This window comes from Bacillus hominis, assembly GCF_030348325.1.
GTDB classification, from domain to species: Bacteria; Bacillota; Bacilli; order Bacillales; family Bacillaceae_G; genus Bacillus_A; species Bacillus_A hominis.
In genome coordinates, this window is sequence record NZ_JAUCFS010000005.1 from 4,972,540 (window position 1) to 5,057,239 (window position 84,700).

The 84,700-nt window shown below is 34.8% G+C and carries 73 protein-coding genes, 4 tRNA genes and 2 pseudogenes (1 of these 79 cut by a window edge); 18 read left to right on the forward strand and 61 right to left on the reverse strand.

Annotation, left to right across the window (positions count from 1 at the left end; translation table 11 throughout):
• From QUF93_RS28410 to QUF93_RS28445, 8 genes are all read right to left on the reverse strand, one after another.
• Positions 1-769: the 5' portion of a diguanylate cyclase gene (locus QUF93_RS28410; protein ID WP_289360907.1), read on the reverse strand. 287 nt of this gene lie to the left of the window's left edge; only the first 769 of its 1,056 coding nucleotides appear in the window; it begins with the start codon at positions 767-769; its stop codon lies off the left edge, out of view.
• Between the two features lie 147 nt (positions 770-916).
• Complete coding sequence (locus tag QUF93_RS28415; protein WP_002113158.1) at positions 917-1,120, reverse strand: YbdD/YjiX family protein; 204 nt, start codon at positions 1,118-1,120, stop codon at positions 917-919.
• The gene (gene cstA / locus QUF93_RS28420; RefSeq protein ID WP_289360908.1) at positions 1,113-3,188 is read right to left on the reverse strand and encodes a carbon starvation protein CstA; all 2,076 of its coding nucleotides are present in this window, start codon (positions 3,186-3,188) and stop codon (positions 1,113-1,115) included. The genes QUF93_RS28415 and cstA overlap by 8 nt, the downstream gene beginning before the upstream one ends.
• 122 nt (positions 3,189-3,310) lie before the next feature.
• Entirely contained in the window at positions 3,311-4,027 is a 717-nt protein-coding gene (locus tag QUF93_RS28425; RefSeq protein WP_289360909.1) for a LytR/AlgR family response regulator transcription factor, read from the reverse strand.
• Between the two features lie 141 nt (positions 4,028-4,168).
• Entirely contained in the window at positions 4,169-5,368 is a 1,200-nt protein-coding gene (locus QUF93_RS28430; protein WP_289360910.1) for a niacin permease NiaP, read from the reverse strand.
• Between the two features lie 309 nt (positions 5,369-5,677).
• Positions 5,678-6,418, reverse strand: a complete 741-nt coding sequence (locus QUF93_RS28435; protein WP_289360911.1) for a WecB/TagA/CpsF family glycosyltransferase — start codon at positions 6,416-6,418, stop codon at positions 5,678-5,680.
• Between the two features lie 21 nt (positions 6,419-6,439).
• Positions 6,440-7,549, reverse strand: a complete 1,110-nt coding sequence (locus QUF93_RS28440; protein ID WP_289360912.1) for a glycosyltransferase family 4 protein — start codon at positions 7,547-7,549, stop codon at positions 6,440-6,442.
• A 95-nt stretch (positions 7,550-7,644) separates the two neighbouring features.
• Positions 7,645-9,096 carry an O-antigen ligase family protein gene (locus QUF93_RS28445; RefSeq protein WP_289360914.1) on the reverse strand — a complete coding sequence of 484 codons (1,452 nt, stop codon included), beginning with the start codon at positions 9,094-9,096 and terminating at the stop codon, positions 7,645-7,647.
• Positions 9,097-9,591: 495 nt separating this feature from the next.
• Here QUF93_RS28445 and QUF93_RS28450 point away from each other — a divergent pair, with 495 nt between their 5' ends.
• From QUF93_RS28450 to QUF93_RS29105, 3 genes and pseudogenes are all read left to right on the forward strand, one after another.
• Complete coding sequence (locus QUF93_RS28450) at positions 9,592-10,224, forward strand: trimeric intracellular cation channel family protein (RefSeq protein ID WP_000924380.1); 633 nt, start codon at positions 9,592-9,594, stop codon at positions 10,222-10,224.
• A 241-nt stretch (positions 10,225-10,465) separates the two neighbouring features.
• A pseudogene (locus tag QUF93_RS29100) lies at positions 10,466-10,846 on the forward strand (protoglobin family protein); the annotation flags it as partial.
• Positions 10,841-11,647, forward strand: coding sequence for a methyl-accepting chemotaxis protein (locus QUF93_RS29105; RefSeq protein WP_434476100.1), 807 nt, complete (start codon positions 10,841-10,843; stop codon positions 11,645-11,647). The pseudogene QUF93_RS29100 and the gene QUF93_RS29105, both read left to right, overlap by 6 nt.
• 91 nt (positions 11,648-11,738) lie before the next feature.
• On the opposite strand, the gene QUF93_RS28460 is transcribed toward QUF93_RS29105, so the two are convergent.
• On the reverse strand, positions 11,739-13,052 hold the full coding sequence (locus tag QUF93_RS28460; RefSeq protein WP_289360916.1) for an ArnT family glycosyltransferase: 1,314 nt from the start codon (positions 13,050-13,052) through the stop codon (positions 11,739-11,741).
• Positions 13,053-13,418: 366 nt separating this feature from the next.
• Between QUF93_RS28460 and QUF93_RS28465 the strand changes: the two genes are divergently transcribed.
• From QUF93_RS28465 to QUF93_RS28485, 5 genes are all read left to right on the forward strand, one after another.
• Complete coding sequence (locus tag QUF93_RS28465) at positions 13,419-13,931, forward strand: acyl-CoA thioesterase (RefSeq protein WP_002123645.1); 513 nt, start codon at positions 13,419-13,421, stop codon at positions 13,929-13,931.
• A 206-nt stretch (positions 13,932-14,137) separates the two neighbouring features.
• On the forward strand, positions 14,138-15,118 hold the full coding sequence (locus tag QUF93_RS28470) for a glycosyltransferase family 2 protein (RefSeq protein ID WP_289360917.1): 981 nt from the start codon (positions 14,138-14,140) through the stop codon (positions 15,116-15,118).
• 93 nt (positions 15,119-15,211) lie between these two features.
• Positions 15,212-16,627, forward strand: a complete 1,416-nt coding sequence (locus QUF93_RS28475) for an oligosaccharide flippase family protein (protein ID WP_212934657.1) — start codon at positions 15,212-15,214, stop codon at positions 16,625-16,627.
• Positions 16,628-16,973: 346 nt separating this feature from the next.
• Positions 16,974-19,649 (forward strand): YfhO family protein, encoded by a 2,676-nt coding sequence (locus QUF93_RS28480; protein WP_289360918.1) that lies wholly within the window; start codon positions 16,974-16,976, stop codon positions 19,647-19,649.
• Between the two features lie 87 nt (positions 19,650-19,736).
• Positions 19,737-20,675 (forward strand): glycosyltransferase family 2 protein, encoded by a 939-nt coding sequence (locus tag QUF93_RS28485; RefSeq protein ID WP_289360919.1) that lies wholly within the window; start codon positions 19,737-19,739, stop codon positions 20,673-20,675.
• 75 nt (positions 20,676-20,750) lie between these two features.
• Here the strand turns inward: QUF93_RS28485 and QUF93_RS28490 are convergent, their stop codons facing one another.
• Positions 20,751-21,689 (reverse strand): SDR family NAD(P)-dependent oxidoreductase, encoded by a 939-nt coding sequence (locus QUF93_RS28490; RefSeq protein ID WP_289360920.1) that lies wholly within the window; start codon positions 21,687-21,689, stop codon positions 20,751-20,753.
• 58 nt (positions 21,690-21,747) lie between these two features.
• On the reverse strand, positions 21,748-22,320 hold the full coding sequence (locus tag QUF93_RS28495; protein ID WP_289360921.1) for a TetR/AcrR family transcriptional regulator: 573 nt from the start codon (positions 22,318-22,320) through the stop codon (positions 21,748-21,750).
• Positions 22,321-22,432: 112 nt separating this feature from the next.
• On the opposite strand from QUF93_RS28495, the gene QUF93_RS28500 reads away from it, so the two are divergent.
• The 3 genes from QUF93_RS28500 to QUF93_RS28510 all read left to right on the forward strand — a co-directional run bounded on the left by QUF93_RS28500 (position 22,433) and on the right by QUF93_RS28510 (position 26,882).
• Positions 22,433-24,043, forward strand: a complete 1,611-nt coding sequence (locus tag QUF93_RS28500) for an ABC-F family ATP-binding cassette domain-containing protein (RefSeq protein WP_289360922.1) — start codon at positions 22,433-22,435, stop codon at positions 24,041-24,043.
• A gap of 214 nt (positions 24,044-24,257) precedes the next feature.
• Positions 24,258-25,652, forward strand: a complete 1,395-nt coding sequence (locus tag QUF93_RS28505) for an MBOAT family O-acyltransferase (protein ID WP_289360923.1) — start codon at positions 24,258-24,260, stop codon at positions 25,650-25,652.
• A 12-nt stretch (positions 25,653-25,664) separates the two neighbouring features.
• Positions 25,665-26,882, forward strand: a complete 1,218-nt coding sequence (locus QUF93_RS28510) for an alginate O-acetyltransferase AlgX-related protein (RefSeq protein ID WP_289360924.1) — start codon at positions 25,665-25,667, stop codon at positions 26,880-26,882.
• 52 nt (positions 26,883-26,934) lie between these two features.
• On the opposite strand, the gene QUF93_RS28515 is transcribed toward QUF93_RS28510, so the two are convergent.
• On the reverse strand, positions 26,935-27,804 hold the full coding sequence (locus QUF93_RS28515; RefSeq protein ID WP_289360925.1) for a TetR/AcrR family transcriptional regulator: 870 nt from the start codon (positions 27,802-27,804) through the stop codon (positions 26,935-26,937).
• A 458-nt stretch (positions 27,805-28,262) separates the two neighbouring features.
• Here QUF93_RS28515 and QUF93_RS28520 point away from each other — a divergent pair, with 458 nt between their 5' ends.
• Positions 28,263-31,379 (forward strand): efflux RND transporter permease subunit, encoded by a 3,117-nt coding sequence (locus tag QUF93_RS28520; protein WP_289360926.1) that lies wholly within the window; start codon positions 28,263-28,265, stop codon positions 31,377-31,379.
• 25 nt (positions 31,380-31,404) lie between these two features.
• Here the strand turns inward: QUF93_RS28520 and msrB are convergent, their stop codons facing one another.
• The 7 genes and pseudogenes from msrB to lytS form a co-directional block, all read right to left on the reverse strand.
• Positions 31,405-31,857: a peptide-methionine (R)-S-oxide reductase MsrB gene (gene msrB / locus QUF93_RS28525; protein WP_289361027.1), complete on the reverse strand. Its 453-nt coding sequence runs from the start codon at positions 31,855-31,857 to the stop codon at positions 31,405-31,407.
• Positions 31,846-32,370, reverse strand: a pseudogene (gene msrA / locus QUF93_RS28530) (peptide-methionine (S)-S-oxide reductase MsrA); the annotation flags it as partial. The pseudogene msrA and the gene msrB, both read right to left, overlap by 12 nt.
• Positions 32,371-32,465: 95 nt before the next feature.
• Positions 32,466-33,500, reverse strand: a complete 1,035-nt coding sequence (locus QUF93_RS28535) for an AI-2E family transporter (RefSeq protein ID WP_289360927.1) — start codon at positions 33,498-33,500, stop codon at positions 32,466-32,468.
• A gap of 340 nt (positions 33,501-33,840) precedes the next feature.
• The gene (gene lrgB / locus QUF93_RS28540; RefSeq protein WP_097902491.1) at positions 33,841-34,533 is read right to left on the reverse strand and encodes an antiholin-like protein LrgB; all 693 of its coding nucleotides are present in this window, start codon (positions 34,531-34,533) and stop codon (positions 33,841-33,843) included.
• Between the two features lie 36 nt (positions 34,534-34,569).
• A complete protein-coding gene (lrgA, locus tag QUF93_RS28545; RefSeq protein ID WP_128283057.1) occupies positions 34,570-35,001 on the reverse strand; it encodes an antiholin-like murein hydrolase modulator LrgA in 432 nt (143 codons plus the stop codon).
• 132 nt (positions 35,002-35,133) lie between these two features.
• Positions 35,134-35,874 (reverse strand): LytR/AlgR family response regulator transcription factor, encoded by a 741-nt coding sequence (locus QUF93_RS28550; RefSeq protein WP_289360928.1) that lies wholly within the window; start codon positions 35,872-35,874, stop codon positions 35,134-35,136.
• Positions 35,852-37,621: a two-component system sensor histidine kinase LytS gene (lytS, locus tag QUF93_RS28555; protein WP_002123618.1), complete on the reverse strand. Its 1,770-nt coding sequence runs from the start codon at positions 37,619-37,621 to the stop codon at positions 35,852-35,854. Before lytS ends, QUF93_RS28550 begins: the two co-directional genes overlap by 23 nt.
• Positions 37,622-37,950: 329 nt before the next feature.
• Here lytS and QUF93_RS28560 point away from each other — a divergent pair, with 329 nt between their 5' ends.
• Complete coding sequence (locus tag QUF93_RS28560) at positions 37,951-39,249, forward strand: MFS transporter (protein ID WP_289375958.1); 1,299 nt, start codon at positions 37,951-37,953, stop codon at positions 39,247-39,249.
• A gap of 59 nt (positions 39,250-39,308) precedes the next feature.
• Here QUF93_RS28560 and QUF93_RS28565 read toward each other — a convergent pair whose 3' ends face one another.
• The 4 genes from QUF93_RS28565 to QUF93_RS28580 form a co-directional block, all read right to left on the reverse strand.
• A complete protein-coding gene (locus QUF93_RS28565; RefSeq protein ID WP_289360930.1) occupies positions 39,309-40,877 on the reverse strand; it encodes a BCCT family transporter in 1,569 nt (522 codons plus the stop codon).
• Between the two features lie 363 nt (positions 40,878-41,240).
• Complete coding sequence (locus QUF93_RS28570; RefSeq protein WP_088060706.1) at positions 41,241-42,311, reverse strand: nitric oxide synthase oxygenase; 1,071 nt, start codon at positions 42,309-42,311, stop codon at positions 41,241-41,243.
• Positions 42,312-42,691: 380 nt separating this feature from the next.
• The gene (locus tag QUF93_RS28575; protein WP_289360931.1) at positions 42,692-43,570 is read right to left on the reverse strand and encodes an NAD-dependent epimerase/dehydratase family protein; all 879 of its coding nucleotides are present in this window, start codon (positions 43,568-43,570) and stop codon (positions 42,692-42,694) included.
• 101 nt (positions 43,571-43,671) lie between these two features.
• Complete coding sequence (locus tag QUF93_RS28580; RefSeq protein ID WP_289360932.1) at positions 43,672-44,262, reverse strand: AmiS/UreI family transporter; 591 nt, start codon at positions 44,260-44,262, stop codon at positions 43,672-43,674.
• Between the two features lie 549 nt (positions 44,263-44,811).
• Between QUF93_RS28580 and pelG the strand changes: the two genes are divergently transcribed.
• Positions 44,812-46,269, forward strand: coding sequence for an exopolysaccharide Pel transporter PelG (gene pelG, locus QUF93_RS28585; protein WP_289360933.1), 1,458 nt, complete (start codon positions 44,812-44,814; stop codon positions 46,267-46,269).
• 50 nt (positions 46,270-46,319) lie between these two features.
• Here pelG and galE read toward each other — a convergent pair whose 3' ends face one another.
• Both galE and trhA read right to left on the reverse strand, forming a co-directional pair.
• Positions 46,320-47,336, reverse strand: coding sequence for a UDP-glucose 4-epimerase GalE (gene galE, locus QUF93_RS28590; protein WP_128283071.1), 1,017 nt, complete (start codon positions 47,334-47,336; stop codon positions 46,320-46,322).
• Positions 47,337-47,520: 184 nt separating this feature from the next.
• Entirely contained in the window at positions 47,521-48,168 is a 648-nt protein-coding gene (gene trhA, locus QUF93_RS28595) for a PAQR family membrane homeostasis protein TrhA (RefSeq protein WP_289360934.1), read from the reverse strand.
• A 164-nt stretch (positions 48,169-48,332) separates the two neighbouring features.
• Between trhA and QUF93_RS28600 the strand changes: the two genes are divergently transcribed.
• On the forward strand, positions 48,333-48,893 hold the full coding sequence (locus QUF93_RS28600) for a DUF1836 domain-containing protein (RefSeq protein ID WP_219921038.1): 561 nt from the start codon (positions 48,333-48,335) through the stop codon (positions 48,891-48,893).
• 42 nt (positions 48,894-48,935) lie between these two features.
• Here QUF93_RS28600 and QUF93_RS28605 read toward each other — a convergent pair whose 3' ends face one another.
• A complete protein-coding gene (locus tag QUF93_RS28605) occupies positions 48,936-50,381 on the reverse strand; it encodes a DEAD/DEAH box helicase (RefSeq protein WP_289360935.1) in 1,446 nt (481 codons plus the stop codon).
• A gap of 192 nt (positions 50,382-50,573) precedes the next feature.
• The gene (locus tag QUF93_RS28610) at positions 50,574-51,569 is read right to left on the reverse strand and encodes a lysozyme inhibitor LprI family protein (RefSeq protein WP_289360936.1); all 996 of its coding nucleotides are present in this window, start codon (positions 51,567-51,569) and stop codon (positions 50,574-50,576) included.
• A gap of 271 nt (positions 51,570-51,840) precedes the next feature.
• Here QUF93_RS28610 and guaC point away from each other — a divergent pair, with 271 nt between their 5' ends.
• On the forward strand, positions 51,841-52,824 hold the full coding sequence (gene guaC, locus QUF93_RS28615; protein ID WP_033712398.1) for a GMP reductase: 984 nt from the start codon (positions 51,841-51,843) through the stop codon (positions 52,822-52,824).
• Between the two features lie 139 nt (positions 52,825-52,963).
• A complete protein-coding gene (gene pepF / locus QUF93_RS28620) occupies positions 52,964-54,781 on the forward strand; it encodes an oligoendopeptidase F (protein ID WP_289360937.1) in 1,818 nt (605 codons plus the stop codon).
• 37 nt (positions 54,782-54,818) lie between these two features.
• On the opposite strand, the gene QUF93_RS28625 is transcribed toward pepF, so the two are convergent.
• The 24 genes from QUF93_RS28625 to QUF93_RS28740 all read right to left on the reverse strand — a co-directional run bounded on the left by QUF93_RS28625 (position 54,819) and on the right by QUF93_RS28740 (position 74,203).
• Positions 54,819-55,697 (reverse strand): radical SAM/SPASM domain-containing protein, encoded by an 879-nt coding sequence (locus QUF93_RS28625; protein WP_000713629.1) that lies wholly within the window; start codon positions 55,695-55,697, stop codon positions 54,819-54,821.
• 179 nt (positions 55,698-55,876) lie between these two features.
• On the reverse strand, positions 55,877-56,356 hold the full coding sequence (gene rlmH, locus QUF93_RS28630; RefSeq protein ID WP_002123590.1) for a 23S rRNA (pseudouridine(1915)-N(3))-methyltransferase RlmH: 480 nt from the start codon (positions 56,354-56,356) through the stop codon (positions 55,877-55,879).
• A 59-nt stretch (positions 56,357-56,415) separates the two neighbouring features.
• Positions 56,416-56,601 carry a CxxH/CxxC protein gene (locus QUF93_RS28635; protein ID WP_289360938.1) on the reverse strand — a complete coding sequence of 62 codons (186 nt, stop codon included), beginning with the start codon at positions 56,599-56,601 and terminating at the stop codon, positions 56,416-56,418.
• A gap of 53 nt (positions 56,602-56,654) precedes the next feature.
• Positions 56,655-57,842 (reverse strand): S1C family serine protease, encoded by a 1,188-nt coding sequence (locus QUF93_RS28640; RefSeq protein WP_289360939.1) that lies wholly within the window; start codon positions 57,840-57,842, stop codon positions 56,655-56,657.
• A 63-nt stretch (positions 57,843-57,905) separates the two neighbouring features.
• Entirely contained in the window at positions 57,906-58,700 is a 795-nt protein-coding gene (locus QUF93_RS28645; RefSeq protein ID WP_002123585.1) for an exodeoxyribonuclease YycJ, read from the reverse strand.
• Complete coding sequence (locus QUF93_RS28650) at positions 58,684-59,520, reverse strand: two-component system regulatory protein YycI (RefSeq protein ID WP_002123584.1); 837 nt, start codon at positions 59,518-59,520, stop codon at positions 58,684-58,686. The genes QUF93_RS28645 and QUF93_RS28650 overlap by 17 nt, the downstream gene beginning before the upstream one ends.
• The gene (locus tag QUF93_RS28655) at positions 59,501-60,838 is read right to left on the reverse strand and encodes a YycH family regulatory protein (protein ID WP_289360940.1); all 1,338 of its coding nucleotides are present in this window, start codon (positions 60,836-60,838) and stop codon (positions 59,501-59,503) included. Before QUF93_RS28655 ends, QUF93_RS28650 begins: the two co-directional genes overlap by 20 nt.
• Positions 60,835-62,673, reverse strand: coding sequence for a cell wall metabolism sensor histidine kinase WalK (gene walK / locus QUF93_RS28660; protein ID WP_289360941.1), 1,839 nt, complete (start codon positions 62,671-62,673; stop codon positions 60,835-60,837). Before walK ends, QUF93_RS28655 begins: the two co-directional genes overlap by 4 nt.
• A 3-nt stretch (positions 62,674-62,676) precedes the next feature.
• Positions 62,677-63,384 carry a cell wall metabolism DNA-binding response regulator WalR gene (gene walR, locus QUF93_RS28665; RefSeq protein ID WP_000971867.1) on the reverse strand — a complete coding sequence of 236 codons (708 nt, stop codon included), beginning with the start codon at positions 63,382-63,384 and terminating at the stop codon, positions 62,677-62,679.
• A 283-nt stretch (positions 63,385-63,667) separates the two neighbouring features.
• Positions 63,668-63,740, reverse strand: a tRNA-Phe gene (locus QUF93_RS28670).
• A 41-nt stretch (positions 63,741-63,781) separates the two neighbouring features.
• A tRNA-Asp gene (locus tag QUF93_RS28675) sits at positions 63,782-63,857 on the reverse strand.
• A gap of 21 nt (positions 63,858-63,878) precedes the next feature.
• Positions 63,879-63,950 (reverse strand) — tRNA-Glu (locus QUF93_RS28680).
• A 13-nt stretch (positions 63,951-63,963) separates the two neighbouring features.
• Positions 63,964-64,039, reverse strand: a tRNA-Lys gene (locus QUF93_RS28685).
• A gap of 155 nt (positions 64,040-64,194) precedes the next feature.
• On the reverse strand, positions 64,195-65,484 hold the full coding sequence (locus tag QUF93_RS28690) for an adenylosuccinate synthase (protein WP_289360942.1): 1,290 nt from the start codon (positions 65,482-65,484) through the stop codon (positions 64,195-64,197).
• Between the two features lie 216 nt (positions 65,485-65,700).
• Positions 65,701-67,062: a replicative DNA helicase gene (gene dnaB / locus QUF93_RS28695; RefSeq protein ID WP_002123579.1), complete on the reverse strand. Its 1,362-nt coding sequence runs from the start codon at positions 67,060-67,062 to the stop codon at positions 65,701-65,703.
• A gap of 27 nt (positions 67,063-67,089) precedes the next feature.
• Complete coding sequence (gene rplI / locus QUF93_RS28700; RefSeq protein ID WP_289375960.1) at positions 67,090-67,536, reverse strand: 50S ribosomal protein L9; 447 nt, start codon at positions 67,534-67,536, stop codon at positions 67,090-67,092.
• Positions 67,533-69,506: a DHH family phosphoesterase gene (locus QUF93_RS28705; protein WP_002123576.1), complete on the reverse strand. Its 1,974-nt coding sequence runs from the start codon at positions 69,504-69,506 to the stop codon at positions 67,533-67,535. The genes rplI and QUF93_RS28705 overlap by 4 nt, the downstream gene beginning before the upstream one ends.
• 78 nt (positions 69,507-69,584) lie before the next feature.
• Positions 69,585-70,520 carry a YybS family protein gene (locus QUF93_RS28710; RefSeq protein WP_289360944.1) on the reverse strand — a complete coding sequence of 312 codons (936 nt, stop codon included), beginning with the start codon at positions 70,518-70,520 and terminating at the stop codon, positions 69,585-69,587.
• Between the two features lie 80 nt (positions 70,521-70,600).
• On the reverse strand, positions 70,601-70,834 hold the full coding sequence (gene rpsR, locus QUF93_RS28715) for a 30S ribosomal protein S18 (RefSeq protein WP_000918874.1): 234 nt from the start codon (positions 70,832-70,834) through the stop codon (positions 70,601-70,603).
• Positions 70,835-70,878: 44 nt separating this feature from the next.
• Positions 70,879-71,403 (reverse strand): single-stranded DNA-binding protein, encoded by a 525-nt coding sequence (gene ssb, locus QUF93_RS28720; RefSeq protein WP_002095075.1) that lies wholly within the window; start codon positions 71,401-71,403, stop codon positions 70,879-70,881.
• Between the two features lie 26 nt (positions 71,404-71,429).
• A complete protein-coding gene (rpsF, locus tag QUF93_RS28725; RefSeq protein WP_001233781.1) occupies positions 71,430-71,720 on the reverse strand; it encodes a 30S ribosomal protein S6 in 291 nt (96 codons plus the stop codon).
• Positions 71,721-71,911: 191 nt separating this feature from the next.
• Entirely contained in the window at positions 71,912-73,012 is a 1,101-nt protein-coding gene (gene ychF, locus QUF93_RS28730; protein WP_000524664.1) for a redox-regulated ATPase YchF, read from the reverse strand.
• 115 nt (positions 73,013-73,127) lie between these two features.
• On the reverse strand, positions 73,128-73,325 hold the full coding sequence (locus QUF93_RS28735) for a DUF951 domain-containing protein (RefSeq protein WP_000436054.1): 198 nt from the start codon (positions 73,323-73,325) through the stop codon (positions 73,128-73,130).
• Positions 73,326-73,345: 20 nt separating this feature from the next.
• Positions 73,346-74,203 (reverse strand): mechanosensitive ion channel family protein, encoded by an 858-nt coding sequence (locus tag QUF93_RS28740; protein ID WP_002123574.1) that lies wholly within the window; start codon positions 74,201-74,203, stop codon positions 73,346-73,348.
• 260 nt (positions 74,204-74,463) lie between these two features.
• On the opposite strand from QUF93_RS28740, the gene yyaC reads away from it, so the two are divergent.
• A complete protein-coding gene (yyaC, locus tag QUF93_RS28745) occupies positions 74,464-75,060 on the forward strand; it encodes a spore protease YyaC (protein WP_002089953.1) in 597 nt (198 codons plus the stop codon).
• A gap of 20 nt (positions 75,061-75,080) precedes the next feature.
• Here the strand turns inward: yyaC and spo0J are convergent, their stop codons facing one another.
• The 10 genes from spo0J to rpmH all read right to left on the reverse strand — a co-directional run bounded on the left by spo0J (position 75,081) and on the right by rpmH (position 84,136).
• A complete protein-coding gene (gene spo0J, locus QUF93_RS28750) occupies positions 75,081-75,932 on the reverse strand; it encodes a stage 0 sporulation protein Spo0J (RefSeq protein WP_289360945.1) in 852 nt (283 codons plus the stop codon).
• Positions 75,925-76,686, reverse strand: a complete 762-nt coding sequence (gene soj, locus QUF93_RS28755; protein WP_002123569.1) for a sporulation initiation inhibitor protein Soj — start codon at positions 76,684-76,686, stop codon at positions 75,925-75,927. The genes spo0J and soj overlap by 8 nt, the downstream gene beginning before the upstream one ends.
• 186 nt (positions 76,687-76,872) lie before the next feature.
• On the reverse strand, positions 76,873-77,745 hold the full coding sequence (noc, locus tag QUF93_RS28760) for a nucleoid occlusion protein (protein WP_289360946.1): 873 nt from the start codon (positions 77,743-77,745) through the stop codon (positions 76,873-76,875).
• Positions 77,746-77,850: 105 nt separating this feature from the next.
• On the reverse strand, positions 77,851-78,570 hold the full coding sequence (gene rsmG / locus QUF93_RS28765) for a 16S rRNA (guanine(527)-N(7))-methyltransferase RsmG (protein WP_002089956.1): 720 nt from the start codon (positions 78,568-78,570) through the stop codon (positions 77,851-77,853).
• Positions 78,571-78,591: 21 nt separating this feature from the next.
• On the reverse strand, positions 78,592-80,481 hold the full coding sequence (gene mnmG / locus QUF93_RS28770; RefSeq protein WP_289360947.1) for a tRNA uridine-5-carboxymethylaminomethyl(34) synthesis enzyme MnmG: 1,890 nt from the start codon (positions 80,479-80,481) through the stop codon (positions 78,592-78,594).
• 58 nt (positions 80,482-80,539) lie between these two features.
• On the reverse strand, positions 80,540-81,916 hold the full coding sequence (gene mnmE / locus QUF93_RS28775; RefSeq protein ID WP_289375961.1) for a tRNA uridine-5-carboxymethylaminomethyl(34) synthesis GTPase MnmE: 1,377 nt from the start codon (positions 81,914-81,916) through the stop codon (positions 80,540-80,542).
• 227 nt (positions 81,917-82,143) lie between these two features.
• Positions 82,144-82,761: an RNA-binding cell elongation regulator Jag/EloR gene (gene jag, locus QUF93_RS28780; protein ID WP_289360949.1), complete on the reverse strand. Its 618-nt coding sequence runs from the start codon at positions 82,759-82,761 to the stop codon at positions 82,144-82,146.
• The gene (gene spoIIIJ / locus QUF93_RS28785; protein WP_289360950.1) at positions 82,758-83,525 is read right to left on the reverse strand and encodes a YidC family membrane integrase SpoIIIJ; all 768 of its coding nucleotides are present in this window, start codon (positions 83,523-83,525) and stop codon (positions 82,758-82,760) included. The genes jag and spoIIIJ overlap by 4 nt, the downstream gene beginning before the upstream one ends.
• Positions 83,526-83,577: 52 nt before the next feature.
• Positions 83,578-83,925, reverse strand: coding sequence for a ribonuclease P protein component (rnpA, locus tag QUF93_RS28790; protein WP_002123559.1), 348 nt, complete (start codon positions 83,923-83,925; stop codon positions 83,578-83,580).
• A 76-nt stretch (positions 83,926-84,001) separates the two neighbouring features.
• A complete protein-coding gene (gene rpmH / locus QUF93_RS28795; RefSeq protein WP_000831901.1) occupies positions 84,002-84,136 on the reverse strand; it encodes a 50S ribosomal protein L34 in 135 nt (44 codons plus the stop codon).
• Positions 84,137-84,700 lie beyond the last annotated feature (564 nt).

Genomic DNA, 84,700 nt, shown 5'->3' on the forward strand with positions numbered 1-84,700 from the left:
GCAAAATACGCCCTACTTGTTTTAGTACTTCATCTCCAGCAGGATGGCCGTATGTATCATTTACATACTTAAAGTGATCAATATCGATAAGTAATAAACAAAGTGAATCACCTTTCATATACTTGTTACCAATATGGCGATTCATCTCTAAATCAAACTGCCTTACATTCCCTAGATTCGTTAATGCATCTATCGTTGCATAATGCTTCATCGTTTGAAATAATTCATTCGATTGCAATACGTAACTTGCACTTACAAATGTGATGTATGCCGCTACAATACAACAAACTAAATATAATGCCACTACAGATAGATCCTTAAATAAAATATAAAGTGGTAGTATTAAAATAGACAAACTGTACACATTAAACCATATCCATTTTGTAAATATAGAAATCTTCATCCGCCAAATGAGGGTAATGCCAATCCCCATTGCCACGATAGTATAGCAAGCCAATTCAGAGGCTAAAGAATACTCAGTAGAAAATACCCGCGTTATTAAAATGATTATAACTGTTATACTACTAGCTATTGGGCCACCAATTATAATCGCCAAAACAACAGCTAAATAACGTAAATCCAACATAATATCTTCAATATGTACACCAAAATGCATCAATAATATACTCAATATTCCAGTTAAAATACCGACCAAACATTTCTGCCAAAAAGAGAATCCTTCTTTTAATGGCTTATCTCTTAAAAGCTGAGCACCCACAAAGATAAAGGAAAGAATGATTGTCATATTTACAAATAAATCCCTGAACATAAAATACTCTCCCTACTTTTTCTTTTCCATCTATCCCTTTCTATATGCTATTGTATTACGGAATCCCTATAATTCCCAAACTTTTTTATTTTACTGTTCCACGTGGAACAGTAAAATAAAAAAGGAGACGAAATTTCGTCTCCTCCATTAACAACATCGTGATATCTTTCCACCTTTTGCATTAAATCTAGCTTCTTGTGCCTCAGCAAAAAATTGCTTTTGACATAGAATTTTCTCTTCTGGATGATGTACTTTCATGTGATTTACATACGTTTCATAACTTGGAACTCCGACAAGTAAACTAATAAATTGCTTTCTCTTTCCCCATACGTTCCGTAAACTTTTAAGCATAGTTCCTCGACTCACTTTCATCTCTTGGAATATATGGTGCCTCTTTTAACGGCATTGGCTTATTTCTTAATACCTGAATCCAAATTCGAAGTGCAGAAATTAATACAGCGATTACAACTATCATAAAAATTCCACAAAGTGCCGCATCAATATAGTCATTAAAAATAATTTGTTTCATTTGCGCAACGTTTTTAGCTGGAGCTAATACCTTCCCGTCATCTAATGCTCCCTGGAATACTTTCGCATGTGATAGAAATCCTATTTTAGGATTTTCATGAAATAACTTTTGATAACCAGCTGTCATTGTTACAATAAGCAATCCGACAGTTGGAATAAGTGTCACCCAAACATACGCCTTTTTCCCCATTTTGAACAAAATTGTCGTTCCAAGTAATAATGCAATACCTGCTAACATTTGGTTTGCAATACCGAAAAGTGGCCATAATGTATTAATTCCACCAAGTGGATCTACCACTCCTTGGTATAAGAAATATCCCCATCCTAATACACATAACGTTGTAGCTATTACATTCGCTAATGTAGAATCTGTTTTCGCAAACGGCTTATATACATGCCCTAAAATATCTTGAATCATAAAGCGACCTACACGCGTTCCTGCATCAATCGTTGTTAAAATAAATAATGCTTCAAAGAGAATGGCAAAATGATACCAAAATGCCATCATTGCCGTTCCACCTATTACTTGTGAAAAAATATATGCCATACCTATCGCTAACGTTGGTGCACCACCTGTACGTGATAAAATCGTTTGCTCCCCAACATTTACAGCAAGATCTTTTAATTCATTTGGTGTAATAGCAAATCCCCATGAAGAAATAACTTGAGCCGCCTGCGATACATCCGTACCGATAAGTGCTGCCGGACTATTAATTGCAAAATAAGTTCCTGGTGTTAATACACAAGCCGCAATCATAGCCATCGCTGCTACAAACGACTCCATCAACATTGCCCCATAACCGATTGGCTGTGCATGTCCCTCTTGCTCAATCATTTTTGGCGTCGTACCAGATGAAACAAGAGCATGGAATCCAGACACCGCACCACAGGCAATTGTAATAAATAAGAACGGGAATAAGTTTCCGGAGAAAACAGGACCTGTTCCATCAATAAACTTAGATACTGCCGGCATCTGCAAATCTGGAGCTACAATTAAAATACCAATTGCTAACCCAAGTATCGTCCCTATTTTTAAAAATGTACTTAAATAATCACGTGGCGCAAGAAGCATCCAAACTGGTAATGCTGATGCAATAAATCCGTATACGATAAGCATAATAGCAATTGTCTCACCACTAAAAGTAAACATACTTGCAAGTGTCGGATTTTCCGCCACATATTGTCCTCCAATAAGAGATAAGATTAGTAGAACAATACCGATTACTGATCCTTCTCCTACTCGCCCTGGCCTAATGTAACGCATGTAAACTCCCATTAAAATAGCAATTGGAATCGTTGCTGCGATTGTAAACATTCCCCATGGGCTTCCAACAAGCGCCTTCACAACTACTAAAGCTAATACCGCTAATAAAATGATCATAATACCTAAAATACCAATCATTGCAATTAATCCTGTAACAGGACCAATCTCATCTTTAATCATTTCACCTAATGATTTACCATTACGTCTCATCGAAGCAAATAAAATTACAAAATCTTGTACAGCTCCAGCGACAACTACCCCAACAATAATCCAAATTGTCCCTGGTAAATATCCCATTTGTGCCGCTAAAATAGGTCCTACTAAAGGCCCTGCCCCAGCAATTGCTGCAAAATGATGCCCGAATAATACCCACTTATTTGTCGGAACATAATCTTTTCCATCATTTAATGTATGGGCTGGCGTTTGCCGATTATTATCTAAATCAAAAACCTTTCTCGCTATAAATCTACTATAAAATCGATAAGCAACGGCATACACACATACTGCAGCTACTAAGAGCCACACAGCATTAATAGTTTCACCTTGTGATAAAGCTATTACACCAAAAGCACCTGCTCCTATTGCCGTAATAACTCCCCAAAGTAAAATCGACTTCAATGTTTTCACATACAATCCCCCCATTACTACTTCTTAGTGGAGATTGTACTAAATTTTCTGAATATTTTACTTGAATCCTCCTTATCATGAAGGATTTCTAGATTATCATGTTAAAATTCTCTCATTACTTGTCACAGTTCAATTTTATTTCGAAGTCGTTTTACATAATTGCGGCTTACTGGAATCGGTTGCTCATCGTATCTGTCTAAATACAAATTATACGTGCCATTATAATAAGGTTTAAGTTCTTGTACATATGACATATTAATTAAATAGCTTTTATGTACACGTAAAAAATCATATACATTTAGTTTATTTTCTAATTCCTGGAGTGTGTATGTTGAAATATACTGATTATTCATTGTATAAATTGAAACGGTTTTATTTTCCTTATTTTTACTTACATATACAATATCTTCTGGGAAAATATATCTAATCCCCTCATGGCCTTCTATCGGTAGTTTACGCAAATGACTCTTTGCTTTCTCACCTTGTTCTTTTCCTATTTTATATAAAATGAATTGTAAATCTTCTTCACGAAATGGTCGTAATAAATAATAAAACGCTTGGAAACGAAAAGCTGTAATTGCCTCTTCTATATCCTCACCAATAAAAATAAATTTCGTATAACAATTCACTTCTCGTAACAAACTCGAATATTCAAAACCAGTACCATCTATTAATCGCGAATTTAAAAAAACAAAATCAGGTGTATGTTTTTTCATTATTAGCAAAGATTCTGTTCCAGTTTCCGCTTCAAAACATTCTACATTTCGAATGTTTTCAGTAAAGTTCTCAACTAATTTTCTTCGCTCTTCTGTTTCTTCCATGATAAGTAAGATTTTCATTTATCCAGCCACCTAATTCCTTTGTCCATATGTCTTGTTGTATACATTCGCTTTAGTAAGAAACAATCCCTTTTTCTTACTATACCATTATTTATCTAAAAAAACAGAAAAAAGGAAACCACCTCGGTTCCCCTTCTCCTTTTACACTAATTCTCGTTGCTTCGTTTCTTGCCCAAGTATAACTACAGCAAGTGCCCCAATTAAAATTGATCCACAGAAAATCGTAAAGATTAGCGATAGTGAAGCTTGTGAAGCAACTAAGTACCCTACTAATAATGGTCCAAGAATACCACCAATACGTCCAAATGCCGCTGCCATTCCTGCACCTGTACCGCGAATAGTTGTTGGATACTGTTCCGGTGTATAAGCGTATAATGCACCCCAAGCACCTAAATTAAAGAAGGATAGTAACATACCCGCCACTATTAATGCTGTTAATGAGTCCGCAACTCCAAACACATAAGCACTACATGCTGTACCAATTAAATACGTAACCAATACAAATTTACGACCAAGACGTTCAATAAACCATGCAGCTGTGAAATATCCTGGAAGTTGAGCTAAAGTCATAATGAGTACGTACTGAAAACTTTTTATTAAACTAAAGCCTTTCAGTACCATTACACTAGGTAACCAAAGGAACATTCCATAATAGGAGAAGACAACACAAAACCATAGAATCCATAACATAATTGTTGCTTTACGATATTCTCCAGACCAAACCGATTTTATATTTTCAATAACAGATGGTCTTTTTTCAACCTTTTCAAATCGCGGAGAATCGGGCAAATTCCATCTTAAATATAAAGCATATAACGCTGGAACTGCACTTAATACCATAGCAACTTCCCAACCGTATTTAGGAATAACAAAATATGAGATAAGAGCTGCGATTAACCAACCACCAGCCCAAAAGCTTTCTAATAGTACAACTATTTTCCCACGTTCGTGCGCTTCAACACTCTCCGATACAAGGGTAGATGCAACTGGAAGTTCCCCGCCAAGTCCCATACCAATTAAAAAGCGTAAAACGAGGAACATCGCGAGTGTCGTCGTTAAAGCCGTTAAGCCACTACCAATAGAAAATAGTAATAATGTAATAATAAAGACCGATTTTCGTCCTATTTTATCTGATAGTATCCCAAAAATGAGCGCCCCTACAGCCATACCAATTGAGTTAATACTACCTATCCAACCCATCTCTTGAGTACTTAATCCCCACTCTTTTTGCAACGCCACTATTACAAATGAAAGCATTCCAACATCCATTGCGTCAAATAGCCAGCCAAGCCCTGCTATACCAAGTAGCTTTCGCTTCGAAATTTCTTTTACCTTACCCACAAGAAGTCCTCCTCACACAGGTGTCTTTACACATCATTTTACATGTGTGAATTGCATAAGTAAAATACTTTCGTGTAAAAAATTCTCCTTCATCATTCCCATAAAGTAAAATGTTTATCCCGCTATTTGAGGGCAGTAAGGCTCCCACCTCAAAATCCAGCTGGAGCAAAGAAATTAGTTGGGAGCCATGATGCCCGTAAACGCCCGATTGGTGAAGGCTAATAATCAGTGGGGGATGAACACCCCCCCCCCGCTGATTAAAGTTTCCTTTATCAAAAATGAACAAATAAAAAAAGTAGCGATGTTCCGCTACTTTTTTGAACGCATTACTTCTTTTAAAAATTCAGCTAATACTAACTGACGACGCCAACGTGTTGGATTACTACATAATCTATAAAACCACTCTAAATGAATAGCTTGAATCCATTTTGGCGCACGCTTTACCTCTCCAGCCCACACATCTAAACTACCGCCTACTCCAACAGCCATTTTCGTTTCTAAACGATGCTTATTGTTTTGGATAAAGTTTTCTTGCCTTGGGAAGCCAAGTGCAACAAGTAATAGGTCTGGTTTTGCCTCTTGAATACGTGAAACAATATTCTCTTCTTCTTCTTGTTTAAAATATCCATCTTGTATACCCACGATAGATGCAGCCGAATATGTCTTCGTTAAATGATCAGCCGCGGCTTGTACAACATGTGGTTTTGCACCTAATAAGAAAACAGATACTGACTTTTTCTCTTCTGATAACTTTGCAAATAAATTGCTCATTAAATCAAATCCTGCTACACGCTCTTTTAAAGGTGTACCAAGCATACCACTTGCTTTTACAACCCCAATACCATCAGGTGTAATTAAATCTGTATTTAATAATGTTTTATGGAATTTTTCATCCTTTTTTGCACACATAACAATTTCAGGATTTGCTGTCACAACCTGAAAAGTATGAGCTTGCTCTAATTCTAGTTGCTTCTTTAAATGTTGGATCGTTTCATCCATTGTCATTGTAGAGAAAGGAACACCTAGAATATCAACCGTTTGTACTGACATATTTAACTATCCTCTCTATCATTAAAGGTTTTTGGCTATTAATTGCTTATATGTTTCTTTCGTATCTTCATATAATTTTTGAAGTGAGAAGTTCATAGTAGCATGCTCATAAATATGCTTACCCATTACTGCTAACTCTCCAGTTTTCCACTTATCATACGCCTCTTCTAATGCCGATGCCAATGCTTTGCCATCACCGGTTGGCACAATCCACCCATAAGTTTCATCTGCAATTAACGGTTCGATTTCTCCTGCTCTAGTCACAATTGATGGTACACGTTGATTTGCCGCTTCTAATAAAACTAATGGAAATCCTTCGCTATGGGAAGTTAACAAATTGACATGTGATGAAGCAAATAATTGTTTCACATCTTGACGGTGCCCTAAAAATTCAACTTTATCATTAATCCCTTTTTCAGTAGCTAATGCCTTTAGTTCTCCTTCTAACGGCCCGTCACCAACTAATAACACTTTAATTTTCTCCAATTTTGTTTGTTGTAACGCATCGAATAAAACTTCATGTCCTTTAACAGGATGCAGACGTGCTACTTGGATTGCCGTAAACACATCTTCATCAATATTAAACATTTCCTTTTTATTATAGCCATCTGCTTTTTCCTGATCATATTCAATCCCGTTATAAATAACATGCATCTTTTCATTTGAAATACCTAATGCTGCTAAGCTTTTTTTCAACCTATTCGTTACAACAAAAAATAAATCTATATTTTTTAAAGCTTTCAAATTTAACTTAGTGAAAATCCAGCCTTTTAAGCCTTGTTTAGTAAAGTCTTGAAATGGATCACTATGAATTGTCGTTACCCATTTTGCCGCGAATTTCTTCTTCATTAGAGAAACAAAGAAATTCGCCCTAGGACCGTGTGTATGAACTACATCAAATTCTTCTTTATTAATGAATTCACTTATGTTCTTTAAAATGGATAAATCATAGCGAGATTTTTGTGAAAACACATGAACTTTTATCCCTAGCTCTCTTGCTTCTTTCGCAACAATTCCATCTTCAAATACTGCTAATTCTACTTCACCAGTTGGGAACTGATCGAGAAGTGAAATAATATGTGTTTTTCCTCCCCCATCTTCTGCTCCTGCATTCATATGCAATATCCTCATATTTTTTCCTCCTTTAAATCCTCGCTACATTTCCATCTATCTTTATTTTACTGTACTAAAAAATAAAAGCTAACAAAAGTTAGCTTTTATTTTTATCATTCAATTTCTAAGTCTACAATTAGATACGCTAACAACACTACAAAGTAAATCCCAACTCCTGGTGCCGTCAAAATATGTCCTGCAATATATGCAATACCTAGTGCTAATACTAAGCTTGCTGTAATCATTCCATATTTTATATTAAATATCTCTTTAAATCTTGTAATAAATGCTAGCAGAATTCTTAAGCCGTAATAAATAAATGGAATCATTAGTAATGCAAAGCCAATAATTCCGAAATCATAAAACCAATCATGGAAGTCCATTTCAATTAACTTCGGATCTGGCTCTTTTTGTTCATTATACTTAAAGTTACCTGCATAACCCATTCCTAATAATTTTTGTGACGTTGGCGCTTCTTTAAAGAATTGCTTATGTCTCTCTTCATATACTTGACGTCCGCTGAAAATAAGATTTTCTTGATTTTCTTTCTTTTGCTCTTTCTCAATTTCTTTCTTAACTTCCGCTTCTACCTTCGCCTTTTCTTCTGGCTTTTCAACTTTATGTTGTTTTTCTTCTTTTTGAATTTTCTCTTTAATTTCTTTTTCTTTTTGACCTTGCTGTGCTACGTTTTGTTCTGATAAATAGTTGTTATGAATACCCATATTTTGTGCTAATGGCGTCATTTTAAACGTTCCGACAACACCAGCTAACAAGATGACAGCAATTAACCCATTAAGTACAAGAGACTTTTTGTTTGGATTTTTTCTATCAAATAGTAATTGTAGTACGATGACCCCTATTGCTGCAGCTAACGTAGCACCAATTGAGCCCATCCCTACTTTCGTACCAACTTGAATTAAAGAGTAAATCATTAACAGCGATGGAATCCAATATAAAACGTGTTTCACGCTCTTTGTTTTTTGAATAGAATATAGTACCACAATAGGGAAAATAATAGCTAAGATTGACCCTAGTTCATTACCTGCATAGAACCATCCTCGGGAACCAACCTTCATCCATTGATAACTACCAAAGTCTGTAGATGTCGAAATAGAAATAACCATAATAGCGTTAATGATTAATGTTGAATACACAATACTATTTCTGACTTTGTCACTAATATTCACTGTCTTTTTCAATGATTTTAAAGCTAAAATGTATGATCCTAGCATGATATATATATATAATGCCTTCGCAACAAACTTAACTTCTTCACCAAGTACAATAGGATTCTTAACTAGTGCATTATTAATAAACCCTATCCCTAAAACTACTGCTAATAATATTAAGTAAATTAAAAACTTCCTATTTTCCTTCTCTTTTGCCTGAATTAAAATGTAAATACCACCAACAGCCATAATAAGAAATCTTACCAAAATTCCAACAGTGGCATTTGACTTTAATAAAACGATGCTAAGAGACGTTAATAAATCTAAAACAGGCTGTAAAATAATAAAAAAGAGCAAAAAATGCTCAAATCTAACCCTAGCTTGATTTGCTAACATTCCAAGACCTCCATACAAAATCTTTACATTATCTTTTAATCATAGTTTTCTACTGTTTAAACACACCTAGCAATTATAACATAACTCATATTTAAATTGAGAACTATTTTTCATGCCGAAACTAGTCAAATCCAGCATTATTAGTAACCGAAAATACTGTCCTTTAGCTATCCTTCCCTATCCCTATAAAAACTATCTAACACATATGCACGTATTTTCGAACGTACAAAAATATTTTTTTATCATTTTATACAAATGTATAAAGCGGACTTCTCTTATTGTACCATCCCTCCAACTAAGCTACATCAAAAAACTATACAATTAATCTTTCCACACTTTTTCGCTCTACTTTATTGCTAATTATCAAGCATTTTCAAACGCTTTCTTTAGCTATTTCATCCATTTTTCTACATGTAGCGAAAAGTAATTGTTATTTCCAAAACTTTAGTGTATATTTTTTCTCTGGAACATCTTTAGGAGGAAGGAATTAAAGCCATGTTATTAATCGATATATTTACGTTTCTTGGCATTATCGCCGCTGCCATTTCTGGTACATTAGTTGGTTTGAAAAAAGATTTAGATTTATTTGGTGTCCTTTGTTTAGCTGTAGCTACTGCGCTCGGCGGCGGTATTATTCGTGATATTATGATTGGTAACCTGCCTCCTGTCGCATTTGTAAAACCCATTTACTTTTTCGTAAGTGTACTATCAGCATTATTCACATGTATGTTTTTTGAGCGCATTAATAAACTTCAAGTTGTTATTATGCTTTCTGATGCTGTTGGTTTAGGTGTATTTACAGCTATTGGTGCAAATGCGGCAATGTCACATCACGTTGACGCCTCGTTTTTAGTCGTTTCAATGGGAGTTATTACAGGTATTGGGGGCGGTATTTTACGCGACATTTGCGCTCAAGATATCCCTTATGTATTCCGAAAAGAAATATATGCAATTGCTTCTATTTTAGGAGCAGTTAGTTTCCTAATTACACATGCAATGGGGGCACACGTATTAGCTTTCTATGTTTGTTTATTAATAACATTCGTTATTCGTGTAGTCACCGTAATATATAATGTACATTTCCCCGTTTTCTTTAAAACACATGCAAAAATTAATAAAGGCCATTAAGAGAATTCTACATAGAATTCTCTTAATTTATATACAATTCCACATACTATAGAGTAATTGCATATAAAAATATATAATTACATTAGAATAAAAAAATGAAAACGTTTTATAAACAGGGGGAAGAATGATGCTTGGGGTTTTAAAAAAAAATAAAACAAACACCAGTATAATCGAATTAAGCAAAGGCCAACAAATAATATTTAACGTGCCTGCTAATTCTGAACTAAAAACTCAAATGGATATGCTACATATTTCAAAGGAAGATTTACAAATTGTAAAAGTGTTACAGCCATTTATTTATGAGGAAATAGATTGGATAACAGAAAAATTCTACACCAACATCACAAAACAACCTAATTTAATTACTGTTATTGAACGCTACAGCTCTATTCCAAAATTAAAACAAACTTTAAAGACACATATTAAAGAATTGTTCAGCGGGAATATGAATGAAGATTTTATTGAACAACGTGTTAGAATTGCAAAAAGGCACGTACAAATTGGTTTACATAGAAAATGGTATACTGCTGCTTATCAAGAATTATTCCGCTCTGTCATGAAGATTTTGCAAACGAAAATTTCAACGATAGACGATTTTTCTTATTCTATAAACGTAATAAATAAATTATTCGCATTAGAGCAAGAACTTGTTATTGCAGCTTATGAATCCGAATATGAAAGAATCCAAAAAGAACATGAAAAAGAAAAAGAACTGACAGCTATGACGATTACACATATTGCAACAGAACTAGCGGCAGTATCTGAAAAAACAAGCTCTTCTATTCAACAGTTAACATCTAAATCCGAAAGTATCGTAGGAATTGCAAAAACAGGTACATCATTAGCTACGACATCAGAAGAAAAGGCCAACAAAGGAAAAGAACAATTAAATTTGCAAAACAAACGAATGGAAAGCATCCAAACGAATATGGAAACTATTATTACTGATACTCGTGAACTTCTTGATATTTCTAACAAAATTAACGAAATCATCGATATTGTAAAATCAATCGCCGAGCAAACAAATTTACTAGCATTAAATGCTGCTATTGAGTCTGCACGTGCTGGCGAATTTGGTAAAGGTTTTTCAGTCGTAGCGGGAGAAATTCGAAAGTTATCGGAGCAAACGAAAGAATCAATTTTCAACGTTACAAAACTCGTTGAAAAAACTAATGAACAAATTATCCACGTCTCTTCTTCCGTGGAACAAATTAGCTCTCTCGTATCTGAAGGGACAGATAGTATGCATGCGACAGACCAATATTTCCAAGAAATCGTAAAAGATATGTCTAACTCTAAAGAACAAAATAAAAAAATTGAAAATGAATTAGAAACTATCTCACAAGTAATGAAGAGTATTCAAGACGATTCCTCGAAAATGGCCTTAACAGCGGATAATTTACAACTAGAACTAAACCGATAAGGCAAATCGATACAAAGTGGAGATTCTTCCTCTCCACTTTGTATTCATCCTTATCATCCATCTACAAAAAAAGAATCCGAAATGGATTCTTTTATTTTCTGAAAAATATTTTTTGGCAATAAAAATAACTTATATAAACACCAAAGCTTTGTAAAATAAACAAAGCTGGCATAACAATATTATAATATGCTATATCTACTTGAAAGAGCCTTAACGATACATACCCGGTAATTAATAATACAAACAACATATATCCTTCACTTTGCTGTTTCTTAATTAGAAAATGTAATAAAGCTATGGCCATAAATAATGTCACCACTATATATATAAGCTTTTCACATTTAAAAATAATAGAATTTATTCCCTCATCTGAAAGTTGGTTAATAACTGGTTTTAACAGTTTAAATCTTTCTACTTCCATTTCTTTTAACTCTTGATCAATGTGCTCTTTTACACTTTGATTTTTGGGTGGTTTTTCTTCATTTTGACTTTTTCCAATTAAAACAGATTGAACATAAGTCTGATTAGAAATCGTATACTGTGACATTCCCATCATCTTGATACCATAGCTCACACTAAAATGAGTACTATAAAACAGAATAAGTATTCCTATCATTTTTAATAGTAATTTTTGTTTCGTTGCTGATCGAAATAATTCAATTGACAACACATATACAGCTATAAAAATAGGTAAAAATAACCCCATTGGGAAAATCATATTGCTAAACGCAAATAAAATGGCTGAAATTACCCACATATAAGGATGATCTAATCCCTTATATAAAAATATGTAACAAGCACAATAAAATAAAAATATTGCGAGTGATTCCGCCGTTAATACAGAACTCATAAATATATTTGGAATATATAAAGCGTAAAACATTGATGCAATACGACCACACTCTTCCCCAAAGACCGTTGACGCGATGCGATAAATGAAAAATGCAGTTCCTGTACAAAATAAAATATTAAATAGTTGTAAAGCGAATACCGTATCACCAAATATACGAATGATGATTGATTCATAAATAATAAAAGGTAACTGTGCTACATTCTCTATATTATTGCCAATTGCAATCTGCTTTGCAGAATCATACATAGCTTTCATATCACCTATCATTGGACTATCTACAAATAGAACTGTGATAAGTCTTACAACTATAGATATGCTTATTAGAAAAACAAGAAATTGTTTATCTGTAAAACGATATTGCAAAATTGATGCTACTAACAAAATAAGAATAACAAAAATCACCAATACGATTGTTATACTTGTTGTACTTCCCTCAAAAAATTGCTTACTTGTTTCAAAAGCCGACCAACAACTATAGACAAAAAATGCGAACATCGCACCTATCGTTATTTTACTGAAGAAAGACGAAAAATTTGTTTGTATATGATTCATATGTCCATTGCACCTCTATTTCCATTCATAACAAAACGATTCTATCATGAATAGGCACAAGGTTAATAGGGAATTTCTATGACAAATACATAGTCATTACTTTTTCACTTGCAATGTAAGCGAATCCTCTTTTACACTACATTTTATATACGATAAATTTTCTTTCAGTTACATGAATACAAATACAGAAATTTCAATAAAGTGAAACTTTAATCCGCGGGGGTTTTGTTCATCCTCCACTGACTATTAGCCCGCAAATAGCGGGATAATCCTCTTTTGGAACACTTTACTTCATTAAATATCTAATATGAGTACTCCACTTACACATGTCACTCTGATTGAAAACAGAAAATAGGGGATGAATATATGGAAAAGAAATTCATGCGAGAATCAAAAGCAATTAAAACAACACGTGTTTTTCCTAACGATTTAAATAATCACCAAACACTTTTCGGTGGGAAATTATTAGCAGAAATTGATAGTATCGCTTCAATTGCAGCTGCAAGACATAGCCGCAAACATTGCGTAACAGCATCTATCGATTCCGTTGATTTTTTAACTCCAATTCACCAGGCAGATTCTGTTTGTTATGAAGCATTCGTATGTTATACAGGAAAGTCTTCAATGGAAGTTTTCGTAAAAGTAATTGCAGAGGATCTACTAGCAGGCGAGCGTAGAATGGCCGCAACTTGTTTCATTACATTTGTCGCATTAAAAGACGGAAAACCTTCATCTGTACCACAAGTAATTCCTGAAACAGAGGAAGAACATTGGCTACATACAACTGGTTCAGATCGTGCAGAAAATAGAAAAAAAGGACGTTTGAAGAGTAAAGAAATGGCTGAAGTGTTAACTTTGAATAAACCTTGGAGTATTTAATAAATGATTTACCTTCCTTTTTTCTAATCAAAAAGGAAGGTTTTTTATATGAAGCATTTGTTTACACGCTTTTCATATAAAATACATAGAGTTGATTTACAAAGTTTATATGCGGTAAACTTATACAGATGTTCTTGTAATCTTCTTCCTTTGACAAGGCCTATATATAGTGTGCAACATAAAAAATTTGAGGAGATAAAAATTATATGATGGAACAAAAACAAATCGTTTCAGTTGTTATCCCGCTGTATAATGCGGAAAAATATATTGAAGAAACGATGGAATCGATACTAAATCAAACATATAAACATATTGAAATTGTAATTGTAGATGATGGGAGTAAAGATCAATCATCTTCTATCGTAAAAAATCTTGAGCAAAAATATCCAGGACAAATAAAATACGTCCCTCAAGAAAATCAAGGCGTTTCTGTTGCTCGTAATACAGGAATTGAAAATGCTAGCGGAGAATATATTGCTTTTCTTGATAGTGATGATTTATGGCATCCAACAAAAATAGAAAAACAAGTTGAAAGCATGCATAAAAACAATATGAATGCTTGTTATTGTGGCTATATGAACTTTTACGAAGAGACTGGAGAAAAAGTTGAGCACACGACAAACTTTATTAAAGGTGATATGACAAAACCTTTCTTAACGCATCAAGTTGTTGCTCAAACAAGTACTTGGATTTTCAAAAGATCTATCGTGATGGAGCATAATATTCGTTTCACACCAGGATGTAGCTGGGGAGAAGATTTAGAATTTCTATTTAAATTAATGAGTGTAACAAACGTATGCTATGTAGATGAATATTTGACATATTACCGAATCTTATCAGAAGGAAATCTTTCTTCAAAGTATAAAGATTATGAATTAAAAACAGCAAAAGAATTAGAAGTATTTAATCGAATGAAGGATTGGGTTCATAATAAATCAAAAGACTTAATCGTGAATGATTCTACAGAACTTCTTGAAATCCTTGAAACTTACCTATTCCCATATACAGTCATTAATAACGCTTGTATATACATTAAGGGCAACTCTAAATTAGATAAATCACAAGTTCAATTAATCAAAAGCGATATAAAGAAATATTGTCGCAAAATTTATTCGAAAAATGGAAAACGAAGCAAGAAGTTATACGCGATGCTTTGGTTTGTGCGAATCAAGTTTATGTTTTCTTAAATAAAAAATAAGCTTCTAAACATTCTTTCCGTAAACAAATCAAATTTACAAATAGGACGAAGCGCGTCCTAAAGAATAGAAAGGTCTTTTTCCATGAAAACAAATAAAATCCTTAAAAACGCTTCCTACCTATTTGTAGGAAATATTACTGTTCGATTTGTACTTGCTATTGCGACCATTTTCTTTGCACGATATGTTTCACCAGGTGAGTATGGTATGTTTACAACTGCGTTAGCAGTTTCCGCTGTTATTTGTTACTTTACAGATGCAGGTTTGACACATACATTTATGCGTGAAGGAACAAGAAGTGATGCTAACATTAGTGTACTAATCAGTAGCTATTTACGCATTCGTTTAGTATTAGCCATCGTAATCTCTGTGCTCTTCGCTATTTTCGCTCAGTTCTTCTATGCTGATGCTTACTTACGTGCCATGGTATATTGGGTTGTACTGCCGACCATGTTTGGAGCAACTTTACAAGGTGTTGGTATGGCTTACTTCCAAGTAACAGAACGTATGCAATTTACAGCGATTATTTCTGTAATACAAGGTGTAACAGCCGCAGCTGCGCTTCTACTAGGAATGTCATTTAAATGGTCACTTATGATGGTCGCTGCCATGTACGGGATTTCTAGTCTTGTAACAGGAGTCATCGCCTTCATAATGGTACTCCGCCATACAACGGTTCATAAAGGCTGGGACAAAGGTATTTTAGATCAACTGCTTATTTTCACAATCAATGGCATTATCATTATGCTCTTACCACAGTTAGGGCCTATTATATTAGAAAAAGTTTCAACGTACGAGCAAGTTGGATTCTTTGGAGCTGCATCGAAAATACCCGCTGTACTTTATCAAATACCCGGTGTAATTGCAGCAGCCTTTTATCCAAAGTTATTTGCTTTTGGAAATGAAAAGAATATTGATGAACATAGAAAACTATCTCTGTTCGAATTAAAGCTTATGTCTTTCTTAGGAATGGGGATTTCTATCCCATTTATCGCCGATCCAAGCTTTTGGATTGTTACTTTATTAGGTGAAGAGTATGCCCCAGCTGGTGACGCTCTTGCAATTTTAGCCTTTATGGTCATTTTACAATCTATCAACTATCCACTTGCTGATAATTTAACGACAATTGGTCAACAGTGGAAGCGTGCTACAACGATGGGGATTGGGTTAGCTGTCGCTATCATAAGTTACATCGCATTAGGTAGCCAATTTGGAATGATGGGAGCTGCGGCAGCTGCTATCATTACCGAGATTACATTATTAATCGGATTTACTTTATTCGTTCGTAAAGGCTTTTCATTACTATTCAAAGGAATAATATTTAATAGCCTAGCATTTATAATCAGTTACGCAATATACCGCACAACATTAATTAACTTACCGCCACTAATAGCTTTAACATTTACTGGTATATTGTACGGCATTATCGGTCTTGCCATCGATCCTCAAATACGCGGATTGATTTTAGGATTTATAAATAAAAAGCTAGTTAGAAAATAAATAAAAATAAAAACTTCAAATTAAATTTGAAGTTTTTATTTTTATCTTCTTACTTAGAATTAACCCTATTTTCAATCTTTATCTTAAATTGACTTGCCTTTCTGGAATGATTATACTTGGAAACGAACAACCCTAGATGTACAACACCTAGTATTAAAGCAATTCGCAGTTAATCTTCTATACAAATATTAACTTGCCACACCATGAATTGTACAACTGAAAACTTTATTACTATCATTAAAAATCGCCGATTCATCCATAGTTTTTTTTCATTATAAAACAATATCTAAATATGGAGAATGTGGTTTAAATCTGAATAACTGTATTGAGGAGGCTTATTCATTTAATGACTTCAGAAGTAAATAAAAGAACCTTTTTTACTAAAAGCACACTTATTATCATTCCATTATTAATAATATGTGCATTTGCTTTTCATTACTTTTTCCTAAAATCAGACAGTGTATTTTCTAGTACGGGAGATGCATTATCACAATTCAGCTTTTTTACATTCCTTTTACAACATGCATTTAAGGATGGGAATTTGTTTTGGTCTTGGGATTATGGCTTAGGTGGAGATTTATTCGGAGAATTTAGTTATTACTATAGTACAGCCCCATTTTTCTGGCTTACGCTCCTTCTTCCTAAACTAAATTTTGACCAAATCTTTGAGATGAAGCTATATATGAGTATTTTAAAAAGTACATTAGCGATGTTATTCATGTATGGCTCTTTACGTTATCATAATAAAACTATTTTTTCTTCTTTCATTTCTGCCATTATATATGGGGGATGTGTGACTTTTATTCGCCATTCTTTATTATGGGACTTCATGGCAGATGCTATAGTGTTTCTACCTTTAGTAATATGGGGACTGGATAAATATATTTTAGAGCGAAAAAAGGGATTATTCCTGTTTGCAACAGCGCTTATGCTTGCATCAAATTTCTATTTCGCTTTCATTACTAGCATTTTCATCTATATTTATGCCTTTTTCCAATATTTCGCTACACAGCAAAACAAAACGATAAAAACATTTCTAACTTATTATATTAGAATTGCTTTCCTATATTCCTTATCACTAGGTTTAGCTGCTGTTTGCTTTATACCATCTGTAAATGGCGTATTTAGTTCAGATCGACTAGCTACAAAATTTACTGTTCCGTTATTTTTTGAAGATACGTTTTATAAAAACTTAATGGAAAGTATCTTTTTCATTAATAATACAGAGGATTATCAGCTCGCATTCCCAGTTTTCATCCTCTTCCTTATTACTAGCGCGCTTCTAATACGCAATAAACTTGTCACAAATAAGTTACTCTTTACAGGGTTTATGTTAGTTCTGTATATGATTCCATATACGTATTCCGTATTTAATGGTTTTTCTGCTATGCAATACAGATGGTTTTACCTATTTGCATTTGTGGTTGCCCAAACTTCAGCTTACATTTTAGATTGGATGCTACTTCACAAAAAGAAGGTCAACTATTTAATAGGTCCTTTGCTAGCGACAGCACTATTTATTTACGCATTCTATAGAAAAGTAAACATAAACGAACAACCATTAGAAACGATTGATAACATTTTAATTGGTACTACTGCTTTATCTATTATTACAATATTACTATGGCGCTATTTATCAAAAGTAGTCTTACAATCTTTCATTATATTAAATGTACTGGTCAATGTAATATGTATTAATTACGTCTATTCAGATACAGCTCTTAGTAAACACTTTAATCAAGCAGGCGCAACAAAAGAATCATTACATGGGCCAGGTCTCGATAATAAGGATGAAATTGACGCAATTCGTTATATTCAAAATCAAGATAAAGATTTTTATCGAATTATCAATCCAAACAATAATTATAAGAATACACCGATGCTGCAAGGTTATCATGGTACAAGTACTTATCAAAGCTTAGTCAATCATGATGTTCATGACTTTATGAAAAATAAGTACAATGTTTTTCAAGGATATGATAGTCCATCTATGTTCTTCCAGTTAGATAAACGACTATTCCTTGAGAACATGCTAGGGGTAAAATATTATGTATTAAGTGAAGGTGCTACTAAAACTGATATTCCGTATGGTTATACGTATTTACAACAAGTAGGTCCTTACAACATTTATAAAAACGAATTTGCACTACCATTAGGCTATGTATACGAAGCTGGTATAAGTGATGAAGAATTTTCAAAACTTAATTTCGCCGAGAGAGATCAACTTTTATTAGATGCTGTAGTTGTAGATAACGTTGGAAGTCTTCCTTTAAAACAATTTAATACAAAACAGCTAGATTCAAAACAAATTAAGATTAATCCAAATAAAATTAAGTTGGAAAATATAGAGAAAGAGAAAGACATACTTACTGTTCATGAAAATGGGCGTATAATAGTACCTGTTGATAATACCGATATGTTAGGTGATCTCCTTGTTGAAATTAAAATTAGAAATGTAAATAAGGAATCATTTGGAGTTAATGTGAATGACAAATCTATGATAAAAGGTAATGAAGATGGAGCTTACGCTTACCCGTTAGAAAGATTTGTTTACAATTTAGGAAAAGATGCGAAGCCAACTGAGCTAATCATTTCTATCACTACTCCTGGTCAATATGAGTTTAAAGACTTACAAATCAACAGTACCAACTATAAAACTGTCCCGAAAAAAGTGAATACTTTAAAAGAAAATAGCCTACAAAATATTTACTATAAAGGTAACTACTTAAAAGGTAATATTAATTCTACTAAAGATGGATTACTATATTTATCTGTACCATATAGTAAAGGATGGTCAATACAGGTTGACGGTAAAGAAACTGAGTTTACGAAGGCTAATTCTTCCTTTATTGGTGTTCCTATTTCAAAAGGGCAGCATGTAGTTGAAATGAAATACGTCACACCTTATTTCAAAATGGGTCTCGTTATTTCTATCATTTCATTTATCATTTGTATCTCGCTTCTAGTTCTTGGAGATAAGGATCGATATACAAGATTTAAAAGTCGTTTTAAAAAAAGTTAGTAAAATAAATTGAAGTAAAAGTTGAAGATAATTGCTTCAACTTTTACTTCATGCTCAGTTTAAAATTACACCTAAGGAGGTCCTAACATGACCCTTTCAATAGTAGTACCTTGTTACAATGAGGAGAAGGTACTCAGAGCTTTCTATTCAGAGACTTCTCTTGAAATTCATAAGCTAACTACTGATTATGAATTTGTTTTCGTCAATGATGGAAGTAAAGATAATACATTAGAGATTCTACGTGAGCTAGCCGATTCAGACTCAAATGTGCATTATATATCATTTAGTAGGAATTTTGGAAAAGAAGCTGCTATGCTTGCCGGTCTAAAGTACGCTACAGGCGACGCTGTGGTTATTATGGATGCTGATTTACAACATCCACCTGAACTAATAAAAGATATGTTAGACGGCTATAATAACGGCTATGATCAAGTAATTGCAAAGCGAACTAGAACAGGTGATTCACCAGTACGCTCTTTCGTTTCTCGCTTATATTATAAAGTCATGAATAAATTCGTTGATATTGAGCTAGTAGATGGCATCGGTGATTTTAGACTTTTAAGTAGAAGTGCAGTCGATTCATTACTATCTCTAACTGAATACAATCGTTTTTCAAAAGGTTTATTTTCTTGGATTGGTTTCAAAGAACAAATTATTGAATACGAAAATGTATTACGTTCTGACGGAGAAAGTAAATGGACTTTCTCTAAGTTATTAAATTACGGGATAGATGGTGTAATTTCGTTTAACAATAAACCATTGCGATTATCTATATACCTTGGATTATTAACAACGCTTTTAGCTGTTTTATATGTAATCACTACATTTATTCAAATTACCGTTAGCGGCGTCGATGTACCAGGATACTTTACATTAATTTCTGCCATATTATTTATCGGTGGTATTCAACTCATTTTCCTAGGAGTTATCGGTGAATACATCGGTCGTATTTATTACGAAACAAAGCGTAGACCACATTTCATTGTAGCAGAGAAAAAAGTTAGTAAAGTAAAACAAAAAGCTTAGTAAAAAAGTTACTTCTGTAAATAGAAGTAACTTTTTTTAGTATTATTCTCCACTATTTGCAGGCATTCCAATTAGTTAATGTTTCATTTTACCCATATACTCAATAGTTTCTCTTATCCCCTCGTAATAAGGTGTTTTAGGAATTTCTCCTATATACTCTTCATATTTTTCACCACTTAATATAACTGGTTTTTCTACTAAATATAACATCTCCACAAATTCCTTCATTTGTTTATCAAATAATCCTAGTAGCTTAACGACCCACTTATTTACCGTTATTATTGATTTTTTATATCCTGCTAATTCTCTCATATGTTGAATCATTTCTTCTCCTGTAATTACGCCACATCCTGGTATATTCCAATTTTGGCCATATGCTTTATCGTGTAATGCCAATTCAACCATCGCTTTTGCACCATCTGGTGTAAAAATGTATTCACGCGCAATCCTTTTATCTCCTACAAAGCTAGACGTTTTATTTTCAAGTACCCCCTTTAATGTATGATGGACAAGTGTACTTTCTGCTTTGGGACCGTAAAAGTCCGGGAAATGAGCAATAAACATTTGTACATTGGATTCTTTTGCCACCTCTTCAAGCTGCAAACGAATTTTCCCCTTTTTTGTATGTGGTCTCTTTTCAGCATCTTCTTTTACGAGCTCTCGACCCTGCTTTCCATACGCATAAATATTATCAACTATCCCTAACTTGATACCATAATATTTCGTTACCTCTAATATATTTGTTAATAACTTTGCTTGCTGCTTCTCCCACTCCGAATATGGAATATTTACAGCGTGAAATACAACATCAACATCTTTAGCAGCACTCATCATATCCTCTTGTATAAATACATCTCCCGCTACGACTTCCACATTTTCCTCATCAGAAAATAATAAATCTAACTTCTCTTTATTCCTTGCAAAAGCGACTACGTGAATTCCTCGGTTACATAACTCTTTTACGATGGCATATCCCATTGAACCAGATGCCCCTAGTACTAAAGCTTTTTTCATTACAATTCCCCCTTAAATTAATTAACCACTGTTCAATTAATAGTAAAAAGAAAATCACTTACATAAGAAGCGATTTTGAAATAAACTCTACATGCACCTTAGCTAAACCTTGTAGTTCTTCAAACGTTTGACCACTCCTGCAATAATGTGCTACAAACCCATGTAATGATAAAAAGACAGACCATATTAACATCGCATTTATTTTTGCATCGCATAAAGAAGAGATGACGCTCGCAAATTTTTCATAACTAACATTCGGACTATCCGCCAAACACTCTTTTAACTCATCATCTTTAATTAAAAACATGATTTCGTAATGACTCTGATTTCGTAGGCCGAATTCAATAAAGCCGAATAAAACTGCTCTTAATTGTTCTTCTCTCGGTAATTTTTGATTACATATTTCATCTAATTTTTTATTTAACAACTGAAAATCTTGTTCTGCCATTGCGTAAAATAGCTCTGCTTTATTTTTAAAATGATAATAGATCGAACCATGACTATATCCAAGTTCCGTTGCAATTTTGCGCATTGAAGTATGTTGATATCCTTGTGCTATGAATAAATCCCTTGCTACATTCATAATCATTTCTCTTGTTAGTTCTTGCTTAACTGCTTTCCTTGGTGACATATTCCATACCTCACACCTTTAATTAACCACTGTTCAATTATATTATATATTTTCAAAAAATTAATGCAACATAATTCTTGAAAAAATATACATTTTGAAATGATAGCATTATATGAAAGAATTTAGTATCATGATTCAAGGTACTATTTCAAGTTGGACGGAGGATACTATGAGCTTATTAACAGTCGAAAAATTAGGACATACATTTGGTGATCGTACATTATTTAAAGATGTATCTATGCGATTACTAGCAGGTGAGCACGTTGGATTAGTCGGTGCAAATGGTGTTGGTAAATCAACATTTATGAATGTTATTACTGGTCAACTTATTCACGACCAAGGTCGTGTAGAGTGGACACCAGGTACACATTACGGTTACTTAGACCAGCATACAATTTTAACACCTGGTCGTACAATCCGTGATGTATTAGCAGACGCATTTTTACCTTTATTTGAAAAAGAAAACGCGTTAAATGAAGTTACAGAAAAAATGGGAACAGCTACACCAGAAGAATTAGAGGACCTTCTTGAGCAGATGGCCGAAATACAAGATGCTCTGGAAGCAGGCGGTTTCTATTTACTAGATATGAAAATAGAAGAAGCAGCACGTGGTCTTGGAATTGATGCAATCGGTTTAGATCGTGATGTTTCAGCACTAAGTGGTGGACAACGTACAAAAGTATTACTTGCTAAACTATTACTTGAACAACCAGAAGTGTTATTACTCGATGAGCCTACCAACTATCTAGACGTTGAACACATTAATTGGTTATCGAATTATTTAAAAGAATACCCGCATGCATTCTTATTAATTTCCCATGATACGGAATTTATGAATAAATGTGTTGATGTTATTTTCCATCTAGAATTCACGAAGATGACGCGCTATACAGCGACATACGAAAAATTCCTAGAACTAGCAGAAATCAATAAAAATCAACATATAAACGCTTATGAAAAGCAGCGCGAGTTTATTAAAAAGCAAGAGGACTTCATTGCGAAGAACAAAGCTCGTTATTCAACTACAGGTCGTGCAAAGAGTCGTCAAAAACAGCTTGATCGCATGGAGCTTATTGATCGTCCTGAAACGGCAATTAAGCCAGAATTCTCATTTAAAGAATGTCGTGCGAGTAGCCGTTTCGTCTTTGAAGGTGAAGATGTAGAAATCGGATATACACACGCATTACTACCAAAACTAACAATGACAATTGAACGCGGTGAAAAAATTGCCATCGTTGGATGTAATGGTGTTGGTAAATCAACATTACTAAAAACGATTTTAGGAAAAAATAAACCTTTAAGCGGTAAAACGAGCCTTGGTGACTTCTTAGAGCCTGCATACTTCGAGCAAGAAGTTAAAGCTGATAATATAACACCAATTGATGACGTCTGGAACACATTCCCTAGCATGGACCAACATCAAATTCGTGCAATGTTAGCGAAATGTGGATTGAAAAATGAACATATTTCTCGCCCATTAAATCAATTAAGTGGTGGGGAACAAGCAAAAGTTCGCTTATGTAAACTAATGGGTGAAGAAAGTAACTGGCTACTATTCGATGAGCCAACGAACCACCTTGATGTTACAGCAAAAGAAGAACTTAAAAAAGCTATGAAAGCATATAAGGGGACAATTCTTCTTGTATGTCACGAACCCGACTTCTATGAAGACTGGATAACAAAAGTTTGGAATGTTGAAGAGTGGGCAGAAAAAAACAACTAAATTATTTCATGTCAGTAAAAAAGGACCGTTCCTAAAAGATATTTAGGGACGGCCTTTTTTTATAAACAATGATTTTTTTCTCTCTCACCACTTACGAGAACCTCTCACAATATAAAGAAATTAAAAATGTAAATAATATCCTAAACTTTCTAATCTTACATTACAAAGAGAATTTTGGTATCATTTAAGTAAAATAGGAAAGGAATTAATTGAAATGGTATTTAGTAACCTTGTCTTTTTATGTTTATTTTTACCCGCTGTACTCTTAATTTATTATGCTGTACGCAAAGAACTACAAAATATAGTTTTATTATTTTTTAGTTTAGTATTTTATGCTTGGGGCGAACCCATTTATGTTTTCCTAATGCTGTTCTCTATCTTTGTTAACTATTGGTTTGGTATCTTGTTAGGGAATAGTCGCTTCACAAATGGGCAAAGAAAACTATTATTAACGTTTGCAATTGTAATGAACACAGCTATTTTAGGATATTTTAAATACGCAAACTTTTTAGTGGATAATATTAATTCTATCTTCCATACCAATATTATTCTTGAAAAAATACCTTTACCAATTGGTATTTCATTTTTCACGTTCCATGCGATGAGTTATATTATCGACATTTATAAGAAAAAAGTCGATGCTCAACGAAATATCTTTGATTTGGCTTTATACTTTACTGTATTTCCACAATTAGTAGCAGGACCAATTGTTCGTTATAATACAATTTCTCACCAATTACACCAGCGAACTGTTGATGCCGAAAAATTCTCTGAAGGAGTTCGCCGTTTTATTATTGGTTTAGGGAAAAAAGTTTTAATTGCTAACCAATTGGGTGCTATAGCTGATGAGATTTTCGCAATGAATCCTTCTGATATGAGTGTATCATTAGCTTGGATGGGAGCCATTGCCTATACACTACAAATTTACTTTGATTTTTCTGGATATAGTGACATGGCAATTGGATTAGGAAAGATGTTTGGATTTGATTTTCTAGAAAACTTTAATTATCCATATATCTCAAAATCCATTTCTGAATTTTGGCGTCGTTGGCATATTTCGCTCGGTTCTTGGTTCCGCGATTATGTCTATATTCCTCTTGGAGGAAATCGCGTTACAACTTGGAAAGTTTATCGTAACCTCTTCATCGTATGGGGATTAACTGGTTTTTGGCATGGTGCCAGTTGGACCTTTATGGTTTGGGGTATTTATTATGGAATGCTAATTGCATTTGAAAAAGCAGGACTTGAAAACCTACTTCAAAAATTATGGAGTCCTCTCCAACATATTTACGTTATGTTTTTAGTTATTATTGGATGGGTATTTTTCCGCGCAGATAATTTCAGTTATTGCCTTGAATTTTTAAAATCCATGTTCGGATTTAACGGTCCGTTAACAGATATTAATAGTTATTTCTATGTAATGAATTATTGGGGCATTTTCCTATTAGCTATTATTACTGCAGCGCCCGTATTTCCATGGTTACAAAAAGTGTTATCAACAAAAAGATTTGCTGTTTTATCGCCAATATATTATTTAAGTATTTTAGTCATTGTTTTAGTATTCCTAACAAATGCAACTTATAATCCATTTATTTATTTCCGTTTTTAAAGGAGGTTCACTATGAAAAAATTTCAAAACCTCACTTTAATAATGGGGTTTCTTACAGTTATTTTTGGAGTGGGTATTTGGACAGCAAAAGTTATTCTTATAGATAAAAAGACATTTTCTGAATTTGAGAACAGAAACTTAGCAATTAGACCTGCTGTAAATGCTTCCACTATAAAAACTGGAGAATTATTTAAAGGTACCGAAACACATTTTACAGATCATATTGGACCTAGAGATTTCTTTCTTGAAAGTTATATAAAGTTCCAACTGTCTATGAATCGAACATTCGTAAACAACATTCATGTTACAAACGATCAATTTATTTTTAATAGACCTAATATGGAAAATCATTTAAACGATGTTGATGCTGGGGTTCATGAATTAAACACTTTGAAAAAAGATTTTCCACAAACAGAGTTTTATTTTTCTTTAGTTCCTAGTAAGCAAACAGCGTTACAATATAAGCTTCCTTCTTACCTAAATCTTGGGTACGAACAAATACTTAGAGATCACCTTGCTGAGAAATTGGCAGAAACGCAATTCCCTATTATTGATGTATTACCCATGTTTAAAGAAAGATTTACTAACAAAGAACTAGAACGAATGTATTTAACTACAGACCATCATTGGAATATGGAAGGTGCCTTTTATGCGTATGAGGATACGATGAATTTTATTAATTCTCATTCAAACAAATATAAAGGACAACCAATAAAGAAAGACGACTACACCATTAACTGGGAAAAACCGAAAGGAAAGTTTGTTGGTAGCTGGAATAATCAATTGTACCGCTTAATTGATACTTCATCTGTACAAATTCCATATGTCCACTACAATTCCGGTGAATCTTGGGACGACTACACGGTTTACTATGGTGCTATTAAAGATGATACTGCTAAGGAATCTATGGCTCAGTTTTACGGAAAAGAAAAAAATATTCCTGCCCCTGGATATGCTAGTGTTTATCAGACTGATTTCCCTGAAATAAACATCATTAATGAAAAGGCAGACAACGATTTACACATCGTTATCTTAAAAGATTCGTATGCTGATGCTACATATCCTTTATTTGCACGTAATTTTGCTAAAACAACTTTTATTGATCCTCGTTACACTCAAGGAAAAAGTGTGAAGCAGCAAATAGAAGAACAAAATGCAGATATTGTATTGTTTATATACAATGACACCAACGTTTATGGTGACATGTATAAATTTCAAAATGTAAAATAAAAACTTATTTTACACTGTAAACAGTGGGATTAGAATCCTACTGTTTACAGTCTCAATTTATATAGTAATATCGGGCTAACCCCAATCTAAAATCATTCAAATCATTATACGCTTCCAAATTCGCTAACATCCCTCGAATAACTGGGATCCTCGGATTTTGAACTCTCATTTCAGATTCTAAAACATCTAAAGTGACTAAAACCTCATCATTTTCCAGTTGGTCTGCTAATGTTCGTTTTAGTATAATAATTTCATTTAAAAAATGCTCTTTCACCTGTTCTTTAATAAGCTCTGAGCTACAAAAAAACTCCCCAATCTTTTCTTCATTTAAAACAGGCTCCTCCGAAGATTCTAGAAGCCCTTCTACTAAATCGTCTACTCTTTTTAAAATAAATGAAGCAACATGAGAGAAATTAATTTCCGGTTCATTTAAAATAATTAATTGTAAATAACCGTGGCATATCCCTTCCACCATAATTACCAAATCTAATAAATATGGACTGACCTTTTCACCATAAATAGACAGTAGGCTATTCCGATAAAATGCATGAGATTCTAACTTCATCCGCACCATAAACTCTTCTACTTCTTTATTAAATGGAATGGCATTTTCTCTTGCATGCATAATAATAAATTCTTTATGCTTTTGCACATCAGTAAACTGGAAATATAATTGTTTTTCAAATTTTTCACGTGGTAATAACGACTCTTTTTCAATATCCAACATTTTCTTTTGGATTTTGTCATAATAATATCGAAGTGTCGCTAATAAAAGCTCATCTTTCGATTTAAAATACAAATAAAAAGCCCCTTTTGATATACCACAAGCTGTGACGATTTCTTGTACTGACGTTGCATTCACACCCTTAGTCGCAAATAACTTCATAGCCATCTCTATAATTAAGCGCTCTTTTTCTTTCATATCTTCTCTCCTAAACTTAATTTCGCATCTTATGTAAATTAAAATTCAATTTAATCTTATATTAGCAAGTAGCAAAACCCCTACCCAAAAATTTAGCGGGACAAAATAGGTATTTGTGGGCCTACTATCTATATAGAATCTCGATTAATAAAAGATAATGCTTCAGTAAGGAATAGTAACAAATCTCGTTCCTCACAGTTTAACTTTATCCCGCATTAACGGTCAGTAAAACTCCCACCTCAAAATTCAGCTCGGGCAAAGAAGTTAAGTGGGAGCCCTGCTGCCCGTAAACGCCCGATTGGTGAAGGCTAATAATCAGCGAGGGATAAACAAAACCCCCACTGATTAAAGTTTCACTTTATTATACCATCTCTTTTCATTGACGATTGACCAATCAGTCAGTTATATTATGTATTAGACTGACCAGTTGGTCAATACAATAAAAAGGGAGCGCAAACATGAACAAACTCATTAATTTCTCGTTAAAAAATAAGTTCGCGGTTTGGCTACTAACCATTATTGTTACCATTGCAGGCATTTATTCTGGGATGAACATGAAGTTAGAAACAATTCCTGATATTACAACGCCTATTGTAACAGTAACTACGGTTTATCCTGGTGCTACACCAGAAGAAGTAGCTGATAAAATTTCAAAGCCAATGGAAGAGCAGCTGCAAAATTTAAGCGGTGTAAACGTTGTTAGTTCTTCATCTTTTCAAAACGCATCTTCTATTCAGGTAGAATATGATTTTGATAAAAATATGGAAAAAGCCGAAACGGAAATTAAAGAAGCGCTCGCAAACGTGAAACTGCCAGAAGGTGTGAAAGACCCGAAAGTCTCACGAGTAAACTTTAATGCCTTTCCTGTTATTTCATTAAGCGTAGCGAGTAAAAATGAATCTTTAGCTGCCTTAACAGAAAATGTAGAAAAAAACGTTGTTCCTGGATTAAAAGGACTTGATGGTGTCGCATCTGTTCAAATCGCAGGTCAACAAGTAGACGAAGTACAGCTTGTCTTCAAAAAAGATAAGATGAAAGAATTAGGTTTAAGTGAAGATACCGTAAAAAATATTATTAAAGGTTCGGACGTATCGTTACCACTTGGCTTATATACATTTAAAGATACAGAAAAATCAGTGGTTGTAGATGGTAACATTACAACAATTAAAGCATTAAAAGAATTAAAAATTCCAGCTATCCCTTCATCACCGAATGGTCAAGGTAATCAAAACGCTGGTGCTGGAACACAAACACCACAGATGAATCCAGCCGCTATGAACGGCATACCAACGGTTACATTAGAAGAAATTGCTGATATTAAAGAAGTCGGAAAAGCAGAGTCTATTTCTCGAACAAATGGAAAAGAAGCAATCGGAATTCAAATTGTGAAGGCTGCTGATGCGAATACAGTTGATGTTGTAAATGCAGTTAAAGATAAAGTAAAAGACCTTGAGAAAAAATATAAAGACTTAGAGATTATTTCAACATTTGATCAAGGTGCACCTATTGAAAAATCAGTCGAAACAATGCTTAGCAAAGCTATTTTCGGTGCTATCTTTGCGATTGTTATTATTATGTTGTTCCTGCGAAACATTCGAACAACTCTAATCTCTGTCGTTTCTATACCACTTTCTTTATTAATCGCAGTTTTAGTAATAAAACAAATGGATATTACGCTTAACATTATGACACTTGGAGCAATGACAGTCGCTATCGGACGTGTCGTCGATGACTCCATTGTTGTTATTGAAAATATTTATCGACGTATGTCGTTATCAGAAGAAAAACTACGCGGGAAAGATTTAATTCGTGAAGCTACGAAAGAAATGTTTATCCCAATTATGTCTTCTACAATTGTAACAATCGCTGTATTTTTACCGCTTGGACTTGTAAAAGGTATGATTGGTGAAATGTTCTTACCATTCGCTTTAACTATTGTCTTTGCTTTATTAGCATCATTACTAGTAGCAATTACAATCGTACCTATGCTAGCTCACTCCTTATTCAAGAAAGAGAGCATGCGAGAAAAAGAGGTACATCATGAAGAAAAACCAAGTAAATTAGCAAACGGTTATAAACGTATACTTGAATGGGCTTTAAATCACAAAATTATTACATCAAGTATCGCTATTCTTCTTTTAGTGGGTAGCCTTGCACTTGTACCAATTATCGGTGTAAGCTTCTTACCATCTGAAGAAGAAAAAATGATTATTACAACGTACAATCCAGAGCCAGGTCAAACGTTAGAAGACGTTGAAAAAATTGCAACGAAGGCTGAGAAGCACTTCCAGGATAAAAAAGATGTAAAAACAATTCAGTTCTCATTAGGCGGAGAAAATCCAATGAGCCCTGGTCAATCAAATCAAGCTATGTTCTTCGTTCAATATGATAACGATACGAAAAACTTTGAAAAAGAGAAAGAACAAGTCGTTAAAGATTTACAAAAGATGTCTGGAAAAGGCGAATGGAAAAACCAAGATTTCGGAGCAAGTGGCGGTAGTAACGAAATTAAGCTATACGTTTATGGAGATAGCTCTGAAGAAATCAAACCTGTCGTTAAAGACATTCAAAATATCATGAAGAAAAATAAAGACTTAAAAGACGTAGACTCTAGTATTGCGAAAACATATGCAGAATACACTTTAGTCGCAGATCAAGAAAAGTTAAGTAAAATGGGGCTAACTGCCGCTCAAATTGGAATGGGACTTTCGAGTCAACATGACCGCCCTGTTCTAACAACAATTAAAAAAGACAGTAAAGATATAAATGTATATGTAGAAACTGAAAAACAAAACTATGAAACGATCGATGACTTAACAAATCGTAAAATTACAACACCACTTGGTAATGAAGTTGCTGTTAAAGATGTTATGACTGTAAAAGAAGGTGAAACTTCTAACACAGTAACACATCGAGATGGCAGAGTTTATGCAGAAGTGAGTGCGAAATTAACATCTGATGACGTTTCAAAAGCATCTTCTGCAGTCCAAAAAGAAGTGGATAAAATGGATCTTCCTTCTGGTGTAGATGTTTCTATGGGCGGTGTTACACAAGATATTCAAGAATCATTTAAGCAACTTGGATTAGCGATGTTAGCTGCGATTGCCATTGTATACTTCGTTCTTGTTGTTACATTTGGCGGTGCCCTTGCACCATTCGCAATTTTATTCTCGCTACCATTCACAATCATTGGTGCACTCGTTGCCTTATTAATCTCTGGCGAAACGTTAAGTGTATCTGCGATGATTGGGGCTCTTATGCTAATTGGTATCGTTGTAACGAACGCAATCGTGCTTATTGACCGTGTTATTCATAAAGAAAATGACGGCCTATCAACACGTGAAGCATTATTAGAAGCTGGTACAACACGCTTGCGTCCTATTTTAATGACTGCTATTGCAACAATCGGGGCTCTTATCCCGCTTGCATTAGGATTTGAAGGTAGCGGCTTAATTTCTAAAGGACTTGGCGTAACCGTAATTGGTGGATTAACAAGTTCAACGTTATTAACACTTCTTATTGTTCCAATCGTTTATGAAGCACTAAGCAAATTTAAAAAAAAAAAAGTAAAATAAAAAAATAACCTCGCGAATTGCGAGGTTATTTTTTATTTCCGAACAGTATTAGAAAATCACCATATCCTTCTTTTTCTAGATCTTCTTTTTGAATAAAGCGTAGCGCTGCTGAATTAATACAATAACGAAGGCCGTTTGGTCCTGGTCCGTCTGGAAATACATGCCCTAGATGTGAATCTCCTTCCTTACTTCTCACTTCCGTACGCGTCATATTATGGCTAACATCCATTTTTTCTTTCACACTAGCTGACATAACTGGTTTCGTAAAACTTGGCCATCCACAGCCGCTATCGAACTTATCGAAAGAAGTAAATAATGGTTCACCCGAAACAATATCTACATAAAGTCCTTCTTCTTTATGATTCCAATATTCATTTTGAAAAGGCGGTTCAGTTCCATTTTCCTGTGTTACATAAAACTGCATCTCGTTTAATCTTTCTTTTAAATGAGCATTATTCTTTGGCCAATGCTGTTTAATAAAAGCATCTCGCCCTGATCCTTTACGGTATAACTCATAGCGGAATGTGTTTTTCTTATGATAGCCTTGATGATATTCTTCAGCCAGATAAAACGTAGTAGCTGGTAATATTTTTGTAGCAATCGGCTTCGAAAAATGCCCACTCTTCTCAAGCTCTTCTTTTGAAACCTCTGCCCTTTTATGTTGTTCTTCATTATGATAAAAAATCACCGTTTCATAAGACTGTCCACGGTCGTGGAATTGCCCCCCCATATCAGTCGGGTCAATTTGTCTCCAATATATATTTAACAACTCTTCATACGGCATTTTATTTGCATCAAATGTAATTTGTACTGCTTCATAATGCCCAGTTGTTTCCGAGCACACTTCTTTATACGTTGGATTCTCTTTATGGCCACCTGTATAGCCTGAAACAACCTGTATAATCCCTTCCATCTCTTCAAACGGCGAAACCATGCACCAGAAACACCCACCAGCAAATGTAGCTAATTCCTTCTTTTCATTTATAGCCATTATTTCACCCCAATTGTATATTCTTCTTACAGTATGGCATAGAATAGCATACTTTATAAAAGAAAAAGCATCGAATATCGATGCTTTTTCTTACTTTATTTTTTAGAGAAATCCTTCTCATTTTCATCACTTGTCACGTCTAAAACATCTAATAAGAATATGAAGATCGGAATACCGATAATTAGTCCCCATACACCTAAAAAGTGTTCCGAGAAAATTAGTACCATAAACGTGTAGAAAATCGGTAAATTTGTTTTTTGTGACATAAATTTTGGGTTTAACACGTAGCTCTCGAGTGCGTGAATTACTGTTACGATAACTAAAATATAAACGACATACATAATACCGCCGATATTGTAAGCAATCATACAAAGTGGGAATAACGAAATGATAACACCTGCGACTGGAATTAAACCAAGCAAGAAAATCATTAACGCTAAACCTAGTAATTGCGGGAATCCTAATATCCATAATGCAATAACAGATAAAACACAGTTAACAATTGCAATTAAAAATTGTGCTTCGATTACTTTTCCGAATGAACGTGCAAATTTCTTTCCGAAATACTCTATTTCGTTATAGAAAATTGCAAGTCGACTTTCTTTAAATTTCGAAGTAAAAGCAACGATACGTGCTTTTTCAAGTAAGAAAAATAAGCTTAAAATTACAGAAAGTAAAACTTGAAGGCCAAATTTCCCAACATTCGTAATGGATTTATACAAAATGTCTACGCCCTGCCCTACATATTTAGAAAGTTCCATATGATTAACAGCATTAACTGCATACTTAACTAATTCACTATCAGGTGGATTTCTTAAAAATACATTGAATTGATAAATCAATTGTGAAATTTGTATTGTTAATACCGGTAAATATTTAAATAGCGTAATGGCAATTCCCGCCACTAACATTACATATAAAAGCGCTATAATAATTTTCCGATTAATTGGCATAAAATGATCTAATTTACGAGAAATAAACTTTTGGAATCGATCCATTAAATACGTCAACATAAACGTAATTAAAATTAAATTTAGCATACTTTGCATCCCATACAATATGAGAGCAAGTAATACTAATACGATTAACCTCTGAAATCCTTTGCTTTGAAACAGGTTTTTTATTTGCATAATCGACGAGTACTCTCTCCTGTCCTATAAAGTAAAACTTTAACAAGTAGCTCTCTCTCTATTCTCTACTTATAATTATCCTTTAATATTAAAGCCCTTGCGAGCAATTTATCTTCAACCCTAACCGCCCGTTAATTGTGCTAATATATTATGTTACTTCTTATTTTACAATACAATGACCTATTTCAAAACGCATTATGCACAGTATTAATGAAGATTTAAGGAAACTTTTATTCCCATAAGAATAGGTCTTACCATTACTGTAACATAAAAAGCAAGCTATCAGTAGAAATCCGTCCTACAAATAGCTTGCTTTTATATTTTTTTTAAGTAAGTTTTATCATCCAATAAACGGCATGAACATGGGAATAACCACCACTGTTACGACACCCACTACTGTCACAGCGATACTTGCCATAGCTGCTTCTACTTCACCCATTTCGATACCTACTGCAACCCCTAACGCATGTCCTGCTGTTCCAAGAGCTAAACCTTTAGCAATCGGATGTTTAACTCTAAATGTTTTTAAGAATAAAGCTCCTAATGCGTATACGATAACTGCATTAAAGATAACTGCAAATGATGTAATTGCTGGAATACCACCGATACTTTCAGATATTGGTAATGCAATTGCTGTTGTTGCTGCCTGCGGTAACATTGAGTTCATTACTGCTGTATCTAAACCAATCGCTTTTGCGACAATGAACACAACAATCACTGAACAGATAGATCCAATCACGATAGCTGATAAAATTTGCCACCAATATTTTTTTAACTTATCAACTTGTTTATATAATGGAATTGCAAAGGCAATTGTTGCTGGCTCTAAGAAGAAACTAATCATCTTCCCACCAGTATTATATTCTTCAAAAGTAAAGTTACCTACCTTTAAAAATACGATCCCTAATACCATTGCTACGAATAGTGGTGTAAATAAGAAGAATCCTTTTGAATGTTTGAATAAAAACGTTCCGATTCCGTATGCAATTAATGAAACGACGATTCCGAAATATGGAGTCATTGTGCTTGTCATGTTCATTACCTCCTAACCATGTATGGTCTAAAATAGTTACGCGACTTTTCCGTGTTTTCTTCCTTTGTTTACAACTTTCAATTCTTTTGTATCTTTTGTTTCTTTTCCATCTTTACCTAACATTAATTGTGCAGATAAACCTGTTACAGCAAGTAGAATAATTGTTGCGACAACGATTACAGTTAGGATTTGTACAAAATTTTGGCTCATTACACCAAGAGAATTAATAACAGAAATACCTGATGGGACGAAAAGAAATCCGATAATACCTGTTAAAGCAGTTCCAAATGATTCAACTTGCTCCAATTTAATAACCTTTAAACATAATAGACTAAATAAAACGACTAACCCAATTACTGATGAAGGCATCGGAATGGGTAAATGGGTTGAGATAATATTAGAAACTAACATAATAGCTGAAAAAACGAATATTTGTGATAGAAAACCATATACTTTTTTTGTGCTCATTTTGGCCACCTCTTTTGATTTGGTACCTTTATTTTATAGGATATAAACGCAAAAGAAAGCGTTTACATATCGGAATGTCAAATATAAACAGCCAATTACAAAAATTATACAGTGAAATACAAAAGCTGCTTCTTAAATACGAAGCAGCTTTTTGAGCTCTTTTGCATATGTACGACTAACAGGTACTTTTGAGCCTTCTTTCATGATTAAATTATAGGTAGAATTGAACCATGGCTGTATTTCTGTAATATGATTAATATTCGCAATAAAACTACGGTGAACACGTATAAAACTTGTTTGCGGTAATTTCTTTTCCAAAATCACAAGTGTATCATGTGTTACATACGTTTCTTTCATTGTTTTTACAGCTACTTTTCCATCTACAAGCCCTACATAAATAATATCTTCAATATTAACAAGTACAATTGATTCCTCAATTGGCAATGCTAATTTATGCATCTCTGCCGTTACATCGCCCACCTTTACTTCTTGCTTCGTTTCTATTTTCGCTTGTTTTTGTTTTTTATATTTCTTCAATGTCTGTTCAATGCGTTCTTCATCAAATGGCTTTAAAATGTAATCTAACGCATCTACCTCAAATGCTTGCAGCGCATATTGATCATATGCAGTAGCAAACACAATTGAAGGTGGATTTTTCATTTTCTTTAATATATTTGCGATTTCAAATCCGTTATCATCAGATAACTGAATATCTAGAAAAACAATATCTGGTTTGTTTTTCATTAATTCTTCTAATGCATCCTCTACACAATCCGCCTCACCAATTATCTCTACTTCTTTTGTTTGCTCTAATAAATATTTCAATTCATCCCGTGCCAACATTTCATCATCAACTACTAATACTTTTAACACTCCGTTTTTCCTCCTCTACTTTTTTCGGAATTACAAAGAGGATCTTTGTCCCTTGCTCTAATTCACTTTCAATTTGAAGCATTGTCTCTTTCCCAAATAACCCAATAAGTCGTTCATTAATATTATATAAAGCTGTTCCAGTCCCTTTCTTTGATGGAACTACCATTTTTCCTAATTGCTCTAGACGTTCACTCTCAATCCCTTGTCCATTATCCTTCACTTCAAAGTGAACCATTCCCTCTTTTTCAAACACATGTACCTCGACTTGGCACACTGGCTGCTTTTTCGGAAAAGCATGGCGCAATGCATTTTCAACTAATAGCTGAAGCACAAATGGTGGAACTAAAGTCACCTTTAGTGCTTCTTCAATGTACATCTTCACTTCATACTTATTCGGAAATCTCGCTTGCTCTAACGATAAATATGCATGTACATGATTCAACTCTTGTTCTAATGGAATAAGTAATTGTCGTGCCCCTTGCAAATTACAACGAAAATACACGCTAAGCTGCAATAATAATTTTCTCGCTTTCTCTACATCTGTTCGGCATAAAGCTGATACTGTATTAATTGCATTAAATAAAAAATGCGGATTGATTTGTGCTTGCAGCGCTTTTATTTCGGCATCTTGCAATAACTTACTTTGTAACTCGGCTTCACCTAACTCAAGCTGTGTGGAGAATATTTTCGCCAGCCCTTCCGCTAACTCTTCTTCAACACGACTTAATTGATTAGAGTTTTTGAAATAAAGTTTTAATGTTCCTATCGTATTTCCATGTGAAGTTAATGGAATAACAACTGCTGCTTGTAATGGACACCCTTCATGTTGACAATTAATAATCTCACGTGATTTCGCCTTCATTATTTTCCCTGTTTTTAATACAGATTTTGATAAACCTGTTATTAAACTGTGTGAAGGAATATGATGATCTGATGCCAATCCAACGTGAGCTAAAATTTTCTCTGTATCTGTTAAGGATACCGCATCTGTTCCCGTAAAGCGGTGGATAATTTGTGCCACATGTTTACAAGATTCTTCTGTTAACCCTTTGCGAAAATATGGTAATGTCTTATCAGCAATGCGCAATACCTTATGAGTCTGCAATGCTTTCGCATTCTCTTCCTGACGCAAAATAGCTTGTATCATAGAAAGTAAAATAAAGCTCCCGAAACTATTCACAAGGATCATCGGTATCGCAATTGTTTTCACAATACTCATTCCATCCTCTACAATTAATAGAATCATAATCATTTCTAAAGAAACGATAAACACACTTAAAATCGCTGAAAATTTAGGCGTAATTGTACGATTATATTTTTTAAAAATGTATCCAATATACCCCGCTATCACTCCTGCTAAAATTGACGAGATTGCACAGCTTGCCGCTGTCGTCCCGCCAAGCATATAACGGTGAATACCCGCAATCGATCCTACTCCAATTCCAACGATAGGACCGCCAAGCAATCCACTAATTCCAACACCCATAATACGTGTATTTGCAATTGTACTCGATGAAGAAACACCTTGTAGCCAATTTTCATTCATAATCGTATTCCCTGCAATTTCAATTCCTGTGTAATTACTTACAATTGTAAACACTGAAAAAATACAAATAAGCTTAAACTTATCTATATATCCGTCCTGCCTATGAAGTAGGCGCCTGAATGTCTTAATATGAGAGAGTAAAAAACCTAAAATAACAATAAGTCCGACACGTTCAATCATCATAAGTACTAAATTTAACATCTGTGATTCATTCCTTTTTATATTAGTTAGTTTTATTATGGGAAAATAATGAAGTAGCCGTCAAGAAGAATGAAATACTTTTTGAAATATTTTACACATAACAATTTCCTCTTTATTTGACAATCTAATAGAAGAGTGCTAAAAATAAAGTAATATAATACAGTCCTTTAACCCAACCCCGTGAGGTTGAGAAGGAAGTCGGAATATAATATACGTATGTTCTTTTTTAAAGGACACGTATGATTTTTTGGCCTTCTCATCATATCAGGTGAGAAGGCCTTTTGTTATTCTTCCATAGCGACTGTAGAAGAAAATAAGGAGGAGTAATAATGAGCATTACTACTGATGTACAAACAACAACAGAGGAGACGAAAGAGAAAAGATATAAAACATTATTTGGTTCTGCGCTAGGATATGCAGCAGAAGGATTAGATATGCTTCTCTTATCTTTCGTACTTGTCTACATTCTAAAAGAATTTCATCTTAGCCCTGTTGAGGGAGGGAACTTAACATTAGCCACAACAATTGGGATGTTAATTGGTTCCTATTTATTTGGATTTATTGCTGATTTATTCGGTCGTATCCGTACAATGTCCTTTACAATCTTACTATTTTCACTAGCAACTGCACTTATTTATTTCGCAACAGATTATTGGCAATTATTAATTCTTCGCTTTTTAGTTGGAATGGGTGTTGGTGGTGAATTCGGGATTGGAATGGCCATCGTAACAGAAACATGGTCTAAAGAAATGCGCGCTAAAGCGACATCAGTTGTTGCACTTGGCTGGCAGTTTGGCGTCCTGATTGCTTCACTCCTTCCAGCATTTATTGTTCCGCATTTTGGCTGGAGAGCAGTTTTCTTATTTGGACTAATTCCCGCTTTATTAGCTGTTTATGTCCGCAAAAGTTTAAGTGAACCGAAAATATGGGAACAAAAACAACGCTACAAAAAGGAATTGTTACAAAAGGAAGCTAAAGGTAATTTGACAACTACTGAAGCAGAACAACTAAAACAAATGAAAAAGTTCCCACTGCGAAAGTTATTTGCAAATAAAAAAGTAACAATCACAACAATTGGTCTTATTATTATGTCATTTATCCAGAACTTCGGATATTATGGGATTTTCACATGGATGCCAACTATTTTAGCGAATAAATATAACTATACATTAGCAAAAGCAAGTGGCTGGATGTTCATTTCTACTATCGGTATGCTAATCGGAATTGCAACATTTGGTATTCTAGCTGATAAAATTGGCCGCCGCAAAACTTTTACAATCTATTATGTCGGTGGTACTATATACTGCCTCATTTACTTCTTCCTATTCACAGATGCGACATCATTGTTATGGGGAAGCGCCCTACTTGGATTCTTTGCAAATGGAATGATGGGAGGATTCGGAGCAATTTTAGCTGAAAACTATCCTGCCGAAGCTCGCTCCACAGCGGAAAACTTTATTTTCGGCACAGGGCGTGGATTAGCTGGATTTGGACCGGTTATTATTGGATTACTCGCTACGGGTGGCAATCTACTTGGAGCATTGTCCCTAATTTTTATCATCTATCCAATCGGATTGATTACGATGCTATTATGTGTACCAGAAACAAAGGGAAAAGTGTTAGATTAAACATAAAAGAGGAAGCATCTCATTTAAGATGCTTCCTCTTTTCAATGTTTGTTTATCATTTATTTTGATTTACTAGCCCTCTGGAATAAGAAAGCCGTTTTATCTTTTTCTTCTGCAATTCCTTGCTTTAATGCTAATTCCCCTGCAACTTTAGGTGCTAGCCATAGCATCGGGAATAACAGAATTGATACTGGAACAGCTGTCACTACAATGAAAGATTGTAAGGCATTAATGCTTCCCTCTCCCATATATAAAAGGATCGCTGCAACTGTACCCATAATAAGCGACCAAAAAACTCGCAAACTAATTCTAGGATCTCCATCTCCAGTCACTGCCATTGAAATCGAATAGGCCATTGAATCTCCTGTTGTCACTACAAATAAAATTGTTAATAAAAGAAACGCCGGTCCAATAATATTAGAGAGCGGCAGTTGCTCTGTAATTGCAATCATAGCTGCTGGCATACCAGATTCACTTAATGCGTTCGAGATAGAACCAGGATTCATTAACTCATAAAACACACCTGATCCCCCTAGTATAGTAAACCAAAACGTTGTAATAATGGGTGCAATAATTCCAATTGCAACGATGATTTCTCGGATTGTTCTTCCTCTTGAAATTCGGCTCACTAAAATTGCCATCATCGGTCCATATCCAATAAACCAGCCCCAGAAGAAGATTGTCCAAGATCCTAACCAACCTGCATCGCCGCGATATGTGCTCATTGGAATAAATTCATGTATATAAAATCCAAACGAAGAAACAAATGAATCAATAATAAATCCACCTGGTCCAAATAATAATACGAATGCCATTAACAAAATTGCTAATCTAACATTTAAGTTACTTATAATTTGAATCCCTTTATCAATTCCCGTTACCGCAGATATAGTAGAAACGGCTACTACACAAATAATAATTGCTAATTGAGTAGTAAACACATCAGGAATGTCAAACAATGCTTGTAAGCCATAACTTGCTTGTAATCCTAAAAATCCGATTGGACCAATTGTTCCTGCAGCTACCGCAATAATTGCAAATACATCAATCATCGTTCCAAGAAAACTCTTTCGCAATTTTTCCCCAAAAATAGGATATAAAAGCGTTCGAGGTTTTAACGGCATACCTTTATGATAATGCCCATACATCATAACTACTGCACTAATTGTCCCTAAGATCGTCCAGGCTAAGAAACCCCAGTGCATATAACTTTGTGCTAAAGCAGGCATGACTGCTTCTTGCGTTCCAGCAGATACACCTTCATGTATTGGTGGCACCGTCATCAAATGGTACATTGGCTCTGCTGCTGCCCAAAAAACGCCACCTCCGGCAAGTAATGTAGACATAATAATAGCAAGCCATTTTGCCGTACTAATCTCAGGTTTTTCTAAGTTACCTAGTTTGACCCTCCCATATTTCGAGAATGCCATACACATCGCAACAATAAATGTACCTAACAATAAAACTTGCCAAAAGGCACCGAAATATTTAATTGAAAAGGAGAAACTGTTATTAATTACTCTCTCTACATAATCCTTGTTCAAAAAAACTGCAATTACAAATAATAAAAGCGAACCACCACTAATAAGAAATACAGGCCAATCCGTTTTTCGACTCTTCATCCTCATTTACACTTCCTCCTTCCTCAGCAATCTAAAAAAACAACTTTATTATGTTTTATCGTTTAAACCCAAAACACAATGATTATATAAGCATAATAATTAATCGATTTTCTACACACTTATGTTGTCCCTAAAAATATGCTAAATCCCGTATTTAAAAGAAAATTTCTATTCCTATTACATAAAAAAGCAAAACAAAAGACCTTATATTTCTATAAGGTCTTCGAAACAGAAATTTGATTATAACATAAGGAACTCCTTGGTTCAAAAATCCCCTTCCAAAAATAACCGAGAGTAAAGGCTTCCATTTGCTACGTAACAGTAATTAAAAAAAATTATATTTTGCAGAAAAAACCCCTATACTAAATATTATTTATGAAAGAAATTCGGCTTCAAAATTTCATTCGGATACGGTTTATGATAAATATGAGTTGTAGCAGGTGATAACGGAGGAATTAACCACACCCAGTTGCCAGTTACAACCCGTCCACAAGCAACTTCCTGCTTCTCAAACTGCTGAAATTGCTGGGCTGCTGTATGGTGATCTACAATGCTAACCCCTTGTTTTTTGAAAGAATGTAAAACAGCTATATTTAACTCAATTAGCGCTTTGTCTTTCCATAACGTACTATTTCGAGAAGTATCTAAATTCATCATCTCTGCAACTGCTGGAAGCAAATTATAACGGTCGTGATCCGCTAAATTACGAGCACCAATTTCAGTCCCCATATACCATCCATTAAACGGGGCTGCTGTATAAGAAATACCGCCAATCTCTAAACGCATATCTGAAATCATTGGTACCCCATACCATTTTACTTCTAGTGATGAAATTGGGTATTCTGGATGTTCAATTGGTACCTCTTTCACTTCTTTTTTAGGAATTTCTTTATATACAGGCTCTTTTCCATCAACAGAAAATACAAGCGGTAATACGTCAAAGTTTGTGCCTTCTCCTTGCCACCCAAGACCTTGGCATAAATCAGTAAATGCGACAGAGTGAGAATCACCGATTACTCCCATTTCCGTTTTGTATCCTGCATATCGAATTAATTGATGATTATAAAGTCGTATATTGTTCTCTTCACCTTGATATTGCTTAAAAATCGTAATTGTCGGTTTAACTTTCCCATCATTCGTCGCGTATTTAATATGATGAATTAATGCATTATATACACCTTCTTCATCATTTACTTCACGCGCATCTAATATGTGCATCTTACTCCAAAACAATCTCCCAATGCATCTATTACTATTACGCCATGCCATCCGTGATCCATGAACAAGCTCTTCAAATGTATGCTCATACGTGCCCGTCTTTTCTATCTCTATTAAAATTTCTTTCATACGCTCTTTTATTAACTGCTCTTTATTAAGTTCCTTATAGCAAACGGTAATAAAATTACTTGCTTCCTCTATTAATTGTTTCGTTTTACTCATAAAAAATCTCCTTTTATCTCAACAAGACACTACTACTTTACAGTATAAGCAAAAAGGATAAGAGTCACAAACGAAAGTCGAAGTGTTACTTTTATCGTAATATTTGTCAGAAGATTTCTAGAATTATTGTTGACTTCCGAAAAAAACAAGTGTATTTTTTACTTAAGGAAATTATTTTTACCTTAACCAACTTTTTGAGTAGAAAGTAGGTAATTGCATATCTTTTCAATTACCCAATCTTTCATAAGGCTATGGTGAACTAGATCCATATATTGATGATGCCTGCCATTCATCATGCGTGTAAGGTAAATTTGGTAATGTAAAACTAGTATTGTTGAAATCCTCCTAAATCCCCCGGATTGCCACCGGGGGATTTATAATTACTTCAATCTATTTATGTAATGCTGTAAAACATTTTTTATTTCTGCATTTAATTCTCGGAATGAAAATCCTAATTCACGAGCCTTTCCATTATGTAACGTACAATTAGTCACTTCATTATAAGGTGCTATATTATCTCCTACTTCTTGAATAAGTGCTTTTATTCCCGTTTTTTCTTCTATGAAATGAATAATTTCTCCAGTAGAAACTACCCCGCTGCTACAAGCATTAATTGGTCCTTCTATGTTTCCCATTCCGCACCATGCTAAAAACTCTCCTGCTTCTTTTTCATGTATGAACGACAACTTTCCATCTATATGATCCACAACAATAGACTCTTGTTTCACAACATTTTCAACGTAAAATTGTAATCTCTTCGTATAATCATTTTCTCCAATAACGACGGGAAATCTTACCGCAAAGACTGGGAATGTTGCCTGTTGGAACAACACTGCTTCCGCTAATCTCTTTCCCTCACTATAAGTGAAATTCCCTCTATCTCCATACGTAATCGAATATTCATACGGGTTGAAGTCTTCTTCTTGCAAGTTTAATGCAGGCTCATATACCGCCATTGAGGATGTCATAACATATTTTTTCACTCTATCACGTAATACGTTACATATAATTTTCGCGGCGTTTGGGCTATAGCATAAGTTATCGTATACAATATCATAACTTTTACCTTCTAAACGCTCTTCCAGTAACTCTTCGTCTTCTCTATCTACTACAATTCTTTTTACCGTATCCCCAAAAGAATCCTCCGTAAATCCTCGTGTTGCAATTGTTATATCGTGTCCTTCTTGTAAAAGCGCTTCTACTAATTGCTTACCAAAAAATCTTGTTCCCCCTAGAACCAACACTTTTTTCACTTTCATCATCCCCTATTTTGTAAAATACTACCTTAATTATAAACATGAATATAATTAAAAAGCATGGAATCATTATCAAGATTCCATGCTTTCTTACATACGATACTTTAACGTACTCGATATTTAAAAATACAATAGCAGCAATATAAAATAGAAATTACTGATACATAAACCCATAGTTCATATACGAAGCCCTCTCCCCATACTCCCATAAAATAAAAGAGTGAAGGCAACGTCAATGTTACCCATGATTGTACAAATGCAATTCTGCCAAGATATTGATTGATATTCTTTTTTTGTGTATTTAATACAAAGAATAAATACCAAAGTAATGCCCACATAAACCATGTTAACGCATTAACAACATCGTGGAATTGAACAAATGAAACGACCATATAGAATAGGGCAATGATTGCTACCCAAATACAGAACCAGCCTAGTCCACTACTATCCATTCCTTTAATAAAAGTAACACCTACATATAAATAAGTTAAACCAAATAAAAAGGTAGCTGCATACGAATATACCGTCCAATTACTTTGATCAGAAATCATAATTAAATAAAACGGTATAATAATTTGTAATGCCCCTACAAATAAATTAAAGACACCTGCGCTTTTCATCTCTACTTTGCCTAATATAACAAGACTATTTAAAAATAAAGCTGCACCTGAAAGTAATAATCCTACGTAACCCATATATATTCGTGTGAAAATCTTTCCCTTTCACACTTTTAACCTCCCCACAATATAAAGTGATCCTTTATTATTTTTCTTCCTATTTAAAACTACATACATAATTTTTAATCTGAATAAGTCAGACTTCCTACCTTAAAAAAGAATAAATTTAAAACGCTTTCAATAATAAATAATCCTATCAGAACATTAAATAGGATTCCTTGATTATAAACGTACTCTAACCATGATACAAGTGTTGGAATTCTTTTCAATATTACGTTTTTCATTTCTATAAAAAATTATTAGGATGCTGCATTTTCCCTATCTCACTCTACTAATTTCTAACATAGAATATTATAAAGTGAAACTTTAATCAGCCCTCACCAATCGGGCGTTTACGGGCAGCAGGGCTTCCACCTAACTTCTTTGCTCTACCTGAATTTTGAGATGGGAGTTTTACTGCCCACAAATAGCGGGATAGAATGGGCGCAATCGTATTGAAGCACACTATCAATTATCAGGTGTCGTTGATAGTTATCGTAAGCTTTACTTAGAAAGAGGTGAAAAAACATGGCAGGAATAGGATTTCGTTTACAAAAATTATTCCAAGAAGACTACTATTCTTCAAGAATAAAAGCGTACGGATTTTCATTATTTGTTACAGCTGGTCCTTGGTTAGTCGTTATTTTAGCAGTAACAGCTATTCGATACATTTTAAGTTTGTTCCATTCTATTTCAATTGAGGAACAGCGCCTTTTCACAATTTCAATTTCATATTGCTTTATTTTTTCTCAAATCATATATGGTGCCTTGCAGCTCATCGTAACTAGATATGTGGCTGACCTTTTATACGAGCAAAAAGGTGATAAAGTATTTTCTTCCTTTTTAGGAATGACGAAAATCACACTTTTTTTAGCTATTATCTTATGGCTTTTGTTTACAATTTTCACACCATTAGCCTTGTATTATAAAATCGTGATGCTATTTTTATTTTTATCTTTAAACATCATTTGGATTCAATCCATTTATTTAACAGCAGCTAAAGATTATCAGTCCATCGCTCTTGCATTTTTAATTGGTTCAATTTTCTCCTTATCTGGAATTGCGCTTATAGCTTACTGGCATCCAACACTTGGACTAGAACATGGATTTGCCCTATTACTTTTAATTGCTTTTACAATCGGGACCTTCATTACATTAGTCTGGTTAAGTATAGTTATTGTGCGAATGTTTCCAAATAGTGATGCTACTGAACAATTTACCTTTCTTTCTTATTTAGATAAATATCCAGAACTATTTTGGTCAAGCTTACTTTACAATATTGGCATTTGGGTATGTAACTTTGTTATTTGGTTCGGGGAAGGACGAGGAAATATTGAAAACACATTTATTTATCATCAAATGTATGATACCTCTGTTTTCTGGGCTTATTTAAGCATTATCCCAACCTATATTTTCTTCGTAGTATCCATTGAAACAAGGTTTTATGAAAGGTATAAGAAGTTCTTCGGTTCAGTTAACAATGGGGCGACATTAAATACAATTTTACAATTAAAAGATTCGATGAACTTTGTCCTCAAACAAGAAATGGAACGAATACTTCGTAATCAAGGTATTTTTTCTTTACTTATTATTTTTATAATATTTATGTTTAGTTCACAATCTGGGAAAATGACACTTGAATACTCTATTTTGCAGCTGACTATAATTGGTGCTTATGCAAACGGGATGGTCCTCGTTATCACTTTACTACTCTTATATTTTGAAGATCGTAAAGGTGCCTTTCGAACATCAGCCCTGTTCTTTTTTGCAAACCTGTTATTAAGTCTTCTTCTACTTCCATTTGGATTCAATGGTTACGGTATTAGTTTTGCACTCGGATCATCCATTACATTCTTATATGCTATTTCTAGACTCTTTACTTACATTAAAGATATTGATTACTACACGTTTTGCCAGTCAAACGTTCCTATAAAACAGCGAACTTTCTTTACTAAATGTGCTAATAAACTTAATGGAAATAAATAAATAAAAATGACCTTTTGCTCCTGCAAAAAGGTCATTTTTTTATCTGTATATTAAACTTCTAGATAGCCATTTTTGTTATTTGATTGCCATCTCCAAGAGTCTGCACACATCTCTTCTAATCCGCGTATTGCTTCCCATCCTAATTCGCGCTTTGCTTTCGATGCATCTGCAAAACATACTGCAACATCACCAGGACGACGTTCCGTAATTTTATAAGGAACTTCCTTGCCTGAAACTTTTTCAAATGCTTCAACCATTTCTAATACACTATAACCAGTACCTGTACCGAGATTGTATGCATCTATCCCAGTAGTGCCAAGTACCTTTTCAAGTGCCTTTACATGTCCATTTGCTAAGTCTACAACATGAATATAATCACGGACACCCGTGCCATCTTTTGTTGGATAGTCATTTCCAAATACACTTAATTCTTTTAACTTACCTACCGCTACTTGTGTTACATATGGCATTAAGTTATTTGGAATTCCGTTTGGATCTTCTCCAATACGCCCACTTTCATGCGCACCAAATGGGTTGAAATAACGAAGTAATGCGATACTCCATTCTGCATCCGCAAATGCTACATCACGCATAATCTGTTCAATCATTAATTTTGTTTGACCATATGGATTTGTTGCACTTAATGGAAACTCCTCCGTAATTGGTGATGTTTCTGGGATACCATACACTGTTGCAGATGAACTGAAGATCATCTTCTTCACATTATGCTTCTGCATCACTTCACATAGCACTAATGTGCTTGTAATGTTGTTATGATAATACGTTAACGGAATTGCTACTGATTCCCCTACAGCCTTAAAGCCTGCAAAGTGAATAACAGCTTCAATTGTATTTTCTTCAAAAATCGTATCAAGTGCTTCGCGATTTAAAATATCTTCTTTATAAAACTTAAACTGTTTTCCTGTTATATCTTTCACTCGATTTATAGACTCTACTGAGCTATTCGAAAGATTATCTACTACTATAATTTCGTAACCGTTTTTTAGTAATTCTACGCATGTATGACTACCAATATATCCTGCTCCACCTGTTACAAGTATTGCCATAATTATAGTCCTCCATATTCCATTCATTATAAACTTCTCAAAGTATATCACATATTTCTTATCATATGTTTATTATGCGAACACAGAAACTTATATTTTACACCATAATTATTTTGTACAATACACGATTCCAATCAAGTAATAAAAAAACGCCACATAACAGACATCGCGTGGCGTTTTTTGATCAAATTACGTAACAATATACACTTAGAAAATGCGCAAGACTACCTAACAATACAAAAACATGAAAAATTTCATGGTGTCCCATATATTTAAACTCCAACCATTTTGGCTTCGCACCGTAAATAAACCCACCAATTGTATAAAAAATGCCTCCAAGTACTAAGAAAATAATACCTCCTGTACTTAAATTCTCAGCTAACGGTGCAAAGAATAGAACAATTAACCAACCCATCAGAAGATAAATTGCTGTCGATAACCATCTTGGACAATTAAACCAAAACATTTTAAAAACAATACCACAAATCGCAGTTGCATAAACTAAACAAAATAGTAGTAAACCATTTGCCGAATTTAATGTAATTAAGCAAAAGGGTGCATATGTACCTGCAATTAATATAAAAATCATAGAATGATCTAGTTTCCTAAAGAAATAAATAACACGTTCACTGGCTATAACACTATGATACACAGCTGACGCCATATAAAGGACCATCATCCCGATACCAAATAAAATAACAGCTGTAATTGCAGCAACAGATGGCATCTTAACAGAAACTTTCACAAGCATAGCTAATAATGCAATAAATGATAATACAGCTCCTCCTAAGTGAGTAAATGCATTAACCGGTTCTCTTACATAAGCATTCATATAAACACCCCTCATATAATTACATGTAGTTTTAATAACTACATGTAATTATATACACATTATCTATACGGGTCAACATTTACATTTCATTTGTTTCGTAATACCATATTTAAAGATATACTAAACATTAAGTTCCACTAAGTTATAAAAGTGAGGGGTTCTACGTGGAAAATATAAATAAATTACTTGAATCATTACATTTAGAAAAAAATATTAAACTTGAGGATATCCCAAATGTCGACTTATATGTAGACCAAGTTGTCCAATTATTTGAGAATACTTATGCGGATACAACGAGAACTGATGATGAAAAAGTATTAACAAAAACAATGATTAACAATTACGCAAAAGGGAAACTATTCATCCCTATCAAAAATAAAAAGTATTCAAAAGAACATATGATTTTAATCAGCTTAATTTATCAATTAAAAGGAGCACTTTCCATTAATGATATAAAAAGCTCCTTAGAAAATATAAATGCACCGTTAATAAACGATGATACATTCGAATTAAATACTCTATATAAAGATTATCTTTCTCTTACTGAAACCAACGTTGAAAGCTTTAAGCAAGACGTAAATAACCGTGTTACGGAAGTAAACGAGGTTTCTTCCTTAGAAGATCCAACACTAGAAAAGTTTTTATTACTAACATCCTTCGTGACTATGAGTAATATGTATAGACGTTTAGCAGAGAAACTAGTCGATGATCTCAAAGAATCTTAAACAAAAAACTATCCACCTGTTTGAAGTGGATAGTTTTTTTGTTTACTTAATTGCTTCATGAACCTTTAATTGTTTCCCTTTAATCGTTGTGTTTTTCATGATTTTTAAAACAAGTGGCCCTTTTCCATTTAATATTTCAACGTAAGAAACATTGTCTTGTATTGTAATAATGCCTATATCTTCTGCAGTAACACCTTTAATTTTAGCAATTGTACCGACGAAATCTACCGCCCTAATTTTCTTTTTCTTCCCGCCATTAAAGTACAATTTCATAATTCCTTTGTTTAGGTCCGCATTTTTATCTTTCTTTATAATTGGTTTAGCATGTATCTTTTCCTCAAATACTGCTTTCCCTTTCATAACTTCTTCTTTTGAAGGTGCAAGTGCCTTTGGAATTTCAAATCCGATGTATTCTTCAATCTCTTCTAAAAATCTATTTTCATACGGCGTTACAAATGTAATAGCTTTTCCTTTATTACCAGCTCGTCCCGTTCTTCCCGTACGATGTACATAACTTTCTTTTTCTAATGGAATATCATAGTTAATAACATGTGTAATATTATCAATATCAATTCCTCTAGCTGCTACGTCTGTCGCTACTAAATAACGGAACTTTCCTTTTCTAAAATCGTCCATAACTTCAAAACGATCTTCTTGTACCATACCACCATGTATTTTGTCACAAGGATAGTTAACGCGATTTAACTGTTTAAATACGTGATCTACATTTTCTTGTGTACGGCAAAAAATAATACAACTATCTGGATTCTCAATCGTTGTTACATCTTTAAGAAGTGAAAGCTTCTCCTCTTCTCTCGTCTCAAAAAGTGTATGTTCAATTTTATCTGTTGTAATCCCAGCAGCCTTAATTTCAATATGCGTTGGCGAATCCATATACTTACGAGATAACTTTTCAACATCTTCTGGAAGTGTTGCTGAAAATAACATTGTCATTCGTTTTGTAGGTAACTCGTCAATAATTGCCTCTACTTGATCGATAAAGCCCATATTCAGCATTTCGTCTGCTTCATCAATAACTAAATACTTCAAACACTCTAAAGAAAGAGTACCTTTTTCAATATGATCTAACACACGGCCAGGAGTTCCAACTACAATATGTGTCTTTTGCTTTAACTCTAACTTTTGACGTGCAAATGGAGATTTACCATAAACTGCAGCGGCCTTAATTCTTTTGAAGCGGCCTATATTCGTAATATCCTCTTTTACTTGCACCGCAAGCTCTCTCGTTGGTGTTAAAACTAAAGCTTGTGGCTTATTCTCTTCCCACTCCACCATTTCACAAAGTGGTATGCCAAATGAAGCGGTTTTTCCACTTCCAGTCTGCGATTTCACGACAAGGTCTTTCTTTTGTAAGGCAACTGGAATAACCTCTCCTTGCACTTCCGTTGGATGTTCATATCCTAAACCAGTAAGTGCTCTTACAATTTCTTTACTTAATGCATAATCAGAAAAACTTTTTTTACTCATATATTAACCTCTTTTTATTCTATATTATTTTCTTTTTTCGCTTTTCCTATCAATGAATCATCATATACGTTATTATCACCTTATTCATTATACTTGAAAGCTCACATAAAAAGGCGAATCATTCGTGATCCACCTTTTTATATAGAAATTTTCTATTTCAAAAAATTATTCCATTATAAAAATAAACCTCTATCACTTCATATACTGTTCAACTAACTGATAGCACCTTTCCTTCGTACTATTTACATTCGATGAAATACTTGCTAAACCTGACAATGTCCCCTGCCCGGATTCATTCCAAGCTTCCTCCGCCTTTTGATCTCGATACGTAATCCATTCACGCTGTTTCTCTCTCAAAGTGTTCATTTCATTTGTAGGAAGTTGCATTTTCAAAACACCATAAATCTCATTTAATGCTTTATCCCATGCCTCGTATCTTTTGCTCTCACCCTCTTTCATTTCAGTTGTAATTCCGTTCTCATATAAGTAATCGAGTTTCTTCAAACTCTCCTCAATACTATTTAATTTAGTAATATACTCTACCTTCTGACCGGTAATAGCACTTTCTTTCTTAGGCTCTTCTACTTTCGGCTTCTCTTCATTTTTATTTTCCTCTTTTACTTTTTCTTCCTTAAGATTCTCCTCTTTTCTTTTATCTACATCTATTGCCCCGGGCACAATCTGTGTAATTTGTTCATTTGCATTTTGATAATATACTTTAAACTGTTCTTTTCCTTTCGTTTCCCTAATAATTACGTTCAGTTGCTCTTTTACATCCACAAACTTCTGTTGGTTTTTCAACTCCTCTACTTTAGCAAGCATTTGCTTATATTTTTCTTCCTCATCTTTTTGATTAGCTAAAACTTCTCGTTTTTCTTTTGCTTGTTTGGCTAATATAACTGAACTAGCAGAATCATTTTCAATTTCTCTCAATAACGAAATTGCCCGGTCTATATTACTTTCCTGCAATACTTCAATCATTTTATTCGTTTGATTCATCTTCAGCCTTACTTCTCGGTCATCCTTATTTTCTTTTAATGCTAATTCAAAAGATGCGACTGCTCTATCGTATTCTTTATTTTCCAGTGCTAAATCTCCTTGCTTCTTCGCCTTATCAAATGCATCATTATTGCTGCATCCAGCAACAACCAACAAAGTTATTCCTATTGTTAGTATTAACTTTTTCATAGTATTTCCCCAGCCCCCTCATCCAAAATAAAAAGCACACATACAATTTTATGCAATTATCACAACTTTCCTTACTTTTTTATAAACGAACGTTATGCATATAAAAACTATTTAAATTCGTTTTTAACGTTATTTTTAAAAGATATTAGCTTATTTCAAAAAAAATGTTAAGAAAATCTTTGACTTCTTCATAAAAATGATGTAAATTATCCTATGGACGAACATTTTTAATCAATAAAAATAAAATATTCGTATTTTAGGGGTGTAAATGATGGAAAACGTATTTGACTATGAAGACATTCAATTAATTCCTGCAAAATGCATTGTAAACAGCCGATCTGAATGTGATACAACTGTCACTTTAGGAAAACATAAATTTAAATTACCTGTCGTACCTGCAAATATGCAAACGATTATAGATGAAAGAATCGCAACTTATTTAGCTGAAAATAATTACTTCTATATCATGCATCGTTTCCAACCAGAGAAACGAATCTCATTCATTAGAGATATGCAATCACGTGGATTAATTGCTTCAATCAGCGTTGGTGTTAAAGAAGACGAATACGAATTCGTACAACAATTAGCTGCTGAGCAACTTTCACCTGAATACATTACAATCGATATCGCACATGGTCACTCTAATGCTGTGATCAACATGATTCAACATATTAAAAAACATTTACCAGAAAGCTTCGTTATCGCTGGAAACGTTGGAACTCCAGAAGCGGTAAGAGAATTAGAAAACGCTGGTGCTGATGCAACAAAAGTTGGTATTGGACCTGGTAAAGTTTGTATTACTAAAATTAAAACAGGCTTTGGAACTGGTGGTTGGCAGTTAGCTGCACTTCGCTGGTGTGCAAAAGCTGCAAGTAAGCCAATTATCGCTGACGGTGGTATTCGTACACATGGTGACGTAGCTAAATCAATTCGATTTGGGGCGACTATGGTTATGGTCGGTTCTCTATTCGCTGGTCATGAAGAGTCTCCAGGGGAAACAATCGAAAAAGATGGCAAACTTTATAAAGAGTACTTCGGCTCAGCTTCTGAATTCCAAAAAGGTGAGAAGAAAAACGTTGAAGGTAAGAAAATGTTCGTTGAGCATAAAGGTTCTTTAGAAGACACTTTAGTCGAAATGGAACAAGATCTTCAATCTTCTATCTCTTACGCTGGCGGAACAAAATTAGACGCTATTCGTACTGTAGATTATGTTGTCGTGAAAAACTCTATTTTCAACGGTGACAAAGTATATTAATTTTCAAATTCAACTCGAAGGACAAGTATTTTATATGCTTGTCCTTCTTTTTTTATGTATAAAAACGTTAAACATTTTCATTTAACTGAATTTTCTAGTATCATATTTTTAGATAGTTAAAATAAGGGGGCTATAATAAATGAAACATGTAATCGAAAAACGCCTTATTCGTGCAGAAATTCCTACCGAACTAACATGGGATCTTTCCGATTTGTACAAGTCCGATGATGAGTGGCATACTGCATTAAGCGTATTAGAAAATAATATACAAAAACTCGATTCATTTAAAGGACACTTACATACTAATTCCACTACTTTATTAAATTGCCTGCTTTTAGAGGAAGAGCTTTTAATGAAGTTAACAAAACTGATCTCATATGCAAATTTAAAAGAATCTGCTGATCGGACAAACCCAACTATTCAAGCAAACTCTTCCAAAATTTCTGCGCTAGGAACGAAAGTACATACAGCACTAGCCTTTATTCATAATGAAATTCTCTCATTTGAAGAGGGATTGATTGAAAAATATTTAAATGAGGAAGTAAAACTCGAGCCTTTCCGTAAATCGTTACTAGAAGTGCTGAGCAAAAGGCAACACACACTTTCACCTGAAACAGAAGAAGCACTTGCTGCACTAGGTGAAGTTCATAGTTCCCCCTACAAAATTTATGGCATGACTAAATTAGCCGATATGGATTTTCCTTCTATACAAGATGAACAAGGAAATGATTTGCCTGTATCGTTTGCATTATTTGAAAGTAAATATGAATTTTCTCCAAGCGCATATATACGTAGAAAAGCCTATTCATCATTTATTTCCACATTGAAACGATATAAAAATACAGTTGCAACAACGTATGCTACTGAAGTAAAAAAACAAGTGACACTTTCTCGTTTACGTAAGTACGAATCTGTTATCCATATGCTTTTAGAGCCTCAAAAAGTTCCACTTGAAATGTATAACAACCAACTAGATATTATTTATAACGAATTAGCGCCTCATATGCGCCGTTTTGCAGATTTAAAAAAGAAAGTATTAGGTCTCGATCAAATGCTCTTCTGCGATTTACACGCACCGTTAGATCCTGAATTTAATCCAACCATCACATACGATGAAGCTGGTAAATTAATTCAAGAATCTTTAAAAGTATTAGGACCTGAATATAATACGATTATTGAAACAGGCTTTAAGGAAAGATGGGTAGACCTTGCAGATAATATCGGAAAATCAACAGGTGCTTTCTGCTCTAGCCCATATGGTTCCCATCCTTACATTTTAATTACATGGCAAAATACGATGCGTGGATGTTTCACATTAGCTCACGAATTTGGGCATGCTGGTCATTTTTATTTAGCCAATAAAAATCAGCGCATTATGAATGTACGTCCATCTATGTACTTTGTTGAAGCACCATCAACGATGAATGAATTACTATTAGCCCAACATTTACTAGCGACTACTAATGATAAGAGAATGCGCAGATGGGTTATTCTGCAACTACTCGGCACATATTACCACAACTTCGTTACCCATCTACTTGAGGGAGAATATCAAAGAAGAGTATATACCCTAGCAGAAGAAGGGCAAGCACTCACAGCTACAACTTTAACTGAAATAAAAACGAAGGTCCTTTCGACATTCTGGGGAGATTCTGTAGAAATTGATGAAGGCGCCGGTTTAACATGGATGCGTCAACCTCACTATTATATGGGCTTATATTCTTACACATATTCTGCGGGCTTAACTGCATCTACTACTGTAGCTCAAATGATTAAAGAAGAGGGACAACCTGCTGTTGATCGCTGGCTTGATGTACTCCGTGCAGGCGGTACAATGAAACCACTTGAATTAATGAAACACGCTGGAGTAGACATGTCAAAACCAGATGCAATCCGTAAAGCTGTTTCTTACGTCGGTTCCTTGATTGATGAATTAGAACGCTCTTATCAAGAATAAAAAATAAGCCCTCGCTTTATGAGGGCTTGTTTCATATTTATTTTCCAAATCTTTTACGGTATCCACATTTCCTGCATAGCTCTTCTACTGCAACTCTTTTCGAAAATCCATCGACAATGTTTGTTGCTCTTTCACCTTCTATAATGTTAGAAAATGAGTCATTATTAATATTCCCAAGGTTAATAATCCCTTCACCATCTAAACAACAAGGAATAACCGTTCCGTTCGCTAAAATACCTGCTTGATTTCGAAGACCATGACAGAATCCTTTTCCATCATCCTCTTCTTCATGTAATGCCGGCCACTGGAATTCATAGTCTTGATTAATAAAGACACGTTCCGCAATTTTTATACCTTTTCCTGGTGTAAGCTTCTCTTCGATTTGATAAGATAGACCAAACTCATTTTCAATGATGGATAATAAATCTCTATTTTTCTGGATTTCAGCATTTGTTTTATTATCCTGAGTTAAATTCCATAACCGTAGTGAAACAATTAAATCCGATTGACTTGTCGCCTCTCTAATGAAGGAAAGTATACTCCTTACATAACCTTCTTTATCTTGCGAACCTGGATGCCCATCAAAACTGTGCAGTGAAAAATTCATTTGTCTTAAAGCAGGCTTATTTAACAATCTATGCCTTCTCTTATTAATTAACGTTCCGTTCGTTGTAATATTAACTTTAAACCCTTTTTCATGACTTAAATCTAACAGTTGATCTATTTTCGGATGGAGCAACGGCTCACCCTTCACGTGCAAATAAATGTAGTCTGTGTGAGGTTTAATTTGGTCTAATCTTTTAGCAAAATCCTCCACAGAAATGAATTGCTTCTGCCTTTCCGTCGGCGGACAAAAGCTGCACGCAAGATTACATACACTCGTAATCTCCAAGTAAAACTTCTTAAACTTCTTCACCTTTAATTCCTCACTTCTCTGACTACTTATACTTTTTCCTCTTCATATTACAGCATATTTTTTTAGAAATAGAAACATACTTATTTTAGGAAATCTACATACCATCTATTAATGTTTAAAAGACCATCGGTAATTTTTGTCCAATGGTCTTTTTTACTCTTTATATACAAATGAAAAATTTATTTATGATACGGTTCACCACGATTAATACGAAAAGCCCTATACACTTGCTCAAGCAATACTAATCGCATTAATTGATGTGGTAATGTCATCTTTGAGAAAGAAAGAGATTCGTTTGAGCGCTTCATTACTTCAGAACTAAGCCCCAGTGATCCGCCAATTACAAATGTGATTTTGCTCTTTCCATATGTAGCAAGGCGATCTATACTTGCTGCAAATTCTTCTGATGATTTTTGTTTTCCTTCTATTGCTAGCGCAATGACGTGTGTATCATCAGAAATTTTATCCAGTATACGTATGCCTTCTTTTTCTTTTACAATTAACATTTCTGCTGCACTTAAATTTTCTGGTGCCTTTTCATCTGGCAATTCAATTACTTCTACTTTTGCGTAAGAAGATAATCGTTTTAAGTATTCTGCTATACCTTGTTTTAAGTATTTTTCTTTTAATTTTCCGATTGAAATAATCGAGATATTCACATCTATTCCCCACCTTACAAACACGTTATCCACAGGACTTATCCACATATCCACAAATGTTACCCACATATTGTGTGAGAATCTGTGTTCGATACAACATATGTCGCCTCATTTTGACAAAATTCACATGTTTTTTTCTCTTCTTTAGAGTTATCCACACTGTTAATAACCGGTGCAACTTCACATTCATCCACAATGATATCTAATGCTAATTCAACATGTTCTAAACAACAAGGTAAATTCATATTCTTCACCTCACTTTTCTACAATAGAAAACAGGAGGTAGGCCCTCCTGTTTTTAATACTTTTGAATGCCTAATTTCACCGTTGTTGTCGCTCGTTTTGTACCACGATAAAACGTAAGGGTCATTTTATCATTAATTTTTTTATTATATAAGGCCGTGCGGAACCCAATAATATCGTGCACCGCTTTTCCATCTACCGCCACAATAACATCATGTTCTCTAAGACCCGCATCCGTACCTGGCGAAGGACTTTTCACATCTAAAATGCAGACTCCTTCTGTTACGTTACCTGGTAATTGTAACGTTTTTGACCAATAGTAACTCGGAATCTCATTTAATGATCTTAGTTCAATCCCAACATAAGGTCTTCTTACTTTACCGTACTTTTCTAACTCATTCATAATAGGAACAGCTCTCGTAACTGGAATAGCTAGTCCAATTCCTTCTACTTCTTTTGCTGCAATTTTCATTGAGTTAATACCTATTAATTGTCCCGCTACATTTACAAGCGCTCCACCACTATTACCTGGATTAATTGCCGCATCTGTTTGCAATACTTCTACTTGCCAATCGTAATGTCCATCTTGATCTAAATCTACAGGAACAATACGCTCATTGGCCGAAATAATACCTTGTGTGACAGTTCCGGAAAATTGTAGCCCAAGTGGATTTCCAATCGCAATAACTGGTTCTCCTCTACGAACAGTATTAGAGTCGCCAATTTCAATCACTTTCTTCACATGCTTCGCATCTATTTCTAGTACCGCTAAATCAGTGACTACATCGGTCCCTAATACTTTACCTGGAATTTTCTTACCGTCACTTAAGCTTACTTCAATACGATTCGCCCCGGCAACAACGTGGTTATTCGTTACAATATACGCATGTCCATCTGTTTTCTTATAAATCACACCAGAGCCTGTACCGGCTTCCGAATCAGCCTCTGAAAAATCATCTCGTTGAATGTTAATAACACCAACAACAGCCTCTGAAGCACGATCAACAGCGTCTACAAAGCTAATCTGTTTAACAGGAACACTTCCACTTTGAGCTTCAGCCATATTTTTTTCACTTGCTTCAGCTTGCGGAAGCTTACCTGCATCATTTGAAAACAAAGGAGCTCCAAATGCAAATAATGAAGCCCCTACAATTGTCCCCGCTATGCTAGAAATGACAATACCTTTATGTTTCTTTTTCCCTGCACGTTTAATACGATATTTTTCTTCATCAATAAAGGACATATTCGTTCACCTATCTTCCTGAAAACAACTATATTCACCTTTATTGTTTACTAAAATAAAGAATTATACGTATTGAATTTTCGTAGGCATTTTTGGATCTGTATCATGTATTTCAAAGGATTCTCCAACCCCAAAACCTTTTTCTTCTAATACTTGTGATACAGACATACGCGCTAATTCTTTCATGTTATTATCTAAGCTTAAATGCGCTAAATAAATGTGTTTTGTCTCGTCTGTAATAACATCCGCCATCGCTAATGCAGCATCCTCATTACAAACGTGGCCAACGTCGCTTAAAATACGTCGCTTAATGCTCCATGGATAGCGTCCCATACGAAGCATTTCCACATCATGATTACTTTCAAATACGAAAGCATTCGCTCCCTTAATAACACCTTTCATACGGTCACTTACGTATCCTGTATCTGTAATAAGAGCTAACTTTCTATTATTGTTATGAAAAGCATAAAACATCGGTTCTGCCGCATCATGAGAAACACCAAATGATTCAACTTCAATATCCCCAAATGTTTTCACGTCTCCTATTGAGAAAATGAATTTTTGATCAGTTGGGATATTACCTATTAAATGTTCCATTGCATTCCATGTTTTCTCGTTCGCATAAACAGGTAAATCATATTTACGCGCCAATACACCTAATCCTTTAATGTGGTCACTATGCTCATGTGTTACAAGAATACCTGATATGTCATTTATATTCAGTTCAGCTTGTTTAAATAAAGCCTCTGTCGCTTTACCACTTAAACCTGCATCGACAAGCAGTTTTTTTTCATCTGTTCCTACATATAGCATGTTCCCTGTACTTCCACTTGCAAGTACACTAAAGTGCATACTCATTCTTTCTCACTCCATTATGTTCTTCCGGCACTTGAGTTTCCCCTAATTCCATAACTTGTCCTTCAATTGCATTCACAAAAAAATCCTTTTTCTGTTCTGTCTTTAAGTTCCATGTTGGAGCAAGCACTTGTATATTAGAAGAAGACTCCGCAAGAGTCGCATATCCAATCTGCGCCTCTTTCACGTGCGTATTTTCTGCAATTTTATTTTTCAAATATATATTTTCTAAAGCTGTTTGAGCAGTAATAATTTCTTGTTCTTTCGTCTTTTCGCTTTCGCCCATTTCCTTCAAATCCGTTAACATTGTTTGTGTATACGAAATAAGCTCGTTTTTTTCATTTAAATCTACAACAATCATCGCACGATTATTGTAGAAGATTGGTTTATCTTTATACTTTTGAAAGAAGTAAATTTTTGAATCCTTTATTGCTCCAAACTCATATTTTTGTCCATCCAGCACATAATTTTTCAAAAACTCATTATACTTATCTTTTGACGATGATTTTGTATTTAAAAAAGGCTCTTTTAATTTACTCTCTATTTGATATTCGTCTTGCACATGCGCCGTCTGATTTTTTAAAGATTGCACATCTTCTTCTTTGAAAACCTTATTTTTCGCCATTATAAATGACTCTTTTTTCGGTTCTTTAGGAAAATTTCCCATAGTAATTTTTTCAGCTTTTAATTGTTGATCGATTTTTGTTTCCGTCACAAGTTCTAATTGATTACTATCTTGCTTTTGAATGAACTGGAAGATAAGAAAGAGGTCTAAAACAAAAAAGGTCACAATAAATATTGTTTTAATTCGATCCCAATCCATTTAGTCCCCCCTCACTCCACTCATATATTTGTTGCTTACCATCTTCTTCACATTTTACATACCATATCGGCTGTAAGACAGCGATTCTCCCATCATTGATGGAAGGTTCCAATGACATTTTATAACCAATACCAACATCCTGAATTGATTTTTTATCAATTTCTGGATTATTCTCTAGTGATGTCATCACTGTATGACCTGACGCAAGAGAAGTTGTTTGTTGTTTACTAGGCAAAGTAATACTGAACCCAAAAAAGGGTCTTTCATACTGCATAATTTCACCTGAACCCCATACTTGTTTTAATTCCGCTATTCCATTTGCATTAAATACAGGCAAACCATCCTCATATAAACGGAATGAAGTTTTCCTCCCATTAATATAATCAAAACGATAGGAATTCAAGGATCCACTATGTCCACTTACAAAGTCAAAACTTTTTTGTAAAATTACCGCATTATCCGTGGTTTTATCACCATGTACAGCGGAATTTTTATATTTTAACATTGCATCCGACTTATCGATTTCCATAGAACGGATGCCATCCGTAAATGTTTCCTTTGTTTTCTCAGAAATAGGACTTAAATAACGTGGATCACTAAATAAAGCATTTTTAAATGGATCCACTTCTAGTTTAGCAGTAATATACTCTACCTTACTTAATTCCGTAATCCCCTCTGGTAAAAAAAGTTTTTTTGTATCATTTATTTGATATTCAAAATATGGTCTTGCTACTGTTATAAGTTGATTTTGAGCATTTATAATATCCTTTATATAAGCACCGCTCAATGTTGCTTGATATATTTTATGAGGAGTATCATAGGAAACAAAGCTAACTTTAATTTCTTGGTCCTTACTTCGAGAAGGATCCATTATAATACGATTAAAACTTCTGTCAATTTCTATGTTTTTATCTTTAATATTAAACATATCTTTAATCGTATCTAATGGGATATTGGTAGGAAAAACAAATTCAATTTTTTCTTCTCCGTGTACATAAGACAGAAAATCACCTTTAGGAACTGTCGCCGTTATTTCCCTAAAATTATGTAATTCTCCGTTTTCAAGAATTTTATAGATTGAATCCACATTTGCCTTCTTTTCGCTCACATAATGTTTTTTCTCTTGATGAATAATAACAGATGATGGGCGAACAACCTCCGAAATCTTTATCGGATTTATATCTTCGTTACCTTGAACGAACTTTGTATTTTGCATAGAAGTAGAATCAGGAACATATGTCCATAAGTTAAAAGTAAGAAATAGACTAATGACAACCAAATTAATTAGAACTATCGTTTTAAAGTTTTCCATACTCATTCCCAATCGTCCTCTTCATCTGTCGCCATTGGCAGTGTGAAATAAATAGTTGTCCCTTTTCCTTCCTCACTTTTCGCCCAAATCGAGCCGCCATGTGCCTCAATCATTTCTTTTGCAATAGCTAATCCGAGACCTGTACCACCCATTTGTCTCGAACGCGCTTTATCTACACGATAAAAACGTTCAAATATTTTATCTACATTTTCTTTCGGAATTCCCATTCCTTGATCACTCACACTAATCTCTAATAACTCCCCGCGGTCACGCAGGCGATATGTTACTGTACCACCTTCCGGCGAGTATTTTAGTGCATTGGAAATAATGTTATATAAAACTTGTGTAATTTTGTCTGTATCCATATCAATAAATCGAGATTTTTTAGAGAAAGATCGTTTGAAGCTTACATTTTGCTCTTTAGACATTTCAAAGCGATCGATAACGTTATTAAAGAAGTCAGTAAAGTCGACCCATTCCTTCATTAAGCGATGTTCTGTACTATCTAGTTTAGATAGTTGTAACAATGCATTTACAAGCCTGATCATTCTTTCCGTTTCCTCTTGTGTAACCGTTAAAAATTGCGGTGCAATATTCGGATCTTGCCATGCCCCATCAGTAAGCGCTTCTAAGTAACTGCGCATCGTTGTTAACGGCGTTCTTAACTCATGAGATACATTCGCAACAAACTCACGGCGCTCTCGTTCTATGCGCTCCTGCTCTGTTACATCATATAATACAGCAATTAAACCATTTGCCTTCCCTGTTTCTTTTTGAATAACAGAGAAACTAGCACGTAAAATATATGGTTCATTTCTCGTACTAAAATCTAATAAAACTGAATCAGGTTCTTCATATAAATGATCCAGTGTAAATTCTTCTTGTATTCCTAACACTTCTAGCACTGATTGATCTAGCGCCGTTTCACGCGAAACATTTAACATCTTTTCCGCAGGATCATTTAATAAAATGATATCCCCTTTTCGATCAGTAGCAATTACTCCATCTGTCATATGTGATAAAACGGATGATAATTTTCGTCTTTCACTTTCTGTGGAGGAACGAGCTTGTTGTAATTTTTTAGATAAATTATTAAAAGATAATGCTAATTGTCCAATCTCATCATGGCTATGCACCTTTACTTTTCGCGAATAATTTCCTTTCGCCATTTCAATTGCTTGTCTTCGCATATCTGAAATTGGTCTCGTAATTGTTTGAGCCAATAAAATTCCAAGTACAGCTGTTACTAATAAAGCAATTACTGTCCCCGTTGCGAAAATTTGGTTGATGTCCTTCATTTGTTTATACACATCTTCCATAGATGCAACAATATGAATGACGCCAAGTACCTCTCCGCCCGGCTCTTTTAGGATAGGGGTAATCATAACTTGAACTCGATGACCTGTATGTCCATCTTTCTCAATCTTTGACTCTGGTTTTTTTTGTACCATTACCCGCTGTACAGCTCTATCTGCTGACGTTCTTCCTATCTTATTTTGCTTAGACGCGTCTGAAATTGCTATTAATTTTTTAGTGGTGGCGTCAATTACACTTACCTCTTGAATATCTTTCTTACGATCTGATGCAAATTTTTGAATTGAATCATTAATAGCCTTATTTACTGATTCTCCTTTAGGACGATCTTTTACAAACTCTTGCTTCAGGTTATAAGAAAGTAAGTTTGTTTGCTGCGTTAAGGAATCTTGAAAGCCTTTTACAAGGCTTTTTTCTAATTCCCTGACGAAATATACACCAATTACTTGCATTGCTATTAATATTAACAGCATATATATGAGCACAAATTTCAAATGAATAGATTGAAAAAAACCAACTTTCTTCATATACTATTCCTGTTCTGGGTCACGCAAGTAATACCCTACCCCACGTCTAGTTACAATTAAAGTAGGATGACTTGGATTATCTTCAATTTTTTCGCGTAAACGACGTACTGTTACGTCTACTGTACGTACATCTCCAAAATAATCATAACCCCAAACTGTTTGTAATAAATGTTCACGAGTCATAACTTGACCTAAATGCTTCGCTAAATAATGTAGTAATTCAAATTCACGATGTGTAAGCTCAATGCTTTCTTCACGCTTCGTTACACTATAAGCATTCGAATTGATAACGATTGGTCCAATAACCATTTCAGTATTTTCTTCTTTCTCTGCAGCACCACCCTGCTGATGGCGACGTAAATTCGCTTTCACACGAGCAAGTAATTCCCTCGTACTAAATGGCTTCGTTACATAATCATCCGCCCCAAGCTCAAGCCCTAATACTTTATCGATTTCAGAGTCTTTTGCTGTAAGCATAATAATTGGCATTTCTGAGCTTTTACGTATTTCACGACATACCTCTAAACCGTCTTTTCCCGGTAACATAATATCTAATAAAACCATATCTGGCTGTTCTTCATTAGCTTTCTCAATTGCTTCATCACCATCATGCGCCATTACAATTTCAAAACCCTCTTTTTCTAGGTTGAACTTCAAAATGTCCGCAATCGGCTTTTCATCATCAACTACTAAAATTTTCTTTCCCATCATCGTCTATTTCCTCCTCATAAAAATATGGTCAATGATTCTTAAATATATTGATGTTTCTATAGTATATCCCTATATGACAGCAACCTTTATTTAAGTGTTCTCTCCTCTATTCTCATAGACTCATGTATGATCCACCTTTACACGGAATCCTATACGATCTACAGAAAAACCTCTAGCTTCAACTGCTAGAGGCTCCTCATCCTATTGTAAAATAACTACCCACATTTGTAAAACTGCACAAAATAAAAAGGATATTAAGTGGGCCCACTTAATATCCTGAGAGTGGCTCGGGACGGAATCGAACCGCCGACACGAGGATTTTCAGTCCTCTGCTCTACCGACTGAGCTACCGAGCCAAAACTATATATAAAACCACTAATGGTGGTATAAACAAAAGTGGCGGTCCCGACCGGGGTCGAACCGGCGATCTCCTGCGTGACAGGCAGGCATGTTAACCACTACACCACGGGACCAAAAATGAACATAAAAAAACATGACCCGTACGGGATTCGAACCCGTGTTACCGCCGTGAAAGGGCGGTGTCTTAACCACTTGACCAACGGGCCACGAAAAATAAAATGGTGAGCCATGAAGGATTCGAACCTTCGACCCTCTGATTAAAAGTCAGATGCTCTACCAACTGAGCTAATGGCTCATACTCACCAACGTCATATTTTCGTGACGACAAGATGTATCATAACATGTTCTCTTTATTTTTTGCAATACCTTTTTTAATTTTTTTTATAAAAGATAAGAAAAAACTCATGAGAACATGAGTTTTTTCTTAAAAAAATCAATTTCTTATATCAATTAAGCTTCGTATACATTACGAACGATATTTGTTTGATTACGATCTGGTCCAACTGAGAACATAGATAATTGGATTCCTGTTAATTCAGAAACACGCTCTACGTATTTTCTTGCATTTTCAGGAAGTTCATCTAATGATTTCACACCAGTAATATCTTCTGTCCAACCTGGAAGCTCTTCGTATACAGGCTCACATTTCGCTAAAATATTTAAGTTTGCTGGAACTTCATCGATAACTTCACCATTGTATTTGTAAGCAACACAAATTTTAAGAGTTGAAATACCTGTTAGAACGTCGATAGAGTTTAATGATAAATCTGTTAAACCACTAACGCGACGTGCATGTCTTACAACAACGCTATCGAACCAACCTACACGGCGTGGACGACCAGTTGTTGTTCCATATTCACGACCAACTTCACGAATTTGATGACCAATTTCATCATTAAGTTCAGTAGGGAATGGACCATCACCAACACGGCTTGTATATGCTTTACATACACCTACAACGCGAGTAACTTTCGCAGGACCAACTCCAGTTCCAACTGTTACACCACCAGCAATCGGGTTAGAAGATGTAACGAATGGGTACGTACCGTGGTCAATATCAAGCATAACACCTTGTGCACCTTCAAATAATACACGGTGATTGTTATCTAGTGCATCATTTAATACAACAGATGTGTCGCATACATATTGTGCGATTTGTTGTCCATATTCGAAGTACTCTTCAAAGATTTCTTCTACGCTGAAACCTTCTGTATCGTACATTTTTTCAAACAAACGATTTTTCTCTACTAAATTGCGCTCAAGCTTCTCTTTAAATGCTTCACGGTCTAAAAGATCAGCCATACGGATACCAATACGAGCAGCTTTATCCATATATGCAGGACCGATACCTTTTTTCGTTGTACCGATTTTGTTATCACCTTTACTAGCTTCTTCTAACTCATCTTGTTTTAAGTGATAAGGTAAAATAACGTGTGCACGGTTACTTACACGTAAATTATCAGTACTTACACCACGGTCGTGTAAGTATTTTAACTCTTCAAGTAATGCTTTCGGATCTACTACTAAGCCATTTCCGATTACACAAATTTTCTCTTTATAGAAAATACCAGATGGAATTAAGTGTAATTTATATTTAACTCCGCCGAAAACAATTGTATGTCCCGCGTTATTTCCACCTTGATATCTTGCAACTACTTCCGCATGCTCAGAAAGAAAATCAGTGATTTTACCTTTTCCTTCGTCGCCCCATTGTGTTCCTACAACTACTACTGAAGACATTATTAAAGCACCTCCGCAATTTTCAAACGATCTATTCAAACAATATAATTGTACCAAAACCGAAAAAGAAGTCAACCAAAAAAGCGAACATTTTTTTATTAAAAATCATTTTCGTTCGTAAGAATTATATTTTCACCTTATGAAAGCCTTATCTTTACTCTATAAAAAAAGAAACACATCTTATTATAAGAAATGTGTTTCTTTTTTATACTGCCTTTATGCGGGCGGTGCATGTCCATCCTCAAAGCGGCGTTCTAAGTTGACGAATTTATTAAATTCCTTAACAAACGCAAGCTCTACTGAACCTACCGGACCATTACGTTGTTTTGCAATGATAATTTCAATCGTATTTTTATTTTCTGTTTCACGATCATAGTAATCTTCACGATATAAGAAGGCTACAATGTCAGCATCCTGCTCGATACTTCCTGATTCACGAATATCAGACATCATCGGACGTTTATCTTGACGAGATTCTACACCACGAGATAACTGCGACAAGGCGATAACAGGTACTTGCAATTCACGTGCAATCCCTTTTAATGTACGAGAAATCTCAGATACTTCCTGCTGACGGTTTTCTCCTGATTTCCCACTTCCTTGAATAAGCTGTAAATAGTCAATCAAAACCATCCCAAGACCTTGTTCTTGCTTTAATCTACGACATTTTGCTCGAATCTCGTTTACTTTAATCCCTGGTGTATCATCAATATATATACCGGCATTAGAAAGGCTACCCATCGCCATTGTTAATTTCGCCCAATCATCAGAAGTTAATGAACCGGTACGAAGTCTTTGCGCATCAATATTTCCTTCTGCACAAAGCATACGCATAACAAGCTGATCAGAGCCCATCTCCAGACTAAAGATTGCTACATTTTCATCCGTTTTCGTCGCTACGTTTTGTGCGATATTTAATGAAAATGCAGTTTTCCCCACCGACGGACGCGCTGCTACGATGATTAAATCATTTCGCTGAAAACCAGCGGTCATCTTATCTAATTCAGTAAATCCAGTTGGTATCCCGGTAACTTCACCTTTTTGATTATGCAAAAGTTCAATTTTATCATAAGCATCTACAAGAACATCTTTAATGTTCTGGAATGCTTTTGCATTTGTTTGGTGAGATACTTCTAATATTTTTTTCTCAGCCTCATTTAAAAGGCCATCCACATCATCTTCTCGCTCGTATCCATCCGATACAATATGAGTCGCCGTTCGAATTAAACGACGTAAAAGCGCCTTTTCAGCGATGATGCGTGCATAATATTCTACGTTTGCAGCTGTTGGAACAACTTCTGCTAATTCTGCTAGATAAGAAACCCCACCAACTTCTTCTAGTAATCCTTGATCAGCCATCGCTGATGTCATTATTACTAAGTCGATTGGTTCTCCCTTATCAGACAACCCAAGCATGACTTCAAAAATCTTTTGATGTTTCGTTCGATAGAACGAGTCAGGTAGCAACAGCTCTGATGCTGACGTTAATGCATCTTGATCAATCAATATAGCCCCTAAAACCGCCTGCTCTGCTTCTATATTATGCGGAGGGGTACGATCAGCCAGTACATCACTCATGCGCAATCCTCCTTGCTTAATTTATTTTTATTGTTCACTAACATGGACTTTTACTGCCGCCGTTACTTGCGGATGCAATTTTACAGTGACGTTTGTATAACCTAATGCACGGATTGCATCGTCCATTTCAAATTTACGTTTATCAAGTTTAATCTTGTGTGATTTTTGCATTGCATCTACAATTTGTTTGCTCGTAATAGAACCAAATAAACGGCCACCTTCTCCAGATTTCGCCTTTAATTCTACAGTTAACTTCTCTAATGTTTCTTTTAATTGTTTTGCATTTTCAAGCTCTGCTGCTGCATCTTTTTCCTCTTTGCGCTTTTGAGCTTCTAAAGTTTTCATACTACTGTTTGTCGCTTCAGCAGCTAACCCCTGTTTTAGTAAGAAATTATTTGCATAACCGTCTGGTACGTTTTTTATTTCTCCTTTTTTACCTTTACCTTTTACGTCTTTTAGAAAAATTACTTTCATGATTGTGTGCCTCCCTGTAAATAGTCATCAATAACAAATCGAAGCTTCTCCTCTGCTTCATCTACTGTAACATTTTTCATTTGTGTGGCTGCATTTGTTAAGTGCCCGCCACCTCCTAAATTCTCCATAATTAGCTGTACATTCAATTCACCTAAAGATCTACCACTAATTCCAATGAAATTTTCTCCACGTTTTGCAATAACAAACGATGCAATGATACCTGTCATTGTCAATAATGTGTCTGCTGATTGCGCAATAAGTACTTGGTGGTAATATTCATCACCATCAACTTTAGCAATCGCAATTCCATTTTTATAAATGTACGCATTTTTAATGGCTTTTGCAACTCGTAAATACTGATCCATATCTTCTTTTAAAAGTTCTTGTACAAGTACAGTGTCTGCACCATGCGAGCGTAAATAAGAAGCTGCATCAAATGTTCGAGCGCCTGTACGGAATGTAAAACTTTTCGTATCAACAATAATACCAGCTAACAATGCCGTCGCTTCTAACATTGTCATCTTTAAATTTTTCGGTTGATACTCAAGTAATTCTGTAACAAGCTCTGCCGTTGAAGAAGCGTACGGTTCCATATAAACAAGCAATGGATCTTCAATGAAGTCTTCCCCGCGGCGATGATGGTCAATAACCACTACATTTTCAATCTTATGTAACAGTTTTTCCTCCATCACCATTGAAGGTTTATGCGTATCAACAACAACAAGTAATGAGTCATCATTTGCAAATTCCATCGCTTGCCCTGGTGTAATAAAGTGTGACCATAACTCTTCATTTTGTTTCACTTTATCCATCAAACGTTTGATTCCTTTATCAGAATCATTTTCATCTAATACAATATATCCTTTGCGCTCATTTAATTGAGCTACCTTTAAAATACCAATCGCTGCACCAATCGCATCCATATCAGGAGCTCTATGCCCCATTATAATGACATTACTGCTTTCTAATACTAAATCCTTTAATGCATGCGAAATAACTCTAGCACGTACACGAGTACGCTTTTCGACCGGATTCGTCTTACCGCCGTAAAACTTAACTTTACCTGTTGCTTGTTTAATAGCTACTTGGTCTCCTCCTCGTCCTAACGCAAGGTCTAAACCAGACTGAGCCATCGCTCCAAGCTCCGATAAAGGTAAATCACCTGAGCCAACACCAACACTTAATGTAAGTGGTATATTCCTTTTTGATGTTTCTTCGCGCACTTGATCCAAAATACTAAATTTCCCTTTCTCCATTTGCGCTAAAATACTTTCATTTAGTACAACGAAGAATCTTTCTGAAGATGCACGTTTCAAATATGCACCATACTTAACGGCCCATTCATTTAGACGTGACGTCACAAGACTTGTTATATTCGTACGTAATTGATCATCTAACCCTTGTGTAACTTCATCATAATTATCTAAATAAATAACAGCCAAAACAGTGCGCTGATCCTCATACATTTTTTCAATCTCTGTTTGCTCAGTTACATCAAAAAAATAAATTAGTTTTTCTTCTTTCCTTACAAACACACGGAACTTTCGACTATTTAAAGATACTATATCATCAGAAGTCTCTCCTTTAATAAAAAGAAGTAATGTTTCTGATACATCGTACAGATGCCACCCAGCTAATGCGTGCTGCCCCAAACATGAAGACAAGTAAGGATTCGCCCAATCAATCCCATAATCCTTATTGTATAACAATATACCGATTGGCATCTGGTTGAATGCTTCGTTACTCACTTTTTTTACCCTAGTAATCATATCTGTCGTATACTTTTCAAAATTCCTTTGAAAGGTAAGTTCAAATCGTATAACTAAAAAGAAAACGATGCTAAAAATAAAAAAGGCAGCTATCCCCATAATTAAGTGAAAATAACAGAGAATCGAGATTAGCACCAACACAAAAAATGCCAATACGTAAACAGGATATAAAAACCACTGTTTCTTATAAAATTCAGGCATGTATACAACTCCTATAAAGTAAAACTAACTCACCTTCCAGTTAGTTAAACAAATTAAAATAGTGTAAGGAATATTATTTTATTCCCCTATTTTAGAACGCAATGAAATCCCTAAATCAATTATACCTAAGATTGTCACAAGAGGAAACAGCATTGGAATAAACATACATACAATAAAACTAATAATAGGAATGCCTCTCTTAAAACCTTTTCTGTGTGCTAAAAAGGTGATAAACGTTAATCCTTGCAATACGAGCAGCAAAGCAAAGATTACATATAGGTTAGAAAATACCATATGTAAATATGATGTTGGTTCTACTTTTATAAAAGTTGCTAACAAAATAAATATGACGTAATACCAGACAATACTCTTTGGCAATTGTATATCTTTAAATTTAGGCCAAGGTATAACGTCGTGCTTTAACTTTCTCAAAACACTACCTGATATTAGCACTGTGATCCAAGAAAAACATGCAGAAACTAGCACAAGTATACTTGGAAATAACGTTTGTAATATATCATTCATTTGTGCAAACAACTCTTTTTGTTCCTTACTAACTGGCATACCAGCAGCATTTGCTATCTTTTCACTTTGCGCCATACTTTCACTAAACATATTTTGCATTTGCTTCATTAAATCTATGTTGAAAAATTTTATACTTCCAACATAAATGAGCATTATACCAATTAAATATCCCAGTGTTCCAGCTATCAATATTTCCACTGGTTTTTTCTCTTTTTTATACATATATCCCAATACAACACCTATTAATCCAAACATCACTGTCTTTATGAGACTAATTGGCTGACTCACAATAACTGTAATAAAAAGTGCCGCTACAAAAATCACGAGTATATTAGATAGTTTATGCCTTACTGTTAATAATATAAATGGTAACGGCAACGCAAATATTGCAACTGTACCTAAAATCGGAACATACATAGATATAAGCAATAAAATTGCATATATCGCTAATAACGCTGCACCCTCAGTAATAAATCTCGTATTTTTCATCATCCAACCTCTCTCTCAAAAAAGAAAAGCATAGCAAAATGCACAGTAGAGTCCGACTCTACTGTGCATTTCATACGCTATTATTCACCAACATATGGTAAAAGTGCCATTTGACGAGCACGTTTAATTGCAACTGTAAGTTTGCGTTGGTATTTTGCGCTTGTTCCTGTTACACGACGAGGTAAAATTTTACCACGCTCAGAAACGAAACGTTTTAATAAATCAACATCTTTATAGTCAATGCGAGTGATGCCGTTAGATGTGAAGAAACACACCTTACGACGTTTCGCACGTCCACCTTTGCGTCCTGCCATGTCTATTCCCTCCATTCTTTGTTAAAAATAACCGATTCCCACCATTAAAATGGTAAATCGTCGTCCGAAATGTCAATCGGTTGACCAACATTCGAAAATGGATCGTCATTCTTTGTAAATCCAGAGTTACCAGTGTTACCTGAGTTACCACCCGGATTACCAGATTGACCAAATGGGTTAGAGCTTTGGTTACCGAAACCAGCTCCTGATGGTTGCTGATTGAATGAACCACGTTGCTCCCCACCGCCATTACGCGGCTCTAAAAATTGTACGCTCTCCGCAAGAACTTCTGTTACATATACACGTTTACCGTCTTGTCCATCGTAATTACGAGTTTGAAGACGTCCGTCTACGCCTGCTAAGCTACCTTTTTTCAAATAATTTGCCACGTTTTCTGCTTGTTTACGCCATATTACACAATTAATAAAGTCAGCTTCACGCTCACCTTGTTGATTCGCAAATGCGCGATTCACAGCTAACGTAAAAGTAGCTACTGCAACACCATTGGGCGTGTAACGTAAGTCAGGGTCCTTAGTTAAACGACCAACGAGGATAACACGATTCATCAATCGAACCACTCTCCCTTATATATCAATTATTTTTCTTCTTCTTTAACAACGATATGACGAAGGATATCTTCGTTGATCTTAGCTAAACGGTCGAATTCGTTAATCGCTTCTGCGTTAGAGTTCACGTTTAAGATCATGTAGAAACCTTCACGTAAGTCGTTGATTTCGTAAGCTAAACGACGCTTACCCCACTCTTTCGTGTTAATGATTTCTGCACCATTGTTTGTTAAAACACCTGCAAAACGTTCAACTAAAGCCTTTTGAGCTTCTTCTTCAACGCCAGGACGAATGATGTACATAATTTCGTACTTTCTCATTACACTTTCACCTCCTTTTGGTCTAAACGGCCCATAATGGGCAAGGAGCAATTAATTTATAGTAATTACTCACGAGTTTAGATTATATCATAGTAAGTTATATGAATCAACTCACCAATACATAAAAAACTTGGCAAACACACAATGTATTTGCCAAGTTCATATCTTTATTTTTCCTAGGAAATATTAAATTAAACGTTAAAGCGGAAGTGCATAACATCTCCGTCTTTTACGATATACTCTTTTCCTTCTAAACGTACTTTTCCAGCTTCTTTTGCAGCTGTCATAGAACCGTTTGTCATTAAATCATCATAAGAAACTGTTTCTGCGCGAATAAATCCACGCTCAAAGTCTGTATGAATTACGCCAGCACATTGTGGTGCTTTCATACCTTGTTTAAACGTCCATGCACGCACTTCTTGCACACCAGCTGTGAAGTAAGTAGCAAGTCCTAATAAGTCATATGCAGCACGAATTAATTGATCTAAACCAGATTCTTCAATACCTAGTTCTTCAAGGAATACTTTTTTCTCTTCTTCGTCTAACTCAGCGATTTCTGATTCGATTTTTGCACATACAACGATAACTTGAGAATTTTCATTTGCAGCAAATTCTTTTACCATTTGTACATATTTATTCTCAGAAGGATCCATAATATCATCTTCGCTTACGTTTGCTACGTATAACATTTCTTTCGTTGTAAGTAAATGAAGGCCTTTAACAATTTTCATTTGCTCTTCTGTAAATTCAACAGTACGAGCTGGTTTTCCCTCTTCAAAAGCTTCTTTTAAACGAACTAAAATTTCATGCTCATATACAGCTTCTTTATCTTTTTGTCTTGCTAATTTTGCAACTCGTTCGATACGTTTATCAACAGATTCTAAATCCGCTAAGATTAGCTCTAAGTTGATTGTTTCAATATCATCAATTGGATCTACTTTTCCTGAAACGTGCGTAATATTTTCATCTTCAAAACAACGAACAACTTGGCAAATTGCATCTACTTGACGAATGTGAGATAAGAATTTATTTCCTAAACCTTCACCTTTACTAGCACCCTTTACGATACCTGCAATATCAGTAAACTCGAATACAGTCGGAACAGTTTTTTTCGGTTCTACTAATTCCGTTAATTTATTTAAACGCTCATCTGGTACTTCTACAATCCCTACGTTCGGATCGATTGTACAGAATGGATAGTTTGCAGATTCTGCTCCTGCTTGTGTAATTGCATTAAATAAAGTGGACTTCCCTACATTAGGTAATCCAACAATCCCAGCCGTTAATCCCATATTTTTCACTCCTATGTCTCAATCTTTCATCATTATAGATAGTAACGAAAAAAATGACAAGTTTCCACCAAATGAAAAAAAGCAACGGCTGTCTACTGCAGCTGTTGCTTTTTCACTATTCTTCATGCTTCACAAGTATTTTTTTTACCTTACGATCAAACTCTCTTCGAGGAATCATTACCGAATGGTCACATCCCTCGCACTTAACGCGGATATCCATTCCCATACGAATAATCTTCCAGCGATTTTCACCACATGGATGGGCTTTCTTCATTTCCACAACATCGTACAAGTTATATTGCTTTTGCTCCATTCTCCAAGTCCCCCCTACTATTAAATCGCTTTTTCACTAACTAATTCTTCACGACTATATAAAACCATACGTGGGTATGGAATTTCAATCCCATGTAAATCAAGACGATTTTTAATCTCTTTGCGAAGAGCCCTCGCAATAACTGCATGCTGCATCGGCTCAACTTCAGCAATAACACGTAATACAACTTCAGACGCTGCCAATGTTTGAACACCTAGTAATTGAGGTGTTGTTACCATCTTCTCATATTTTTCTGGTAATTCCACTAATAAATCTTCAATAACTTGCTCCGCTCGTACTATATCGCTTTCATAAGAAATAGATACATCAACAAATGCTACACTATTACTAACGGAAAAGTTCGTTACTTGGATAATACTCCCATTTGGTAGTATATGAATTTCACCCGTCCAACTTTTCATCTTCGTTGTACGTAGTCCTATTTCCAAAACGGTTCCTTCAAATTGACCTATTCTTACATAATCACCTACTGAAAATTGATCCTCTAACAAAATAAATAATCCTGTAATAACGTCTTTAACTAAACTTTGTGCACCAAAACCGACTGCTAAACCAATTACCCCAGCACCGGCTAATAGACCTGACGCATTAATATCAAACACACCTAAAATCGCAATTAACATAATGAACATAACAACGTATGCCACAATATTTTCAAGCAACTTCGCTACCGTAACTGTACGACGTTCTGAAATTTGAATCGGTGAACGACTTCCCATACGAAACGCATTTCGTACAATTGCCCTTGCAACTCGCACAACGATCGCACCAAGTATTAAAATAACGACTATTTTTAGTGATTTTACACCTATATTCGTCCAATCAATGGACTCAAACCATTTCAACGCTAAATCCATGTTCCTCTACCTCTCCAGCTAAAATTTCTTTTTAGTTATCCTTCTTATTGTATCAGAACTCTCTCTGATTTCTGAAAAAAATTTATGACTTTAATTCCATTTGTTAACTTCTATTCAGGTATAAAATGAGACGAATATATATATACTAGTACTATTATTTCCGTTTTCATTCACAGCTTGCAAAAAGTATGCACTTATAATTTTCCATTTCACACACCATATAACATATTGTGAAAATTTATTAAAAGGATGGGTGCTTCATGAATATTAGAAGTTTTCGCTTACCTTTTTTTGAAAAAGAAACTCAAAATGTTATGCATCATGACTTAGAAGCCTCTGAGACAATCAGTAATTTCTTACTTTCTCATATTCCCATTAAGACTAATATGCCACTCATTCTCGTTTGTATCGGAACAGACCGTTCCACCGGTGATGCACTTGGTCCATTAGTTGGTACTAAACTAGAACAAATTGAAATCAAAAACCTTCAAGTATTCGGCACACTAGACGAACCAATACATGCACTAAATTTAGAAGAGAAAATTCAGAATATACAAAAAGAAAATCCTACTTCATTTATTATTGCTGTTGATGCATGTTTAGGAAAATCTCAAAGTATCGGTTCTATAACTACCGGAAAGGGCCCCAGTAAACCTGGAGCCGCGATGAATAAGAAATTACCTGAAATTGGTGATTTGCATATTCATGGCATTGTAAATTTAAATGGTTTCATGGAGTTTTTCGTACTTCAAAATACAAGACTAAGTTTAGTCATGAAGATGGCTGATGTAATTGCACAAAGTATAAAAGAAACTGACCAAAAATTATCTGCATTAAAAAAAGCAAACCATCTATAAATAATAAGATGGTTTGCTTTTTAATTGCCCTTTGATAATAATTCTAAAATTCGATTTAAATCTTCTTTATTAAAAAATTCGATTTCGATTTTCCCTTTTTCTTTTTTCGTTTCTTTGATCTTTACATCTGTACCAAACTTTTCTCTTAAAAACGTTTCGCGCTCTACAAAAAATATATTTCTTTCTTTTTTCACTTGTTGTGTTTCACGTGAAACACGTTGATTAATCTCCTGGACAATTTGTTCCAATTGACGAACATTCAGCCCTTCTTTTTCAATTCGCTTCAATAAAGATTTCAACTGTTCTTCATCTTTTATTGTAAGTAAAGTTCTTCCATGAGCCATTGAAAGCTGCCCGTTTGCAATCATATCTTGAACGAATGAAGGGAGGCTTAACAAACGAGTATAATTTGCAATATAAGGTCTGCTTTTACCAAGACGTTTTGCTAATTGTTCTTGTGTTACATTTAGCTCGTTCATTAACATTTGATATGCCATTGCCTCTTCCATAGGATTTAAATCTTCTCGTTGTAAGTTTTCAAGCAAAGCAAATTCCATCATTTGCTGCTCATTTAATTGCCTTACGACAGCAGGCACTCTCTCAAGTCCGGCCTCTTTAGCAGCACGATATCTTCTTTCACCTGCAACAATTTCATATCCTTTAATACTTTTTCGAGCAATTAACGGTTGCAATATACCGTGCTCTTTAATAGAAGCCGCTAATTCCTGGATTGCTTCTTTATTGAAATGTTTACGTGGTTGATATGGATTCGGCCTTAATTCAGTTACTATAATCTCCTGAATCGTTTCTTCTTCTTTCACATCTAAATCTGGAAAAAACACATTGATTCCTCTTCCTAATCCCTTAGCCACCTGCAATCACTTCCTCTGCTAAATCTATATATACTTCTGCTCCTCTTGATTTAGCGTCATACTGCATAATTGGTTTTCCATGACTTGGTGCCTCACTTAAGCGAACATTACGAGGAATAATCGAACGATATACTTTATCCCTAAAGTATTTTTTCACTTCATCTATAACTTGAATTCCTAAATTTGTACGAGCATCCAACATCGTTAACAATACACCTTGAATTGCTAAATTTTTATTTAAATGCTTTTGCACAAGTCGAACTGTATTTAATAGCTGACTTAACCCTTCCAGCGCGTAATATTCACACTGTACAGGAATAATAACAGAATCTGCTGCTGTTAATGCATTAATCGTTAATAATCCCAAGGATGGGGGACAGTCAATAATAATATACTCATATTCATCACGAATTGGTTGTAATGCTCTTTGCAAGCGTACTTCCCGGGAAATGGTTGGTACCAATTCAATTTCAGCACCAGCCAATTGAATTGTAGCGGGTAGAACATCTAAGTTTTCAGTTGCGGTTTTCCGTATAACACCTTGAACATCTGCATCTTCTACGAGAACATTATAAATACATTGATCTAATTCAGACTTTTCAATCCCTACACCAGTCGTCGCATTTCCTTGAGCATCAATATCTACGAGAAGGACTTTTTTTCCTACTTGTGCCAATCCAGCCCCTAAATTAACGGATGTTGTTGTTTTTCCAACACCGCCTTTTTGATTAGCAATAGCAATGATTTTTCCCATGATGTCACCTACTTTCAACCTTTCTTTCTTATTCTAGAAACAATTACGTTTATTGTAACATGAAATAAAAGTTTTTCTTTTACGTCCTTATTAAACTTCAAAATTTATTTCTAAACTCCTTCTTGCTTTAACAAGAAAATATAGTAAAAGAGACCTCTCCAATAGGATAAGGTCTCTAGCACGTAATTATTTTTTCTTCGGAATTTTAATCGTAATTTGATAGTATTCATCAAACTCTTCTTCCGCAGAATTAACATTCAAACCACTGTTAGCAACCATTTGTAATGATTGTCTAATTGTGTTCATAGCAATTCTCGCATCTCGACTTACTGCTTTTTGCTTCGCTTTGCGCTTTGGTTTTACTTCTTCTAGTAACTTTGCAATTCGCTCTTCTGTTTGCTTTACATTCAATTGCTTCTCCACAATCTCTTGTAAAACCTTCAGTTGTAATTCCTCATTTTTCAAAGGAATAAGGGCGCGAGCATGCCGTTCTGTAATACTTTTTTCTAATAATGCACTTTTGATTTCTTCAGGCAACTTTAATAATCGCAATTTATTTGCGACTGTCGATTGTCCTTTTCCAAGTCGTTGTGCCAATGCTTCTTGTGTTAAATTATGTAACTCAATCAGCTTTTGATATGCCACAGCTTCCTCAATTGCTGTTAATTCCTCACGCTGCAAATTTTCAATTAACGCTACAGAAGCTGTCTCAGTATCATTTAAATTCTTTATTATTGCAGGAACTTTTTCCCACCCTAATTTTGTTGCTGCGCGGAAACGCCTTTCCCCGGCAATAATCTCGTACTTATCATCCTCATATTGCCTCACAACAATCGGCTGGATAAGCCCGTGAGTACGAATCGTTAACGCTAGCTCCTCAATACGTGCATCATCAAAAACTGTTCGTGGTTGATAACGGTTAGGGGTAATGTTTACTATCGGAATTTCCTGTATTTCCTCATATACCTTTTTATCTACTTCTTCATGGCTTTCGTCTTGTAATTCGAATTCGCTCTCTTTATCTCCAAAGCCAAATAAACGAGAAAACGTATTTTTCATACATATTCCACCACCTTTTAGGCCTATTGACTGTTCTACATAAAATGTTTCCTATGAAACATTTACGTTTTCATTTATATAATTTAATCTTACGTCTAATAAGATTTATTTTTCAATAGGTAATTTATTGGGCGTTCCCGGTTTGCGTGGATATTTCTTTGGTGTCTTGCGCTTTTTCTCGATTAATAAAATATTACGCTCACTTTCTTCAAACGGTAATTGGAACGTAGACATTTCTTTTAATTCTCCGCCAAGTACCTCTAAAGCATATTTGCCATTCTCGATTTCTTCGTTCGCCGCTGCACCTTTCATTGCAATGAATGTTCCCCCTACTTTTACAAGTGGTAAACATAGCTCACTTAATACAGAAAGACGTGCAACTGCACGTGCCATTACAATATCGTATGCTTCACGTACACCTTCTTTTTTTCCAAATGTTTCAGCACGATCATGACAAAATGCAACATCACTTAATTCTAACTTTTGCGCTAAGTGATTTAAGAAATTAATACGTTTTTGTAATGAATCCACAATCGTTACTTTTAAGTGCGGGAAACAGATTTTTAAAGGGATACTTGGGAATCCGGCCCCTGCTCCAACATCACAAATAGAAAATGGTTTCGAAAAATCATAATAAAAAGCCGCTGTAACAGAATCAAAAAAGTGTTTTAAGTATACTTCTTCTTTCTCCGTAATAGCCGTTAAGTTCATTTTTTCATTCCACTCTACTAACGTTTCAAAGTAGATTTCGAACTGCTCTAACTGTCTAGAAGAGAGGGAAATACCCTTCTCTTCTAGCATAGATTGAAATTGTTCTATGTTCATCTAGCGATAGCTCCTTACTATTTATTGGTTCGATACTCGTGCAATTTTTCCTTGTTCAATGTAAATAAGTAAAATGGAAACATCAGCTGGATTTACGCCAGAAATACGTGAAGCTTGCCCCATCGAAAGTGGCCGAACATCTTTCAATTTCTGTCTCGCTTCTGAGGCAAGGCTAGAAATCGCATCATAATCAATATCCACAGGGATTTTTTTGTTTTCCATTTTCTTCATACGCTCTACTTGCTGTAAAGACTTTTCAATATATCCTTCGTACTTAATCTGAATTTCAACTTGTTCTGTAATTTCATCATTTAATTCTAATTCACTTGGTACTAAAAGATGAATATGCTCATATGTCATCTCTGGACGACGTAATAAGTCACTTGCACGTATTCCGTCTTTCAATTCACTTCCACCAATGCTACGAATTAATTCTTGAACTTCAGGACGTGGTTTAATAATAATGCTACCTAAACGTTCCTTTTCCTGTTCAATTTGTAATTTTTTATTTGTAAATCGCTCATAGCGCTCTTCTTTAATTAATCCGATTTCACGACCAACTTCAGTTAAACGAAGATCCGCATTATCGTGGCGTAATAATAGACGGTACTCTGCACGAGACGTTAATAAACGGTATGGTTCATTTGTGCCTTTTGTTACAAGATCATCAATTAAGACACCAATATATGCATCAGCGCGACCTAAAATAACTTCTTTTTTACCTAAAGAACGACACGCTGCATTAATTCCAGCCATAAGCCCTTGTCCTGCCGCTTCTTCGTAACCAGAAGTTCCATTAATTTGTCCTGCTGTATATAAATTTTTAATTTTTTTCGTTTCAAGTGTTGGCCATAGTTGCGTTGGTACAATTGCATCATATTCAATTGCATAACCCGTACGCATCATTTCAACATTTTCCAGGCCAGGAATTGTTCTAAGCATTGCACGCTGTACATCTTCTGGTAAGCTCGTCGATAAGCCTTGTACATATACTTCTTGCGTATTACGTCCTTCTGGCTCTAAGAAAATTTGATGACGTGGTTTATCATTAAATCTTACTACCTTGTCTTCAATTGAAGGGCAATATCTAGGTCCCGTTCCTTTAATCATACCAGAATACATAGCTGAACGATGTAAGTTTTCATCTATTAAACGATGTGTTTCTGTACTTGTATATGTTAACCAACATGGAATTTGATCCATAATAAATTTTGTCGTTTCAAAAGAGAAAGCACGTGGCTTATCATCACCTGGTTGAATTTCTGTTTTACTATAATCAATTGTATTGCTGTTTACACGCGGAGGTGTACCTGTTTTAAATCTAACAAGATCAAAACCAAGTTCCTCTAAGTGTTCAGATAACGTAATAGATGGTTGCTGATTATTTGGACCACTTGAATATTTTAAATCACCCATAATAATCTCACCACGTAAAAATGTTCCCGTTGTAATTACAACTGTTTTCGCTGTGTATTCAGCACCAGCTTGTGTAATTACCCCTTTACATACACCATCTTCAACAATTAAACGCTCTACCAGACCTTGAAACAACGTTAAGTTTGGTGTCTCTTCAATTGTTTTCTTTAACTCATGCTGGTAAGAGAATTTATCAGCTTGTGCACGAAGCGCGCGTACAGCTGGTCCTTTACCCGTATTTAACATACGCATTTGAATATGTGTTTTATCAATATTGCGTCCCATTTCTCCGCCTAATGCATCAATTTCACGAACAACAATCCCTTTTGCTGGTCCACCAACAGAAGGGTTACATGGCATGAACGCTACCATATCTAAGTTAATTGTTAACATTAATGTGTTTGAGCCCATTCGTGCTGCAGCAAGACCAGCTTCACATCCTGCATGACCTGCACCGATTACTATGACATCGTATGAACCGGCATTGTATCCCATTGTTTATTCCTCCTAATAACCTCTATCTTACTAAAGCATCTCTGATTAAGGTTTCACTTTATTTTCCTAAACAAAATTGAGAGAACAATTGGTCAATTAAGCTTTCATGGACAGTATCACCAGTAATTTCACCAAGTATTTCCCACGTTCTTGTTAAATCAATTTGAACCATATCAATCGGAACACCATTTTCTATCGCTTCAATTGCATCACTAATTGTTTTTCCTGCTTGTGTTAATAATCCGATATGTCTCGTATTAGACACGTATGTCATATCCGCAGAATCAATTGTTCCTTCAAAGAATAAATCAGCTATTGCCTTTTCAAGCTCATCTATTCCTTTCTCCTCAATTAGAGATGTTGTAATAACACGATTGCCTACCGCTAAATCTGTAACACGTTCCATATCAATTTCTTGCGGTAAATCTGTCTTATTTACAATGACAATGAAATCTTTTCCTTGTACAGTGCGGAATAGATCCTCATCTTCATTTGTTAAAGCCTCACTATAATTAACTACAACTAACACTAAGTCTGCTTGGCTCATCATTTCTTTTGAACGCTCTACACCAATTCGTTCAACAACATCTTCCGTTTCACGAATTCCGGCTGTATCTATAAGTTTAAGTGGTACACCACGCACATTAACGTACTCTTCAATAACATCACGAGTTGTTCCTGCAATATCAGTTACAATTGCCTTTTTCTCCTGAACAAGACTATTTAATAGCGATGATTTCCCAACGTTAGGTCTACCGATAATCGCGGTAGAAATACCTTCACGTAAAATCTTTCCTTGCTTCGATGTTTCTAATATCTTTTTAATTTCAGCACGGACATGTGTAGCTTTCTCAATTAAAATATTATGCGTCATCTCTTCTACATCATCATATTCTGGGTAATCTATATTCACCTCAATATGAGCTAATGTTTCTAATATTTCTTGACGCAAATAGCCGATTAATTTAGATAATCGTCCTTCCATTTGGTTAATCGCTACATTCATAGCACGATCCGTTTTCGCACGGATTAAGTCCATAACAGCTTCTGCTTGTGACAAATCAATACGTCCATTTAAAAAAGCACGTTTTGTAAATTCACCAGGATCTGCCAGTCGTACTCCTTGTGCTAAAATAAGCTGTAATACTTTATTTACCGAAACAAGTCCACCATGACAGTTAATTTCTACTATATTTTCACGCGTAAAAGTCCTTGGTGCACGCATAATAGACACCATAACTTCTTCAATAACTTGATTTGTATCTAAATCGACAATATGACCATAATGAATTGTATGAGAAGAAACCTGTGTTAAATCCTTCCCTTTAAAAATACGATCGACTTTCTCAATCGCATCATCCCCACTTACTCGAACAATGGCAATTGCACCTTCCCCAAGTGCTGTGGAAATTGCGGCAATTGTATCAAATTCCATGTCCTTTCACCTCACTTGCTTATTTATCTCTATTTCAACATGATTTTTTTCCGTCACTAAATTATTAGAATACCATAACGAACCTATCTACAAAAGAATAATAACTCATTTTATTATGTCCTTATGTAAAAAACACTAAACTTATTCACAGTGGATAAGTTTAGTGTTTTTTAGTTATCCACATTTATTTTTGCCTCAAAAAAACCGGCACTCAATTGAGTAACCGGTCACTTGGAAGATATTACAACATACCGATGTGGTTCTTTCCCTTCAGACGTTGTAATGATATTTTGATGATTAGATAATGCTTGGTGAATAATTTTTCGTTCGAAAGAAGGCATTGGTTCTAGAACAACTCTTTTTTTCGTACTCACTACTTGTTTTGCTAATCGATAAGAAAGAGATTCTAACGTATTTTTTCTTTTACTACGATAGTTTTCAGCATCCAGTGTAATACCAATATATTGCTTTGTATTACGATTCGCAACAAGTTTTGTTAAATACTGTAAAGAATTCAACGTATTACCTCTTTTACCAATTAAAGCACCAACATTTTCACCAGAAATTGTAAATTCAACTTCGCGTCCTTTTACAATTTTTCTAATCTCAACTTCCACACCCATATTTTGAATAACATTTTTTAAATATTCTTCACATTCTTGGATTGGATCTTTTTTCAATACAACTTCTACTACAGCGGGGCGTTTCCCAAATAAACCTAGGAATCCCCTCTTACCCTCATCGATAATATTTATATCTACTCGATCTTTCGAAGCATTTAATTGTCTTAAAGCATCTTGTACTGCCAGCTCGACTGTTTGTCCTTTAGCAGTAATTATACTCACTTGCTTGATCCTCCTGCTTTACTAGCCTTAATATCAGGCCCTTTGATCAGATACATTTGAGCGATACCAAAGATATTACCAACTACCCAGTACAATGATAGTGCTGCTGGGAAGTTAATTGCAAAGACTAAAATCATAATTGGCATAAGCCAAATCATCATTGCCATTTGCGGATTTTGTCCAGCCGTTCCCGCCATTGCAAGCTTTTGCTGAATAAACGTCGTAATAGCCGCAACAATTGGAAGGATATAGTAAGGATCTGCCTGTCCTAAATCAAACCATAAAAATGTATGTTTACTAATTTCTGATGTTCTCATAATCGCATGATAAAAAGCGAATAAGATAGGCATCTGAACAAATATTGGTAAACATCCTGCTAATGGATTTACACCATTTTTTTGATACAACTGCATCATTTCTTGTTGTAATTTTTGCTGTGTTGCTTGATCTTTTGAGCTATACTTCTCTTTTAATTTCACCATTTCTGGTTGTAACGCCTGCATTGCTTTCGTACTCTTCGTTTGTTTAATCATTAATGGTAATAATGCAAAACGAATGATAAGAGTTGTAACAACGATTGCTAAACCGTAATTACTACCAAATAAGTTTGCAAAATATGTGATTAATTGAGAAAGCGGGTATACGAAATATTCATTCCAAATCCCAGTGCTTTTCGGTGTAATCGGCTGATTCGTTTCACTACAGCCGGTAGCAATTGCCATTAACATAATAACCATGGCTAGTAAACCTATTTTCTTTTTCAAAGCCTGCTCCTCCTTGTTTCGGTATGTATATAGTGTAATTCATTTCCTTACGCTACTTTTTTATTCTTTTCATACCAGAGCGTTTAAAGACATGAATTAAGCTTTTCTTTAACTCTTCATATGTCATCTCTGCACAAGGCTTCCTTGCTATTATAACAAAATCTTTTCCAGAATCTATCTCATCTTTTAATTCTATAATCGATTGGCGAATCATACGCTTAATTCGATTACGAACCACTGCATTTCCTATTTTCTTACTAACAGAAAGACCAATACGAAAATGCGACTGTTTTTCTTTATCTAATTTGTATACAACAAACTGGCGATTGGCATTCGATTGTCCTTTTTGGAAAACCGCCTGGAATTCATCATTCTTTTTTATACGATTTTTTTTCTTCATATCAATTGACACTCCTGTATTTCATCAGCGGAAACTCATTATTATTAGAAAAAAAGACCACTGAACGATCAGTGGTCTACGCAGATAATACTTTTCTTCCTTTACGACGACGAGCTGCTAGCACTTTACGTCCGTTCGCTGTGCTCATACGGCTGCGGAAACCATGTACTTTGCTGCGCTTACGTTTATTTGGTTGGTAAGTTCTTTTCATTATATGACACCTCCCTGAGGAATATCTGTTAAAGACAGTCTAATAAATTATAGTAAATGAACTAGGAAAATGTCAATGGTTCTCGAAATTTTCATCAAATATTCATTTTGAACCTATTCACACACTTTTTCACAGTCCCTATATTTCCTTGTGGATAAATATATTTTCTCTTTTTTTATATCCACAAACCCTTTTTTTACTTTTACACAGTATATCGTGTTGTGGACAAGTTTATTCCACAAGGTATTGATTTTGTGGATAACTTTCTTAAATTCATTGCTATAGCTACTTTTTTTTGATATTATAGTTGTGTTTTCACTTTGAATAAGTTTTCCACATCTTTATTTTATCCACAATTTGTGTATAACATGTGGACAGTTTAAATCACATGTGGGTAAATAGTTGTCCACATTTGTTTTTTTGTCGAAAACTCTATCTTGGATACCAACAACGTTTTTATATTTTAAAATACGTTTCGTATAAATATGCATTAAAGATATTTACAGGTTGTACAATTGTTGCACAACCTTATTCTTTTACCATCTTTGTAAAGGAGGGACACCT

What these genes read in the sequence shown, in the direction of transcription:
- dnaB (WP_002123579.1), bottom strand. Translation starts at nt 67,062, where the DNA reads ATGAGTGATGTACTGGCTGATCGTACCCCTCCGCATAATATAGAAGCA.
- QUF93_RS28650 (WP_002123584.1), bottom strand. Translation starts at nt 59,520, where the DNA reads ATGGATTGGGATCGAATTAAAACAATATTTATTGTGACCTTTTTTGTT.
- yyaC (WP_002089953.1), top strand. Translation starts at nt 74,464, where the DNA reads ATGAATATTAGAAGTTTTCGCTTACCTTTTTTTGAAAAAGAAACTCAA.
- QUF93_RS28520 (WP_289360926.1), top strand. Translation starts at nt 28,263, where the DNA reads ATGAACAAACTCATTAATTTCTCGTTAAAAAATAAGTTCGCGGTTTGG.
- rsmG (WP_002089956.1), bottom strand. Translation starts at nt 78,570, where the DNA reads ATGAACATAGAACAATTTCAATCTATGCTAGAAGAGAAGGGTATTTCC.
- QUF93_RS28480 (WP_289360918.1), top strand. Translation starts at nt 16,974, where the DNA reads ATGACTTCAGAAGTAAATAAAAGAACCTTTTTTACTAAAAGCACACTT.
- QUF93_RS28510 (WP_289360924.1), top strand. Translation starts at nt 25,665, where the DNA reads ATGAAAAAATTTCAAAACCTCACTTTAATAATGGGGTTTCTTACAGTT.
- noc (WP_289360946.1), bottom strand. Translation starts at nt 77,745, where the DNA reads ATGAAAAATACGTTTTCTCGTTTATTTGGCTTTGGAGATAAAGAGAGC.
- lytS (WP_002123618.1), bottom strand. Translation starts at nt 37,621, where the DNA reads ATGTTAAATTTAGTACTTATGATGATTGAACGTGTCGGACTTATTGTT.
- walR (WP_000971867.1), bottom strand. Translation starts at nt 63,384, where the DNA reads ATGATGGGAAAGAAAATTTTAGTAGTTGATGATGAAAAGCCGATTGCG.
- pepF (WP_289360937.1), top strand. Translation starts at nt 52,964, where the DNA reads ATGAAACATGTAATCGAAAAACGCCTTATTCGTGCAGAAATTCCTACC.
- ychF (WP_000524664.1), bottom strand. Translation starts at nt 73,012, where the DNA reads ATGGGATTAACGGCTGGGATTGTTGGATTACCTAATGTAGGGAAGTCC.
- walK (WP_289360941.1), bottom strand. Translation starts at nt 62,673, where the DNA reads ATGAAGAAAGTTGGTTTTTTTCAATCTATTCATTTGAAATTTGTGCTC.
- mnmE (WP_289375961.1), bottom strand. Translation starts at nt 81,916, where the DNA reads ATGGAATTTGATACAATTGCCGCAATTTCCACAGCACTTGGGGAAGGT.
- QUF93_RS28440 (WP_289360912.1), bottom strand. Translation starts at nt 7,549, where the DNA reads ATGAGGATATTGCATATGAATGCAGGAGCAGAAGATGGGGGAGGAAAA.
- trhA (WP_289360934.1), bottom strand. Translation starts at nt 48,168, where the DNA reads ATGAATGCTTATGTAAGAGAACCGGTTAATGCATTTACTCACTTAGGA.
- rpmH (WP_000831901.1), bottom strand. Translation starts at nt 84,136, where the DNA reads ATGAAAAGAACTTACCAACCAAATAAACGTAAGCGCAGCAAAGTACAT.
- QUF93_RS28535 (WP_289360927.1), bottom strand. Translation starts at nt 33,500, where the DNA reads ATGCAAATAAAAAACCTGTTTCAAAGCAAAGGATTTCAGAGGTTAATC.
- QUF93_RS28645 (WP_002123585.1), bottom strand. Translation starts at nt 58,700, where the DNA reads ATGAGTATGCACTTTAGTGTACTTGCAAGTGGAAGTACAGGGAACATG.
- lrgA (WP_128283057.1), bottom strand. Translation starts at nt 35,001, where the DNA reads ATGAGCACAAAAAAAGTATATGGTTTTCTATCACAAATATTCGTTTTT.
- QUF93_RS28490 (WP_289360920.1), bottom strand. Translation starts at nt 21,689, where the DNA reads ATGAAAAAAGCTTTAGTACTAGGGGCATCTGGTTCAATGGGATATGCC.
- rplI (WP_289375960.1), bottom strand. Translation starts at nt 67,536, where the DNA reads ATGAAAGTAATTTTTCTAAAAGACGTAAAAGGTAAAGGTAAAAAAGGA.
- QUF93_RS28580 (WP_289360932.1), bottom strand. Translation starts at nt 44,262, where the DNA reads ATGGGTTACGTAGGATTATTACTTTCAGGTGCAGCTTTATTTTTAAAT.
- QUF93_RS28640 (WP_289360939.1), bottom strand. Translation starts at nt 57,842, where the DNA reads ATGTCCTTTATTGATGAAGAAAAATATCGTATTAAACGTGCAGGGAAA.
- QUF93_RS28610 (WP_289360936.1), bottom strand. Translation starts at nt 51,569, where the DNA reads ATGAAAAAGTTAATACTAACAATAGGAATAACTTTGTTGGTTGTTGCT.
- QUF93_RS28445 (WP_289360914.1), bottom strand. Translation starts at nt 9,096, where the DNA reads ATGTTAGCAAATCAAGCTAGGGTTAGATTTGAGCATTTTTTGCTCTTT.
- QUF93_RS28415 (WP_002113158.1), bottom strand. Translation starts at nt 1,120, where the DNA reads ATGCTTAAAAGTTTACGGAACGTATGGGGAAAGAGAAAGCAATTTATT.
- QUF93_RS28500 (WP_289360922.1), top strand. Translation starts at nt 22,433, where the DNA reads ATGAAAGAATTTAGTATCATGATTCAAGGTACTATTTCAAGTTGGACG.
- QUF93_RS28450 (WP_000924380.1), top strand. Translation starts at nt 9,592, where the DNA reads ATGTTATTAATCGATATATTTACGTTTCTTGGCATTATCGCCGCTGCC.
- QUF93_RS28635 (WP_289360938.1), bottom strand. Translation starts at nt 56,601, where the DNA reads ATGAATTTACCTTGTTGTTTAGAACATGTTGAATTAGCATTAGATATC.
- QUF93_RS28710 (WP_289360944.1), bottom strand. Translation starts at nt 70,520, where the DNA reads ATGAAAAATACGAGATTTATTACTGAGGGTGCAGCGTTATTAGCGATA.
- QUF93_RS28570 (WP_088060706.1), bottom strand. Translation starts at nt 42,311, where the DNA reads ATGAGTAAAACGAAACAATTAATAGAGGAAGCAAGTAATTTTATTACC.
- QUF93_RS28485 (WP_289360919.1), top strand. Translation starts at nt 19,737, where the DNA reads ATGACCCTTTCAATAGTAGTACCTTGTTACAATGAGGAGAAGGTACTC.
- mnmG (WP_289360947.1), bottom strand. Translation starts at nt 80,481, where the DNA reads ATGGGATACAATGCCGGTTCATACGATGTCATAGTAATCGGTGCAGGT.
- soj (WP_002123569.1), bottom strand. Translation starts at nt 76,686, where the DNA reads ATGGGAAAAATCATTGCTATTGCTAATCAAAAAGGCGGTGTTGGAAAA.
- QUF93_RS28470 (WP_289360917.1), top strand. Translation starts at nt 14,138, where the DNA reads ATGATGGAACAAAAACAAATCGTTTCAGTTGTTATCCCGCTGTATAAT.
- pelG (WP_289360933.1), top strand. Translation starts at nt 44,812, where the DNA reads ATGGCAGGAATAGGATTTCGTTTACAAAAATTATTCCAAGAAGACTAC.
- QUF93_RS28605 (WP_289360935.1), bottom strand. Translation starts at nt 50,381, where the DNA reads ATGAGTAAAAAAAGTTTTTCTGATTATGCATTAAGTAAAGAAATTGTA.
- QUF93_RS28475 (WP_212934657.1), top strand. Translation starts at nt 15,212, where the DNA reads ATGAAAACAAATAAAATCCTTAAAAACGCTTCCTACCTATTTGTAGGA.
- rpsR (WP_000918874.1), bottom strand. Translation starts at nt 70,834, where the DNA reads ATGGCAGGACGCAAAGGTGGACGTGCGAAACGTCGTAAGGTGTGTTTC.
- lrgB (WP_097902491.1), bottom strand. Translation starts at nt 34,533, where the DNA reads ATGACAAGCACAATGACTCCATATTTCGGAATCGTCGTTTCATTAATT.
- QUF93_RS28505 (WP_289360923.1), top strand. Translation starts at nt 24,258, where the DNA reads ATGGTATTTAGTAACCTTGTCTTTTTATGTTTATTTTTACCCGCTGTA.
- QUF93_RS28655 (WP_289360940.1), bottom strand. Translation starts at nt 60,838, where the DNA reads ATGAGTATGGAAAACTTTAAAACGATAGTTCTAATTAATTTGGTTGTC.
- QUF93_RS28425 (WP_289360909.1), bottom strand. Translation starts at nt 4,027, where the DNA reads ATGAAAATCTTACTTATCATGGAAGAAACAGAAGAGCGAAGAAAATTA.
- QUF93_RS28515 (WP_289360925.1), bottom strand. Translation starts at nt 27,804, where the DNA reads ATGAAAGAAAAAGAGCGCTTAATTATAGAGATGGCTATGAAGTTATTT.
- galE (WP_128283071.1), bottom strand. Translation starts at nt 47,336, where the DNA reads ATGGCAATACTTGTAACAGGTGGAGCAGGATATATTGGTAGTCATACA.
- QUF93_RS28435 (WP_289360911.1), bottom strand. Translation starts at nt 6,418, where the DNA reads ATGTCAGTACAAACGGTTGATATTCTAGGTGTTCCTTTCTCTACAATG.
- QUF93_RS28690 (WP_289360942.1), bottom strand. Translation starts at nt 65,484, where the DNA reads ATGTCTTCAGTAGTAGTTGTAGGAACACAATGGGGCGACGAAGGAAAA.
- guaC (WP_033712398.1), top strand. Translation starts at nt 51,841, where the DNA reads ATGGAAAACGTATTTGACTATGAAGACATTCAATTAATTCCTGCAAAA.
- QUF93_RS28560 (WP_289375958.1), top strand. Translation starts at nt 37,951, where the DNA reads ATGAGCATTACTACTGATGTACAAACAACAACAGAGGAGACGAAAGAG.
- QUF93_RS28495 (WP_289360921.1), bottom strand. Translation starts at nt 22,320, where the DNA reads ATGTCACCAAGGAAAGCAGTTAAGCAAGAACTAACAAGAGAAATGATT.
- QUF93_RS28740 (WP_002123574.1), bottom strand. Translation starts at nt 74,203, where the DNA reads ATGGATTTAGCGTTGAAATGGTTTGAGTCCATTGATTGGACGAATATA.
- QUF93_RS28735 (WP_000436054.1), bottom strand. Translation starts at nt 73,325, where the DNA reads ATGGAGCAAAAGCAATATAACTTGTACGATGTTGTGGAAATGAAGAAA.
- QUF93_RS28465 (WP_002123645.1), top strand. Translation starts at nt 13,419, where the DNA reads ATGGAAAAGAAATTCATGCGAGAATCAAAAGCAATTAAAACAACACGT.
- rnpA (WP_002123559.1), bottom strand. Translation starts at nt 83,925, where the DNA reads ATGAAGAAAAAAAATCGTATAAAAAAGAATGATGAATTCCAGGCGGTT.
- QUF93_RS28705 (WP_002123576.1), bottom strand. Translation starts at nt 69,506, where the DNA reads ATGCCTGAATTTTATAAGAAACAGTGGTTTTTATATCCTGTTTACGTA.
- QUF93_RS28575 (WP_289360931.1), bottom strand. Translation starts at nt 43,570, where the DNA reads ATGAAAGTGAAAAAAGTGTTGGTTCTAGGGGGAACAAGATTTTTTGGT.
- QUF93_RS28460 (WP_289360916.1), bottom strand. Translation starts at nt 13,052, where the DNA reads ATGAATCATATACAAACAAATTTTTCGTCTTTCTTCAGTAAAATAACG.
- rpsF (WP_001233781.1), bottom strand. Translation starts at nt 71,720, where the DNA reads ATGAGAAAGTACGAAATTATGTACATCATTCGTCCTGGCGTTGAAGAA.
- QUF93_RS28565 (WP_289360930.1), bottom strand. Translation starts at nt 40,877, where the DNA reads ATGAGGATGAAGAGTCGAAAAACGGATTGGCCTGTATTTCTTATTAGT.